Below are 104,948 nucleotides of genomic sequence, written 5' to 3'. Positions count from 1 at the left end.
TGGCGTCGTCTGCCGTACCCGGCTGACCTCCGCAGTCGATCACGCGTTCTCTTGTCCCAGCCGGGTCACTTGGCTGTGCTCTCGTTTCGAGAGCTTTCAAGATCAAAGAGTCGAATTCTCGCTCCCCGCAACCGGGCACGCCAAAATCGGCACCCTTTCTCGGGGCCAGGCCCGGATCCACAAGCCTTCCATACGGTTCACAACGGTTCTACGCCCTCTACGCCCTGTGAACCGTATGGAGACTCTGTGGGATGCACAGAGGGGGTGCGGATTTCGGGGTTTGGGCGGGCTGGCCATGTTCGCTGGTCTCAGCAGTACCCGCGATCCCGGTATGTGGGATCCAGGGGGTGGTTTCGTGCCGAGGGGGTAATGGTGCAGGTGGCTTCTCGGGCGATGCCTGCACCAGTACCTCGTGATCAACCGACCAACTCCAGAACCGGTGCAGATGCGCCGGACGGGGCGGGTTTGCGGCAGGGCCAGTGCCGGGTCCAGGCGGGTTGGTCGGAGTGGCTACGCGGGCGGCGGTGGGGTGCTGCCGAGAGGATGACTTCGCGGAATTGTGAGTCGCGGTTCAGCCCGCGCGCACTGCCGCGGCGGCCGCGTGGACCAGCTCCTCGGGCGGACGGGTCGCGTCGACCGTGGTTCCACGTTCGTCCTCGGACAGTGGTTCCAGCGCGGCCAGCTGCGAATCGAGCAGGCTTGCCGGCATGAAATGTCCTCGGCGATCGGCCAATCGGTGTGCCAACTCGGCGCGGGAGGCGGCCATGTGCACGAAGAACGCGGTGGGCGCGGCGGTCCGAAGCCGGTCACGGTAGGCGTGTTTGAGTGCCGAGCAAGTGACGACACCGCCGCGGTCGGCCCGGTCCCCCAACCAGGCCGCCACCGTGTCGAGCCACGGTGCCCGGTCGGCGTCGTCCAGCGGGATACCGGCCGCCATTTTCGCGACGTTCGCCGGCGGATGGAAGTCGTCACCCTCGGCGTATTCGACGCCGAGCGCCGCGGCGAGCAGCGTGCCGACCGTCGACTTGCCTGATCCAGACACCCCCATCACGACCACGAGCGGTGGGGCAGGCTGCGGCACGTCGGCACCTCTGTTCCAGATCTGGCCGACTGACGGCATTGGCAGGTCGAGTCGAGAGTAGCGCGGACAGCGGAGCGGCCCGCCGCCCGCCGGTCTACCCGCTCACTGATGGATCGCGGCGAGCAGCTCCGCGATCTCGCGGCGCATGGTTGCGCTCACCGGCTGCAGCGGCGGACGCGGGTCCCCCGCCTCGAAACCGCGACTACGCAGGCCCGCCTTGACGGTCCGGGGCAGACCGCCGCCGACCAACACGGTCAGCAACGGCTTGAGTCTTTCGAAAAGCGCTGTCGCCGCGGCCATTTCACCCGACTCCAGCAATCCCCACAGGCCGACGATCTGTGCAGGCACCAGACATGGTGCGGCCGTACACCATCCGACGGCGCCCGCCTCGAAAGCCAGCAGCGGGAGTTGGTTACTACCGTTGAAGCAGGCAACGCCCGCCCCGCCCAACGCCGAGATCCGGCGCAGCCGTGCGATATCGCCGCTGGACTCCTTGATCATCGTGATGTTGTCCACGTCGGCGGCGAGATCGACCAGGAATTCGGGAGTCATGTCTATCCCGGACTTTCCCGGGTTGTTGTAGGCCATGATCGGTATGCCGATCGACGCCGCGACCGTGGCGAAATGGGTACGCACTTCACGTTCGGTCAACCGCCAGTACGCGACCGGCAACAGCATGACCGCCGTGGCGCCGAGCCGTTCGGCGAACCGCGCCTTGGCGATCGCCGCCCCGGTGGTCAACGCGGAGATCCCGACCACCGTCGGCACCCTGCCATCGACCTGCTCGAGGCAGATCGACGCCACCGCCTCCCACTCTCGTTCCTCCAGATACGCACTCTCCCCGGCACTTCCGAGCGGCGCGAGCGCATCGACACCGGCATCGATCAGTCGATCCACCAGTGCACGCAGCACGTCGTCCGCGACCTTGCCTTCCGTATCCATGGGCGTCACCGGATACGCCACTATTCCGGAAATGGGTGTGCTCATCGACACTCTCCGTTCGTCGAGGCCGATCATCTCCCGCGCCCGCACCTCGCTCCCATAACCACTGCGCGGACAGTGGCCCTGTGCGGTATCCCTCACTCCAAGATCACGGGTCGCGGGCCCGCTCTCGGGCACGATGGTGATCATGGATTTGCGCATCTTCACCGAACCGCAGCAGGGTGCCAGCTACGACACGCTGTTGACCGTTGCCAAAGCCACCGAGGATCTCGGCTTCGACGCGTTCTTCCGGTCCGACCACTACTTGGCGATGGGCGATGGGGACGGTCTGCCTGGCCCCACCGATGCCTGGATCACCCTGGCCGGGCTGGCCAGGGAAACCAAGCGGATCCGGCTCGGCACGCTGGTGACCGCCGCGACCTTCCGGCTGCCTGGCCCGCTCGCCATCCAGGTCGCCCAGGTGGACCAGATGTCCGGCGGCCGTGTGGAACTCGGCCTCGGCAGTGGCTGGTTCGCCGAGGAGCACAGCGCGTACGGCATCCCGTTCCCCGCGGACAAGTTCGCGCGGTTCGAGGAGCAGCTCGCGATCATCACCGGACTGTGGTCGACGAAGCCGGGCGACACGTTCACCTTCGAGGGCACGCACTATCAGCTCACCGACTCCCCCGCGCTGCCCAAGCCGGTGCAGGATCCGGTGCCGGTGCTGATCGGCGGCACCGGCGCCACCAGGACGCCGCGCCTGGCCGCGCAGTACGCGACCGAGTTCAACATGCCGTTCTCCTCGATCGAGGACAGCGCCCGCCAATTCGACCGGGTGCGCGCGGCCGTCGAGGCACGCGGACGCCGCCAGGACGAGCTCGTCTACTCGAACGCCCTCATCGCCTGCGTCGGCGCGAACGACGCGGAGGTCGCGCGGCGGGCCGCCGCGATCGGCCGCGAGGTGGACGAGCTGAAGGTCAACGGCTTGGCCGGATCACCCGCCGAGGTGGTCGACAAGATCGGCCGCTACGCCGAGATCGGCGCACGGCGCATCTACTTACAGATCCTCGATCTCGCGGATCTGGATCATCTGGAGTTGATCGCCGGCCAAGTGCAGTCGAGGCTCTGACACGCGACGACCGAGCCGGGCTGCACCGGCCACCGGCCGCAGCTGACGGTTCACTCCAGCGGCCTGCTGGTCGGCAGGTTCACGAAGCTGGGTTCGGCCGGATCGAGCCGCAGGTATTGCGGTTTGAGCTCGGTGTTGTTCAGCAGCGGCCGGAAAGCCACTGCCTTGGGCGAGTTTCCGGCGAATACGTCGACGCGGAGCCGGTGGCCCGGCTGCAGCACAGCCTGCACCGGGATCACCGCGATGTCGAGCACGACGGGCTCGCCGGGCACCACCGGCCGCAGGCTGTCCAGCGTGATCGGGTTGTGCGGCGCGGTGTAGTCGCCGTTGGCCGAGCGGGTGCTCTTCGCCTCGTCGACGGCGCGCATCGACGCGGTGAGCTGGCCGGTGCTGAGCACGGTCGAAGTCCCGTCCGGCGCAACATCGTTGACCGTTGCCGCCCAGTATCCGTCCGTCGCGTCGTGAACGGCGTTGAGGTGCAGGTTCATCGGGCCGGAGATGATCGTCTGCGCGCCGACGGGTGCGCTGGTGAAGGTCAGCGCGTTGCGTTCGGCGATCCGAGAATCCTTGGCGCACATGTCGAGCACCGCGGTCATCCCGGCGGCGCCCTGCGCGGTGTCGCGGGAGCACACGGTGGTGAGTCCGGGTGTGACGGTCAGGGTGCGTTGCTCGTCGGGCTTCGTCGCCGACAGCGAACCGTCGTACCCGCTGTCCGCGGTGCCGCTGGGTGTCGCAGTGAGATAGACCCGGCGATGGGTGGTGTCGGGCTGCGGGAACTCGTCGAGGGTGACCCAGCCGCCGCCCTGCTCCCACACCGTCACCGGACCGAAGTCGCCGATGCCGTGATCGATGTTCTTGAGCCACTTGTCGAACCACACCCGCTGCAGCACCTCCAGCCGCGGCGGGCCGCCGGGCACGCCGGTCCCCGCACCGGGATTCGCGTGATAGGTGTCGCCGACCACGAGTCGTTTCTCGTTCGCGGCCAACGGAATCGCGTTGAACAGCGTGGTCGCGCTGTTGGCGAAGATGTCGTGCCAGCCGCCATAGACGAAGGTGGGCACGGTGATTCGGTCCGGATGCCCGAGAATGCCCTTGCGGAAATCGCTGTCGCGGTCGAGCGCGGCGGCCAGGGTCGGCGGGACGTCGGCGAGCGACGGCGTGATCAGCGCCTGGATCAGCAGGTCGTAGTTGGTGGACGGGTCGGCAACGCGGTCACGGAACCACCGCCAGTCGAAGGTGCCGTCGAGCATCGATCGCATGTCGGGGATCAGCTTCAGCTGGTTCACATTGCTCAACCACAGCGGCAGGAACGTGGCGCCGATGCCGCCGCCGGGAGCGACGACGTCGCGCATGAGATCGCTACCCGGCTCCACCGGGAAGATGGCTTTCAGTGCGGGCGGTGCGTTTTCGGCCGCTCGGAGCTGGTTGATGCCCGCGTAGGAGCCGCCGCTCATCCCGACCTTGCCGTTCGACCACGGTTGGGTCGCGGCCCAGTCGATCACCTCGCGGGTGTCCAGCTGCTCGCGGGCGCCGAGGGTGTCCCAGGTGCCCTGGGAGAAGCCGGTGCCGCGCACGTCGGCGACGACCAGCGTGTAGCCGCTGCGGATCAGGCTGCGGTCGATGCCGAGCATGGTCGGCACGGTGCCGCCGTCGAGCGCGTGTAGCAGATCCTCGAAGCCGCTGAACGGTGTCCCCGATAGGTTCACCCGGTTCAGCAGGTCGAGTGCGAGCGGCTGCAAGCCCGGCACGGCCATCGCCGAATCGACCAGGTTCGACAGCAATTTCGTGTACGGAGTGAGATTCACGATGGTCGGCAGCGGCCGCTCCGCCACCGTGCCTGCCGCATCCACCGGGCGGTAAACGTTCGCCTTGAGTACGACCCCGTCGCTCATCCGGATCGGGACATCCCAGTCGATGTGCACGTCGGCGTAATCCTGGGGGCCGTCGTGCAGTGCGGTCCATTGTTCGCGTTGAGTCTCGACGCGGGATTCGGCTGAGGCGGTATGTGTCGCAAATCCGCCGCCAACGACAACGATCGTCAGCGCGGTCGTCACTCGGGTCACACAGACAAGACGTTGTGCCACTTGATACCGCGAAAACATTCTTCTCCTCGACCGATGTGCCGCATGTTGATTGGGTTCCGCAGGATCGAGGTGACAACATAGCAATCCATTCGCTAATTACTGGGAGGTACGGCCCGGTCGGTTTTTCGTCGGTGCGGATCCTGTTGCGCTATATCGCATTTGCCCGAATTTCCGCCGATAGATACCACGCGGTTGGGTTTAAGAATTTCGGCCCGCACAATCCAGCGCTGTTCACTCGAGAGCCGCCATACCGTTGCCGAAATCGGCGCGAATCATGGCGCCGGGGCCTACGTTGGTCCCATGACGCCGCTGCAGCGCTACATCGCGGAAGAAATCGCAGCCGATCACGCCGACGGGCTGCTGAACCGGCGCGAAGCGCTACGCCGATTGGGCCTACTCGGGTTCGGTGTGCCCGCCGCCGTCGCGCTGCTCGCCGCCTGCGGCGGTGACGACACCGACCGGCCGGCCGCGACGCAAACCACCACCGCGCCAACGCCTTCCGCGCCACCGGGGTCGAGCACCGCCGTGCCGACCACCCCGATCACCTTCGCGGGCACCGACAATCGCGCTTTGCAAGGCGCGTGGGCCGCGGCGGAACAGCCACGTGGCGCCGTCCTCGTCGTCCACGAGAACAAGGGTCTCACCGACCACATCCGTTCGATCGCAGGACGATTCGCCGGGGCGGGATACTCAGCGCTCGCCATCGATCTGCTCTCGGAGAAGGGCGGCACCGCCGCCTTCACCGACCCGGCGGCCGCGACCGCCGAACTCAGCAACACCCCGCAGGACCAGCTCATCGCCGACCTGCGCGCCGGACTCGACGAGCTCGGCCGCCGGGTGCCTGGCAAGAAGATCGGCGCCACCGGATTCTGCTTCGGCGGCGGCCTGGTGTGGCTGCTGCTCGCCTCGGGTCCGTCCGCGCTCGCGGCCGCGACGCCCTTCTACGGTCCGTTCCCCGACGGCGGCGACCTGAGCCGCTCGAAGGCCGCCGTCCTCGGCGTGTACGCGGTCAAGGACGCGCGCGTCGACGCCTCCCGCCCGGCCGCCGAGGCGGCGCTCAACCGGACCGGCAATCCGCACGAGATCTGGGTGGCTCCGGACGCCGACCATGCCTTCTTCAACGACACCGGCCAGCGCTACGCACCGGTCGCCGCCACCGAGGCATGGACCAAGGTATTGGGTTGGTACGGCACGCATCTGGGCTGAACTCGGCGGCGCTTGGCCGATCCCCAAAACATGGCCGATCTCGAGGGCAAGGCCGATCTCTAAAGCATGGCCGATCTCGAGAGCGCGACGGATCAAGAAGCCTGGTCGCCGAGTGCGACGTCGCGGCAGGCTTCCAGCAGCGGATGCAGTCGTTCCATGGCGTTGCTGCGCACCGCGAGCACCGTGGGCAGCGCGAGCACGCCCGGCGTACACAACGGCAGGAACGCCACCCGGCTGCTGCGCAACAGTCTGGCGTGCGGCGCGTAGAGAACCGTCCACCCGACGGCCCCCGCGCCGAGCGCGGCCAGCGTGTCCTGGATCGAGATCTGTTCGGGCCCGAGAATCGGCTCGAATCCGGAGTTCTTGCACGCGGCGAGCACGAGATCGTCGAGCAGCGCGTTGTTCTGGCGGTTGGTCAGATAGAGCGGGAGCTCGGCGAGCTCGGCAAGATCGACGCAGCGCTCCGCGGCCGAGGGATGATCGGCGGGCAGTGCGACGACCAGTTCGTCGTGCCAGACCGGGATCTGGCGCACACCGTCGGGCGCCGCCACCTCGCCGCGCAGAAACGCCGCGTCCCATTCGTGTTCGGAAACCTTGCGCAGCCGCTGGCCGAGGGCGGCCGACGTCAACTCCACCCTGATCCCTGGCGCGCGCTGTTTCAGCGCGACGAGCAGCCGCTCCAATCGTTCGCCCATGCCTCGGCTGGTGCCGATCCGCAGCACTGTCGGACTCTCCGTCAGGAACTCGGTGACGCTGGCCCGCGCGCGTCGTTCCGCGGCAAGCACCTTCTTGGCCGCAGGCAGGAACGCCGCCCCGGCCTCGGTGAGGCGGACGTGCCGCGGTGAACGTTCGAGCAGCACCACGCCGAGCTCACGTTCGAGCCTGCCGAGCTGCTGACTCACTGACGACTGCACGATCATCAGTCGTTCCGCCGCCCTGCCGAAATGTAGTTCCTCGGCGACAGCGACGAAGTATCTCAGTTGACGAAGTTCCATGACCTCTCAACGGGGTTCGGTGAACAAGAATTGGGGGTCAGGCTACAGACCTTGCCACACAACCAAACCACATGGCTTCTTCCCCGCGCGTCGCGCGGAGATCTGACGGAGTTCTGCACGACAATGAACAACCCGCCGTCCACACTCGATATCGTCGGAGGCAACCATGCGTAATGCGATCGCCGCGGCGAAACGCGGTCGCGTGGTGCGCGTCTCGCTCACCGCGGTGCTGAGCATCGGCGTGCTCGCCGGCTGCGGCACCAGCGACGGCCCCGCGCTCACCGGTGCGCCGGGCCCCGCGCTCAGCACCGCACCGAGCCGACCCGCCGGTTCGCCCGACCTCGGGGCGGCCGAAGAGATCGCGCACGGGATCGATGTGCCGTGGGGGCTGGCCTTCCTGCCCGGCGGCGACGCGTTGATCGCGGAGCGCGATACCGGGCGGATTCTGCGGATTTCCGCTGGGCGCGCGCCGGAGCAGGTGTATCAGGTGCCCGGTGTCGTCGCGCGGGGCGAAGGCGGGCTGCTCGGCCTTGCGGTGTCGCCGCAGTACGCCGAGAACCAGTACGTCTACGCCTATTTCACGGCCGAGAACGACAATCGGATCATCCGGTTCCGGCCCGGCGGACCGCCGGAGCTCCTCTTCGACGGAATCGCCAAGGCAGGCAACCACAACGGCGGCCGGATCGCGTTCGGACCCGACGGCATGCTGTACGTCGGCACCGGCGATGCCGGGCAGACCGCGCGTTCGCAGGATCCGGCGAGCCCCAACGGGAAGATTCTGCGTCTGACGCCCGAAGGACAACCGGCGCAGGGCAATCCGAACCCCGGATCGCCGATGTACAGCCTCGGTCATCGCAACGTGCAGGGGCTCGCCTGGGACCGCGCTGGGCGGCTGTTCGCGGCGGAGTTCGGGCAGAACAGGTTCGACGAGGTCAACCTGATCGAGCCTGGCCGAAACTACGGCTGGCCGGCTGTCGAAGGCAACGGCGGCACCGACCGCGGCTATACCGAGCCGTTGGTGACATGGACGACCGCGGAGGCGTCGCCCTCGGGGATCGCGATCGCCGGGGACACCATGTATGTGGCCGCATTGCGTGGCCAACGGCTGTGGACCGTGCCCGTGCGCGACGGCACCGTCGGCACGCCACGAGATGTCCTGCAAGACAGCTACGGTCGGCTGCGCACGGTGGAGGTGGCGCCCGACGGTGCGCTCTGGGTCACCACCTCCAACACCGATGGCCGCGGCACGATTCGCCCCGGCGACGACCGCATCCTCCGCTTCCCCGCCCGGTGACGACGCGGCAATCACCGCGTGGCTCAGTCGAATACCGGCAGCCGCACCGGCCGACCGAGCCGCCAGACCGCGAAAGTCATTGGCACACCGGGCCGATAGGCCAGATGGGTGACCGACGGTGCGTCGAGCACCTGGAGATCCGCTCGCGCGCCGACGCCGACAACGCCGACATCGTCGCGCCGCAGTGCCCGCGCACCACCTGCGGTCGCGGCATAGACCGCCTCCGCCACCGAAAGTCCCATCTGCAGCACCGCGGTCGCGACACAGAACGCCATCGACGTGGTGTACGAACTGCCCGGGTTGGCGTTGGTGGCGAGCGCCACCGTTGCCCCGGCGTCCAACAGCGCGCGGGCAGGCGCCAGCCGCTGCCTGGTCGACAGATCACAGGCGGGCAGCACGGTGGCGACGGTGTCGGAGGACGCGAGGGCCTCGATGTCGGTGTCGCTGAGATACGTACAGTGATCAACGCTCGCCGCGCCGTGGCGCACCGCCAACTGCACTCCGGCGCCTGCACCGAGCTGATTGCCGTGCACCCGCAGCCCTAGCCCACGCGCCTGCGCCGCACGCAGCACCTTCTCCGACTGCGCCTCGTCGAAAGCGCCTGTCTCACAGAAGACATCGGCCCACCGCACGTGCGGCGCGACCGCGTCCAGCATCTCGCCGCACACCAGATCCACGTACGCGTCGGCGTCCATGCCCGCGGGCACCAGGTGCGCGCCGAGGAACGTCACCTCGTCGGCGACCGACGCCGCGAGCCGGGCCGAGCGGAGTTCGTCGGCGACGGTGAGCCCGTAGCCGGTCTTGGTTTCCACGCAGGTGGTGCCCTGGCGCTGCGCCTCGGTGAGGTGGCGGGCCAGGTTCGCGGCGAGCACCTCGTCCGAGGCCGCCCGCGTCGCGGCGACGGTCGTCGCGATGCCGCCCGCGCGGTACGGCCTGCCCGCCATCCTCGCCTCGAATTCGGCGGTGCGATCGCCGGCGAAGACGAGATGGGTGTGGCTGTCCACCCAGCCCGGCAGCGCAGCCCTGCCGCCGACATCGATCCGATCGTCGGCCGCAGGCGCCGCCGACGCGGGTCCGACCCAGGCGAAGCGCTCGCGTTCGAGCACGACCGCGGCGTCGCGCAGCGGGCCGTCCTCGGTGTTGGTGGTGAGTTCGCCGATACCGGTGATCAGGGTCGACACAGTGCCTCGATCTCCTCTCGCAACACGATTTCCGGATGTTCCACCCGAAGGTGGCGATGGTCGGAGACGACGGGACGGCCGGCGACCAGCACCGCGCGCACGTCGCTAGCGGTCGCGGCGAACAGCGCGGCGGCCGGCGCCGTGCCAGCGGTACGGATCGAATCCAGGTCGATGGTGACCAGGTCGGCCGCGGCGTCCTGCGCGATCCGGCCGACCTCGGGCCAGCCGATCGACGCGTGATCTGTTGCGGCGCGATACAACTCGGCCGGGGTGAACCGCCCGCGGGCCCGGCTGGCCAGCCGTTCGTCGAGTTCGAGGGCGCGCCATTCCTCGAAGGCGTCGATCACCGCGTGGCTGTCGGTGCCGAGGCACAGGCCGACCCCGGCATCCGCGAGCGCCCGCGCCGGGCCGATGCCGTCGCCGAGATCGCGTTCGGTGGTTGGGCAGAAACACGCACGGGTGCCGCTGTCGGCGAGCAACCCGATGTCGGCGCCGGTGAGGTGGGTGGCGTGCACGGCGACCGTCTGCGGGCCGAGCAGGCCTGCGTCCGACAGCAGCGCTGAAGGCGTACGGCCTTGTGCCGCCAGGCAATCGGCGTTCTCCGCTGGCTGCTCGGACAGGTGCACATGCACCGGCTTGCCGTCGGCCGCGGCCGCCACCACCGACAGCTCTTCGGCGGGCACCGCGCGCACGGAGTGTGCGGCGACGCCGGTCCGGACCAGGTCCGGCTTCGGCGTGAACGCGGCGGCGCGCTCGGCCCATTTCTCGGCGGTGCCGTCACTGAACCGGAGCTGGTGCTCCCCCAGCTCGACGCCGAATCCGCCTGCCAGATAACACGTATCGAGCAGCGTGAGCCGGATGCCCGCGTCGTCGGCGGCGGCAGCGAGCGCCGCGCTCATCGCGTTGGCGTCCGCATACGGCGTACCGCCTGGCGCGTGATGCAGGTAGTGGAACTCGCCGACGCTGGTGTACCCGGCCAACACCATCTCGGCGTACACCGCGCGGGCCAGCCGGTAGTACGAGTCCGGATTCAGCTGCGCGGCAACGGCATACATCCGCTCCCGCCACGTCCAGAAGGTGCCTTGATCGTGCTGGGTGCGGCCACGCAGCGCCCGATGGAACGCATGCGAATGCGCGTTGGCGAAGCCGGGGATCGTCAACCCGGGCAATACCGTGCCCGTGCGCTCCGTCCCGGCGCGCACCGACTGAATCGTGCCACCGCGCACCTCGATCGTCACCGCCGCAGCGAGACCGTCAGGCAGCCACGCATATTCGGCCCAGTAGACGGTCATCCCGACAACTCCGCCAGCACCCGCGCCAGACTCTGCGCGCCGCTCTCGACGTCGGCAGGCTCGGCGAATTCCTCCGGCGCGTGGCTGATCCCGGTGGGGTTGCGCACATACAGCATGCCGGAGGGCACATGCCCGGCGAGGATGCCCGCATCGTGCCCGGCGCCGGTGGGCAGCGCTGGCACACCTCCGAGCACGTCGTCCATGCGCTTGCGCAGGGTTTCGTCGAAAACGACGTCGTCCGAATAGGACTCCTCGGTGACGGTGAGCGTGCAGCCCTCCGCCGCGGCAGCCTCGTGCGCCGCGGCGGTGATGTCCTCGACCAGTGCCGCGGTGCGTCCGTCCCCGGCGACCCTGGCGTCGAGCCACAGATCCACCGTTGACGCGATGACGTTCGTGCCGCCCGGCGTCGGCACCAGCCTGCCGACCGTCGCCCGCGCATCCGTCATGGCGGCGGCGGCCCTGCGCGCGGCGGCCACCACCGTCGCGGCGGGCAGCATCGGATCGTGCCGGTCGGTGAGCCGGGTGGCGCCCGCGTGATTGCCCTGACCGGAGAACGAGAACCGGTACCGGCCGTGCGCGATGATGCTGCTTCCGGTCGCGATCGGGCTGTCCAGGTCGATCAGCCCGCGACCCTGCTCCACGTGCAGCTCCACGAAACAGCCGATCTGGGCCAAGGATTCGGGGTCGGCGCCGAAACGCTTCGGATCGTGCCCCGCCTTCACGGCCGCCTCAGCAAGGGTGATGCCCTCGGCATCGCGCAGCGCGCGGGCCCGGTCGGGATCGATGGCGCCGGTGAGCAGCCGGGAGCCGAGGCACGGCACGCCGAAGCGGCCGCCCTCCTCCTCCGCGAACACGAGCAGCGCGAGCGGCTTGGCCGGCGTGAAACCCTTGTCCCGCAGGATCTCCAGCGCCGCGAGCCCGCTGGCCACGCCGAGCGGCCCGTCGTAGGCGCCGCCGCCTGGCACCGAGTCGAGATGACTCCCGGTGACCACCGCGTCGGCGCCTGGACTTCCCCACCAAGCCCAGATATTGCCGTTGCGGTCGGTGTTCACGTCGAGCCCGCTGTGCAGTGCCTGGTCGATGAACCAGTCGCGCATCTCGAAATCGGCGTAGTCGTAGACGTGCCGCGAGTAGCCGCCGCGCCGGGAATCGCGCCCGACACCGGCGATTTCGTTCATCAGCTGATTCACGCCCACGGCGTCGTCACTCCCGTTCTGCCGTGTGCACGGCTGGTCACTGCGCCTCGTGCATGGGGATGCGGACGCCGCGCTCGGCGGCCACCTCGTTGGCGCGTTCGTAGCCGGCGTCCACATGCCGAATCACGCCGGTGCCAGGATCGTTGGTCAGCACCCGCTCGATCTTCTGCGCCGCCAGCGCGGTGCCGTCGGCCACGCACACCTGGCCTGCGTGGATCGAGCGGCCGATGCCGACGCCGCCGCCGTGGTGGATGGAGACCCACGTGGCGCCCGACGCGGTGTTGAGCATGGCGTTGATCAGCGGCCAGTCCGCGATCGCGTCGGAGCCGTCAGCCATCGACTCGGTCTCGCGGTACGGGGACGCGACGCTGCCGGAATCGAGGTGGTCGCGGCCGATCACGATCGGCGCGCTGAGCTCGCCGCTGGCGACCATCTCGTTGAAGCGCAGCCCGGCCAGGTGCCGTTCACCGTAGCCGAGCCAGCAGATGCGCGCCGGAAGCCCTTGGAAGGCAACGCGTTCGCTTGCCATCCTGAGCCAGCGGCGCAGCGACTCGTTCTCCGGGAACAGCTCGATCATGGCTTTGTCGGTGGCCGCGATGTCCTTCGGGTCACCCGACAGCGCCGCCCAGCGGAACGGTCCCTTGCCCTCGCAGAACAGCGGGCGGATGTAGGCGGGCACGAAGCCGGGGAAATCGAAGGCGCGCTCGCAGCCGCCGAGTTTGGCCTCGCCGCGCAGCGAGTTGCCGTAGTCGAAGACCTCGGCGCCGCGGTCGAGGAAGCCGAGCATGGCCCCGACGTGCTCGGCCATCGACTCGCGCGCCCGATCGGTGAACTCGTCCGGCTTCTTCGCGGCGTAGTCCGCCCAGTCCTCGACGGCGATGCCGCGCGGCAGATAGGCAAGCGGGTCGTGCGCGGAGGTCTGGTCGGTGACGATGTCGGGGTCGAGGCCGATCTCGAGCAGCTTGGGCAGCAGCTCGGCGGCGTTGCCGATCAGGCCGACGGACAACGCCTTTCGCTGCCTGCGCGCGTTGGAGACCCGAATCACCGCGTCGTCGAGGTCGTTGGCGATCTCATCGAGGTAGCGTTCCTGCACCCGCCGCTCGGCGCGGGCCGGATCGCACTCGATCACCAGCGCCACCCCGTCGTTCATGGTGACCGCGAGCGGCTGCGCGCCACCCATCCCGCCGAGGCCTGCGGTCAGCGTGAGCGTGCCTGCCAGCGAACCGCCGAAGCGCTTGTCCGCGATCGCCGCGAACGTCTCGTAGGTGCCCTGCAGGATGCCCTGGGTGCCGATGTAGATCCACGAGCCTGCGGTCATCTGGCCGTACATGGTGAGGCCGAGCGACTCGAGCCTGCGGAACTCCGGCCAATTCGCCCAGTCGCCAACGAGATTCGAGTTGGCGATGAGCACCCGCGGCGCCCACTCGTGCGTGCGGAACACCCCGACCGGCTTGCCCGACTGCACCAGCAGCGTCTCGTCGGACTCCAGCGTGGTGAGGCACCGGGAGATCGCGTCGAAGCTGGCCCAGTCCCTGGCCGCCTTCCCGGTACCGCCGTACACCACCAGATCCTGCGGCCGCTCAGCCACTTCCGGATCCAGATTGTTGTGCAGCATCCGCAGCGCGGCCTCGGTCTGCCAGTTCTTCGCCGTGAGCTGCGCTCCCCGCGCCGCCCGCACTACCCGACTCATACCAACCTCCAATAGATTCCGGCCGCGAGCAAGGCCTGGCCGCGGCAGCTTTCGTCGAACCCCGCCGTCATGACTCGTTCGACGAGCCGAGGTGGGGGTGCACTGCTCGAGTGAGGGCGCCGGAGCGGATCAGCGCCTCGGCGGCGGCGATCTCGGGCGCGAGGTGCCGGTCCGGGCCAGGGCCTTCGACGGTTTCGCGCAGCAGGGCGCGGGCCGCCTCGGTGGCCGGACCGGGGCGCAGCGGGGCACGGAAGTCCAATGCGCGTGCCGCGGTGAGGTATTCGACCGCGAGCACGGTGGTCAGTCCGTCGACCGCGGTGCGCAGCTTGCGCGCGGCCGACCAGCCCATCGAGACGTGGTCCTCCTGCATCGCGCTGCTCGGGATCGAGTCCACCGACGCGGGCACGGCGAGGCGCTTCAGCTCGCTCACCACGGCGGCCTGGGTGTACTGGGCGATCATGTGCCCGGAGTCGACGCCGGGATCGCCAGCCAGGAACGGCGGAAGTCCGTGCGAGCGTGCGACATCGAGCATCCGGTCGGTGCGCCGCTCGGCCATGCTCGCCACGTCGGCGACCGGGATGGCGAGGAAGTCGAGCACGTAGGCGACCGGAGCGCCGTGGAAATTGCCGTTCGACTCCAGCCTGCCGTCGCCGAGCACCACGGGATTGTCGATGGCGGAAGCCAATTCGCGCTCGGCGACCAGCTCGGCGTGCGTGACCGTGTCGCGGGCCGCGCCGTGCACCTGCGGTGCGCACCGCAGCGAGTACGCGTCCTGCACCCGATTGCAGTCCGGCCCACGGTGACTCGCCACGATCGCCGAGCCGGCGAGGGCGGCGCTGATCCGCGCGGCCGAGCGGGCCTGGCCGGGGTGCGGGCGCAGTGCCTGCAGGTCGGCGGCGAAGACCCGGTCGGTGCCGAGTAGCGCCTCGACGCTCATGGCCGCGGTGATGTCGGCGACGTCGAGCAGCATGCTCAGGTCGGCGAGCGCGAGCACCAGCATGCCGAGCATGCCGTCGGTGCCGTTGGTCAGTGCGAGCCCCTCCTTCTCGGCGAGCACGACCGGCTTGATGCCGTTGTCGCGCAACGCCGTTGCCGCGTCCAGCACAGTGCCGTCCGCGTCGGTGACCTCGCCCTCGCCCATCAGCGCGAGCGCCACCGCGGCCAGTGGCGCGAGGTCGCCGGAACACCCGAGCGAGCCGTACTCGTGCACGATCGGGGTGATGTCGGCGTTGATCAGCGCGGCCAGGGTGGCCGCGGTCTCCGGGCGGATGCCGGTGTGGCCGGTGGCCAGGGTGCGCAGCCGCAGCACCATCAGCGCGCGCACCACCTCGCGCTCGACCGGGCGGCCTGCGCCCGCCGCGTGCGAGCGGATCAGCGAGCGCTGCAGCGCGACCCGGCTCTCCGGCGGGATGTGCCGGGTCGCCAGCGCGCCGAAGCCGGTGGAGACGCCGTAGGTCGGCACGGTGGCCGCGGCCAGCTCCTCGACATGCTCCCGTGCCGCGGCCAGCCGCTCCTCCGTAGCCTTACTCAAATGGACCTTCGCGCCGAGGCGCGCGACGGCGACGACGCGCTCTCCCGTCAACGGTCCATCGAGTGCCACGGTCGGTAGCTGTGCAGTGTCCGGCATGGGGTCCATTCCACCGTCGCGGCGGGCAGTGGAGAATGAGGGCGAGGCCGATTCTGTCTGATATCCAAGACACGCCGAGGAGATGGCATGGGAACGAGCAGTGACGTCCCGGCGTTGCGCCGTGGTTTGGCGGTATTGCAACTACTCGCGGGACGGGCAGGGCCGATCTCCGCCTCGACCATCGCACGGGAACTCGACCTGCCCCGATCCACCACCTATCACCTGCTCGGCGAGCTGGAAGCGGCCCGCTTCGTGACCCGTCTGCCCAGCGAGCGCCGCTACGGCCTCGGCATCGCCGCGTTCGAACTCGGCTCCGCCTACCTGCGCCACGACCCGCTCGAGCGCCTGGCCGGGCCGCTGCTGCGGGAACTGGTCGAGGAGGTCGGGCACAACGCACACCTCGGCGTGCTGCACGGCAACGAGTTGCTGTACCTGATCAAGGAGCGGCCGGTGCGGCCGGAAACCCTGGTCACCGGCGTCGGCGTGCGGCTACCCGCACACCTCACCGCATGCGGTCGCGCGATCCTCGCCCATCTCCCCGCCGCGCAGATCCGTGCGCTGTTCCCGTCGGCGTCGTCGTTCGTCCGGCGCACCGAGCGCGGGCCGAATTCCCTTGCGGCACTGCGTTCTGTCCTGGCGACCGAGCTGCGGCGCGGCTGGGCTTGCGAGGACGGCCATGTCACTCCCGGCTATGCCTCGGTCGGGTACCCCGTCTTCGACCACAACCAGCGACCGATCGCGGCGATCAGCGTGACGCTGCGCCATCACTGCGAGACCATCCCGTGCCCTGCGGACTGGGCGCCGTTGGCCGTCCGGGTTCGGGCTACTGCGGACAGCCTCACACACCGCATCGGCGGCCGTACCGGGTAGGTCTTGCAGAGGCTAGAGCTTGCGGCCGACGCCGCCCCACGCGGCGGACTCGTCCTCGATCTCGGTGCCGTCGATATGCCACCGGTTGACCGGAACGACGCCGGGTTCGACGAGCTCGAGGTTCTTGAACACTTCGCGGATCTGGTCGACAGTGCGCACATAGTAAGGAACCGCGCCGGTTTTGGCGTAGTACTCCTGCAGCCGGACCAGTCGACTGTCCTCAGTGGTGCCCTCGTACATCGCGAAATAACTTCCGGACGGAATGGCATCTATCAACGTGCCGGTGATACGTAGAACGTCGTCCCACGTACGCGCATGTCCGAGAACTCCCATGAACAAGACGGCAACTGGTTTGTTGAAGTTGAGAATGTTGCGCGCTTCAATAATTATCTGATCCGGATCATGGAAGTCGGCCTCGATGAGCGCGGTGACACCTTCGTCCGTGGTATTGACCAACAATGCGCGTGCATGTGCAAGGACAAGCGGATCGTTGTCCACATAAACGATCTTGGATTCCGGCGCGACACCCTGCGCGACCTCGTGAGTGTTCTGCATCGTCGGCAATCCGGTGCCGATGTCGAGGAACTGCCGGATGCCGGCCTCCGCCGCGATATAGCGCACCACGCGGATCAAGAACCTTCGCGATTGTCGCGCCATAACACCGATATCGGGAAAAACCGACGTCCCTGACTCCCCAGCTATTCGGTCGACTTCATAAAAGTCCTGGCCGCCGAGCCAGTAGTTCCAGATTCGAGCGGAATGGGGCACATCGGTGCGGATCAAACGATCGGTTTCGCGGACCATGACGCGGCTCCTCGAGATGGGACGTGCGGCTGACTGTACAAGCGACCAGACTGCCGTGTCGGGCAATTCGGAGATAAACACCAAACAGTCACATCGGACACGAGCCTTCTGACCGGACGAGCGCACGGAAACTGTTGCTCCTCCAGCGTCGGCGGCCTGGACACTCTACATCCGCCGCCGCGAGCCGCCACCGGGGTGACTGACAACACCTCTAGATAAGTTGTGCACAACTTAATTGCGGACTAAGTTGTTGGTCATGACCGACCACCTCACCCTCGATGAGCAGATCTGCTTCCCGCTCTACGCGGCATCGCGGGCGATGACCGCGGTCTACCGGCCGAAACTGGAACGGCTGGGACTGACCTATCCGCAGTACCTGGTGATGCTGGCGCTGTGGGAACGCGACGGGCGTAGCGTCGGCGACGTGTGCCACGCGCTCGCGTTGGACTCCGGCACGCTGTCTCCACTGCTCAAGCGGCTGGAGGCGGCAGGCCTCGTGCGGCGCCAACGCTCGACGGCCGACGAACGTCGCGTCGACATCCAGCTCACCGACCGCGGGCGCGCACTGCGCGACGAAGCCCGCGACATTCCCGACGAAATGGCCGTGGCCTGCGGCCTTTCCATGGACGAATTCCTCGCGCTGCGCAGCACGTTGCGGCGCCTGACCGATTCGCTCACCGCTCAGCCGAACGAAGGAGAAGAGCCATGAAGATCCTGTACACCGCCGAGGCGCTGGCCACCGGCGACGGGCGCAACGGGCACGCACGCACCACCGACGGCAAGGTCGACGTCACCCTGGCCACCCCGAAGGAGATGGGCGGCAACGGCGAGGGCACCAACCCCGAGCAGCTGTTCGCGGCGGGCTACGCGGCCTGTTTCCACTCGGCGCTGCGGCTGGTCGGCAAGCAGGCCAAGGCCAACATCGACGACTCCGCCGTCGGGGCGCGCGTCGGCATCGGACCCAACGATGCGGGTGGGTTCGGTCTCGCGGTGACCCTCGAGGTGTCACTGCCCCACCTGTCCCGTGAGGACGCACAAGCCTTGGCCGACAAGGCACATCAGGTGTGCCCGTACTCCAACGCCACCCGCGGCAACATCGACGTCGACGTCGTCCTCGCCGAAGACTGAACGGAGAAGCCATCATGCGTGCGGTAGTCATCGAAAGTTTCGGCGAGCCCAAAGACGTGCTGACCACTGCGGATCAGCCGTTGCCCGAGCCCGCCGAAGGACAGGTGCGGATCGAGCTGATCCTCGCGCCGATCCACAACCACGACCTCGCCACGGTGCGTGGCGTCTATGGATACAAGCCGCCGCTGCCCGCGATCCCCGGCACGGAGGCCGTCGGGCGGATCGACGCGCTCGGACCCGGTGTCACCGGTCTGACTGTGGGCCAGCGCATTGCGGTATCCGGCGCCCAGCAGGTGTGGGCCGAGTACTTCGTCGCCAAGGCCGCGTCGGTCGTGCCGGTGCCGGACGCGGTCCCCGACGAGACCGCCGCCCAGCTGCTGGCCATGCCGCTCAGCGCGCTGATGCTGCTCGAGGATCTCGACGTGGCGCCCGGCGATTGGATTGCCATCAACGCGGCCAACGGCGCCGTCGGACGGCTCGTCAATGTGCTTGCGCGGCAACGGGATATCAACGTGTTGAACCTGGTGCGCGGACCGAAGTCGGTCGAGGCGTTGCGCGCGGCAGGCTTCGAGCCGGTCATCGACACCGAATCCGAAGGCTGGGTCGAGGCGGCCAAGGCCGCGACATCGGGGGCGCCGATCGTGCGCGTCGTCGATCAGGTGGCAGGTAAGGCGGGTAGCGCCGCGCTGGATTTGCTCGCCGCCAAGGGACAGTTCATCTCGTTCGGTGCGCTGTCGGGGCAGCCGTTGACGCTCAACCCTGGCACCCTCATCTTCAAAGAGGCAGTGGTCAAGGGTTTTTGGGGCTCTACCCGGGGCAAGGAGGCCACTCCCGATGAGCTCCGGCGGCTCATCGGCGAGCTGGTGACCGCGGCGGCCAAGGGTGTGCTTCGGCTCGATATCGAGGCCACCTATCCCCTGGAGCAGGCGGCCGACGCGGCCGTTGCCACCGAAACTCCCGGACGCAGTTCGAAGATCGCCTTGGCACCGAAGGTGTGACGCGAGCCTGAACTGACGCGAGCCTGAACTACGGGCGCAGTTCGAGAACGGCCATGGCGGCATTGTGACCTGGAATGCCGCTGACCCCGCCGCCTCGGACTGCGCCCGCGCCGCACAGCAGGACGTTTGGGTGGCTGGTCGACACACCCCACCGCGTGGCCGGGTCGGTGTCCGCGTCGTCGGCCTGGAACGGAAATGCCAAGTCGCGGTGGAAGATGTGACCGCCGGGCAGGCCGACCTCGCGCTCGAGATCGAGCGGAGTCTTCGCCTCGAGGCACGGCTCGCCGTGCGCATCCACCGCGAGGCAGTCGCTGATCGGCTCGGCGAGCACCGAATCCAGTTGCGCAAGAGTTGCTTTCACCAGCGCATCCTTGGCCGCGACCGGATCCTTGGCGAAAAGCTTTGCCGGTGTGTGCAACCCGAACAACGTCAGCGTGTGCGCTCCTTGCGCGGCCAACTCCGGCGACAGGATCGACGGATCGGTCAGCGTGTGGCAGTAGATCTCCGACGGCGGCGCGGAAGGTATCCGGCCGATCGCCGCCTCACCGTAGGCCCGATCCAGCTGGGCGTAGGACTCGCCGATGTGAAAGGTCCCCGCGAAGGCCTCCGCCGGGTCGACCTCGGTATCACGCAACCGCGGTAGGCGCCGCAGCAACATGTTGACCTTCAGTTGCGCCCCTTCGGGTTTCGGCGGTTCCGGCGCGCCGAGCAGGCCCGCCAGCTGGTGCGGCGCCGCGTTCACCAGAACGTAGCCCGCACCCACCGCTCCACCCGCATAGCGCACTTCGGCAGTGCCACCGTCGGTCTCGATCGCGGTCACCTCGCAGTCGGTCACGATCTCCGCACCGGCGGTGCGCGCGGCCCCCGCCAGCGCGTCGGTGAGCGCGCCCATGCCACCGACCGGAACATCCCAGTCGCCGGTCCCGCCGCCGATCACGTGGTAGAGGAAGCACCGGTTCTGCCGCAGCGTCGCATCATGTGCGTGGGTGAACGTGCCGATCAACGCATCGGTGAGCACCACCCCACGCACCGTGTCGTCGGCGAACTCCGACTCGATGGTCTCCCCGAGCGGTCGCTCGAACAGCGCCGTCCACGCCACCGGATCGTCGACGACCCGCTCCAACTCGGCCCTCGACGGCAACGGCCGCGTCAACGTGGGAAACACCCGCTCGGCCAACCGCCCGGTTATCCCGTAAAACCGTTGCCACGCAACAAAATCCCGATCCGACCCGGTCAGCTCGACAAAGCTGGCCCTGGTCCGCGCTTCGGACCCGGTATCGACGAGCAGCCCACCCGACCCCACCGGCGTATACGACGAAATCCGCCGCCGCCGCGTCGCGAACCGCAGCCCCAATTCCTCGACAATCTGGCGGGGCAACAAACTCACCAAATACGAATACCGCGACAACCGCGCATCCACCCCGTCGAATACCCGCGCCGACACCGCAGCGCCGCCGGTATGCCCCTGCCGCTCCATAACCAGCACCGACCGCCCGGCCCGCGCCAGGTACGCGGCGGCCACCAACCCATTGTGGCCACCCCCCACAATCACCACGTCATACGACGACCGCGTCGGCTCCATTCGTCCTCGATAGCACGAATCCCCACCACCCGACACAGATACCGCCGAGAACACGCCGACCAGGAGCAAATTCATCCGATGACGGGACGCGCTACCGTGGTGGGGAACTCGATCGAGATGCCCAGCGGCGCACTGCATTAGGAGGATCGCCGTGACCTTCGGCGCTGGCGGCGACGCGGCGGTCGCCACCGTCCCCACCAGTTCGGCAAGCCGGGCGGCGCTCTGGTCGGTCCGGTTGACGTTCTTTCTCACCGGTGCACTGTTCGCGACCTGGGCGGCCCGAATACCGACGCTGAAGGATGAGCTCGGCCTCGACGATGCGGGCCTGGCCGCGGCGTTCGCTGGGCTGAATATCGGAGCGGTACTCGGCCTGCAAGCGGGCAAGCTCGTCACGCTGCGATTCGGCAGCCGGACGACGTTGCAGGTCGCGATGCCGCTCTTCGCGGTGTCACTGTCGAGTCTGCTGCTCGCGCGAAGCCTGCTCGGCCTGATCGTTGCGGTCGGCGCCTTCGCGGTGCTCAACAGCGTCGTCGATATCGCGATGAACGCGCACGGGGTGGCGATCGAGCAGGTGACAGGACGGCCGCTGCTGTCCGGGATTCACGCCTGCCACAGCCTCGGGGTGATCGGCGGCTCACTGGTCGGCGCCGGCGCGGAATACGTCGGCGCTACGCTCGCAAGCCATTTCGTCGGTGTTTCCGTCCTGGTCGCGGCGGCGGGCACCATCGGTGCGCGTCGACTGCTGCCATCGTCGATCGACCGAAGGCCGACGATCGGCACGCAGAACGGTCGGCCGACGCACACCTGGCGTTGGCCAGCCAGGCTGATCGTGCTCGGCGCGCTCGCCTTCTGCGTGGCACTGGCCGAGGGCTCCGCCAACGATTGGGTCGCGGTGTATCTGCGAGACGAGACCGGTGCCGACACCACCGTCGCGGCACTGGGATTCGCCCTTTTCGCGGGCGCCATGTTTGTCGGCAGGCTCGCGGGCGATCGGCTCGTGACCCGGTTCGGCCCGGTCCTGCCGTTTGCCGCGGGCACCATGGCGGCCGGGCTCGGGCTCGGCGCCGCCCTGCTGATCGGGGAGACGATCCCGGCGCTGGTCGGCTTGGTGCTGTTCGGCGCGGGCATCTCGTTCACGCTGCCGCTCACGTTCGCGGCAAGTGGTGCGGTGCCGGGGATTTCGACGGCTCGGGCGATCGCCAACGTGTCCATCCTCGGCTACCTCGGGTTCTTCACCGGTCCAGTGCTGATCGGCCTCGTCGCGCACGCGCACGGGTTGACCGCCGGCCTCGCCGTTCCGGTGCTGATCGTGCTGTTGGCGGCGATGGGCGCCGGTGCGCTGCGCCCGCGGCGTTGACATGCGAAGACCCCGTCCGGCCGTCGGGACCGGACGGGGTCGGGTGTCCCCCAGCGAACGCTTGCTGGGATCCTCCCCACTACCTACTTGGCCGGAGGAATAGACGGCTGGTTGATAGTGGAGAAGTACTGGATGGCCGCACCGATCGCGACCGGAGCGGTCACCAGGATCTGGCCGGCGACGACGCCGAGGGCGCCGACGGAGGCGATGCCGAACAGGCAGCCGACGGCCGCGGCCGGGATGAACGCGCCGAACAGGCCGATGATGGTGGCCATGGCCGCGATGGGGGCCATGATGCCGCCGAGGACACAGCCGACGGCCGCGCCGCCGAGACCACCGACGAGGGTGCCGATGGTGGCGCCCATGCTGATGGTGCTGGTGAGCCTGCTCCAGGCGGCCTGCTCACGGTCGTAGTCGGTCTTCCACGGCGCCTTGTCCTCGAAGGGCAGGGCAACCGGCTTGTAGGTCGCCTTGCTCATGTCGAACTGCGGGGTGAGCGTTGCCGTGTGGTCGGCGATGTTCGCGGCGATCGGGAACTCGAACTCGTCGACCCGGAACTTCAGCTCGGTGCCAGCGAGCACCGTGCCATCCGTTGCCTTGATCTTGAAGACACCGTCCTCGACGTCCATGGAGCCGCCGACGGTCTTGATAATGGTCTGCGTGTCGGTCGCGTTGGCCGTGAACTCGACCGCTTCCGAACTGCCGGGCTGCGCGGCGACGGTGCCGGCAGCGATCCCGACCGCGGCGGTGAGCCCTGCGGCCACCGCAACGATTTTCCTCATCGAATACTTTCTCTCTTCTCGGTTTTTCTTCAGATCGGGTACGTCGAGCGCACCCCATGCCGGCCGCGAAACACGCACCGGCAAGTCAGAGATCGAGGACGAGCACATCCGATCCGGCGCGGGACACGCACAGCATCATGGTGTTGCCGCGCGCCCGCTCCGCCGCGGTGAGAATCGAATCGCGATGGTCGATGTCGCCCGCGAGCACGGCGGTTTCGCAACTGCCGCAGGTGCCTTCGCGACACGAGGTGATGATGCTGACGCTGGCACCCTCGAGCACGTCGGCGATCGTCTGTTTGGCCCCGATCCGGAAGGTTCTTCCGCTGCTTGCCAATCGGACCTCGAAGGGCGCGTCGACAGCCGCCGCCACCGGGCGCGGCACGAACCGCTCGACATGGACGGACAGGCCGCGCCGAGCGCCCTCGGCTTCGACGGCCGCAAGCAACGGTTCCGGCCCGCAGCAGTAGACCGCGGCATCGCCCTGCTCCGCCATGATCTCGGCGAGCGGCAGCAGGCCGTGCTGATCCTGGGGCAGCAGCACAACATTCGGGTGCCGCTGCGCCAGCTCGTCGGCGAATGCCATGTGCGCCTTGGTCCGCCCGCCGTAGTGCAGCGACCAGTGCGCACCCGACGCCTCGGCGGCGGCGAGCATCGGCAAGATCGGGGTGATCCCGATACCGCCGGCGACGAACACGTACCTGTCTCGCGCCACCAGCTCGAAGTTGTTGCGCGGCACCGACACCTGCAGCTGCGCACCCGGAATCGCGGTCCGCCGCAGATGATCCGAGCCGCCGCGGCCCGCAGGCTCGTGCAGCACCGCGACCCGCCACCGGTCCGGCTCCCCCGGATCGCCGCACAGCGAATACTGACGGACACCCGCCGCGCCCACCGCCACATCGATGTGCGCCCCCGGCGTCCAGCCAGGCAACTCGCCGCCATCGACGGCCATCAGTTCGAGCGCGAACACACCCTCGGCTACCTCGTGGCGAGCCGACACCAGTACTGGAAACTCGGTCATCTCGTCTCCTGTATCCCGCGGGACTTCCCGCACCCAGTCGACGTCGTCCGTTCTCGCACGCCGCCTCCTGCGCCTGCATTCGTCATCGCGATCACCGTCGCGGACAACCCCCACCGGCACCGCAGACGAACGCGCAGTCGATTCGCACAATCGACGTTGACTATCGCCCCGACTCAGACGGCCCATCGGACCCGAAACTTGCGCCATGACCACTGTGGGGCAATTGGTGGACAAGACCACCCAGTTCATTCGTGACCAGGTCGTTCCGGTGGAACGCGAGGTCGTCGTCGACGGTCGGGTGATGGACGACGCGCTGCGTCTCGACCTGCAGAAAAAGGCCAAGGAGGCGGGCGTGTTCGGCCCGCTGTCCGATCCGCGCTACGGCGGGCTCGGCCTGGACACCCGCGCTCAGGCTCAGGTGCTCGAGGCCGCGGGCGCCAGCCTGCTCGGCCCGATCGCCGTGAACGCGTGGGCACCGGACGACGGCAACATCCATCTGCTCGCCCATGTGGCCAATGCCGAGCAACAGGAACGCTATCTCGCGCCGCTCGCCGCGGGCGATGTGCGGTCGGCGATCGCCATGACCGAACCCGCGCCGGGCGCAGGCTCGGACCCCGGCATGCTGCAGACGGTGGCCGAGGAGACCGACGGCGGCTGGGTCATCAACGGCGCCAAGCACTTCACCACCGGCGCGCAGGGCGCCGCCTTCACCATCTGCGTGGCCCGCACCGGCGACGGACCGACCATGTTCCTGGTGGACCAGGACAACCCCGGCCTGCGGGTCGGCCGCCGGATGCCGACACTCGACCACACGAGCGCGCCGGGCGGGCACTGCGAGGTCACCTTCGTCGACTGCGTCGTCCCGGATTCCGCCGTGCTCGGCGAGGTGGGCCAAGGCCTGGCGCTCGCACAGGTACGACTCGCCCCGTCCCGGCTGGTCTTCTGCATGAACTGGCTCGGCCTCGCGGTGCGCGCGCACCACCTGGCGATCGAACACATCAGCACCCGAACCTCTTTCGGTGTCCCGATCGCCGATCACGGCCTGGCCCAGGGCATGGTCGCGGACAACGAGATCGACATCGCCGCCGCCCGCGGCGTCATCCGCACCGCGGCCGAGACCATCGACGCGCAGGGGCCGACCGCCTCGCAGGCGCGCCACGACGCCTCGATCGCGAAAACCTTTGTTTCCGAGGCGGTCTGGCGGGTGCTCGACCGGGCCGTCCAGCTGCACGGCGGCCTCGGCGTCTGCGAGGACTACCTCGTCGCTCGATTCCTGGTGGAGGCCAGAGCCTTCCGCATCTACGAGGGGCCCTCCGAGGTCCTGCGTTGGTCCATTGCCCGCCGCGCACTGCGCAATCGCTGAAGACACCGCTGAAGGGAGCATCGCATGACCACCCGAGAAATCGCCGGATTCGCCGCCGCCTATCCCGAACTCGACGGCGCCGCCGTCGATTACGAATACCTGCGGGCCGTGTCGCAGGACATGGTGCCGTTCGGCCGCCACGTCGGCACCCGCATCACCGAGATCAGCGCCGAGCGGGCCGTTGTCGAGATCCCCGCCGTCGACGAGGTCCGTAACCACATGGGCACCGTGCATGCGGGCGCGCTGTTCACCGCCGCCGATATCGGCGGCGCCGCGGCGTTCGTCGGTGCGGCCGCGCCGCGGCTGGCCACCGTCGAGCGACTGGTGCTGCGGGCGGGCACCGCGTCCTACCGCAAACCCGCCATCGGCCGCATCCGCGCGATCGCCACCGTGGATCGGCGCGAGCTCGACGAGGTGCTCGCCGCCACCGTCTCGAACCGTTTCGAGCTGTCCGGCAAGGCAATGCTGGTCGACGACGGCGACGTGGTCGTCGCCAAGTTCACCTTCGACTACGTCTGCGACGTCACCATCGCGGAGTCGGACCGGTGACGACGGCGGCCCCCAAGAAGGGCTCGGAGTTCACCGCGCTCGAGTCAACGTCGGTCGAGACCAGCGACGGCGTCACCTTCACTGTCCGCTTCCTGCCGGGCAAGAAGACCGACGCGCCGGTGGTGCTGATCCTGCCCGCCATGGCGATGAAGGCGAAGAACTATCTGCTGCTCGCGAAAGAGCTGAATGCCCAAGGGCTTTCGGTCGCCACCTGCGATCTGCGGGCGCACGGCGAAGCACAGCCCGAACTCGGGTTGGCTCGCAACTTCGGCTACCGGGAGATGCTCGAGATCGACATGCCCGCGATCGTCGACGCGGTACGGCAACGCTTCCCCGAGGCGCCACTGCACCTGTTCGGGCACAGCCTGGGTGGGCAGGTTGCGCTGTTATTCACCGCCGCCGAACCCGACAAGGTCGCCGGGGTCACGGTCATCGGCACCGGCACGGTCTTCTGGTGGGCGTTCGGCGCGAAGCGCTGGTGGGAGGCGCTGAGCCAGATCCAGTGGATCGGACTGGTGTCGCGCTGGAAGGGCCACTGGCCCGGCGGCGTGCTGATCCCGGCCCCGATGCCGGGCGGTGTCATGCGTGACTGGGCGATGCACTCGCTGACCAGCTACTACCGGCCGAAAGGCGCTGTGCGACAGTACAACACGCTGTTGCGCAGGATGACGGCCCCGGTCCTGGTGATCTCGCTGTCCGACGACGTGCTCGGCCCCAAATCCAACGTCGACTTCCTGGTCTCCCGGATGCCGAACGCGCGCGTCACCCAGTGGCACGTCGACGAGGATTCGCCGATCGAGCACCGCGACCACTTCACCTGGGTCAAGGATTCGCCCGCACTCGCGGCACGCATCGCGACCTGGATCGTCGCCGGCGAACTGCCCGGCGGAGGAAAGACAGATGGCACGACTGCGGATTGACAAGGTGTCGAAGCAATTCGGCGCGACCTACGCGGTGCGCGAGGTGAGCCTCGACATCGCCGACGGCGAATTTCTGGTGCTACTCGGGCCGAGCGGCTGCGGCAAGTCCACGCTGCTGCGGATGATCGCGGGCCTGGAGGATCCGACCGACGGCCTGATCCTGTTGGACGACAACGACATCACGCACCGGGCGCCGCAACAGCGAGACCTGGCGATGGTGTTCCAGAGCTACGCGCTCTACCCGCACCTGACCGTCGCCAAGAACATCGGCTTCCCGCTGCGCGCCAGGCACACGCCGCGGGCGCGGATCGCCGAGCGGGTGGCCGAGGTGGCAGGCGTGCTCGGTCTCGACGAGTTGTTGCGGCGCAAGCCCGCGGCGCTGTCGGGCGGCCAGCGGCAGCGAGTCGCGTTGGCGCGGGCCATGGTTCGCGATCCCGGCGCCTTCCTGATGGACGAGCCGCTGTCCAACCTGGACGCCAAGCTGCGCAGCGCGACCCGCGCCGAGCTCATCGACCTGCACCGCAGGCTGGGCGCGACGTTCCTGTACGTCACCCACGACCAGGTCGAGGCGATGACCATGGCCGACCGGATCGCGCTGCTCAACGAGGGCAGGGTGGAGCAGGTCGGCACGCCGACCGAGCTGTACGACCGGCCGAGGTCCACCTTCGTCGCCGGGTTCCTCGGCGCACCGCCGATGAACCTGTTCCCCGGCGTCGTCACCGAGCGGGCGGGCAGGCTGTTCCTGGTCGCCGACGGTATCGACGCCGAATTGGCCATCACGGCAACGGATTTCGGCGGCGACGTCGAGGTCACCGCGGGCATCCGGCCCGAGCGGCTTCGCTTGGACGCGACCGCCGACGCCCTCCGCGGCCGGGTGAGCATGGTGGAGAACCTCGGTAGCGAGGAGCTCGTCCACTTCAGCACCGGCACCACCACCCTGTGTGCCCGTGCACCACGCCCCGCCGGCGTGCACGTCGACGAAAACATCGGGCTGCGTGTCGATCCCGCCGATATCCACCTGTTCCATCCCACCTCAGGCCTGCGCATGACCTGGCAGGAACCCGAACAGGATGTCCACCGCGACAGCACCGCCGAAGTCGTTGCCGTCGCCTGACTCGTGACAACGCCGTCCGACCCATTGAACACATGAGGAGAACCAGACCGTGAAACGCACCGCGCCCTTCCTGGGCATGGTGTTCGCCACCACCCTCGCGCTCAGCGCTTGTGGCGGACTCGGGAGCACCACCACCGATTCGAACTCCAGCACCGCCCAGATCCCGGAATTGAAGCCGGATCAGCAGGTGTCCATCGTGTTCGAGTCCTACAACTACGGACTCGCCGGAGCGTGGACCGACACCTTCAACACGCTGATCGCCGACTTCCGCACGAAGTTCCCGAACATCACGGTCACCGCGCAGAAGCCGCAAGGCAACAGCCCGAACCCGGCCACCGACACCATCTCCAGCATCCAGAACCAGATGGTCGCAGGCACCCCGCCGGATGTGGCGCAGCTCGGCTTCAGCGACCTGGACTACACCGTGCACCAGCTCGGCGCCAAGCCGCTGGACACGCTGGTCTCCAAGCAGGAGGTGCAGCGCAATTTCGACGGCGCCAAGCACCCGTACGCGCCGACCGCGCGCACCCTCACCGACTGGGACGGCCACACCTACGGTGTCCCCTTCGTCTTCTCGACCCCGGTGCTGTACTACAACGCCTCGCTGTTCACCGCGGCCGGATTGGATCCGGCGAAGCCGCCTGCCACCTGGCAGCAGGTGTCGGAGGCGGCCGCCGCGATCACCAAGTCCGGTAAGGACGGCATCTACGTCGACTGCCTGACCAAGACCGCCAAGGACTGGTGCTTCCAGTCGCTGGTCCGGTCCAACGGCGGCCGCGTCATCTCCGCCGACCGCAAGTCGCTGACCTTCGCCGACGCGCCCGTCGTCGAGGTCGCTCGGATGAATCAGCAGTTGGTCGAGGCGGGCAGCATGCCGAAGCTCAACCAGAAGCAGGGCTACGAGGCGTTCGCCCGCGGCGATATCGGCATGATCCTGGAGACCAGCGCGATCCAGGGCACGTTCACCGCGGGCGCCAAGGACAAGTGGGACCTGCGCGCCGCACCGATGCCGAGCTTCGCGGGCAAGCCGACGATTCCGACGAATTCCGGTGCGTCGCTGCACATTCTGTCCAACGACCCGGCCAAGCAGCGCGCGTCGTGGGAGCTGATCAAGTTCCTCACCAGCGAGGCGGCCTACACCAAGATCTCGCAAGGCATCGGCTACCTGCCACTGCGCACCGGGTTGATGGACGACCCGAACGGGTTGAAGGACTGGTCGGCGAAGAACCCACTGCTGCAACCGAATGTCGCGCAACTGGCGAGCATGGAGCCGTGGGTTTCCATGCCGGGCAGCAACTATCTGCAGATCCGCGACGGCATGATGGACGCGGTCGAGGCAATCGTGTTCCAGGGCAAGGATCCGCAGTCCACCTTGACCGCCGCCCGTGACCAGGGCGCCAAACTCCTGCCGCAGCCATGAGTGAGCCGACGATGGAAACAGTCACGATCGTCCAGCTGACCGACACGCACATCCGGCCCGTCGGTGAGCGGGTGCACGGCATGATCGACACCTACGCGAATCTCACCCATGTGCTGCAACAGCTTCGGGCGTCCGGCCGGCGCATCGACGCGCTGGTGCTCTCCGGTGACCTGACCGACACCGGGTGCCCCGAGGCGTACCGGCGGCTGCGGGACGCCGTCGATCCGGTCGCCGCGGAGCTCGGCGCGCAGGCGATCTATGTGATGGGCAATCACGACGAGCGCACCGCGTTCGGCGCCGAGCTGCTCGGAATAGATTCCGCCACCGCGGATCCCGACGCCACCCACGATCACGTGTTCGAGGTTGCCGGGGTGCGGGTCATCGCATTGGACAGCACGACGCCGCGCCGCCACGACGGCAGGCTGGAGCCGCATCAGCTGGACTGGCTTGCCGATCAGCTGCGCGAACCCGCGCAGCACGGCACGCTGCTCGTGCTGCACCACCCGCCGATCCGCTCGCCCATCGCGGCCACCGAGTACCTCCGGCTCGAGCAGCCGGAACTGCTCGAAGAGGTGATCGCGGGATCCGATGTGCGGCTGATCATCTGCGGGCACAACCACCTGACCGGCGCCGCCGCGCTCGGCGGCGTCCCGGTCTGGATCGGACCCGCGCTGTCGTATCGGATCGATCCGATGGCACCGGTCGGTCGGCACCGCGGGTTGGTCGGGTTCGGCTACAGCCGGATCGACCTCTTCGGTTCGACCATGGTGGCCACCGCCATCGAGGCGACGCCCGCCGAAATGGTGTACGACAGAGCGGAACAGGACGTGCTCGAGCAGCTCGCCGCGTTGTCGGCGGAGACCAGGTAGGTCGATGTTCGTCATCGAAGCTCCGCGCGCTACCGAGGCAGCGGCCGAACCGGTCGCTGCCGCGGTGCCGCCCTCGCCCCGCCTCGCCCGGTTCCGCCGGGCGGGGCGGTTCGTGGTGCCGTACCTGTATCTGGCGCCCGCGTTGTTCCTGCTCGTCGTGTGGACCTATCGGCCGCTGGTGCAGGCGGTCGAATTGTCCACGTACTCATGGAATCTGCTGCCGACCTCGCCGATGAAATCGGTGGGCACCGGCAATTACGAGCGGCTGATGGAGCTGCCCGCCTTCTGGAATTCGATCGGGCGCACCGGCGCGCTCATCGCGGGCATGCTGCCGTTCACCGTGCTGCTTCCGCTGGTCATCGCCCTGGCGAGCAAGCGTGTGCACGGCAGGGCCAGAACGATCTACCAGGCCTTCATCTTCGTGCCGTTCCTCGTCGCGCCCGTCGCGGCGGCCGCGGTCTGGCGCTGGCTGCTGCATCCCGGCGGCGGGTTCGTCGGCGAGCTGCTCGGCTCCAAGCACAACTGGGTCTATGACGCGAGTACCGCGCACGCGGTGATCATCGGGATCACCGGGTGGCAGCTGCTCGGGTTCTCGGTGCTGGTGGTGTGGGCCGGATTGGCAGGCATCAGTGGCGATTACGACGAGGCCGCCCAGGTCGACGGCGCGAGCCCGGGACAGATCCGGCGCTGGATCACGCTGCCGCTGCTCTCGCCCACCGTGATGTTCCTCGTGCTCACCACTGTCTTGCTCAGTCCCATCCTGACCTTCCCGCTCATCGATTCGATGACGCAGGGCGGTCCGTCGCAGTCGACCACGAACATCTATTACCTGTTGTGGGACTACGCCTTCCACAGTTTCGACGCCGGGCTCAGCGCGGCCGCGGGCGTGCTGTTGTTCGCCGGATTCGGCGTGCTCGCCGGGGTGCTGGTGTGGATCTCGGAAAAGGTTGCCTTCCATGATGATTGACCGACTTCGGACCGCGGGCAGTCACGTGCTGCTCGCGGTCACCGCCGTGGTGTGTGTGTTTCCGATCTACTGGCTGTTCGCCACCTCGCTGCGGCGGCCGGAGGACGTCACCTCGCTGTCGCCGATCCCGTGGCCGATCTCGATCGCCAACTACACGGATGCGGCACAGAAGGTCGATGTCCTCGGATTGATCGGCAACACCTTCTTCATCGCCGCCCTGTCCGCCGTCGCCCAACTGCTCATCGCCTTGCTGGCGTCCTACGCGTTCGCGATGTACACGTTCCCGTTCCAAAAGGTCCTGTATCTGGCGTTTGTCGGGACCTGGCTGGTGCCGTTCCAGGTGACGATGCTGCCGAACTATGTGCTGCTCACCAAGCTCGGCCTGATCAACTCGCTGATCGGTGTCGTGCTGCCAACCCTGTGCTCGGCGCTTGCGGTGCTGATGTTGCGTCAGCACATGGCGAGCTTCCCCAAGGAGCTGGTCGCGGCCGCCAAGATCGACGGGCGCTCCTCGTGGTCGATCCTCTGGACCGTTGTCGTGCCCAACCTGCGGCCAGCCCTGGCCGCGCTCGGCATCCTGCTGTTCATCAACGCATGGAACGAATACTTCTGGCCCGCCGTCGTGCTGCGCCAATCGAACAGCGTGCTGCAACTCGGCCTGCGCAGTTTCATGGGCACCGAGGGTGACCAGTGGGGGCCGATGATGGCGCTGGCGAGCCTGGCGTGTCTGCCCGTGCTGGTGATGTATCTGTTGTTGCAGCGCCACATCGTCAACGCGTTCGTGCGGTCGGGGTTGAAGTAGGGTCCCGGTTACGAATCGGTTCACAATCTGAGATTCCAGTCACTCACCGGTGCACGACTGTCGTTCGCCCGACATTCTGATCTTGCCGAGCCATGGCCCCGAGCAGCATAAATGCGACCGACCGTCCGGTCGCCTACCGCCGGGGCCGTGGCGATGAGGGGTCGAAACCGGTGCGCAGCAGAGTCGAAGGAGCGAGTTGATCGTGCGACCGAAGAGGACACTGACCGGGATATCACTGGCGGCAGTGGCGACGCTGTTGCTCGCGGCGAGCTGCGGATCCGCCGAGGACACCGCGGGCACCGAACCGGTGCAGCGGCCTGGCACGCTCCTCATGCAGCGGCCGTTGACCAACGGCGGTCCGCTGATCTCCGCGGTCACCGGGTCGGCCACCTACATTCGCTACCTTTCCACCGCACCGGACACATCGACCATCGAGGTGTCCGGCGCGGTGTACCTGCCGAAAGGCACACCGCCGGAAGGCGGTTGGCCGCTGGTCGCGTACGGGCACGGCACCACCGGCGTCGCCGACGAGTGCGCGCCGACGAACTCGCCGGGGCTCTACGGCAACGACACCACCGTCTCGAAGTTGCTCGAGGATCACCGAGCGGTCGTGATGACCAACTATCAGGGCCTCGACGGCCCCGGCGGCGCGCCGTACCTCGATGCCGCGTCCTCCGGATACGACGTGCTCGACTCGGTCCGTGCCGCACAGGCACTCGACCTTCCGGTCACCAAGGACGTCGTTCTCGTCGGGCTCTCCCAGGGCGGTCGCGCCACCGAGTCCGCGGCCGAGACGGCCAAAACCTATGCGCCCGAACTGAAGATCCTCGGCAACGTGCTGCTCTCGCCTGCGCTGCGCAGCGAACTGGCGCAGGCCGCGCAGGCGCAGACCTTGACCGTCGGCCAGTACTTGCTGCTGCCCTACCTGGTGGCGGCCGTGCGCTACGGCGACCCGGACTACTCGTTCGACAAGGTGTTGCACGAGCCGCTGCTCTCGGCCGCACCGCGGCTGGAGGGCCTGTGCACCGGTCAATCGACGCTGCACGACTTCGCCGTCGGCCAGTCCGCGACACCGGCCGCCGCCCAGTTCGTCGACGACGCCGCACGCGCCGCGCTCGCGGACTACGAGTCCGGCGGAAACCTGCCCAAGATCGCGTCCGACATCCCGACTTTCATCTCCCGCGGCGACAAGGACGATCTCGTCAACACCGAGTGGGCCAACCAGGCCGTCGCCGAAATGTGCACTCTCGGCACGAATCTCGTGGACACCGTGCTGCCAGGCGGCCATGAAGCCTGGCGGGCGCGTGGCGACCTCGTAGCACATTGGATCACCGACCGTTTCGCGGGCAAGCCCGTCCCGGCCACCACCTGCCGCCGGTGATCGCCCGCCTGAAAACCGGTGCGGTCCTGCTGATCCTGACGGTTTCCTACTTCATCGTTCAGCTGATCGTCGCATCCCGCTGGCCGGAACCCAACGGCTACAGCTGGGCCGACAACATGATCAGCGACCTCGGTGTCCCCGAATGTCTCGGCGACATGCACCAATACGGTCTCCACCCGTCCCGGTACATCTGTTCCCCCTGGCACGCCACCATGTCCACCGAGTTCGTCTTGCTCGGCGTCCTGCTCGTCGCCGCCACCTTCCTCCTCACCCCGTTGCTCCCCAAATCCCCACTCGCCCGGGCGATCCCCTACCTCGCGCTCCTCAACTGCCTCGGCATCGTCCTGGTCGGCACCTTCCCAGGCAGCGCCGACGAATTCCCCGGCGACCACCAGCTCCGCATCATCCTCCACCCCACCGGCGCTTACCTCGAACTCCTCACCGGCCTAGCGATCATGATCATCGCCGCCCGCGTCTTCCCGGCCAACCGCCCCTACACCACAGTCACGATCGTCCTGATCATCCTCACCCTCATCGGCATGATCGCCAGCCTCGCCCCCAACCACCTCGGCCTCGGCGGCGGAACAGCCGAACGCCTAGCCCTCGACCCCTTCGTCTGGTGGCGAATCTTCACCGGCATCTACATCCTCGCCGCCCTACCCCGCCTCCACCGAACAGCCTCGTGACCAACGCTTTCCGCTAGCCCATCGGGGAGCAGGCCCGTCCCGCCGACGAACATTCGGGGCACCGTGCCCCCGGCTCAGCTCGCGGCGAGGACCGCAGCATCGACATACCGTGGATCGCGGGTGATCGCTGCGAACCTCGACCCGCCTTCGGCGCCAACCGTTTCCTCCACCTCGGCCAACCGGACCAGCAAATCGAAGTAGCTCGCCTCGGCCGTCCGCAACTCCGCGATCGTTGCGGTGAGATCGAGATCGGCGGCGAACCGCGCCCCGTCGACACCCACCGACAGCGTCGCCAGCCATCCGCCCGAATCGGCCGCGAACATCGACCCGCTGGTCTCGGCCCAGAACAACACCACGCTCGGCGCCACGTCGGAGCTCAACCGCCCTGCCGCGGCGAGCATCACCAGCGCGGTATAGACGTTCGACTCACAGAACCCGAAGTGCATCAAATACGCCTCGAGCGCCCCCTCCCGATACCTCAACACGTATGTCAGCCCACCGGTGTCCTCCCCGAAACAGTCGGCGAAATACCCCCGAGGCGTAATCCCCGCCTCCGCCTGCCCCCAATCCGGCGCCTTACCGTCCCAGAACCACCCGTCATACATCGCGCCGTGATTCTCGATAACCTCCGATCCCGACACAGGTGTCTCCAACCACTGCTCGAACCCCTCCCGCCCCATGGGAATTCGAGCAGCAACAACAAACGTGTCCGACACAACCGGCTCCTCATCGATCTCAACGGCGCGCCAACCATACCGGGCACAGGCGCCATCCTAAGATCTCACCGCCCCACCTTCACCGCGCGGCACACGACGTGTGCTTGGCCGGTATCGCCCGAAATACACTGCTGGACAGTTGATCACCGGGAACTGAGGCAACTGGCCTCTCGACCGATGCCGCCGTCAGTTCCCACTGAGCAGCCGACCAGGAGCGGTCGGTGTGCGGGGAGGGTAGATGGGGTCGGGGTGGTGGCCGAACAGGTAGGCGCGGAAGGCTCGCAGGTACTGGTCCTGCTGCTGTTGATCAAGGAAGGTGGTCGTCGTCGGGTCGAACCAATTGTCGGGCGCCGGGCGTCGTGCGATCACGTAGTCGAGGGCTTCGCGCACCATGTCGCCATAACTCGGCTCCTTGGTGATGGCGGCGCGCAGTTCGGGTGCGTACCGCCACATCTGGTCTCCCAGATGGGCGTAGGGCATGTTCCCGACCGGCCACAGCAGACTGTCGACATACGGAATCTCGTCCCACCACAGCGGCAGAGGGTCAGGCCGCATGCTCGCCCCCGGCTGTGTCGGTGAATCCGTGCGGGGTTTCGGGCCGAAGGCGGGTGCGGCGGGATTTCGGTCGACGCCGCGGGGGCGCCACGTGGGCCCGGTGCGGAGGTTGCTTGGCGGATACCAGACGCCTCGCCAGACGGGGACCCCGAGAGTGGGCGGGTTCACGGGGAGTTTCTCCGCGAGCGAGATATCGACCGTGATCCTGCGCACGGGGGGCAGTTCCGTGTCGTACGGGAGCAGATCCGCCACCATCGACAGGCAATCCCGCTCGTCGAATCCGGTCACACCAACGCCAGGGGGCAGCAGTGGCCAGGAGAATGATCCGTTCGCCAGATCGAATTCGATCCAGAACCGCCGGACCGTGGACATACGCGCCCTCCTCCCCGAGCCCCTTGCCGCCGAGCGCTTGTCACGCAGAATGCGTCGGCGCCGATGAAGGACGCCGACGCACTCGGTGCCGGCGAACTCAGACCAGGGTGGTGGTCAATGCCGAGGAGTCGCGGCGGCTGGCTTGCCTGGCGGCGATGCGGTCGCGGCGTTCCTCGAACTTGAGCATGTCGCGCTCGTATTTGGCCAGGAAGTCGGCGAGCTTCTCGCGGGTCTGTTCGCCCTCTGCGGTGAAGTCGGTGCGCTCGAAGATCTTCCAGATGCGCAGGACCGGCATCACCACGTCCTCGAGATGCTGGCGCATGTCGTAGATCCCGTGCTTGGCCATCAGCGCGCCGTACCTGCGGAAGTTCGGGTTCTCCGCGCCGGGCATCTGGAAGTTCATCAGAATGAGCGAGATCGCTTCCAGCGCCTGGTCCGGCGCCAGATCCAGCGCGGCGCCACACATGTTCCGGTAGAAGATCATGTGCAGGTTCTCGTCGGCCGCGATGCGCTGCAGCATCTTGTCGGCGATCGCGTCATTGCACACGCGGCCGGTGTTGCGGTGGCTGAGCCGGGTGGCCAGTTCCTGGAAGGTCACGTAGGCGACGCCGAGCATGAACCCGGCCTCGGGAATGCTGCTGGTGTCGACGACCGCATCCTGCGCCATGGACAGCGGGTCGAAACCGGTGGTCATCGCCGCCATCCTGGCGCGCTCCAGCTCCACCGGATCGACACCGCGGGTGACGACCAGATAGTCCCGCATGACGATCCCGTGCCGGTTCTCCTCGGCAGTCCAGCGCCCGACCCAGGTCCCCCACGCACCGTCTTGCGAGAAGTTCTCGGCGATCACCCGGTGGTAGGACGGCAGGTTGTCCTCGGTGAGCAGGTTGGTGATCATGGCCGCCTTGGCGACGTCGGACAGCTGCGACTGCTCCGGATCCCAGTCGACTCCGCCCATCGCGGCGAAGTTGCGGCCCTCGTCCCACGGCACGTAATCGTGCGGATGCCACTCCTTCGCCATCGACAGGTGCCGGTGCACATTGGCCTCGGCAACCGGCTCGAGCTCCCTCAGCAGCTCGAGCTGGGTGAGACGTCGCCCCATTTCCGTTACCCCTCAGTCTGTTTGGCTAACTTCAGCGCAGGACCGAGTGGGTCCGTCGGCGCGATAACCTCCGCGAGCCTACGGATCCGTAGGTGGCAAATCAACCAGCGACTGTTGCGCAGGATGCACCACTGTTCGCCGAGGTAGTGACCTTATCGATCGGCGAATGGTGCGCGTTACCGTTTCAGAGTCGCGGCATCGGTCGCGGGACGAATCGCATGCAGTCGGCGGGCAGTCGCACACCCGCGGTGCGGAGTTGGGCGACCCTGGTGAGATACGCTGCGCCGAGCATCATTTGGTCGGCGATATCGGCAACCTGCCGGTTACTGAGCGCAGCCAGATAGGTTCCGGCGACCCAGTTGTTGAACCCGCCCATGGCCGGACCGCACCACACCTGATAGTCGGTCACCCGATCTGCTTCGCCGCGAATGCTCCAGCCGGACGACAGCCCGAGATACCAGCGGAACACCAAGGCCATCTTGCGTTTCGGGTCCTCCGCGGCGCCGACCAGCTGGGCCGGGTCGCGCTCGGTGAAGTACGTGACGCAGTCCTGCCAGACGACCTCCAGCGGACGCCGGAACAGTGTTGCCTCGAGATCGGCGCGTAGATCCGCTGGGATGTCATCGATTCCGGCGTACGCCCGGTACGTGTCGTACAACCGCTGCGCGCGGGAGGCGAACATGGTGCCCCTGCGCAACACCTGCACCTGCACGCCGAGTTCGAACATGTCCGAGGACGGCGCCATCGTGCAGTCCGCGAAATCCGCCTTGGCCAGCAGCTGTTTGGTCGTCTCGCACTGGGCCGCCTCGCGGGTGGCCTGGTTGATCGAGCCGGTCACCACGTATGCGGCGCCGAGCGCGAACGCCGCGGCGGCCGCGGCGGGCGTGCCGATCCCGCCCGCGGCGCCGATCCGGACCGCCGCTGCCGCGGGCAACGTGCTTCGGTCGCGGGCCGCGATCAGCTCCGGCAACAGCACGAGCAGCGGTCTGCGGTCGGTGTGACCGCCCGAATCCGCCTCCGCGGTGATGTCATCGGCCATCGGCACCTGCTCGGCCAGCCGCGCCTGCGTCGCGGTCACCACACCGGCCGCGACCAGACTGCGCACCAGCGCCGCGGGCGGCGGACGCAGGAACGGCTCGGCGACCTCGACCCGAGACACCTTGGCGATCAACCGGTTCCGCACCTCGAGCTGACCGTGTCGATCCACCCCGAGCCCCGCCACCCGGTACCGGACGACCTCGGCGGTGAGACCCATGAACGCCGACGCCTCGACGCACCGCACCTCATGGCGCAGGCAGGAATCGACGATCGCCCGCTCCAGCGCCGGTTCGGTGGGACTGTGAATGAGGTTGCAGGCAAAGGGTTTTCCCACCAGTGTCTTGGCAAGTTCGCCGAGCGCCGCGTCCACCGCCGCAGGGGTGACGCCCGCAGCGCCGTAGGACGCGAGGTAACCGGCATTCGCCATCGCCACCACCATTGCCGGTGCGGCGATCCCATTGGCCATGGCGCCTGCCGCATACCCGGCCCGCACCCCGTGCGCCAGCTGGAACTGCCTGTCACCGAGCAACTCCGGCGGCAGCGGTGCGACCGCGGTCAGCACCTGCGCGCGTGCCGCGACCGCCGGGTCCGAGGTGGCGCCGATCCGGCCGTCGCTGCGCACGAACCAGCACGGCCGGCGCACGTCGAGCAGCAGGGCGGTGACGTCGTCGGCCGTGGCCGCGAGCACGCCGGTCCGAGCCGTGGTCATCAGCTGTCCTTCCGCTCGCCGAGTTCGACTGCGAGGTCGATGAGTTCGTAGATGCGCAGCCCCGGCTTCCACAGCGAGCCGTCCGCGATGACGGTGACGCCGCGCGGGCCGCGCCGGACTTCCTTGATGTGTGCCTCCAGCTCCACCGTGCCGTCGGTGGGCAGGAACTGGCCGCGGTAGCGCCAGCTGAAGGCGATATCGCCGGGGATCCGAAAGACCGGATCGTGGAGGGTGTCCGCGAATCCGGCATCGAGCAGCCACTCTTGGAGCGCATGGATGACCGACTCGACCCCCAGCGAACCGGGGATCACCGGATCGAGGTGGAAATGCCGGTCGAAATACCAATCCGAACCGTCGATCTCGCGCAGCGAATGCAGGTACCCCGCTTCGTATTTGCCGCCGCCGTCGACCACGTCGATCCCGTCGATCAGCGCCAGCGTGCGGCGGGCGCACAGCGGGGCACGCGGGTCCGCCCGGCGGGCGGCGACGTCGATGCGGCGGATCGGCGCGTCCGGATGCTCATCCAGCCAGGTCGGCGCCGCCCGCCCGGCGTCGAGGCCGGTCTGGTTCGCGAGCGCCTCGTCGCTGAAGTAGCCGAACATGGTCTCGCCTGCGTAGAACGGTTCGCCGTCCACGCTCAGCGTGTAGTCGAACGTCTGCAGTGACGAGCCGGGCAGGATCGTCGTCGACAGCAGCCGGGACGATTGTTCGATCGTCTTGCCCCGCAGGTCGATCTGCCGCAGCACCGTGGCCGTGCCGCCGAGGTTACGCAAGCTCAGCGTGACACCGGGTTGGGTGAGCGTCGGTCCCGCGTAGTAGCCCATGAGCAGCGCCGCCTGCAGCGAGGTCTCCATGTAGACGAAGTGCGGCATGGACTCGTTGGCGGTGTCGCCGTAGTACCAGGAGTCTGCGGGCGAGTCGTACTCGGTTCGGTAGGAGGCGGAGTCCAATTGACCACGTGTGCCGTCGAATTCGAGCACCCGGTCGACGAGCAGCAGACCGCCGGTCGGCAATCTGGTTGCACGGACCCCGGTGTACTCCGCGAATTCCGGGCCCATCGCAATGGATTGGTCGCCACGCGACAGGTGGGTCATGTGGAACTCGTTGAGCAGCAGACTCGGCACGGCTTGCCCCGGCCCGACGCCGGTGCCCGCAGGTTCTACGGCGGTCACGGTGACCTGCCACTCCCCCTGTGCCCCAGCCACTTTCGCCGTCGCGGTGACGTGCGGCCTCGGCACCAGGTCGATGGCGGTGACGACGAGCTCCACCGACGCACCGACCGGCGACGCCGTGGTCCCCGCACCGCCACTGTGCGACGCGACAAAGGTGCTCCCCGACAAGCACAGTGGGATTCCGGTGAACAGGGCGAACACCTCAGCCGCCTGGACAGCTGCCGCGCCAGGATCGCCGTCGAATCGCGCAACCACCCGGCCGCGACCCGTACCGCCGTACAACTCGATCGTCGTGACCTCGGTGAGCACCAAAGTCCCCGCCGTGGCCAACCGCGCTGCGGTGACGACACCCGGCCGGTAGTGCCCGGCACCGAAGACATCAACGACGTCGCCCTCGGTGAGGAGCCGCAGTGCCTCCGCGTCCAGACTGGTGCGTTGCGTGCGCGCCAGCGGCTTGAAGGCATGCTCCGCCGCGGCGACGTCAGTGCCGCGCGCGTACACACCACTCGCACCATTGCCGGACTCACCGGCCCTACGCCAGTCGGTCTGACTCTCGGTATGTCCGCCAGCCGGACCAGCAACCGCACCGACCGTCCCGGCGGAACCGGAGACGGTCGAACGCATCGCCCGCTCCCACACGGCACGCTGCAACGCGAGCTGCGCCGCCAATGCCGCACGGTGGGCTCCGACGACACCGGCGCGAACCTCGCTGAGCGGGCCCGCGATTCGGCCCACTGTGCCCGTGGTCCCCGCTGGGGCCGGGACCGACGCGCCTGCTTCGTCGCGATGCGAGACATCCACAGCGGCCGGGGCCCGCTCGCCCTGGTCGCCGTGCGCGTGGCCGCCCGGTACCTCTTGGCTCGGCTCTGCCGCTGGTTCGCTTTGCCGTGACGGTGCAGGGGTTTGCCCGCCACCATCCACCAACACAGCACCCTGCGCCGCGCCCGTCACCTGGACCGCTTCCGGTGCCGGCGCCCCTGTCGGGTCGAACGGAATTCCGTCGAACTCGAGAACTGTCATGCCATCCACCGCCTCACCGAGGTCTGAAACTTCGCTGTCAGATCCGGAGTCGTCACCACGGTGACGTCCGAGAAACGCTGCAGCACTGTGCCGTCCGCCGTCACAGCGGTGGCGTCGATGCGGGCATCGACGGTGCCTGCGCGCGGGTTGTCCACGACGAGCACGAACGGCTCGTCCGTGGGAAGCGGACGGTAGTAGTCGATCCGACCGACCCCGAGGGGAAGGCAAGCGGCGCCGAGGATTCGGTGACCGAGGACCGGTGGCCCCTGCAGGATCAGGTCGGCAAGGACCGGGTCGTGCATGCGGCCCGCGTAGGCACCGTGCGCCACCTGGCTTGCGGGAAGCACGCAGTCGAAGACGATGGCCTCGTCGGAGACCACGCGAACCTGCCGCAGGCCTTGGAGGGCGGGCGCGTGGAACTGGATGGCGTGCCGATAGATGTCGACGGCACTGTCCTGTCCCTTCGGCATCACCTTGGCAGGCGGCTCATCGGCGTCGGTGCCGAGCAGCAGCGTCGCCCGGAAGCGCAATGCGTTGTCGCAGCGGATGTTCGCCTCGACCGTGGCTCGGCCGTCGTCGGCGGCGCCGGGGAGCAGTTCGAGCTCGAGCTGGTCCACCGGATGGTCGAACACGACGCCCTTGAGCACCTGGAAGTTGTTTACCCCCAGCACAGTTCGACCGGGCAGCGTGCGCTCGGCAAGGTTGATCAGCGCGCCGATGCCGAACGTGGCGGGCAGCACGATGTGCTCGCCGATGCGGTGCGCCGCGATGACCGGCTCCTCGATGAGCCCGGTGATGCGCCGCTCCGCGCAGAGGGCGGCCGGCGCGACCGCACTGTCGCCCGACAGTCCGTTCGCCGGACCGATCAGCACCACGGTGTCCGCGCTCCGAGACGCCGTGAACTGTTCGGTGAACGCCGCCGCACCCACCTCGAGGTCGAGCAGCGTAATGTCCCGCGCCCGGAAGTGTTCCCGGAGTTCGGGAGTCACCATCCCGCCATCCCAGGCGCCCCAGTCGATCGCGGTGACATGGCAGTCGGGATGGTGCCGCCGCCAGCTCACCGCGAACCGCGACAGTGCCTCGTTCGCTGCCGCGTAGTCGGCCTGCCCGGCATTGCCGAACAATCCCGCGACCGAGGTGAACAGCACGAGGTGCCGCAGTGCACCGAGCGCGTCGAGCACCGTGGCCAGGCCGGTCAGCTTGGGATTCAGTACCCGCCCGATGGATTCGGCTGTCTTGTCGGTGATCATAGAGTCGGCGAGCACACCGGCCCCGTGCACGACACCGGTGATGCTGTCGCGCCACGGCGCGAGCGCGGCACGCACCGCCGCCGCATCGGTGGCATCAACGGCGAGATACTCTGCGCGCGATCCCAATTCGGCCAGCGTGGCACGAACTTCGCGGGCAGCACGCAAACCGGCAACCGCACGCTCGATATCGCGTGGCTTGGCGCCGATGGCGACCAGTGCCCGCACCGCTGCGGGCTTGAGTTCGGCATCCGCCACCCCTGCCGCCCAGTCGGGTTCTGGCGTCAACTCGGATCGTCCGAGGAGAACGAACCGCACTGAACTGCGCTGCGCCAACGCCAGCACACAGGTCGCGGTGACTCCCCGCGCGCCGCCGGTGACAAGCAGCACATCCTCTGCGGTCAGCAGACTCGTTTGCTGCTCGGCACCTGCCACCACTGGACTGATCGAGCGGGCAGGCGCGTAGGCGCTGGGGACTATCGTCCGCCGCTCCCCCGCCACGCTGATCCCGACTTCGAGAGTGTCGCGCGCCGCGTCGAACAGCTCGGCGGTGACCAGCTCGGCCAACCGATCCGAAGTGGCCGCCGGGTCGACGTCCAACGCCCGGCAGAACAGCGTTGACTGCTCGGCCGCAAGCGTTTTCACGACACCACCGACGCCGCCGAGCAGCGCCGAGACGGGGTCGGCGTCCCCGAGGAAGCCGAGTCCACCATCCAGCCTGCTGACCGTGACGAAGGCGGTTCGGCCCTCGACATGCTGCCACAGCGGCACCATCCGACCGGCAGCCAGGATGGTCTCGCTGAGCCGTTGCCGCGCCACCGTCCAGTCGGCGGACCCGCCGACCAGGACGAGACAGACATCAACAGCGTCCAGCTCGCCCAAGTCGGCTACCGCCGGGGAACCCGCAACGCCGACCCGCCGGACAGTCCAGCCGAGCTCGACAAGCGCAGATTCGATGGCAACACACTCTGATTCGCTGTCCCCGGTGAGATCGAGGAGTGCGACGCGGGCACCGTCCCGGTAGGGAGCGACGACCCGGTCCAGCGCAGGCAGGGTGATCAGTTCGACGACGTGCCGCGGCGTTTCGGCCGCGGCGTCAGCTTTTGGGTGGACATCACCGCCGATCGGCGCGGCGAGCTCGTCGACGATCTGATCCAGCGTACGGAGCGTGCCGAGTAGCTCAGGACCGAGGCTCGGTAGGTCCGGAAACCGTTCCTGTAGCGCCCCGATCACCTGGACCCGCTTGATGGAGTCGACGCCGAGGTCGGCTTCGAGATCCATCGTCGGATCGACCATCTCGACCGGGTAACCGGTCTTCTCCGCGACGACCTCCTGCAGAGCGCGGCGCAGGGTGTCGCCAGTGGGCGCACCGGCGTCGGCGGACTCGGTCGCAGTATCCGACCCGACAGCGTCGCCCGCCGGGACGGGAGTTCCGTTCGGGGTTGACTCCACCCCGTTCAGCGTTACATCAGCTCCGTTCGGCTCACCTTCGCCGAGCAGCTCCGCGATCTGATCGAGGGTGCGCAGCGTGCCGAGCTGTTCAGGACCGAGGTTGGGCAGGTGCGGGAACCGCTCCTGCAAAGCACCGATCACCTGGACTCGCTTGATGGAGTCCACACCGAGATCGGCTTCGAGATCCATTGTCGGATCGACCATCTCGACCGGATAGCCGGTCTTCTCGGCGACCACTTCCTGCAATGCCTGCCGCAGCGCGTCGGCGGACACCTGACCGTTGGATTCCGCTACCGGCGCGTGCGTGCCGTGCCCATTGGCCTGGCCGCTCGAAACAGCCGGGCTGGGCGAAACGACCGGTGCAGGCGAAACAACCTGAGTGGCAGGCATTTCCGCCACCGGAGCGGCAGTGGTGACGGCTGGCGCCACAGCTACCGGACGTGCGGCAACCACCGGCGCCGTCCTGATCGGCCGTCGCTCGGGCGCCGATTCCAGCGCGGGTTGCCGCTCGGATTCCACTCGCCGTGGCGCCGCCACCCGCGCCGTCGGCGCGAAACCGCTCTCCAGCTCGGCCAACTGCGCCAGCACCGCACTGGCCCGCGAATGACTTTCGCTGATCGCGACGCCGTGATCCTTCACGGCCTCGATCGCCCGCAGGGTCGCCTCGTCGAGGGCCCCGTTGCCGAGCACACCGGCCAGCCCGCGGGCCATGTCCAACTGTCCGTCGAGGAACTGGCGGTGCGTCTGCAGATGCTGCACGAGCGCACTGTCGAGTGCGTCCGCTCCTTGGTCGTAGGACTTCGGGGCTTCGTACACGGTTGTCTCCGTAGTTTCGGTGAAAGTCTGAGCCACAGCCGGTTTTTCGGGCTGGCGGTCGACCACGGTGTCGACCGGCACTGCCACGGGAACCTCGGCGGGAACAGCAGCCGCCGCCGCAGGCGACTCCGCTGCCGCCAGGCGCACCTGATACCCGTCGTCGAGCGCGGCCGCGTATGCCACGCGCCTGCTCTCCGGCACGTACTCGGGCGCCGAAATGGTCACGGTCATCGGCCGACTCGGCTGGTGCCGCACCGCCGTCGGCGCGGCATGTCGATTGATCTGCTGCAGACCGAATCCGAGCACGGCCAGCCGCACGGCCGCACGGACCAGCGACAGATCGCTGTTGCCGATCGGCCCCGAATCCGTCGGGATCGCGATCACGTCGTCGCCGAGGGTGCGCCGCACCAGCGAGGTCAGCACCTGCTTGGGCCCGAACTCCACGAACACCGTGCAGCCCGCCGCCCGCATCGCCGTCAGCGCCGCCGCGAATTCGACTGGCTTGCTGAGCTGTTCGGTGAGCAACGCCCGGTTGGCGACGGCATCGCTGCCGTACTGCACGTCAGGTGTGTTGGCGTACACGGGCGCATCGGGAACCCCGATGGTCACCGTCGCGGTGGCTTTCGCGAAGGCCTCGACGGCATGCGCGACATACGGTGTGTGGAACGCACCGGACACCGGCAGTGCCCGATTCGCCACACCGCGTTCCGCGCACCGCGCGACCACGGCGGCGACGCCGTCGGTCCCGCCGCCGATCACGACCTGATCAGGCGCGTTGTGGTTGCAGATCCACACATCGTCGATGCCGGCCAGCAGCTCGTCGGCGGTCTCCCGCGCCGCGTTCAGCGCCACCATCGTGCCCGCTTGGACGCCGTCCTCCGGCGTCATCGCCGCGCCGCGGGCGCGGGCCAGCCCGAAGTACTCCTCGGCGTCGAGCGCACCGGAGGCCCACAGAGCGGTCAGTTCGCCGAAGCTGTGGCCGAGGTAGCCATCGGCGCGGAACCCGTATTCGGTCAGCACCAGGAACTGCCCGGCCGACAGCGCACCGATCGCGGGCTGCGCGAATTCGGTGCGCCGCAACGCGGTTTCCTGCTCGTGCGCCGTCTCCTCGTCGAAGGCGGGCGGCGGGAACACCACCGAGGACAGCCGGACCGGCGCACCCGCGAACGCGCCGTTGGCCGCGTCGAATGCCGCGCCGACGGACGGATTGTTCAGCGCCGCATCCAATCCCATATCGACGTACTGGCTGCCCTGCCCGGCGAACAGCGCGCCGACCTTGCGCTCCGGCAGCGCCGCCGCCCGGAAGTACACGCCCTCAGGGTGATCCCACGCCGCAGCGTCCGGCCTGCGCATCAGCTCGTCCACCGCGAGCGTCCGCAGGTGTTCGGCGTTCTCGTCGTCTACCGACACGAAACCGATGCGCGCGTGGTCCTCCGGGATGTCTCCGCCGTCGATCGGGTCGACGTTGCACACCGCTTCGATCAGCGCGGCCGTGTCGGGCGCATGCCACAGGTGTGCCCGCGCGGTCCGATGCAGAACCGGGTCGGCCCGCCCCGCGTCGGCTTCTTCCAGCACGATATGAAAGTTGGTGCCGCCGAAGCCGAATGCCGACGCGGCGGCCCGGCGCACCGGACGCTGCGGATCGCGAATCCACGGCCGGGTCCTGGTATTCACGTAGTACGGCGCGTCGGCCGCGGCGATCTCGGCGTTGGGCGCCGCGACATTGATGGTGCCCGGCAACACCTTCTGGTGCAGCGCGAACGCCAGCTTCATCACGCTGGCGGTGCCCGCCGCACCCTTGGTGTGCCCGATCTGGGATTTCACGCTGCCGAGCGCCGCGAAGCGCGGCTCCGAAGTCGCCTCGGACAGCAGCGATTTCAACGCGGTCAGTTCGGTCTTGTCGCCGACGGGGGTGCCGGTGGCGTGCGCTTCGATCAGCGCGACATCGGCGGGTGAGCATTCCGCGTCGGCGTACGCCCGATCGAGCGCGACCCGCTGTCCGCCTGCCCGTGGCGCATAGATGCTCTTCGCCCGGCCGTCACTGGACGACCCGAGCCCGCGGATCACTGCATAGATCCGATTGCCATCGCGCCGAGCGTCTTCCAGCCTGCGCAGCGCAAGCATCGTGATGCCCTCGCCGAGCAGCGTGCCGTTGGCGTCGTCGGCGAACGGACTGATCTGCCCGCTGTCCGACAGCGCCCCGACCTTGCTGAAGCACATGTAGATGAAGATGGTGTTCTCGGTGTCGACACCGCCGGTGATCATCATGTCGGCCCTGCCGTCCTGCAGCTCCGCGATCGCGGTCCGCAGCGCGGCCAGCGACGCCGCACAGGCCGCGTCGACCGTGCAGTTGATCCCGCCGAGGCCGAGCCGGTTGGCCACCCGGCCCGCGGTGATGTTGGCGAGCAGGCCAGGGAACGAATTCGCCTCCCACGGCGCGAATGCCGCAACGAACTTGTCCGCCACGGCGTCGGCGTCCTGGTCGGACAGCCCGACCGAGCGCGCCGCCTCCTTCAGCACCGGCGTCGAGAGCCGCGCCGCCAGCGGATGCATCAGCGGCACCGGCCCGGTCGTGCCGAGCACCACACCGGTGCGGCCGGGGTCGTACCATGTCGAGTCCACTGCGCCCGCGTCGATGAGCAGGTCACGGGCCACCCCTAGGCTCAGCGTCTGCATGGTGCTCGTGACCTCGAGCTGATTGGGTGGCAGCCCGAATTCCAGTGGGTCGAACTCGATGTCGGGCAGGAACGCCCCGCGGCGCGAGTACGTCTTGTCCGGGGCATCCGGATCCGCGTCGAAGTAGTCGTCGAGGCTCCAGCGCGATGCGGGCACCTCGGTGGTGCAGTCGACTCCGTCGACGATGTTCTGCCAGTACTCTCGATGGTTGTGCGCGTTGGGCAGCAGCCCGGACATCCCGACGATGGCGATCGGGTTGCGCGCCAGGCGTCTGTCGTCTGTCACGAAAGTTCCTCTCGAACCGGATGGAAAGATTCAGGCGGCGACGGTTGTCGCGGTGCGCGACGCGATCAGGTCGGCAGCGCCCGCGGCGAACAGGTGATGGCCGAGCGAGCTCGGGTGCAGGCCGTCGGCGGTCCACACCTCGGCGCGCTCCCACTCCGGCTCGGCCGCGATATCCAGCAGCAGCGTGCCGGTGTCGGCGGTGACGGTGGCCAGCACCGCGTTGGCGAACGCGAAGCGTTCCCGCAGCAGCCCGCGGAACCCGTCCGGCACCGGAAGCCGGGCCGGGATATCCGGGTAGCTGGCGGTGAACACCGTTGCGCCACCGGCACGCAGGGCGTCGAACAGGGTGCCGAGGTTGCGCTCGAACCGGTCCGCGTCGAAATCGCTGACCAGATCGTTCACCCCGACCACGACTCCGTAGAGTCCGGACCGCGCCGAGACAGCTTGGCGCAGTTGCTGTTCGAGCACCACGCTGGTGGTGGCGCCGTGCACGCCGAGGTTGCGCACCGTCGCTGGCCGCAGACCGAGCTGCCCGCCGAGCCGAGGCACCCAGCCGCGGTAGCCGCCACCGGCCGCGGCGTCGCCGCGGCCTTCGACGAAGCTGTCACCCAGGGCGGTTAGGCCGGGGGTGCTCACGCGGTCACTCCGTCCTTGGTGACATGCCGTGCCGCCGCGGGGAAGTCGACCTTCTCGTACAGTGCGGCGAGCTCTTCCTCGCCGAAGTACTTGTCCGGCGGGTAGATCCCGGCGATCAGCCCGAAGAAGCCCTTGATGTAGTCGGCGTCGTAGCTGGTGGCGCGGAAGACCGAGTCGTAGTACGGCGTCAGCGACAGTTCCGAAATGCTCTGCGTCAGTTCATAGGTGCTGGCACTCTGCGCGTCACGCTCGCGCTCGTACTCGGCGAGCACGTCGTCCATCGGGCGGGCGCCGGACAGACCCTCGTCCACCAGGTCGGCAAGCAGCTGCGCGTACTTGAAGGCGTCGGTGATGCCCCAGCCGGTGAACGGGTCCTTGTGGTAGCCGGCGTCGCCGACGAGCGCCCAGCCGGGGCCGAAGGAGCGGCGGCGGTAGTTGTCCGGGTACAGCATCGGCCGGAACGGCTCCACGCGCTTGCCCGTATCACGCAGGCGCGCACCGAGTTCCGGGTCGATCTGGCTGACGATCTCCTGCACGCCCGCGTCGGGGTCGGTGCGGAAGTCGCGGAACCGGTCCCGCTTGCGCATGACCGCGACCAGCGACAGGTCGTCGTTGGTCGGCCAGGCCGCGAACTGCTGCTCGTTGAAGCCGGTGCGGTGGTGCATGCCCCAGTCGACGCCCTCGTAGTACGAGTAGTAGATGAAGCACGCTGCGGGGGACCCCTCGTAGACCTCCGCGCCGACCGCCTTGGCGACGACCGAGTTCGATCCGTCGGCGCCGATCACCAGCTTGGCGCGGAACTCCTGCTCGGCGCCCTCGCCGACCTGGCCGCGGATGCCGACCACCTGGTCGCCATCGAAGATCAGCTCATTGACGGTGAAACCGTTGATCACCTCGGCGCCGGCGTTGCCCGCCGCGTCGACCAGGATCTTGTCCAGCACGGTGCGGCGCGGGCAGTAGACGGCGTCGATGCCGTCGGCCGACACGTTGGCGAAACCGTTGATGACGATGTCGGTGTAGGAGAAGTTCAGGTGCCGGATCGCCGGGGTGCCTGCGGCGATCACCTGATCCAGCAGGCCCCACGACTTCAGGAAGCCGAGCCCGGCCTGGTGGATGTAGTGCGTCGATGGGGTGTCGCTCGGGAAGGTGGCGCGGTCCACGGCGAGGACGCGGTAGCCCTTCTCGGCGAGGAGCATGGCCAGCGGGGAACCCGCGACCCGAGTTCCGACAACGATGACGTCGTACATGTTTCGCATCACTTTCCGGTAGTCGAATTCCGATGTCGAGTCTGTGCGCGGCGCGCGGTGGGAACCACCGCGCGCAGCCGTAATTCATCGGGCGATCGACCCCGCCTATACAGCGGGTGTGCGGGCCCGATACAGGTGGTCGATGTCGGCGGCGTAGGCGTCGGCAATGGCGACGCGCCGCAGTTTTCGTGACGAGGTCAACAATCCGTCCTCGACCGTGAAATCACCGTCGACGATCCGGAACGCGCGAATCGACTCGGCGCGGGAGACAAGGGAATTCGCGTCGTCGACCGCCGCTTGGATGGCGTCGGCGAGTTCGCCGTCCGGCGTCGCGGCCTGCCAGCGTTCCACCTGAACCGGGTCCACTGTCACCAGAGCGGTGACGAAGTCGCGGCCATCGCCGATGACCATGCAGTTGCTCACCAGCGGGTGCAGCCGGACCCGGTCCTCCAGCGGCGCGGGCGCGACATTCTTGCCGCCGGAGGTCACCAGGATCTCCTTCTTCCGGCCGGTGATCCGGAGGTAGCCCTCGGCGTCGACTTCACCGAGATCGCCGGTGTGCAGCCAACCTTCGTCGTCCACAGTGGACTGGCTGGCGGCCGCGCCCCAGTAGCCGGGCGAGACGTGCGGACCGCCGACGAGCACCTCACCGTCGGACTCTGCGATGGCCACCGAGGTGCCGGGGATCGGCTTGCCGACCGTCCCGAGCCGGTTGGTCTCCGGCGCACTGACCGTGACCGCGGTCGCGGCCTCGGTGAGCCCGTAGCAGTTCAGCAGCACCACACCGAATCCCGCGTAGAAGCCGCTGGTCGAATCGTCCAGCGAGGCACCGCCGGAGATGACATAGCGCAACCGGCCACCGAGCGCGGCCGCCACCGCATGCTCGGACACCTCGGGCGTCGTCTGCGCGCGCAACAGCTCCAGGCCGCGGGCCACCGCATCCTGCTCCTCCGTGCCCGTCAGCATGGTGCGGCAGTACTTGCGAATCTTCTCCAGCCCGAACGGAATCAGCGCGAGGAAGGTCGGGCGCAGCGTCGGCAGCACCGGAACCAGGTCGGGAATGCCGGGCAGCAGATGCGTCCGGCTTCCACCGAACAGGCAGGCGAACAGGATGGTCTGACCGAACACATGCGACAGCGGCAGCGCGAGCACCGTTGTGCCGTCGAACATCTCGCCGGTCTGGCGCACCGTGTTCGCCGACGAGACGAACATATTCCGGTGAGTGATCAAGCAGCCCTTGGACACGCCGGTCGTGCCGCTGGTGTACACGATCATCGCCAGATCGTCGGCACGCACCGCCGCGATGCGCTCGGCCAGCGCGGGATCGACCGCGCCGCTTGCCCATTCGGCCAGCTGCGGGAAGGTCCACACCTCGCCCGCGCCCGCCGCGCGCAGGCGTTCGGCGTCCGTATCGTCCTCGGCCGCGAAAAACGCACTGCCGCTGTCGGTCAGGATGTGCTCGATCTGCACCGCCGAGGAGGTCGGGTACACCGGAACCACCACGGCGCCGAGCGCGAGCAACGCGCCGTCGAGCAAGGCCCACTCCAGGCTGGTGCGGCCGAGGATCGCCACGCGATCCCCGGCCACCACCCCGCGCGCGGCCAGGGCTGAGGCCAGCGCGCGGGCCTGCCGATCGACATCGGCACACGTGAGTTGCGTTCCGTCCGCACCGCACAGGGAAGGCCGTTGCGGGTGTTCGGCGGCCGCACCGGATATCACCGAGTACAAACTCGCGTCGTCCGGAAGATCGATACCATTCTCGGTGCTGGACACCGCGATGACAGACACTGTGTTCACAATGTCGAATTCTGGTCGCTGGTAACCAATTACCGTATCGGTGATATCGCGGTTCCTACCGCACGAATGTCATGGCCTATCGAACGGCTCAGGCAGACACCGCGCGGGCAATATCGATCCGGGCCGGTTCCGGCGAATCCACACAGTCCAGGAAAAGCGACACCGCCGGATTGCTCTCATCCGCACGCCACACCGCGTACAAATCGAGAGTCGGCACCGGATCGAAGAGTTTGACCGCCACCGAACTGCTTCCCGGCGCACCCATACCCATCGAAATCGCGCGCGGCAACGAGGCGAACCCGACCAGCGGGCGCACCGAAACCATGTGCGCGGTCGCGCCGGGATCGTCGGCGGTCTGCGCCACCGACAACGTGATCCTGGTGTCCGCGGCCGCGCGGAAGATCGAGTCGTACATCGCCGGACACTGTTCGCGGGCGAACAGCACGCACTCCTGCCCCTCCAACTCAGAGAACGGCACGCCGGGCCGGTCGGCCCACCTGTGTCGCCTGCCGACCACCGCAACCAGCGGAACCCGGTGCAGCAGCCGCCGATACCGGAAGTCCGTGGTACTCGGGTGCCCGTACACCAACGCCAGGTCGAGCGAGCCGTCGGACAGCGCGGCCAGCTGTGGCCCGGTGCGCTTCTCCCACAGCGACACCACGATGTCGGGGTGCTGCTCGGTCATCTTGACCAGCGCCTCAGGCAGCACATGCCTGCTCGCCGGTAGGTTGTAGCCGATGTTGAGCGTGCCTGCCCGTCCCTCCGCTGTCGCTTTCGCGACCTCTGCGGCCCGGTCCATCTGGGCGACGATGATCCGGGCTTGACTCTCGAATTCCCGACCCGCCGGGGTCAGTTTGACCTCGTGCGAGTTGCGTGCGACCAGTTGCACGCCTAACGACTTCTCCAGCTTCTGCAGCTGGGCACTCAGACTGGGCTGCGTGAGGTGCAAGCGCTGCGCTGCGCGGCCGAAATGCAGCTCTTCGGCAATTGTGATGAATGAAACCAGATGTCGGAACTCCATGCCGCCGGCTCCTTTTCCGCGTAACCGAAAGGTAAGCGCCGCCGGGTAACCCCGGATGAACCGCGATCGCACGGGCGTTGCCGGAAGAGTTGCGGGCGGGTGAACACGCCCTGGCCAGTGCGGCAGTTGTGCTACGTCGAATGCCGTGACCATCCAGGATCCCTGATCGAATCGCCAAGGGCAACCTCTCGAGTGTCCAAAAGTGTCGGAAACCCTTGCAGGCCAGGCACAATAGATATCGGACCGATGGCGCTCAGCTGTGCTTGCCGGTTACGCTCACAAGCGGCGTGTGGGTGTTGTCACGTCGTGAGGAGTGTGGCCATGACCGCGGTGCGCGCACAGTTCGGTGTCCTCGGCGCGGTCGAGCTGGCGATCGACGGTGTCGCGCAGGCCCTCGGCGGGCCCAAACAGCGAGCCGTGCTCGCCTATCTGGTGATCAACGCGAACCGGCCGGTGGCGATCGAGGCGCTGGCACAGGCGGTCTGGGAGGAAAGTCCGCCGCCGGATATCCGCGTCAGCCTGCACACCATCGTGTCCAATCTGCGGAAACCCCTGCGTGACAACGGGCTCGATGCTCGCGTGATGCTGGCTCAGGTCGGCGCAGGCTACCGGGTATCGGTCGCCGACGAGGCCAGCGACGTGCAGCGGTTCCGGGTGCGCAAGGAGGCCGGGCTGCGCGCGCTCACCGCGGGGCGGTTCCGCACGGCGAGCGAATTGCTGTCCAGCGCATTGGCTCAGTGGCGCGGTCCGGTGCTTGCCGACCTGCGTGGACTCGGTTTCGCCGACGCGTATGCCACGGTGCTCGACGACGACCGCCTTGCCGTTATCGAAGGCAGGGCCGAAGCCGATATCGCGGAGGGGCGGGCCGAGGCGGTGGTGTCCGAGCTCGCGCTGCTGGTCGGTGAATATCCACTGCGCGAACCACTGTGGGAACAGTTGATCACCGCGCTGTACGTGGACGGACGGCAATCCGACGCACTCGACGCCGCCAGGCGACTGCGCGCGACCCTGTCCGACGAGCTCGGCATCGACCCGAGCCCGCCCATCCGGGAGCTGGAGGCGCGCATCCTGCGGCAGGAACCGCTCGAACTCCGCGCCAAGGCCGCCATCTCGTCGTTTCGGGCGACGACCATCGTCGATCTGAACTCGGGCGGGCCGACCGCGCTGCTGCGAGAACGATCGGGCACCACCTACGCGATCACCGGAACCATCACCAGGATCGGACGGTTGCCGGACAACGACATCGTGCTCCAGCACGGCAAAGTCAGCAGGCATCACGCGGCCATCCTGCACAACGGAATCACCTATCTGATCAAGGATCTGCTGTCCTCGAACGGGGTGTTCGTCGAAGGGATGCGAATTGTCGACAGTGTCGCGCTCACCGACGGTGCGACGATTCGGATCGGCGAATACGAGTTGGTGTTCATGCTGGTGCCGCCGGAGGCCTAGTCAGCCGAAATACTTTCGGAACCAGGCGAGTAGGTCTGCTTCGGTCTTCGGCCCCGGGTCCGGGTCGTCGGCGCGCAACGTGCAGAAGTGTGCGGCGAGCAGGAATTCGTCGTGCACCGCCATCAGACAGGTCGCCGGGCCGGTGCTGTTGTCCAGGTGACAGAAGAAGCGGCCGACCGGGCCGGAGTCCTTGCGCCACACGTCATCAGGGGCCTGCGCACCGCCACAGGCGTGACCAGCGAACTGACCCAGGTTGGCTTGATAGAGGATCTTGGCCTGCTGGCGGTCCGGGATGCCGACGAACGAAGCCGACGGGAAACCAACGCGGGTGCCGCACCCGAGCAGTGCGTTCGCGGGCCCGACGGGCGGGTCGACGTGGCGGCAGTTGTTCGGGCCGAAGTCGCCTTGGAGGCGGTCGAGCACGGCGCGGTCGGCCGGAGTGAAGTGATCCGGGTCCTGGGCGGCGTCAACAGATTTGAACTGGAAGGCGTTGCGGAAGGCGATGTAGTCGCGCAGTCGCTGCTCGTCAGGGGTCGCCCACAGGAAGATGCCCACCGCCAGGGCGGATTCGTTGGTCAGGACGAGTCCCGGCTTGGGGACCGCGGGATCGTCCGCGCGGCTGGCGAAGCAAGCTTTCCGGCCCACCTCCTTGCCGTCGACGACAGAGGGGCCGTCCTGGCCCGGCGGATCGCCTGGGCAGTTGGTCGAACGGAAGACGTCGAAGAACAAGCCGCGGTAGTAGGCGCGGAGGTGGTCGAGGGTGCGGAAGCGCAGGAACCGCGCCGCCGGGTCGCTGGCGGCGGGATTCGGGTCGCAGAAGACGACGGCGACAGTGGTGGCGTCGGGGTCGCGGTGGGCGCAGTTGAAGCGCTTGTAGCCGGAGGCGCCGACGATGGAGAGGAGCTCGATGTCGGGGCCGCGCGGTGCGCTGGAGTTGGCGACGGCGGTGCCCGCGGTGGTGTCGGTCAGCGCCCAGGTGGTGAATGCGATGGTGGCGCACAGGATCACGATGGTCGTGAGCGCTACAAGCTGCAGTATGCGGCGATGGGTTCGCGACGGGGTTGGCACGCGAGCCGAGCCCGGATCGGCGGCCGGCGGCCGATCGGTGGCATCGACTGTTGGAGACTGCGAGTCCGTCGCGGGTTCGTCCGCCACCAGCCGTTGCGCCGCAGGCAACGACTGCGAGGTTTCGACGACCTCCCCTGCCGCTGCGGACTGCTGTGTTGACGCCGGAGGACCGGTTTCCGCGCGCCACTCCCCCTTCGCAAGTTCCCTTGTCTCCCCTGGCACGTCGCCTACTTCTGACTGCCCGGTCACCACAGGCCGCGAGGGCAAGGTCACCTGCGTCGGTGTCCACAGTTGCCCGGTGTCCGCTTGGGTAGGTATTTCGTTGTCCGGCAGCACTTCTCGCGGACCGCGCGCCGCCGGGTCGACGTCGCCGTCGGTCAGCGCGGACTCCGCTGCGGCAGCGAGCTCGCCCGCCGTGGGATACCGATCGTTCAGGTTCTTGGCCAGCCCGCGCGCGATCACCGCATCGAACGCCTGCGGCACCTCGTGGCGCGCCATGCTCGGCCGCGGCGGCGGTTCGACCAGGTGCGCGCGCATCACCTCGCCGTCGGTCGTCGCCGGATACGGCCTTGCCCCCGTGAGGCATTCGTACAACACACAGGCCAGCGCATAGACATCGGCAGCCGGGGTGACCAGCCGCGAGGTGAACCGCTCCGGCGCCATGTAGTGGAACGAGCCGACCGCAGACCCATCGGAAGTCAAGCTCTCGCTCGTACTCGACTGGGCGATACCGAAATCCACCAGATAGACGAAGCCGTCCGTCGTGAGCAAGATGTTGTCCGGCTTGATGTCTCGGTGCACGAGGTCGTCGGCGTGCGCGGCATCGAGCGCGGCGGCCACCTGCCGGATCACCGCGACCGCACGGTCCGGCGCAAGCGGCGCTTCGGCTTTCAGCACCGAACGCAGGTTCGCACCGTCGACCAACCGCATATCGATGTAGAGCCGACCCTCGATCTCCCCGTAGTCATGGATCGGGATGATGTGCGGCTCCTTGAGCCGGGCCGCGGCATGCGACTCGCGCCGGAACCGTTCCCGGAAAACCGGATCGTGATTGAGCTTCTCGGGCAGCACCTTGATCGCGACCGTCCGGTCCTTGACGGTGTCGTAGGCCTCGAACACCTCCCCCATGCCGCCCCGCCCGATCAACCGATCCAGCCGGTAGGGCCCGAACAGCGAGCCAGCCGTGAGCACCGGCCGTTGGGTCGTCATCTCGTGCCTCCGTGCGGCGGGCTGCCGCGTAGCGCGCCGGACCGGGCTTTGCCCAGGTCCAGGCTCCAGGTGCAGTCAACTGTAGAGCGCGAGGGTGCGTTACGCAGTCATACCGGCGACCTCCCCCGACCGACCGTTAGCGGTTCATAAGTGGTTCGTAAGTGCTCCCGCCCACACTGGCATCAGCCGAAACCGGTTGGTCATCACCTGCAAAGGCCTCCGGTCGTCACGATCAGCACCGCCGCACCTCGCCCCCAAGCGCTTTCTGCCCATCGCGCTCGGACTCCCGGCGGTGGCCGGTTTCGGCGTCTTCCTTCCGCGACAACACGTTCGCCACCGGAACTCGGGTCCTGACACCAGGCGCGCTCGCCTCTACTCTCAGCCGAACCTCGCCCTGAACCTGACCAGCGAAACCCGGTGCGCACGTGTCCGTCGAACAACCGAAGATCCGCGAATCCCGACAGCGTGCCGCCGCACGCCGCGCGCCCTGGATCGTCCTTGCCGTCGCAGCGTGCATCGCTCTGCTCGCGCCGCTGTCATTGACCTTCACCGACGCCTGCGACTACCTGGAGTGCCGAAAAGAAATGGCACCCATCGCGCTTGTCGTCAGCTACCTCGGTGCCATCTTCACACTCCTTGTGGCGTGGGTGATGATCGATCCCCGCGCCCCGCACGGTCGGCATCGGGTCATCGGAGCGCTGATCGCGCTGATCGGCGTCTTCGTCTCGTCCTGGATCGGTTGGCAGGTCGCTGATTTCGTGAGCTACGACGACCGGCCGCTGCTCCATCGAGAGTCGAGGGCCATCAAGACTGCGCTCGGCCGAATGCCAGGAGTCCGCGAGGTTTCCACCGCTGCCCCAAGCCAAGGCCCGTTCTCGGCCGTTGTCATGCTGACCGAGGAGGCAACCCTGGCGCAGGCCAAAGCCGTGATCGAGGCTTTCCGTGAACAGACAACAGCTGCACCGGACTTCCTGCCGTGGGAGTACGACATCAAAGTCCGGCAAGGCGTCGCCGAAAGCTCCTTCACAACAGGCAAATCAGGGCTCGACTCGGCCACAGACCGACTAGCGCTCTGGTTCGCTCTCCGCCAAGCTTTCCCCCAGGACGAGGTGAAATGGACGTACCACACATGGGACTACTACGAGTACAAAAGCAGCGACCAACGCAGGAGACCTGACACGGCCGTCGGCGGCATTTCACTGAAGCTGGTGAACGCGAACGACTTCGCCGCGGTAACCGAAAGTTACAGACGCCTGATGCGAGACTTCCCTCAATTCTCCGAGGCATTCTGGGAGGTCGGCCCCGCCGCCCACGGAAGCGGATCCCTCAGGGTGAACAACCGATATCCGACCGAACCCGAACTCGCCGACTGGAATCAACGGAACGAACTAAACCGGCCGTATCCCTACCACCTCTGCATTCCTTACCCTTACCCCCTGAACTGTGGACCGTACAGATAACATCGCCAGCCCGCCCATCCGTGCAATCATCCTGCCGCACCGTGCCTTTCATGCCGCAGATCTACACCGGCTTGACCTAAACCTAGCTTCAGGTACCAACATGGGGTCGCCCGAGGTACCCCAGCAGGAGGAAGCTCATGCCGAAGCTTGATCGCATTGTCGAGTCCGCCTTGTATGTCGACGACCTCGACCGTGCTCGAAACTTCTACCGCGATGTCATGCAACTCGAGCCGCTGATGGACACCGAGAGGTTGTGCGCATACGACGTCGGAGGCGACAACGTCCTCCTCCTCTTCCAGCGCGGCGCCTCACTGGAACCAACAGTGTTGGCAGGCCCCGACCTACCGAAAGGTGAGATCCCACCGCACGACGGCAGCGGGCCGCTGCATGTGTGCTTCGCCGTATCGGAGGACCAACTTGCCGAGTGGGAAACGCAACTCAACGCACACCACATACCGATCGAAGGACGAACCCAGTGGGTACGCGGCGGGCAGAGCATCTACTTCCGGGATCCGGACAACCACCTGCTCGAGCTCATGACTCCAGGTAACTGGCCGATCTACTGACCACCAGTAGCCCCTGATCAGCCGACCAATTCGATTGCCCCAGAGCGTGTCTCGTCAGTAGGTGACGAAGATCTTGCGGGCGATGCCGTCTATGCGGATTCGGCCGCCATAGGGCATGACCAATTGGGGGTCGGTGTGGCCGAAGTCGAGGTTGAAGACGGCGGTGGCTTCGGGGGCGTATTCGGCGAGGGCCTTCAGTATCGCGGTGCGTTGATTCTCGCGGTAGGCGGACTGTTCGAGCGAGGTGGTCGGGCGGTCGAGGGACCAGGTCTTGGGTTTGGCGACAAGGACGGCGGCGAATTGGGACAGTAGGCCGCGCTCGCCCATGTTGCGCAGGATGCGGTAGACCTCAGTGTGCGAGGGCAACTCTTCAGACGTTTCCAGCATCAACACACCCCCGGCATAGGCGGCGACGGGCTGGATCGCGCGGTCGGCCATGAGTAACCAGGACAGGATCTCCAGGTTGCCGCCCCAACTCGGGCCGGTGATGACGCGTCCCGCGTTGTGCCAGATCCACGGACCGCAGGGCTGCATGACGGGTGTGCTGGTGAAGGTGGCCGGGTCGGCCCAGTCTCGGTCGACGTCGCTGGAGGAGTCGGCGGCGCGCAGCTCGTACTCGCCGGAGGTGAAGAGGGCGGCGCGCAACGAGTCCACGGTCAGCGGGTGCATCGCGCCAGGTCTACCGAATTGCACCATGACGGTGCCGCCGTGATAGCCGACGATGCCCAGCCCTGCGAGATAGGCAAGCAGGTTGGTGTTGTCGCTGTAGCCGAAAAACGGTTTCGGGTTGGCGGACAACAACTCTGGATCCAAATGCGGCAGCACGGTGAGCTGATCGTCCCCGCCGATGCTTGCGATCACTGCGGCGATCGAGGGGTCGACGAAGGCCGCATGGAGATCGGCAGCGCGCTCGGCCGGAGTACTCCCCATCCGACGAGTGGTCGGATACTCCACCGGCTCTAGACCGAAGTCCTCGCGCAGTCTGCGCACACCGAGCTCATAAGGCAGCGGGAAAATCTGCGGCAGCCCACTGGAGGGCGATACGACCGCGACGCGATCCCCAGGCTTCAGCTTCGGCGGATAGAGAGACGCTCGCATGCCAGCAAACCCTACGACCCAGGCCGGGAAACTCCCGCACCCGACCACGACGACCGCTGGTCACCGTGCGCCGCTCCGGACGGATGGTGTAGACAGTACGGGTCGGATGCATGCACGCATGCGCACATCATACCTAGTTGCGACGGCGTAGATGATCCGGCGTCACGAGGGCGGTCGCGCGCACCGAGGACTTCGGGCATCAGGGTCCGGTCGACAACCCTCGAATGGCATGTGCAGCGCGGACTCCCCGGGTAGCGGTTCCGACCAACCGGGTTGCCCACGCCCGCAACGGTTTTCAGTGCTCGAAAAGTGGAGGTCTGGATGGTACGGCGCGGTCTGATCGACTTGCCGGAGGCACCACCGTCGTTCGGTGCGATGCTGTCGTGGCAGCCGCAACCGTTCCCGCTGCTCCCGGCGATCGCCATCGCCGCCGCGGCGCTGTACGTGCTCGGCGTCGTACTGCTGCGGCGACGCAACCGGACGTGGCCGTGGTGGCGGACGGCATGCTTTCTCAGCGGCTGTCTGCTGCTGGCGACGGTGACCGGGCTTGCCATCGAAGGCTACGGCTACAAACTGTTCAGTGCCTGGATGTTTCAGCATCTGACCCTATCGATGGCGATCCCGCCATTGCTGGTGCTCGGATCGCCGGGCGTGCTGCTGCTGCGAGCGACACCACACCATGGGCTCGGCAGACTCCTGCTCATCACGGCACTCGCCGGGTTACGCAGCCGCACAACACGGTTGCTCCTGCATCCCGGATTCACCATCCCGCTGTTCCTGTTCAGCTACTACGGCGTCTACCTCACCTCCATCCTCGACGTCGTCGGTTCGTCGGTCGCCGGGCATCTGTCGCTGGAGGTCTTCTTCCTGGCGAGCGGAATCCTCTTTGTCGTGCCGGTGCTCTCGATCGGGCCGCTGCCGATCCGCCAAACCAACCTCGGCCGGTTCTTCGACCTGTTCGTGGAGATGCCGCTGCACGTGTTCATCGGCGTCATCCTGATGATGGCGACCGAGCCGGTGGTGCGCATGTTCGAGAACCCGCCGGCCGGGTGGGGCGTCGACGTCCTCGCCGACCAGAAGTCGGCAGGCGGGCTCGCGTGGGCGTACGGCGAACCCGTCGCGTTCATCGTCGTCGTGGTTTTCGCGATCCGATGGCGGCGCGACGAAGTACGCGAGAGCGCGATCAGCGAAAAGTACCGCGACCGGCTCGGCGATGAAGACCTGCTCGCCTACAACGCCTATCTCACCGACCTGAACAAAGCAGCCAGCGCAACGATGCGCACGACCGAGGTCAGGAATGGGCAGCTACGGTGAGCGGTGCACGGTCCTCAGTTGATCGACCATAGTGGTCAGGTAGTCACGGAGACTGGGATACGTCCTGGTTTCGCGGCCAAAGGTCCACACCGGCGCGCTGGCGCACGCACCGTTTCCTTCGCATCCAACGGTCAGCACGAACCGGCTTTGGTCGTTGTTGGCGCCGATCAGAATGAGGTCATCGAACGAGCGCACCCCGAACTCGTCTGCAGACACCTCGGATTCATCGAGCAGGTCCAGAAAGATCTCGCGTTCCGGCGACTCCCTGGTCAACTGTTCGGTCGAGAAAAAGGCGGTCGATCCGAAGACGAATCGCCAACCATTCGCGTGTCCGAGCCACTCCCGCAGCTGACGATCGAATCGCTTCCCGAGACGCTGCTCAGCGGCATCGATCTGCTCGGTGGTCGCAGGCGGGTTCGGCGGAGTGAGGAACTGAGTGAGATCCTCGTTCTCCCCGCCGTGGGTTTTGTCGTAGTCGTACCAGCGTTTCTGCTCGCTGGTCAAAGCTGCGATCGTGTCGGTACACCAGTCGCCGGAATCGTCACTGGCTGGCCGCGAGCATGCTGCGGTCGCGGCCAGCGCCGCCATCAGCATCACCGTGGTGCGGAAGAACCTCACGCTCTGCTCCTTTCGCATGCAGGGCTCGTTGACATCTTCTAGTAGGGAGCGATCGTGGGTGGTACTGCTCGGAGAACTCGCGGATCGACCTGCGGCACACACCCCACGCCGGCAATCCACTCACCTGGCACGAACGCCCGCGCCTTGTAGTTCTCCGGATATTTCTCGGCCTGACTGCCGATGGAACTGTTCAAGCTCCCATCCATCGGCAGCCAAAATTTCGGCAGCGGGTCCGGATTTCCGCTCCACGTGGTGTCAGGCAGATGGCCCGCATGGATCGTTCCCGAGGGGTACACGTCGGTGTCGACCTTAGGTGGGTAGTAGGTGGCCCTGTCGCTGTTTCGTTTCCGTTCTCGTGCCCGGTCGACCAGGATCTCGTCTGCCTCGGTGAGCTTCTTCCTCGTCAACGGGCTCCCCGGGTTCGCATAGGTCAGGTCGTTCGCAGCGTCGATGTACTTGTCGCGCTGCTCCTTCAGGTTCCTCAGCTGGACCGGGCTCAAGGTGGCAGGGAGACGCTTGCTGCGCGGGCTCGGCAAGCACACCGCGACCAGTCCTTCACAGTCCTTGCTGGTGTCGGTCACGCTGCACCACTTCTTCTTGCGGTCGCGTTTCATGTTGCGGTCGCGATACTTCTTGTACCAGTCGTTCCGAACCTCTTCCCAGACCTTCTCTTTGATCTGGTTCTTGTTGCCGAGGCACTCCTTGTTGTGGAAGTTGGCACGTTCGGTGACCCTGGCCACCAACGGATCCTCTGATCCGAGTTCAGCTTCGAGCGGGCCGACGATCTCGGTGACGATCTCGTGCACGACGTCGGAGCCCAAGGGTGCCAACCCGCAAGCAGGCCGGATGTAGGGCTCGAGGAGCTCCCGTGGACTGGGTACCCGTCGCGGCTCCTCCCCCGACGAACAGGGCGCATTCGCAGGCTGGCCGGGCAGCGCCGGTGGCCGGTACCCGGGAACGGCGATGATCGCCGTGCACGGATCCGGCGCCGGACGCGCCGACGGCGGCGTGAGTGCCCCAGCCGGTGGTTGCGCCGGTGGCGCGGACGGAGGCGCGCTGGGCAGCGAAGGTTGCAGCGGTGTCGGCGCGGTCGGTTCTTCGATCTCCGGGAAGTTGCCCCAGCACGGCCAGCCGGGATGCATTTCCTGCCATTGTGGGCACGGCACATACGGATTGATCGGCTTCGCGTCCGCATCGGGTGTTCCGTTGGCGGTGACCAGCAGGCCGATACCGGCGGCCAGCGCGGCAACCATGACGACGATGCCGAAGTGACGCCGAACCGAAGCGAGCCATCCGATTGTCTTGTTCGGTGACATCGCTTGTCTCACAAGTAGATCGGGTCGCCGTAGACGGCTAGTGAATTGTCCGCGGTTGGCGTGGAGATGTTCACCTGCGCGTAGGAGCGCAGGCTCACCGGGCCCATGCAGCCGTCGATTTTGATGTGGACCTGGTCCGACGTGATCGAACCATGGCGTCCAGCCAAGGGCTTGGTGCCGAATGGAATTGTGGTGATCGTGCCCGGCTTGAGCGTCACTGTCGGCGCAATGCTCGCACTACCACCGACTCCCAGCGTGGTGATGCCGATGGAGATGTTCGGGCCGATCGCCAATCCTATTGTCACACCACTGGTTACGTCGACCTGGCAACCGATCTGATAGCCGAGCGTGATCGTTCCGGCGTTCACCGGCGCGCTGCCCATGCCGTCGATGTCGGTGACCGCTTTGAGGCTGACAAACCCTTCCCGAGTGAACGGTGTGGCGGCGAGATTCGGATATCTGTCGAGGTTTTCGTCGGTCTTGGTGATCCGCACCTGCCACCCGTCGTCGGTGGTGACCTCCCGCGACTTATCCGCTAACGGTTCGGCAGCGGCGGAGCCCGCTGCGACGACGCCGACCATAACGCAGGTCAGCAATCCGAAAAATCCCGCATGTTTGCTTCGAATACGCATGAACACCCCCGTGTGCAGACACTGTTCAGCAATCAAATGAGAACGAATCGGCCTGTGCCACAGGCGAATCCCCCCAGATGACACCCCTTCGCGGGCCACGCTAGCACACGAGCCACGGAAACCGAAACAACTCTCCGCGATTGGCACACGAGGATCCGTCGCCGCCGAAACATTCCGAAATAACAACTGCAGATCCCCGGTCGAATGGACGAGCCGGGTACGGGCAGGTAGCGTCACCGCAACTTTGATGAGGAGTTGCGGATGAAAAGCATTGCCTTACTGGCAATTGGGGCTGCCTTGTTGCTGTCCGGATGTGGTTCGGGCAGCGACGACTCGAAGCCGGCCACTGCGGCGACGAACGCGCAGGTGCGCGCGAAGACGTGCCAGGACTATCTACCGGTGTTGAGCAAGTTGAAGGCGGTCAGCGAGGAGTCCGCGAAGAAGACCGCCGAGGATTCGATCGCGTTGCTTCCGCAGTCCGCGCAATGGCCGAGCCTCAACGAGACAGACCGCCAGTCGATGATCGCCGGGATTCACGACGCCGCCGCCGGAAAGTGTCGGTGACACAAGGCTAGCCAGGCCTGAGATCCGCACCCCGCTCCGTGGATCCGCACCCGTTCCGGGTGCCCGGAGTGGGTGCGGATCAACAGAGACGGTGCGGATTCCAAGAACGAGTGCGAACGCAGGTCAACCCGCAGCGGGTCCCCCATCACGACCGTGCTCACGCCGGTGCAACGCCAACTGGATTTCGAGCAACAACCGATCGGCGGGATCGGTGAGGTCGACGCGGAGAATCTCCTCGACGCGACGAATGCGGTAGCGCAACGTATTCGGGTGCACCTGCAGCGCCGCCGCGGCGGCCCGCACATCACCGTGCTCGCGCAGATAGATGTCGACGCTCTCCCGCAGACTCGCCGAGTGCTTGAGGTCGTACTCCGACAACGCACGCAACCGCGGATCATGCAGTTCGGACCGCGTTCCGACCAGATCGAGGATCTCACCGAGCAGCACCGCGGTCCGCGACTCCGCCAGCGTCGTCACCCGGCCACGCGGATACGACGCGACGGTGCTGTCGAGCACCCGATCGACCTCACGCCGAGCCCCGGCCACCCCGCTCAAATCACCCACCGGACAGGCAATCGCCGCCCGCAACGCCAGTGAGCGTTTGGTGTCGAGCTGCTCGACCAACTGCCGCGTCCACGCCGTCACCGCGTGCGCGGCTTTGTAGCTCGGCAACAGCACATACACCCGATCACCGAGCGTCGCGGTCACCGAGTCGCTGCGAAACGAGCTGGCGCGCAACCGAAGCATGTTCCCCAACGCCGAAGGCTCAATGGCAGCAGCGGTTTCGGTCGCGGTCAACGCGAACCCGACCACCGCGGCAGGCCCGGTCATCGGCAGGTTCAACGTGCTCGCCACGGACGCGATATCGGCGGGACTTCCCTCCCCGAACAACCGCTGCACCAGCAACGCCTCGGTGGACGGCGCATCGAGACTGCGCGAGATCAACCGAGCCGCAATGGCCGAGGCCCCGCGCAGAATTTCCGCCGCGTCCGGCTTGAACGGCCGATCTCCTTGCTGCAACCAGATCGACCCGAGCACCCGAGGCGCCCGCGCCGCCCCGTCGGCTGGATGGCGAATGCTGACCACCATCCTGCGTTTGATGTTCAACTCGTCGTGCTCGGGCACATCGATGACCTCATCGGTGCTCCGCAGCCGATCGAACACCCCCCACTTTCGCAACACCGTCAAATACTCGCGCGGCCCTTCCCGCCCGAGAATCGACATCACCCGCAACTGGTCGGCCGACTCATCGGAGGCCGAGTACGCCAGCACATGGGATTGCGGGTCTTCGATCGACACCATCCCGCCGGCGTTCTGCGCAACGATCTGCGCGAGACCGAACAGGTCGATGTCCGCGGCAACCAGCCCACTATCAACAGCCACGACTACGCCTTTCGGCCAACTCGACAACACACTCATCCCATCTTTGTCCTTTTAGCCCATTTCCCGCGTACTTTTCCGGTGTTGACTTCGGCTGACCGCAGTATTGCCACATCCAGCAGGAGGAATCATGGATGCCATCGTGTCCACACCGCGGCCGGTCAACGAGCCGGTAGGCACGTTCGCGCCCGGTAGTGCGGAACGTACACGGTTGCAGGCGAAGCTGGCAGAGCTCGGCTCGACTCCGACCGAGGTGCATCACGTGATCGGCGGGACGCACCGGCGCAGTTCGGGCAAGACGATAGACGTCGTGCAGCCGCACCGCCACGCCGCCGTGCTCGGCACGCTGACCCCGGCGCGCCCGCGCGACGTCGAGGACGCGATGGACGCGGCCACCGCCGCGGCGCCTGCCTGGCGTGCGATGTCGTTCGAGGATCGGGCCGCGGTGTTCCTGCGTGCCGCGGACCTGCTGGCCGGGCCGTGGCGCGAAACCATCGCCGCCGCAACGATGCTCGGTCAGTCGAAGACGGCCTACCAGGCCGAGATCGACAGCCCGTGCGAGCTCGTCGACTTCTGGCGCTTCAACGTGCATTTCGCCCGCCAGATCCTGGCCGACCAGCCCATTTCCTCGCCCGGCGTGTGGAACAAGGTCGAGTACCGCCCGCTGGACGGGTTCGTGTACGCGATCACCCCGTTCAACTTCTCCGCGATCGCGGGCAACCTGCCGACCGCGCCCGCGCTGATGGGCAACACCGTGGTCTGGAAGCCGGCGATGACCCAGTCGGTCGCGGCGTACTGGACGATGAAGCTGCTCGAGGCGGCCGGCCTGCCTCCCGGCGTCATCAACATGGTGCACGGCGCAGGCCCGAAGGTCTCGGATGTGGCGCTGCCCGATCCGCGCCTGGCCGGCATCCACTTCACCGGCTCCACCGCGACGTTCCAGCACCTGTGGCGCGCGGTCGCCGCGAACATCAGCGAGTACAACTCCTACCCGCGCCTGGTCGGCGAGACCGGCGGCAAGGACTTCGTGCTCGCGCACAGCTCGGCCGATCCCGAGGTGCTGACCACCGCGCTGATCCGCGGCGCGTTCGACTACCAGGGCCAGAAGTGCTCGGCCGCGTCGCGCGCGTTCGTCCCGAAGTCGGTGTGGGCCAAGATGGGCAGCGACTTCATCGACAAGGTCGCCACGCTGAAGTACGGCGATGTCACCGACTTCAGCAACTTCGGTGGCGCGCTGATCGATCGGCGTGCCTTCGACAAGAACGCCGAGGCGATCGCCCGTGCGAAGGCCACCCCTGGTCTGTCGATCGCGGCGGGCGGCCACGCCGATGATTCGGTCGGCTACTTCGTCGACCCGACCGTGCTGCTCGGCGAGGACCCGACCGACGAGGCGTTCTCCACCGAGTACTTCGGCCCGATCCTGTCCGTGCACGTCTACGACGACTCGGTGAAGGGCGCGTTCGAGCAGACCCTGGAGCTGGTCGACAAGGGTTCGCCGTACGCGCTGACCGGCGCGATCATCGCCGACGACCGCACCGCGATCGCGGCGGCGACCGAGGGACTCCGCTTCGCCGCAGGCAACTTCTACATCAACGACAAGCCCACCGGCGCGGTGGTCGGGCAGCAGCCGTTCGGCGGGTCGCGTGCCTCGGGCACCAACGACAAGGCAGGCTCGCCGCAGAACCTGCTGCGCTGGACCTCGGCGCGCACCATCAAGGAAACGTTCGTCCCGGCGACCGATCACCGCTACCCGCATCAGGAGGCGTGATGGCATTCTCGACCCTGCTGCGGCCCGCCATGCTGGCCGCGTCGCGCTCTCCCCGCATGGAGCGCGCTATCACCAAGATGTCGATGACCAAGAAACTGGTCGATCGTTTCGTCGCAGGCAGCACCGCGGATCAGGCGGTCGCCGCCGTCGAATCCCTGCTCGCCTCCGGCCGCTACGTCACCATCGACTACCTCGGTGAGGACACCACCGACATCGAGCAGGCCCGCACCACGGTCACGCACTATCTGCACATGCTGTCCGCGATGGCCGAGCTCGACGTCAAGACCGACTCGGAATCGGTTCGGCCGCTAGAGGTTTCGCTCAAGCTGTCGGCACTCGGCCAGTCCCTGGCCCGGGATGGCGACGCGATCGCGCTCGATCATGCGCGGCAGATCTGCACGGCCGCGGAAGCCGCAGGCGTCTGGGTGAATGTCGACGCCGAGGATCACACCACCACCGACTCCACCCTGCTGATCGTGAAGGCGCTGCGCCGCGACTTCCCGAGCCTCGGCACGGTCCTGCAGGCCTACCTGCACCGCACCGAGGGCGACTGCCGGGAGCTGTCGGGCCCCGGCTCGCGGATCCGGCTGTGCAAGGGCGCCTACAAGGAGCCCGCGTCGGTCGCGTTCCAGGGCAGGGCCGCCGTCGACGAGTCCTATCTGCGCTGCCTTCAGGTGCTGATGCAGGGCGAGGGCTACCCGATGGTCGCCACGCACGACCCGGCGCTGATCACCGCCGCGCAGCAGTACGTCGAGTCGACGCAGCGCAAGGCCGACGAGTTCGAGTTCCAGATGCTGTACGGCATCCGCGACGAGGAACAGAGCAGGCTGGTCCAGGAGGACAACCACCTGCGGGTCTACGTGCCCTACGGCGACGAGTGGTACGGCTATTTCATGCGCAGGCTGGCCGAACGTCCGGCCAATGTCGCGTTCTTCCTCCGCTCACTGAAACCGGGCAGCGCACGCTGAATCCGGTAGTCACCGCCACGGGTCCGCCCCGGCCGCAGGAATCGGCCGGGGCGGGCGCGTTCCCGGGGTCGGTCAGGACAGGCGAGCCCGAGCCGCGCCCGTCCGGTTGGCCAACCAGGGTGAACATTATTTGGCCAACTCACCGATCACAGCGGGGCTGTGGTCGTATTTAGTAACCACAGCTCGAAGTGTGACCCGCATTACGCACCGTTGCGTGGCGCGGAGGAGAAAGGAAACACATGTCCATCGCGGATTTGCGTGGCCAAATGCTGCGCCGCAAACCCCTGGGACAGGTCGAAGACGAGGCCGCCCCCGCCGACGAACAGCTGTCCAAGTCGCTCGGCCTGTGGCAGCTGACCGCCATCGGCGTCGGCGGCATCATCGGTGCGGGCATCTTCACGCTCGCAGGCGCGGTCGCGAACAAGACCACCGGTCCCGCGGTGCTCATTTCGTTCCTGATTGCCGGTGTCGCCAGCGCGGCCGCGGCGCTCTGCTACGCGGAGTTCGCGGGCATGGTGCCGAAGGCGGGCTCCGCATACACCTACGGGTACGTCTCACTCGGTGAGCTCGCAGGGTGGTTCATCGGCTGGGACCTGCTGCTGGAGTACATCGCGGTGGCTGCGGTGGTCGCCATCGGCGTGTCCGGCTACTTCCGCTTCCTGCTCGGGCAGGTGGACATCGACTTGCCGAACGCGATATTGGGTGCGCACACCGAGGCCGGTGACGGCAAGGTGATCGACCTCTTCGCGGTGTTGTTCTGTCTCGGCACCGCATGGCTGCTCTCACGCGGTATCCGCAGCGTCGGCCGGTTCGAGACCGTCGCGGTCGGCATCAAGGTCGCGCTCGTCGTGTTGATCATCGTGCTCGGTGTCTTCCACATCGACAGCTCGAACTACACCCCGTACTTCCCGTTCGGCACCGGCGCCGTGTGGACCGGTGCGGCCACCGTGTTCTTCGCGGTGTTCGGCTATGACGCGATGAGCACCGCCGCCGAGGAGTCGACCGACGGCAAGAAGCACCTGCCGAAGGCCATCCTCTACTCGCTCGCCATCGCGATGGTGCTGTACGTGCTGGCCACGCTGGTGCTGACCGGCATGCAGAAGTACACCGAGATCAGCCCGACCAGCGGCTTCTCCACCGCCTTCGAATCCGTTGGCATGCCGGGCATTGCGAACATCATCGCGATCGGCGCGATCGTCGGCATCGTCACCGTGGTGCTCACCTTCATGCTCGGCGTGACCCGTGTCTGGTACGCGATGAGCCGGGACGGGCTGCTGCCCGAGTGGTTCGCCAAGACGCACCCGGTGCGCAAGGTGCCGACCCGGGTGACCTGGATCGTCGGCGTCGGCGCCGCGATCATGGCCGGTCTGCTCGATATCACCGTGGTCGCCGAGCTCACCAATATCGGCATCCTGATGGCGTTCATCGTGGTCTCGGTCGCGGTGATCGTGCTGCGGCGCACCCGCCCCGAGGAGCCGCGCCAGTTCAAGCTGCCGTTCATGCCGGTCGTCCCGCTGATCGGTATCGGCTTCTCGCTCTACCTCATCTGGTCGCTGCCGTACGCGACCTGGTACCGGTTCGCGATCTGGCTGGTCGTCGGTCTCATCGTGTACGTCCTCTACTCCCGGAAGCACTCCAAGCTGGAGCGCACCGGACTGTCCGACGCGAAGACGCTCGCGTAGCAGAACTCCGCGGGGCAATGACGCCAGCTCCGCGGACCGATTGGGTGGGTGTGCCTTCGGGCCCACCCACCCAGTCTTATTTCCGGGCACGTCGGCGCGCCAGCAGCGACTCTCCGACGACCAGCACACCGAGGACGAGCACGATCGCCCCCATCACACGGAAGCCGAGATCGGCGGCCGAGACGAAGGCTGCGACAACGTCATTGGCGCGGTCGGCGGTGGTTGCGGCGAGCGCCTGAGCCACCGTGTGCGGATCGTGGCCTGCGCGGATGTCCGACGGCATGGCGTCGACGAATCGTGCGGTGAGCACGGTGCCGATGACGGCGACGCCGAGGGCGCTGCCGAATTCCCGCGTGGTGGCTTGTAATCCGGCGCCGACACCGGCTTGGGCGTGCGGCAGCGAGCCCGCGATGGCGGCGGACAGCGTCGGAAGTGCCAGCGTCACACCGATTCCGGTGACCACGAGCCACGCGGCGTAGGCGAGGTAGGGCGACTGCGCGGTGCTGGTGGACAGGCCGAGCAGTCCGCCACCGACGCAGGCGAAGGCGAGCGCGACGGTGGCGTCGAGGCCGATGCGGTGCGCCAGGCGTCCGACGTGTCGGGTGCCGAGGATGATCGGAACGGTCAACGGGATGACGCCGAGTCCGGTCTGCAAAACGCTGAATCCCTTGACGTACTGCAGGTATGACGCGTTGACGTAGAACAGCGCGAACATGCCGAAGAAGATGGCGGTCATGCCGAGGCAGGCGCTGCGCAGTCCGGGCAGGCGGAACAGTCGTGGATCGAGCAACGGATGTTCGACCTTCAGTTCGACAATCGTCCACCCGACGAACAGCACAGCCGCGCAAACGAACCCACCGATCACCAGCGCGCTCCCCCAGCCCGCTTCCGGCCCTTGCACGATGCCGAGCAGCAACGCGACCGAGGCGCCGACCAGCAACACCGTGCCTGGCAGATCGATGCGACGATCATGGCGCGCCGACACCGGCGCGACCATGCCGACGACAGCAGCGAGCACCAGCGAAATCGGCACGGCGGCAACGAACAACCAACGCCACGAACCGCCTGACAGCACCGCGCCGCCGCCGACATTGCCGAGGATGCCGCCGATACCCGACATCGACGCCCAGACCGCGATCGTCGGCGCCTTGCGTGCCGCGGGGACTGCGTGCATCAGGATGGCCAGGGTGTTGGGCAGCACGGCAGCCGCGCCGACACCGGTGACCGCCCGGCCGATCAGCAGGACCGCCACATTCGGAGCCACCGCCGAAATCAGCGCGCCCACCGCGAACAACAGCAGGCCGGTGAGCAGAACTCCCTTGCGCCCGAAGCGATCTCCGGCGGCGCCGCCGGGAATCACCAAGCAGGCGAAGAAGATAACGTAGGTGTCGACGATCCAGATCAGTGCCGACGCGGACGGATGCAGTGCGCTGGCCGCGAGCATCGGGACGGCCAGGTTGATCGCGGCGACCATGCCGACGACCAGGACGACGCAGGCGCACATGACCGCGAGCAGGCCGCGCCGCGCGACCGGCCGAGGTGGCAGATCGTTGGCCCGCGATGCCGGGTCGAGCATGTTGAGTGACATGCCGAGAACGGTATGAACTCGGTGGATTCCGTGCCACGCAACATTGACAACCTATATTTGCTTAGGATGCAACTATGCCCGAGCACCTGGACCTGAACCTGCTGCGAGTGTTCGACGCACTACTGCAGGAGCGCAGTGTCACCGGAGCATCGGAGCAGCTGCACCTGTCCATCCCGGCAACCAGCCGGGCGCTCGGCAGGCTGCGGCGGGCGATGAGCGACCCGATCCTGGTGCGCGCCGGTCGCGGGATGGCGCCGACACCGTTCGCGCTGCGCACCGCACCACGGGTGCGTTCGCTGCTCGACGAGGCGTCCGCCCTGATCACCGCCGACCGCGCGATCTCGATCGCGGAACTGCAGCGCACCTTCACCATTCGCATCAATGACGGCGTCGCGGCAACCCTGGCGACGACCGCGGTCGAAGCCACCGCCGCGGCGGCCCCCGGCGTGACCCTGCGCTTCGTCACCGAGGGCACCGAAAGCACCGAGGCGCTGCGCGACGGTTCGGTCGACCTCGACATCGGCGTAGGCGACGTCGCGACGCCCGACCTCCGCACTGCCCCGCTGTATCGCGAGCGCATGGTCGGCATCGTCCGCGCCGACAGCCCACTCGGCAGGCGCCGCCGCCCGACGCTGCGGCAACTCTGCCAACATCCCCATGTTTCGGCCTCGCGCCGAGGCCGCGACCGCGGTCCGCTCGACGAGGCGCTGGCGGCGGCGGGGCTGGAGCGCCGCGTCGCCGCCGTCGTGCCCACCCTCGCCGTCGCCATGTTCCTGGTCTCCACGAGCCACTATGTCGGGCTGGCGCCGCAGCGCCTTGCCGAGCAGTACGGTCAAGCGCTCGGGCTTCGCTGGTTCCCGATCCCCGCGGAGCTCCCCGACCTCGACGTGCGGTTGTGCTGGCACGCACGGCTCGACGCGGACCCGGCACAGCTCTGGCTACGCGACACCGTGCGCGCCGCCCTGGACTGATACCCGGACAGCATCAGTCGATATCGAAAGAGTGTTGGACAGGCATCAGTCCTGCCGCCTAACCTTCTGACACGTCGCGCGATGAGTGACCCACCCCACACTCGCCGCAGGGCACAGGAGGACACATGATGAGTGGAAGATCCCGGTCACCAGGCTGTTTCGGTTGCTCGCGGAACGGAGTTGATGCCGCATGAGCTATCACCGAATTCTGATCACGGGTGCGGGCGGCGGCATCGGCACCCTGATGCGGCCACGACTACGCCGCCCCGATCGCGTACTGCGCTTGCTCGACCTGACCGAACTCCCCGCCGCCGCACCGGATGAGCGGGTGGAGATCGTGCACGGCTCCCTCACCGACCCCGACACCATGGCGGCCGCGTGCCGGGACGTGGACGCGCTGATCCACCTCGGCGGCATCAGTCGCGAGGACAGCTGGGAGCGGATGCTCGCGGTGAATATCGACGGCACCAAGACGGTGCTCGACGCCGCGCGCGAGGCGGGCATCTCCCGCGTCGTGCTTGCGTCGAGCAACCATGCCGTCGGCTATCGGGTCGTCGGCGAGGCGGCGCCGAATCTCATTGCCGCAGAAGCGCCCCCGCGACCGGACACCTACTACGGCGTCAGCAAAGCGGCCATCGAAGCGCTCGGCAGCCTCTATCACTCACGGTTCGGCATGGACGTGATCTGCATCCGGATCGGCTCATGTTTCGAACGCCCACACGACGAGCGCGGATTGTCGACGTGGCTGTCCCCTGACGACGGCGCACGATTGTTCGAGGCGTGCCTTGCCGCGGAAAGCCCTGGGTTCCAAGTGATCTGGGGCGTCTCGAAGAACACCAGGGCCATCGTTTCGCTCCAGGAAGCCGAAGCACTCGGCTACCGCAGTGCGGACGACGCCGAGCAGTTCGCGGCCGATGTTCCGACCGGCCTTGCCGTCGAGCCGACCTATGTCGGCGGCCCCTTCCTCGAAACCCCACTCGGCAAACCGAATCCGCTCTGACTCCAGCGAAACTCGCCCCTCCTCGGCACGCATCGAGTGAGGGCACTTGCTCGACCGCGAAAGAAGCGCAGCACAATGTCATTCAAATCCACGGTTCAGGCCAGGAAATCCGCCATCGGCACCAATGTTCATTTCCTCTATTTCTTCGGCGCGCTCGGCGGCATCCTCTTCGGCTACGACCTCGGTGTCATTTCCGGAGTGTTGTTGTTCCTCAAGGATTCCTGGGAGCTGACCTCGGTGACGAAGGGTGTCATCGGCGGCTGTCTGGCGGCCGGGGCGATCATCGGCGCGGCGATCGCCGGGCGGATCACCGACCGGCTCGGCAGGCGGCGCACGATCATGATCGCCGCCGCGGTCTTCGGCGTCGGCGCACTCGGCTGCGCGGTGGCCCCCAACGTGCCGGTGCTGGTGCTCGCGCGCTTCGTCACCGGCATCGCGGTCGGGTGCTCCTCCGCGACGGTCCCCACCTACCTGTCCGAGCTGGCGCCGACCAGGGCCCGCGGCGCGTTGTCGACGCTGAACCAGCTGATGATCGTCTCCGGCATCCTGCTCGCCTACATCGTGGACTGGGCGCTGTCCGGATCCGGCAACTGGCGGTTGATGTTCGGTGTCGCCGTGATCCCTGCGGTCGTCTTGTTCGTCGGCATGACCGTGCTGCCCGAGACCCCGCGCTGGCTGGTGAAGGCAGGCCGGGAAGAGGAGGCACGCGCGGTGCTCGCAGGCACGCATCGCTCCACCGAGATCGATGAGGAGCTCAACAACATCCGCACCGTCAACCAGCTCGACGCACAGCAGCGAGGCAGGCTGCGTGACCTGCTCGCGCCGTGGGCGCGGCCCGCGCTCGTCGTCGCGCTCATTCTCGCTGTCGGCCAACAGTTCTCGGGTGTCAACGCGGTGAACCTGTACGCGCCGACCATGTTCACCGATCTCGGCTTCGGCAACTCGACCTCGCTGCTGGCAGCCATCGTGCTCGGCGTCGTCAAGGTGGCGTTCACCGCCTGGGTGATCTTCGTGGTCGACCGCTGGGGTCGTAAACCGTTGCTGCTGCTCGGCAACGTGTGCATGGCGGTGTCGCTGTTCCTGCTGGGCGTCGTCGTGTTGACCGTCGACAACAACACGGTCACCGGCCTGACCACGCTGATCCTGCTCAACGTCTACCTGGCCGGTTACGAGCTGGGCTGGGGCGCGGTGGTCTGGGTGATGATGGCCGAGGTGTTCCCGCTGCGGGTGCGCGGCGTCGGCATGGGTGTCGGCAGCGTGGTGCTGTGGAGCTCGACATTCACCATCACCTTCCTGTTCCCGGTGATGAACGACCATCTCGGCCTTGCCCGTTCGGCCTGGGTCTTCGCGGGGGTCAGCGTGGTGCTGTTCCTGCTCGTGCAGCGGTTCGTGCCGGAAACCAACGGGCGCAGCCTGGAGCAGATCGAACTCGACCTGCGGGCCAGGGTCGGCGGGGCAGCCACGGAACGGGCGTGACCGGCGTGGACCAGACCCTCGTCTACGTGTCGAACGCCGACAGTCACGAGATCTCGGTGCTGCTGCTCGACGCCACCGGCGTGCTGACGCCGGTGGGGTCGGCGCAGGTCGACGGCACGGTGATGCCGTTGGCCGTGCATCCGGAGCACCGCTTTCTCTACGCAGGGATCCGTTCGGAACCGTTCGCGGTCAAGACCTTTGCCATCCACCCGACCGGGCGGCTGCGACACCTCTCGACCACGCCGCTGCCGGACAACATGGCCTATCTCAGCACCGACCGGACGGGGCGGTTTCTGCTCAGCGCCTCCTACACCGGCGACAAGATCGCGATCAATCCGATCGCGGCGGACGGCACGGTCGATGCGTCGCCGCTGGAGGTGATCGCGACTGCGCCACACGCACATTCGATCGTCGTCGACCCGACGAACCGGCACGTGTTCGCGGCGGTGCTCGGCGGAGATCACCTGCTGCAGTACCGCTTCGACGAGGTCTCCGGCAGCCTGACCCCGCATCACCCCGCGGCGGTCGAGACCGAACTCGGCGCTGGCCCACGGCATCTCGTCTTCCACCCGAGCGGCCGCGTCGTCTTCGTAGCGAACGAGCTCGACGGCACGGTGAACAGCTACCTGCTCGACCCGACCGGCACGCTGACCCGCCTGTCGGCGATATCCGCACTGCCCGAGGGCTTTTCCGGCAGCCCGTGGACCTCGGACGTGCACGTCACGCCGGACGGCCGCTTCCTCTATGTGTCCGAACGGACCTCGGACACCATCGCAGCCTTCCGCGTCGGCGGCACACCGGGCGCGCTCGACCCGCTCGGGCACACCGCCACCGAAGCCCAACCACGCGGCTTCGCCATCGACCCGCGCGGCCGTTTCCTGGTGGCGGCGGGCCAGAAGTCCAATGCCATCACCACCTACGCCATCGACCCGCGCACCGGCGCACTCACCGCCCGCGACCGCTGCGCGGTCGGCCGCAACCCCACCTGGGTCGAGATCATCGACCTGGCCGCCGCATGACCGACTCAGGGCCCGGAGGAGGCAGCTTGCGTAACCACGGAGGGCCCCTCGGGCACGCGATGAAGGGCACTGCATGACCGGCAAGGACGACGCAGGCTCGGTGTCGTGGCTACGGGATCGCCCGCAGCGGCGCGCCGATGCGGGCAGGCTGGATCCCATGGTGTCTCTCGAACAGGTCCGCGGGTTCGTCACGGTCGCTGAGGAGGGCAGCTTTCGCCGCGCCGCGGACCGGCTCCGGATGACCCAACCGCCGCTGAGCAGGCAGATCCAGAAGCTCGAGCGCGACATCGGCGTCGAACTCTTCGACAGGGGCCAGCGTCAGGTGCAGCTGACGCCGGCGGGTGAGGTGTTCCTGATCGAGGCACGCAGGCTGCTCGCCCTCGCCGAAGGTGCGCCTGACACCGCGCGGCTCGTCGCGGCAGGCGGCGCGGGCAAGGTGCGGATCGGTTTCACCGCCGCGTCCGGGTTCGGCTTCCTCGGCAGATTCCTCAACCATGTGGAACAGGGGCTGCCCGGGGTCGAGGTGGTGTTGCGCGAGATGGTGAGCTCGGCCCAGTTCGAGAACCTGCGCAGCGGAACGCTGGACCTGGCATTGGCCAGGCCGCCGTTCGATCGCACCGAATTCGACTGCGAGCTGGTGCATTCCGAACATCTCATGCTCGCGGTGCCCGAGGCACACCGGCTGGCCGCCGAGGGCCCGATCGCGGTCGAGGAGCTCGGTGGCGAGACGCTGCTGGTGTACGCGCCGGGCCCGGCCCGGTATTTCGCCGATCTGGTCGCCGGAATCCTTGCCGCCGTGCCCTATACGTCGACCCATGAACTGACCCAGGTGCACACCATGCTCGCCTTGGTCGCCGCAGGCCGTGGCCTGGCACTGGTGCCGGAGACCGCAGGCCATCTCCACCCCGACGGCGTGCGGTTCCGGCCGCTGGACGCCGTCGACGATCCCGTTGTCCTGTACGCGGTGTGGCGCCGCGACTGCGCGAACCCGGCCCTGCACCGGGTCGTGCGGTTGCTCGGCTCGCTACCACCCGCTCAGTGAAAGGAGCACCATGTCACATTTATCCGCAGCGGAACTAGGTCCCGCGCTCGGACAAGGGCTGTTGTCATTCCCGGTCACGCATTTCGACGCGGACCTCACGTTCGACGAGGCCGCCTACCGCAAACACATTGCCTGGCTTGCCCAATACGACGTCGCCGGGCTGTTCGCGGCAGGTGGCACCGGAGAGGGCTTCTCGCTGACCCCCACCGAGATCGATCAGGTGGTCCGCGCGGCGGTCGGCGAAACCGGCGGCCGGATCCCCGTCATCGCACCGGCCACCGCGGGCACCGCCGCCGCCGTGGAACAGGCGAAGGCGGCGGAAGTCGCTGGCGCCGAAGGTATTCTGCTGCTGCCGCCCTACCTCACCGAGTCGAGTCCCGACGGCTTGGTCGAGCATGTCGCCACCGTGTGCGCGGCCACCTCGCTCGGCGTCATCTTCTACAGCCGCGCCAACGCCACCTGCAACGACGTCACCCTGGCGCGGATGGCCGAACGCTGCCCGAACCTGATCGGGTTCAAGGACGGCGTCGGCAATATCGAAACGATGACCAGGATCTACGCCAGGCTCGGCGACCGCCTCACCTACATCGGCGGCCTGCCGACGGCGGAGACCTTCGCGCTGCCGTACGCCGAAATGGGCGTCACCACCTACTCTTCCGCGATCTTCAACTTCCTGCCCGAATTCGCGCTCGACTTCTATCGCGCCGTGCGCGCCCGCGACCGGGACACCGTCTACCGGCAGCTGCGCGACTTCGTCATCCCCTATCTCGACATCCGCGATCGGCAACCCGGCTACGCGGTATCCATCGTCAAGGCCGGGCTCGCCGCCATCGGCCGCCCCGCGGGCCCGGTGCGGCCGCCGCTCACCAATCTCACCGAGGGGGAACTCAGCGAGCTCACCACGCTGGTGCGGACGATCACCGCGGCGGCGGCCGGGTGAACGCCGCGTCGACCATGGACCGCATCACCGAGGTCACGATCTCCTCGGTCACGCTGCCCCTGCCGACCGGCATCAGCGACGCCAAGGTGCTGACCGGCAGGCAGCGGCCGATGACCGAGGTGGCCGTGCTGTTCGCGGAGATCAGCACCGAGGCCGGGTTGACCGGCCTCGGCCTCAGCTACGCGAAACGCGCAGGCGGCCCAGCACAATTCGCGCATGCGCAGGAGCTGGCCCCGGTGCTGCTCGGCGCGGATCCCAGCGATATCGCCAAGATCTGGGACAGGTTGCTGTGGGCGGCGGCGTCCGTCGGCCGCAGCGGGCTTTCGGTCCAGGCGATCGCCGCGTTCGATATCGCGCTCTGGGATCTGAAGGCCAAGCGCGCCGGCCTGCCGTTGGCCAAACTCCTCGGCGCGCATCGGGATTCGGTGCGCTGCTACAACACCTCCGGCGGCTTCCTGCACGCACCGATCGAGGAGGTGCTCGAGCGCGCGGAAGCATCGCTGGCACACGGCATCGGCGGCATCAAACTCAAGGTCGGCCACCCCGACAGCGCGGTCGACCTGGCCAGGGTCACGGCGGTGCGGGAGAAATTCGGCGACCGAGTGCCGCTGATGGTCGATGCCAATCAGCAATGGGACCGTGCCACCGCGCGCCGCATGTGCCGGGCATTCGAGCCGTTCGGACTGACCTGGATCGAAGAACCCTTGGACGCCTACGATTTCGACGGCCACGCCCGCTTGGTGTCGACCTTCGACACCCCGATTGCCACCGGCGAGATGCTGACCAGCGCCGCCCAGCACGCCCAGCTGATGCGCGCGGGCGGCGCCGACATCGTGCAGCCCGACGCGCCACGGATCGGCGGCATCAGCCCGTTCCTGCGGGTGATGGCGCTCGCCGATCAGGAAAACCTGCAACTGGCACCGCATTTCGTCATGGAGGTGCATCTCCACCTGGCCGCAGCCTATGCCCGTGAGCCGTGGGTCGAGCATTTCGAATGGTTCGACCCGCTGTTCAACGAACGCCTCGACATCGCCGACGGGCGGATGCACTTCTCGGCGCGCCCCGGCCTCGGCATCACCCGCAGCGACCAGTCCCGCGCCTGGACCGTCGCCGAACACTCCGTCCGCGCCTGATCTTTCGGAGGAATCATGGAGACCGACCCGACCGACCTGTCCCGCATCATCGAGGCGGCAGCGGCGGCCGCCGTCCCGCTGGCCGATACCACACCCGCCGAACGCGCCCGCTGGCTCAGCCATGTCGCGGCCGCGCTGGACGCCGCGGCAGACGAGCTGGTGCCCCTCGCCGCGGCGGAGACGCACCTGCCCGAAACGCCGCGTCTGCGCGGCGAATTGGCGCGCACCACCTTTCAACTGTCCCTGTTCGCCGAGGTGCTGACCGACGGCGAGTTCCTGCGTGCCACCGTCGATCACGCCGACCCGCAGTGGCCGATGGGCCCGCGACCGGACATCCGGCGCAGCGTGCTGCCGATCGGTCCGGCCCTGGTGTTCGCCGCGAGCAACTTCCCGTTCGCGTTCAGCGTCGCGGGCGGCGACACGGCCGCCGCGCTGGCCGCAGGCTGTCCGGTGGTGCTCAAAGCCCATCCCGGGCATCCGCGGTTGTCCGTGCGCACCGGACAACTCGTGCGTGCCGCCTTGCGCGAAGCCGGTGCGCCCGCAGGCATTTTCGACGTCATCCACGGCGTGGACGCGGGCACCACCGCCCTGCGGCATCCCGCCATCGCCGCGGCGGCCTTCACCGGGTCGGTGCCCGGCGGTCGCGCGCTGTTCGACATCGCGAACGCCAGACCACGGCCCATTCCGTTCTACGGCGAATTGGGCAGCGTCAACCCGGTCATCGTGCTGCCGAACGCGATCCGCGCCCGTGGTCAGCAGATCGTCGACGGCTTCGTCGGTTCGTTCACCCTCGGCGCCGGACAGTTCTGCACCAAACCCGGCCTGCTCCTGCTGCCTACCGAGCACGGGCTGACCGAGGCACTGCGCACCGCCGTCGGCGCGGTGCCCGCCCGACCGTTGCTCAACGACCGGATCGCGCACGGCTTCCGCACCGGAGTCGCGCAGCTGCGCGAACATCCTTCCGTCACGGTGCTTTCCGCCACGGACGACCCGCTCACGCCGACGCTGCTGCGCGTCACCGCGGCCGACTTCCGCGACGGCGGCGAACTGCTGCGCACCGAATGCTTCGGTCCCGCCGCACTTGTCGTCGAATACGCGAACTCCACTGAGCTGCAAGCACTTCTCGAGACCTTGGAGCCTGGTCTGACCGCAACGGTGTTCGCCGAAGACAGCGAAATCGAGGATGTCCGCCCGCTGCTGCCGACACTCACGGCGTTGGCCGGACGGCTGATCTGGAACGACTGGCCGACCGGGGTCACCGTCACCTGGGCCCAGCAGCACGGCGGCCCCTACCCCGCCACCACGGCGCCGACCACCACCTCGGTCGGCACCGCCGCGATCGATCGGTTCCTGCGCCCCGTCGCCTGGCAGGGCTTCCCCGACCGACTCCTCCCGCCCGCGTTGCGCGAGCACAACCCATGGCGGCTGCCACGCCGCGTCGACGGAAAGCGAGACTGATCATGCCGCCGGTCATCACCGACGTCCACCTGACCCCGATCCTCATCGCCGACGCCCCGCTGCTCAATGTCGGTGGCGTGCACCAGCCCTACACCCCGCGACTGATCGTTGAGATCGAGACCGACAGCGGCGCAACCGGTCTCGGCGAGACCTACGGCGACCACCACTACCTCGCCACGGCCACCGAACTCGCACCGAACCTCATCGGCATGCCGGTCACCGCGTGCCACGCGATCCGGCGGCTCGGCGGCAGCGACACCAGGATGCTCGCGGACAACCCGATCGCGGGCGGCCTGCGCGGCACCTTGACGACGGACAAGGTTCGGCTCAGCGTGATCTCGGCGTTCGAGATCGCGGCTCTCGACGCCGCAGGCCGCGCCATCGGCCTGCCCGTGCATGCGCTACTCGGCGGCAAGGTGCGCGACCGTGTCGACTATTCGGGCTACCTCTTCTACAAGTGGGCCCAACACCCGGTGTCCGACGCGCCGACCGATGAGTGGGGCGAGGTGCTCGACCCGGATGGCGTCGTCCGCTTGGCCGAAAGCTTCAGCGCCCACGGCGGATTCCGTTCCTTCAAGCTCAAGGGCGGGGTGTTTCCGCCCGAGGAGGAGGTCGCAGCGATCACCGCACTGGCGAAGGCCTTCCCCGACTATCCGCTGCGCCTCGATCCCAACGGCGGCTGGTCGCTGGCCACCGCGACCGCGGTCGCCGAAAGCCTCACCGGCGTCGTCGAATACCTGGAGGACCCCACCGCCGACGTCGCTGGCATGGCCGAGCTGCACCGCCGCACCGGAATGCCCTTGGCCACCAACATGATCGTCACCGCCGTCGACGAGATCCGCCCTGCCTTCGACGCCGACGCCGTTCAGGTCGTGCTGTCCGATCATCATTTCTGGGGCGGGCTGCACGCCACCCGAGAGCTGGCCGCCGTCTGCCACGCCTACGGCAAGGGCGTCTCGATGCACTCCAACACCCACCTCGGCATCAGCCTGGCCGCCATGACCCACGTCGCCGCCACCGTGGCCGACCTCGACTACGCCTGCGACACCCACTATCCGTGGCAGGCCGAGGACGTCATCACCGAGCGGTTCGCCTTCACCGAAGGGTCGATCGCGGTCGGCGATGCGCCAGGCCTCGGCATCGAACTGGACAGGGACGCGCTGGACCGGCTGCACAACCGCTGGCTGGCCATGCCTGCGCTGCGCGATCGAGACGATGTCGCCGCCATGCGGGCCGCCGAATCCGGATATCTGCCGCATATTTCCCCGAAGTACTGAACTCGGCGTGATCTGCGTCCGTATCGATTGCGGAATGGTCATACGGCTATCTACTGTCGTGTCTTCGGCGCGACAGTTTTCGTGCTGGGTCACACCGCTCGGGTAGTGATCGAGAGGAGCTAGAGCAAGATGGATCTCCAGGATGTCGTTTCCGCAGGCGTGGTCGAGCAGCGGGAGCTGTTGAACCAGGGGGTCCTCACGGCACAGGAGCTCATCGCCGCCACACTCGACGGCATCGACCAGGCCACCGATCTCGGTGCGTTCATCACGGTGCTGCACGAACAGGCGCTAGCCGAAGCGAAAGAACGAGATCGAGAACGCGCCGAGGGCCCGGTCGGTCCACTGCACGGCATTCCGATCGCGATCAAGGACGAGGTCGACGTCGCCGGTGTCGTCACCACCTTCGGCACCAGCGCCAACTCCACCCCAGCCGCCGCCGACGCCGAAGTGGTGCGCAGGCTCCGGGACGCGGGCGCGATCATCATCGGCAAGACCGCGATGCCGGAATTCGGCCAGTGGCCGTTCACCGAGTCGAGCACCTACGGCCTCACCCGCAATCCGTGGGATCGGAGCCGCTCGACCGGTGGCTCCAGCGGCGGTTCCGCCGCGGCGGTCGCGGCGGGTCTGGTCCCGGTCGCGATGGGCGGCGACGGCGGCGGCTCGATTCGCATCCCGTCGGCCTGCTGCGGGCTGTTCGGCCTCAAGCCGCAGCGCGGACGGGTGCCGGTGGCACCGCACGAACACCTCTGGTGGGCGCTCGGCGTGATCGGACCGTTGACCCGCACCGTGCTCGACTCCGCGATCGTCTATGACGTGATCCGCGGCAATTCCCCCTCCGACCGGTTCACCGCACCGGATCCGGCGCTGTCGTTCGAACAGGCCGTCCGGCAGCCTGTCGCCCCACTGCGCATCGGCTACAGCACGAAATCGCCGACGCCGCTGGCGAAGCCGGATCCCGAGCACATGCGTGCGGTGCACGACACCGCGAAACTCCTTGCCGAGCTCGGCCATACGGTCTTCGAGGTGGAACCGACCTACCCCGAATCCACGCATGCCTTCTTCCCCCAGTTCTTCGGCGGAGTACGCGCCGAGGCCGCCGAGGTCGAGCATCCTGAACTGCTCGAACGCCGCACCAAGCAGACCGTCGCACTGGGCGCCTGGGCCCGTCGCCCGGCGGTGGAGTGGGCGATCAAGCGGGGAGAAGTCTTGACACGCAAGGTCGATCGCGTCTTCGCCGACTGCGATCTGCTGCTCACCCCGACCCTCGCAGGCCGGCCACCCGAGGTCGGCATCCTCGACGGCGCGAGCACCATCGCCGCCCAGTTGAGGTCCATCCCGATGATCGCCTACACGGAGCTCTGGAACGTGACCGGGCATCCGGCCGCGGCACTGCCCGCCGGCGTCGCCGAGGACGGCTTGCCGCTGTCGGTGCAGCTGATCGGGCCGAGTAACGGTGAGACGGCGATCCTTTCGGTCGCCGCACAACTCGAGCAGGCCCGCCCGCACCCGCGGCCCGCGCGCTGAGCGCGAGGCGCTAGGGTGACGAATGTGACCGAATTGGGCGATATCGCACCGGCATTCGTAGCGATGGCGCACGACATCGTGTGGTGCACCGTCTCCACCACCGACACCGCCGGACGTGCGCGCAGCCGGATCCTGCATCCGATCTGGGAGTGGGACGGCCAGGAGCTGACCGGGTGGATCATCACCAGCAAGACGCCCGCCAAGCGTGCCCACCTCGAACACAGTCCCTACGCGGCATGCAACTACTGGGCGCCGTCCCATGACACCTGTCTTGCGGACTGCGCGGCCGACTGGGTCGAGGACATCGAGACGAAGAAGAGGGTGTGGGAGCTGTTCCGGACCACGCCCGAGCCGCTCGGCTACGATCCAGCAGGCATCGGTGTACCGGGTTGGACCGGACCGGAGGCGCCGACGGTCAGCGTGTTGCGACTACGTCCGTGGCGGCTGCGCGTGCTGGTCGGCAAGGATATGCTGCGCGGATTGCCTGCCACGAGCTGGCGCACCTAGACACGATTGTTACCTTCTGACGTCGAATATCATTCAAACAATCGACAGGGTCAGCAAACAACATTCGGTACGGTCGACGTATGCGCAAGAATGATTCACCTGTCGGCATCACCTCGACAGTAACCCCGCTACATCCCCCGGCCGGTGTACCCATTGATGATACCGACCGAATCCTGTTGGACCAGCTCGCTCGCGACGGACGCATGACGAACAACGCGCTCGCCGCGGCGGCGGGCATCGCACCGTCCACCTGCCTCGGGCGGGTGCGCGCACTGGTGGAGCGCGGCGTCATTCGCGGATTTCACGCCGACATCGATCCGGCCGCGCTCGGCCGCAGCCTGCAGGCCATGATCGCGGTGCGGCTGCGTGCAAGCGCGCGCCAGCAGCTCGCCGAGTTCGGCGAGGAGATGTCGGACTTCGAGGAGGTGCTCAACGTGTACTTCATCGCGGGCGCCGACGACTACCTGATCCACGTCGCCACCTCACACACCGACGAGTTGCGCCGGTTCGTGTTGAACAACCTGAGCGAGCACCCCGCGGTCGCCTCGACCGAGACGATCCTCATCTTCGAGCACATGCGGCCGCGCACCACACAGCCCGCATAAAAGGGCGGCCGACCAACGGCCGACCGCCCTTTCGGCATGCGTCAGGCTGCGAGGCTCTCCGCCACATAGCCGTGCGCCGCCGCGACGGACGCCGAAAGCAGCACACCACCGTGCGTGCTCAGTCCGGCGGCCAGGCCCTGATCCAGCGCCACCGCGTCGCGCCAGCCGTGCTCGGCCAGCGAAACCACGTACGGCAGTGTCGCATTGGTGAGCGCGACGGTCGAGGTGTACGGCACCGCGCCGGGCATGTTGGCGACGCAGTAGAACACCGACTCGTGCACCCGGTAGGTCGGCTCGGCGTGCGTGGTCGGCCGCGAATCCGCGAAGCAGCCACCCTGGTCGATCGCGATGTCGACCAGCACCGAGCCCGGCTTCATCTGCGCGACAAGGTCGTTGGAGACCAGCGTCGGCGCCTTCGCGCCCGGCACCAGCACCGCGCCGATGACCAGGTCGGCCTCGCGGACGGCCTTCTCGATTTCGAGCCGGTTGGACATGATGGTGCGCACCTGGCCCTTGTACTGGGCATCGATCTCGCGCAGGCGCGCGATGTTCAGGTCGAGCACGGTCACCTCGGCACGCATGCCGTGCGCGATGGCGATGGCGTTGCCGCCCGAGACGCCAGCGCCGATGACGACAACGTTCGCGGGCGGGGTGCCCGGCACGCCGCCCATCAGCACGCCGCGGCCGCCGCCGTTGCGCATCAGGTGGTAGGCGCCTGCCTGCGGGGCCAACCGACCGGCGACCTCGCTCATCGGAGCCAGCAGCGGCAGGGATCCGTCACGGCCGGTGACGGTTTCGTACGCGATGGAGGTGATGCCGGAGGCGAGCAGGGCGTCGGTGCACTCCTTGGAGGCGGCGAGGTGCAGGTAGGTGAACAGCACCTGGCCATCGCGCATGCGCGAGTATTCCTCGGCGACCGGCTCTTTCACCTTCAGCACGAGATCCGCTGTGCCCCAGACCTCGTCGGCGGTGTTCAGCACCCTGGCGCCCGCGACGGTGTACGCCTCGTCCTCGAACGCCGAGCCGCGACCGGCACCGGTCTCGATGTAGACCTCGTGGCCGCGCGAGACGAGCTCGTGGACACCGGCCGGAGTGATCGCCACCCGATACTCGTGGTTCTTGACCTCGCGGGGGATCCCGATCTTCACCTGCGCTCCTGAATGTCGATGGATGGGTCGATAGTCGATCCGCATGATGTGGACCTTTCTAGGTGAAATGATGAAGATCATGCAAGATCATGTCTAGATCTTTGAAGATAATTCTCAATATTGATTGCGAACCAGTCGAATCATCAGATCGAGACAACCTGCGGTACCCCCATCCGCAAGATGTTCGACAGAACACACCCCCACCGCGCCTGCGGCGTGACGAGAGTTACAGACCCACGAGTCGGTTATTCGGGCGACCAGCCCTAAGATACAACTTGTGTCTAAGACGTATTCATCCGCTGAGCAGGCCTATCGCGAGGTGAAGGAGCGCATCCTCACCGGCACCCTCGCCGGCGGCGAGCTCATCAGCGAGGGCGAGATCGCCGGCGAACTCGGCACCTCACGCACGCCCGTACGCGAGGCATTCCTGCGTCTGGAGACCGAAGGGTGGATGAAGCTCTACCCGAAGCGCGGCGCCCTGGTGGTGCCGATCCCGCCCGACGAGGCCGAGCACGTCGCCTACGCCCGCTACGTCGTCGAGGCGGCGGCGGTGCGCGCGCTCGCCTCGACCGACCGCACCGCGCTCACCGCATCGTTCCGTGCCTCGCTCGACCGGCAGCGCGCGCTCGCCGCCGCCGGAGACCTCGACCAATTCACCCTGGTGGACACCGACTTTCACCGCTCGTACGTGATCGCGGCAGGCAACCCACTGCTCGCGGGCTTCTACGACTCGCTGCGCGAACGGCAGCGGCGGATGAACAGCGTCGCGCTGCGCCGCGGACCGATCGACATCGACCGGATCATCGAGCAGCACGCCCACCTCGCCGGGCTCATCGAAGCCGGTGACGTCGACCGGTTCGCCCCCGCGCTCGCCGAGCACCTTGCCGGCGTGCACCAACTGGAACTACGGGGGCTGTGATGACGACACAGACGCCGATCCGGCAGTCCCCCACCGATATCGCCGCGAAGCAGTGGTGGGGCGTGGCCGCCGCCATGTTCGCGATCGCCTGGGGCGGTAATGAATTCACGCCGTTGCTGGTGATGTACAAGAACCACGGGTTGCCCGTCACCACGGTGGACCTGCTGCTGTTCTACTACGTTCTCGGCATCGTGCCCGCGCTGCTGATCGGCGGGCCGCTCTCGGACCGGTACGGCCGACGCGTGGTGCTGCGGCCTGCGCCGTTCGTGAGCGCGGCCGGTTCGCTGCTGCTCGCCTTCGGCGCCACCTCGGTGCCGATGATGTCGGCGGGTCGCGTCCTGTGCGGTGTCGCACTGGGATTGGCGATGGCGGTCGGCAGCAGCTGGCTCAAGGAACTCTCGCAACCGCCGTTCGGCGCCGCCGCGCCAGGCGGTACCGGGGCACGGCGTTCGGCGATGAGCCTGACAGGTGGCTTCGCCGTCGGCGCGGGATCGGCTGGGCTGCTTGCCCAGTGGGCGCCTTGGCCGAACACCCTCGCCTATCTGATCACGTGACGCTGTGCCTGTGCGCCGCCCTCTGGGTAGCTCGGGCACCCGAAACAGTGGTCCCCCAGGCGAATCCGGGTCGGTTGCTCGATGATCTGAAGATCCCCGCAGCCAGCCACCGCAGGTTCCGGCGCGTGCCACTGCCGGTCGCGCTGTGGCTGTTCACCTCTGCCGGAACGGCTTACGCGATCATGCCGACGCTGATGGCGCCGCACATTCACGGCGCGCCGATCGCGTTCTCCGCGTTCGTCGGCGTGCTCACGCTGAGTTGCGGCTTCGCCATCCAGTCCGTCGCGCGCCGGATCGACAAGCCGGGCACCGCCCGCGCGGCCGTCGTCTCGCTGGTCCTCGGCACGGTCGGCATGGCGATGGCGGCCTGGGCGTCCGGCGCGCTGACCCTCGTCGCGACGCTGGCGACCGCCGTCGTCCTCGGCTGCGGCTACGGCATCGGCCTGGTGGCCGGGCTCCAGGAGATCGAGCGGATCGCCCGCCCCGACGACCTGGCCGGGCTGACGGCGGTGTTCTATTCGGTCAGCTACCTCGGCTTCGGCGTTCCGGCGCTGCTGTCGTTCCTGAACCAGCGCTTCGACGTCGACTACCCGTCGATGTTCGCGTGCTGCGCGCTCGCCGCCGCCGCGTGCCTGGCGCTGGTGGCCGGCAACTACCGCAGCAAAATCAGTGGCGAGTGAGACCGCGGCGTTGCTACGGTTGCCGCCGCGCGGAGAGCGCGCCCGAGAAATCGGACTGCCGGGCTGACGGCCCCTGAAACGAAGGATGCCTATGACCCGGAATGCGCCGAGCGCGCCTCCCCACGTGACGTCGAGCCGCCAAGGTCTCGCCGCCGCCTCACGCCGCTAACCTCTTCGAGGCGCGCTCGGCCTGCTCCTGCTGTTCTGCATTCAGACCAAGCACAAGGAGTATCCGGGTGTCAGACAACACCTCTACCACGCACGGGCCAAGCGCATCGCTGCGTACCGACACCTTCACCTGCGTCCGCTGCGGCCTCGTCGTCGCGACGCTCGCACCGGACAACAGCTGGCGCAATCACTGCCCGAGCTGTTTGCATTCCCGGCACACCCACGACCACGTCGAGGGCGGCCCCTCGGAATGCCGGGCCAGGATGGCGCCGCTGTCCATCGCGGTGCTGCGCACCGGCGAATGGGCCGTGGTGCACCGCTGCACCCGCTGTCAGGAGCTGGCGCTGCACCCCGTGTGCGGCGACGACAACCAGCTCATTCTGATGCGCATGGCGGTCCGGCCACTGGCCGAGCCACCGTTCCCGCTCGAAGTCTTCGGCGATCTGTAGGGGGTGCGCCGATGCCACGAAGGAAACCAGTGCCGCGCCGTCCGCAACGCGCCAAGGACGTATTGCACGGGCGCGCAGGCGAATCCGGTGACGCGTTCCGGTGCGTCGGGTGCCGGATGGACGTGCCGGTCGACGCGCCGGGCACCGCGCATCGCAACCACTGCCCGCATTGCCTGGCCAGCCGCCACGTCGACCGGCGGGTCCCCGGCGATCGGGCCGAGACGTGCCGCGGGCGGATGACCGCGGTGAGCATGTCGGCGCGCGAGGACGGCGAGTGGTTGCTCGTCCATCAATGCGTCGCGTGCGGCGCGTTGAAGGCGAATCGCATTGCGGGCGACGACAATGCGCTCGCCTTGATGCGGATCGCGTTGCGCCCGTTGGCCGATCCACGCATCGGCCGACGCGCGCTGCTGTCGCTGTGACACTGCCCGGTGTCTACCTCGGCGCGAGGTAGACACCGGTGCAACTGCCGCGAACCTCCTATCGATCCGGCGACGCGTCATCGTTTGCCAGGATCCTCAGGTTCATTGATGATCGCCTCTGCCGCTTCGATGAGCTTGCCGGGGTTTCCGATCATCAGGCGCGTAGCGGCGTAGGCCGTCGGGTTGAGGCTGAAGTACCGGCTGGGGCGGTCCAGGATCTTTACGCCATTACCGACGAGCACAACAACCCGGTCGACGTAGCCGGCTTGGGGCCAAGCCCAGAACCTGGCATCCACCAACTCGACCAGATTGACCGTCGACTTCGCGTCGGCAGTGACGACCAGAGTCGAGGCCTGTTTTCCTTTCCCCGCAATATATTTGAGCGCCGCCTCGACGTTGCTGGTCTCCACTTTGTAGAGTTCGCAGAATTCGTTGCCCCAGAGAAAGTCCGGGTACTTCACGCCCTGGACCTGCGGCATTTTCGCCTTCGGTTCGCTGGCGAGTTTGGCGACGAGCGGCTCGTAGTCATGCGGCAAGACTTCCGGGAGCGCAACCACTCGCTTTCCGGTCGCCTTCGACAGCGCCTCCATCATCTCGGGCTCATAGTCTTTCAACTTCACCTGCTTGGGCCGAGGTAGTTCGTGCACGCCCTTGAAACCGGGCCCGAGCCGTTTCTCCACGATCCGCAGCCATTGGGCCAGTCGTGCTCCGTAATCGATCCGCGCGAGGAAGAAGTTGATGTCGGAGGTCTGCGTCGAGGTGAGCTTGCCGGCAAGCTTCAACAGCTTGAGGAACTTCACGAACGCCTCCGGCGGAAGCACCCGAAGACCGATCGCCATGCCGAGCGAGAACCGCGTTATCTGAGCGGCGCCGACCGTCGGAAGCAGCCGCGCCAGCACGACGGCGATTGCGCGCCGGGTGGTGACGACTGCGCGGACCCCGACGTTCACCAACGGGTTCAGCACCCTCGGGAGGATGAGACCGAAAGCAGCCCATGCCTGTTCGGTCGCGCTGAGCTGACGGAAGCCGACGACCTGATAGCCGGAGACGGCCTCGAACGCCAAGACGACCTCGCCGATGCCCGGGATGACGGTCAAGACGAAATCATGGACCTCGTTGGTGAACTCAGCGGCTTTGGCCAGCTCGGAGCCGGCCAACGGCCGCTCTCCCGCGGTAATCTGCAGGATCTCGAACGCGACGTTGAGCTGCTGGACCCAGATCGGCGGCCAGCCGCCCGCGATCGACCTGACCTGGGCGGCATCCGGAGGGGACCCGCCGAGGATCTCGCGGATCGTCGCATCCAGGTGGCCCGTCGCCGCGGCAGCGGCGTCCAACACACTAGTGACGTTGAACGCCATGACACCTGGCCACCGCATCAGTTCGGCTCGACTGCGCCAGCCTCTGATCAGCGTCCTGACCTCCTTGGCGATCTCACCTGCCGCCGCCATATCCGCCCGCGGCACCGTGCGGGACTCCGGACCCCGCAGGTTGTCGGTACCGCGGGCGAGCGCCACCGCGTGTTCGAAGTAGACCAAGGTGTCGGCAACCAGACCCCACTGGATGTCTTCCACCGCAACTCAGACCGTGCTGCCGAGGTTGGACCCGATCTCGATGTCGGTTCCCGAGGACGGGGTGTATTCGCCCCACTCCGCGATCAACGCACCCTTGGTGCCCGGTTGGAGTACCGCGAACGGGGTCACCGTTCCGTCGTGGGCTCTGTCGAGCTTGGCGACCACGATGTGTGTCTCATCGGGGATCGCGGTGATGGTTTGTGTCTCCTGGATGGGTCGTTTGTCGGCGGGATCGATCGTGTCCACCGAGTCGATGACCACTTGAGCGCCCACCAGGAATCCGACAGACGAGTCGACCTTGATGTTCTTCGGCCCCGAACTCTTCGCGACGGCGACGGACGAGGTCGTCGCGACCGCCTCTTCGAGCCGAACCGCGTTGCGGGCGGGGTTGGCCGGCGGGATGCCGGGATAGTTGCGAGCGTCGTACGCCGCGATCTCCTTGGCGATCGACAGATACTCCGCGTACTTCGGGTTCGGCGGCAGCGGAGAACCGTTGAGACCGCCCTCGACGAAGTTGATCCAATCCTGTTCCCAGCCCTTGCGGACCGTGAGGACGACCCTCGCGCTGCCGGACCGCAGGAAAGCCTGGCGGGTCGAATCACGATGGCGGAGTCGACGAATGAAGTTCCAGCTGGTCGGCACGTCCCAGAAGTAGGAGTACAGGAACGTGACCACGTTCTCCCACTCGATGGCCTGGTTGATGAAGCGGATGAGGCCCTCGTGTTCGGACACCGCGGCCCAACTCGCGGCGTCCAAGCCCAACACGTTCTCATCGAATCCGATCCCGTGCTCGATGTCGACACCGGCCTGCTGGAACGCCTTGATGACCGACTCCGGCATGAACGCGAAAGCAGGTCCGAGCAGGAAGCGGAGTACACCCTTCATGATCTCGTCGCTCTCTTCGCGGCGCAGCGTCAGCGTGTCCACCCCCTCGATCTGTTCCTGCAGCGCAGACGCTTTGGTGGCGATATCTTGCTGCCGCTCGTAATGCTGCCCCTGCGCCGCGTCGCGCAGAATGTTCCACACCGTGGCCTGCCACTTCTCTCGAACCAGGGTGCTCGCCGGTGGCCGTCCCGGCTCCGGCTCACCGCGTGTCGGTATCTCCTCCAGTTCGGCGACGACCTTGATCGAGGTTTGCCGATTGTTCTGCAACCGGAACGAGATCGGCACCCGACCGGTCGCATGGAGCATGAACCTGCCCCATTCGTCCGAGGTCAGTTCGATGGGTCCGAGCGCGCCCTGATCCATCTCCCACACGTAGTTCGATCCGAGCACCTCGAGCTTGACCTTGTAGCTGCCGGTACGGCTCGCTGAGTTCCACCACAGGATCAGCTTCTTGATCCGATAGCCCTCGGGAATCTCCAACGGATCCGGGGTGAAGATCCGGGCATCGTCGAAGTTGGGGGTGTCAGCGATGTTGAGTTGCGGGCTCGCCGGCGGTCGCGGCGGGTCGGGCACCACTGCCCCGTACCGCTCGGCCAGCACCAGGTGGTGCGGCTGCGTCTCGCCCTTCTCCGTCAGGATCCTGTCGGTGATTTCCGAGTGCGGGATGTCGAAGTGAAACGGCCCGAGCTGTTTACGGTAATCGGCGAGTTCCTTGTGCATCTTGCGGAGCCCGGCGCCCGGCTCCGGGATCACCAGGTCGTAGGTCAGCCGGAGACCGTACCGGTACAGCCGCACCCGCCACTTACGCATGAGACTGAAGTAGTCGACCCGCATGGCCTCGGAATCGCTCGGGTTCTTCAGCGTCCTGGTCGAGACCTCCTCCGTGCCGGTGACGGTGGTGGTGGAGATGGTGATCTTGTGTTCCTGCTTGGCCCGCGACGACGCCTTCTTGGTCAGTGCCGTGGCATGTTTGGTGCTGTCGGTGGCCGATTGCGAGGTGGAATCCTGCGCGGTGAATCCCGAGGACGCGGAACCGTTGATCACCGGGATACCACCGGAAACCGTTCCGGTGATGTTGAACTGGTTGGAGTGCTGCGCCTGCGAACTCGTGGACTGAGCGAGCTCGGTGTTGTCGGTGACCCCCGTCTCGCTGGTGTTCTCCAGCGAGTCGGTCACGATCGAGGTGAATTCCTTACTGCGCACCGACCACTCTTTGTGGCTGACCGCGGTCACCTCCAGCGGGGCCAGCGGAATGGTGGCGATGAGCTCGCCGCGTTCGAGCCCTGCCGGTGCCATCTCCAGCCGTTCGAGATTCAACATGCCCAGTGGCGTCGCTTGTGCGTTGACAGCCAGTGCCTTGACCGCGACCACGGCATTACGCAACGCCTGCTGGGCCGAGCCGATGCTGCCGTCCGCCAGGGCAGCGGCCGCCGAATCGGCGACGAGTCCCTCGATGCTCTTCCGTCGCAAGCTGATCACAGCGTCCCCGAAAGCCTGCAGCGCCGCCACGGGAACATCGACGAACTCTGCGGGCGACGGCAGCACGACGGGCAGCTCTGACCGTTCGAACGCTCCGAGCAGGTCGAGCAACGAGTCCGCGATCCCTGCCTGCTGCGTGACATCTGCGGACAGGAACCGAGCGCGAACCGTGTCCACCTCACCCGACTGCAGGTCGAGCTGGCGGACGAAGGCGGACTTGATCAGTGCCTGGCCACCCGTCGGCTGCGGCAATTTCAGCTGAACCAAGGTCGCCTTGGTCATCTCCCGCGCGGAGCTGGTCAATACGCGCGGCGCGGGCGGCTCCGGCGGCCGAGTACCCGACACCGCCACCTCACCGTCGTGCTGAGCCAGGGTCAGATCAGTGTTCGCCATGGCAGGTTCCTCGGTTTGTTGCGCTGGACTGGACATAGGCCGAGCATTGCCGAGCCGACAACAAGCCGTCCATCTGCCAGTCCGCTGAACGAACTCGCGAACATCCATCACGATTGCGCGCGAGAACCTTCGACTGTTTCGACAGCACGTCGGCAACCGCAAGGCCTGGTTGCGAGGTCCGCAAGACGGCCGAATACGTTTGTCGGCAACGCTGTTCGATGCACCCGAGCTAGTCGCGGACGGCCTGCACCTCGGCCTGTACCTCGGCTTGCAGCACCCGGCGCAACCGCGCCGCCTCGGCGTCGAGCGCCGCCGCCTGCAGATAGGCGGCGGTCGTCTCGGCGAGCAGATTGGTCCATCGGGCGACGCGTTCGGCGCGGCGGGTGATCTCCTCGGCCGCGGTGCCGTCCCCGTTCGCGGCGGCGGCGCGCGCCTCGTGCAACTTCTGCTCGGCCCTGAATTGTCTTGCGCGACAATGCTCCGGATCGAACACCTCGTCGCGGACGTCGGCGGCTTCGTCCTCCAGCTCGATGATCCGCGCCAGCCGCGGGTCCGCCCGATCGATGACATCCTCGGGCGCCCACTCCACCTCGGTGGTCTCCCACGGTAGGTCGAGGGCTTCGTCGTTCAACGCCTTGCGCTCGAGGTAGCGCCGGTGATCCTCCTCGGCCCACTCGAGGTACTCGCGGTATTCGCGCATGTCCTTCTCGGTGATCGGCCGATGCCGTGGGTTGGCGGTCATCGACACCGCGACGGCGTTGTCGGGATAGCGGAGCACCACGGTGACCACGGAGACGGCGCGCGGTTCCGGCTCGCCTTCCACCCGCGCCATCATCACCTCGTAGCGATGCTCGTCCACCACCCGCTCGCACGCCTGCTCGAAGAGCCCGCAGGCGATCTCGTAGTGATGCCCGGCCGTGCTCCCGGTGAGGGGATGCGGCTCGCCCAGTTGCGCCGCACCCGACTCGACGATGGCGCCGTCGTGGGCGATCTCCCACGTGTAGAGCTCGGTGACCGCGTCGGCGGACGAGCATGGCAGCGCGTCGGTGGTTTCGGTGGCGTCGTGCACGGTCCGCTCCCCTGTTGTGGCGAAGGCTGGCGGACATCGGAGCGCCGTTCCCGCCGCCGTTTGCACGACCATGCTTCCCCTTCCTGGCGCTGCTCGCCACCATCAATGTTGGGACCGGCTAGGAACCGGCAGAAACCAGGCAGTCCAGCAGGGCATCGATCGACCCGCCATGTGCCCGAATTTCGGCGCGCACTGCCTGCTCGGCGGCGGTGGATGGACCGGAGAGCAGCGCGTCGAGCATGCCCGCGTTGATGACCTCGCCCGGCGGGACGAGCAGGCCTGTCATCGCGAAATAGCTCAGGAAGGTCGGATCGAAGTCCGCTCCGCGGTGCGCGAACTGCTGCGTCATCCGCTCCAATGCGAGGTCGAAGTATTTGTGCAGCAGCGCAACGCCCTCGAATGCCGTGCCACCGCTGTGTTCGACGCCGGGCCACCGGAGATCTTCGAGCGAGCTGAGCCACCAGGCCGGGTAGGAGGCGCGCTGGATCCGTTGCAGGACGGCCTGTTCGAAGCCGGGCCCGTCGTGGTCGCGGAGCGTGGCGGCGATGGTCTCGGCCTGGATCGCGGCGACCGTCATACCCTGGCCGTAGATCGGATCCACGGTGGACAGTGCATCACCGAGCACGAGCAGCCCTGCGGGCCAGCGCTCCATCTGCTCGTAGTGGTGCCGCACGCACACCGGAATACGGAAACCTCGTGGCGCAGTCAGTGGTTCGGCGTCGCGCAATGCCTCTGCCAAGGCGGGGCTGATCAGCTTTGTCAGACCATGGTCGAACCCTTCGGCATCGGTCGGCGGATACTGACCGCCGATGCCGGACAAGCAGGCGCTCCACACGTCGCCCTCGATGCGCTTGAGCACGCCGCCCGCCGGATTGGCTGCGGTGTAGTCGTTCTCGACGACGATCAGCGGAACGGCGTCGTCCTGCCCTGGCGGAACCCGGTAGTAGCGGGTCGTGTATCCGATGCCGGAAGTGACGAGCTCGTCCGGCGGTGCCGCGTACCCGAGCACGGAAAGCCATTGCGGCAGTTTCGACGACCGCCCGCTCGCGTCGACGACTAGGTCCGCCGTCATGGTCGTCGACTCGGCGGCGCCGCTGTGCCGAACGCGGACGCCGGTGATCCGGGTCAGGTCCGCTGTGGCGCACAGCTCGACGACCTGTTGGTCGTAGCCGAAGTGGACCGTCGGAATCGCCTGCACGCGTTCGCGAATCGCCTGTTCGACCAGTCCCCTGCTGTAGAAGGCGGCCTTGCCCGGTGGATGCATCGCCATCGTCCCGAACCGGTTGGTCCAGTTCAACGCGGCACCGTTCAGCGGAAAAGCGCCGAGCCGCAACACGTCATCGAGAAAATCCGGGAAAAGCTGCTCCAGGATCTGCTCGCCGCGCGGCAGCATCTGGTGCAAGTGGAAACTCTGCGGCACACCACGGCGCCGCACCCCCGGGCCAGGCGTGCTGTCGCGGTCGAGCACTACGACGTCGGCATAGTGCTCGGAAAGCACCCGCGCCGAGAGCAATCCGGCGATCCCGCCGCCGATGACGAGTGCGCTGCCGGTCTTGCCCGCGAGGTTCATGCCTTCCACGGTAGGCATTCCCCGCGGCGCTCACCTCATACCGAAGCGTGAACCGGTTGTCATTCGGTGGTACTAGAGCGGGGATTGTCCTGCGGGAAGTCGAGTCGGAAGACGGCTCCCCCGCCGTCGGCGGAGGCCGCGGTTGCCGTGGCGCCGTGCAGTTCCGCGACCTGTTCGACGATGGCCAAGCCGAGACCGTGACCGGGTTTCGCACGGGCGGTGGCGGATCGGTAGAAGCGGTCGAAGACGTGCGGGAGATCGTCGGCGGGGATGCCGGGGCCGTGGTCACGCACGGTCAGCACGTTGTCGTACAGCTCGACGCGGACGACGCCGTGCGGTGGGCTGAATTTGGCCGCGTTGTCGAGGAGGTTCGTCACGGCGCGGGCCAGCCGGACCGGCACGCCGGTGATCGTCGTCGGCGTCAGCTCGGCATCGAATGTCACAGCGGGCCAGTGACGTTCCGCGGCGCGGAGACGGTCGGCGATGAGCAGGTCGAGGCGGAGGTCTTCGAAGACCTCCGGCGCGGCAGCAGGGTCGTCGGCGCGGGCGAGATCGATGAGGTCGGTGACGAGGCCGGACAGTTCCTCGGACTGGGTGCGCAAACCCGCTGCCGTGTCGTCGAGTTGGTCCGGAGTGAGGCGGGATGCGCGACGAAGGAGATCAATGTTGGTGCGCAGGGCGGTGAGTGGGGTGCGGAGTTCGTGGGAGGCGTCGGCGATCAGACGGTGCTGGGCTGCTCGGGAATTCCGTTCCGCGGTCAGCGCCTGGTCGAGTTCGTCGAGCATGATGTTGAAACTGGTTGCCAGGCTGCGGAGTTCGTCGGGGCCGGTCACGCTGATGTGCTGTCGCGGATCACGCGTGCCCGCGACGCGTTCGGCAGCGGCGGTCAAAGTCGTGACCGGGGCAACGACACGGCGCGCGACGGCGACGCCGACAGCGATGGCGAGCGCTGTGCCGATCGCCGCGGCGGCGAGCAGCGCGTACGCCACCCGGCGCAGGCTGGTGTCGACCGGATCGGCGCGCTGCGCAATCTGTACCGCGGTGCCCGAACGCAGTGGAGCGGTGTACATCCGGAGCGGATAGCCGTCGAGCGTGACGTCACTGAAGTACGCGGGCCGCGCCCCCGCGGCGACCGCTCGCGTTCCGGCGTCGACCGGCAACTGCTGCTCGTCCTGCGCGGATTCGATCTGCCCGTCGCTGGCCACCACCTGAACACAACTCGGCGCGGTCAGGTACCGGCACGACCCGGATGCCGTGGCGACATCGGCGTCGGTGCTGATCGTGCGGCTGATGCGCGTTGCCTCCCTGCGCAATCCGAGGTCGAGCGAGTCGTTCAGTTCATGGGCGACAACGGCATACGCGGCAACGGCCATCCCGGCCAGTGCGAGGGCGATGGCGGCGACGCAGAAAACGGTGACGCGGGCGCGCAACGAGCCGGGCAGCCTCACGCCGGCGCCAGCCGGTATCCGATGCCGCGCAAGGTGTGGATCAGCCGAGGCTCGTCGTCGGCTTCGAGCTTGCGGCGCAGGTAGCGGATATAGACCTCGAGCGAATTCGAGGTCGGGCCGAGCTCGCTGCCCCACACGCGTTCGATGAGCGTCTCACGCGGCAACGCCTGGCCTTCGTTGCGCAGCAGCACCTCGAGCAGCGCGAACTCGGTGCGGCTCAGCTCGACGCCGCGAGCACCGCGACGCACCGTGTGCGCGGTGGTGTCCATCACCAGATCCGCACAGGACAGCACGGCACCGTCCTCGGGATACGTGCGCCGCACCAGCGCACGCACCCGGGCGAGCAGCTCGTCCAGATCGAACGGTTTGACCAGATAGTCGTCGGCCCCCGCATCGAGCCCGTCGACCCGATCGGCGACCGCGTCCCGCGCCGTGAGCATCAAGATCGGTGTGCGGTCCCCGCGCGCCCGCAGCTGCCTGCACGCCGTCAGCCCGTCCATGAACGGCATCAGCACGTCGAGCAGCACCACCTCCGGCGGCCACCGCTGCATCTCGGCCAACGCGGCCGCTCCGTCACTCGCGGCCCTGGTCTCATACCCTTCGCTGGCCATCGCGCGCACGAGGGCATCCCGGACCGCGTCCTCGTCGTCCACCACCAGTACGCGCATCACCCGGATGATACGGATGCCATCAGCGCAGGCAGGGAGCCCGCCACTGTCGTGCCTGGACAAATCGGCACGCGATGAACCCAGTTGCGGCGCGCTATGGACTCAGTTGCGGCACACGGCGGTGGAAGTCGCTGTGCTGTTGGATGTCGATCGCGATCTGGAGCAGTTTGGCGTCGGTGTAAGGGGCGCCGAGCAGCTGAACCCCGACCGGAAGACCGGTCGTCGAGCTCGGCGCGGTCGGGATGGCCACGGCGGGCAGGCCGCAGTAGTTCGCGTCGTTGGTTTGCGGGGCCATCGCCATGCCCTCTTCGGGGCCGTAGTCGCCGTAGGGTGGCCGGTCGACGATTTCGGTGCCGAGTACCGGCAGCAGGATGGCGTCGAGCTCGTGTTCCTTGAATTTCGCGAGCCAGGTCTCGAGTCGCTGCGTGCGTTTGCGCTGGATATGCAGGAAGTCGACCGCCGACAACCCCAGCTTCTCGAAACCCTCCATGGCTTCGCGCAGATACCGGGTATAGCGCGACTTGTCCTTCGACCACCATTGCCGCTGGTATTCGGCGATCTCCACACCCTGCGCGACAAGCATGTCCAGGTAGGTCATGGCGGCGGGCGCCTCGAATTCGACGATGGTCGCGCCGGACGCTCGCAAGGTCTCCCGCATCGCGGCGGAGGCAGTGGCGATCCCCGACTCCAGCGGCGCGGGATACGGCGTCGGGACACCGATCCGGAACTGGCTCAACCCTTTTGCGCTCGGTGCGGTAGGGAAGCCCGGCTGTCCCCACCCGACGATGGCCGCGGTACGCGGATCCATCGGGTCGACGCCGGCGATCACCTCGAGCAGCGGCCCGAGATCGGCGGCACTGCGGGCCATCGGGCCCACGTTGTCGAAGGTCCATGCGACCGGAATGGTGCCGTAGACGGACGCGATGCCGCTGGTCGGCTTGATCGCGCAGACATTGCAGCACGACGCCGGAATACGAAGGCTGCCAGCGGTATCCGTCCCGTATGCGGCGGCGGTGAACCGAGCGGCCAACGCGGCGGCGGAGCCACCGGACGAGCCGCCGGGCACCTTGCGCGGATCCCACGGGTTCGCGGTCTGCTCGGTCAGCGAGCCGATCGCCATCTGGTGCGTGTGCACGTGGCCGAGCAGCGGCATCCCGGCCGCCTTCATGCGCCGCCATGCCGTCGAATCACCCTTCGCGACATTGCCGTCGAGCACCGGAACGCTCGCGGTCAACGGAAGGCCTTGCACCGCATAGACATCCTTGAGCGCGACCGGCACACCGCACAGCGGCGGTGCGTCGCGGGCCGCAAGCCGCCGGTCCGCATCACGCGCCTGTTCGCGCGCCTGATCGGCGTACTTCCGCACGAACGAGTTGATCGCCGCATCATGGCGATCGATCCGATTGAGCAGCGCATTGGTGAGGTCGGAACTCGTCACCGCTTTAGCCCGCAGCAGTGCGATGGATTCGAGCACGCCGAGCGCGGTGAGATTCGTGCGGTCGATGTCGTCGGGATTCGGTAGCCGCAGCTCGAAGCTCGGTGCCGCCGAGCTCGGCCGGACCAGCAATGGCGCAGGGAACGGCGGAACGGTATCGGTGCCGGTGGGGTCGACATCCGGAAGCACGGTGATCTCCGCGTCGAGCGAGGGCGGCGGACCGACGTCGGTCGAATCGTCCCGCGAACAGGCCGACAGTGTCGTCGCGGCCGTGCCGACCGCCACCATTCCGAACAACGAGCGTCGATCCATTGCAGGCCTCCTTGCGAGCCGCGTAGGTCCTTCCCTCCGTGCCGGTGATCAATGCCAAACGTACCGGAGGGTCTGCTCCGCGCGTCTCATCGAACTCGCATCCGGTGTCGGTCACCCTGCACCCGGGGCGAACCGGGTGCAGGGCGCGTCGACTACGCGGGGGTGAACCGGGTCGGCAGCGCCTCCAGCCCGCGAATCACCACGTTCGGCTTGTACGGCGGCGTGTCCGTCAGCAGCTCGATGTCGCGGACCTTGCGCAGCAGCACCTCGAGCAGGATCTCCATCTCCAGCAGCGCCAGCGGCGCACCGAGGCAGTAGTGGATGCCGAGGCTGAACCCGAGGTGCTTCTTCGCCGGGTTCTTCGGATCGGAGTACCGCGCGACGTCGATCCGGTCCGAATCGGGGAACGCGGCATCGTCGCGGTTGGCCGAATTGATCAGCACCACAACGCCTTCGCCCTGCTCGAAGTCGTGGCCTGCCACGGTGATCGGCCGGGTGGCCGCCCTGGTGGTGATCTGCACGGACGGCTCGAGGCGAAGCAGCTCGTCGGGCGTGGCGGGAATCAACTCGGGACGCGCACGCAGCGCGGCGATCTGATCGGGATTGCGCATCAGCTGCAGCATGCCGGTGCCGATCAGGTTGGCGGTGGTCTCGTGCCCGGCCACGAAGGTGGTGATGCAGGTGGCCAGCAGCTCCTGCTCGGTGAGCACGTCGCCGCGATCCTCCACCTGGGAGAGCACGCTCAGCAAGTCGTCCTTGGGGTCCTTGCGCCGCTCGTTGAGCAGCTCACGGAAGTAGCCCATGAACCCGCGCGATCCGGCGCTGCGCGCCTTCAACGCCTCCTCGGGCAGCGTGTAGTCGTGGTCGAACCCGCGCGCCAGGTCCTGCGACCACTGATGCACCTGCTGGTAGGCCTCCTTGGGCACGCCGATCAACTCACACGCGATGATCAGCGGCAGCGGATAGGCGATCAGCTCGACGAGGTCGAACTCGCCCGATTCCAGGGCCGTGTCCACGAGCTGCTCGGTGAGCTCTTCGATGCGCGGACGCAGCCTGGTCACCATGCGCGGGGTGAAGCCCTTGGTCACCAGGTTGCGCAGCCGGGTGTGGTCCGGCGGCTCCATCCAGAGGAACGAGGTCGGCAGTTCCTCCGGCGCGTCCTCCGGCTTCACCGTCGGGTGCATCATCCCGGCCTCCTCCGCGTGGCTCCACGCGGTGGTCGACAGCACGGCGACACAGTCGTCGTAGCGGGTGAGCAGATGGTGGCCGAGCGGGGTCTGATGCACCGGTCCTGCCTCGCGCAGCACGCGCGCCGGGGCATACGGGTCGGCTCGGCCGTCGGGGCCGAACAGTTGGGCGATGGCGGTCTGTACGGCGGAATCCTGTTCCGCGACAGCCGTGCTCGCGTGCGACGAGTCCATGTCGAGTGTGTCCCTCCTGTGCGGTACACCGACGGGCTGTGCCGGTGTAGCCGGTCCTTCGGAATGCGTCAGCGTTCGGAATACGTAGGGAGGTGCCGGTCCGCGCCGCTGCGGATCATCACCTCGTCGGCTCGATGGGGAGAGGAGTGCGGTCGGCGGATGGTTGGGCGCCGACACTGGTGGCCGGTTGCCCACCGACGTCGGCAGCTGGTTGCCCGCCGACATCGGTGGTCGCTTGCCCTATCTCGGTGGCCGGTTGCCCGCCGACACCGGTGGTCGCGGCGGCACTGCCGCTATCGAAACCGCCGCTATCGAAACCGCCGGCACCCATGCCGCGCAGCAGGATTCGACGGGCGAGCCGTGGCCGCAGCAAAGCGGCGGGCGGTTCGACGAGATTCGCCACACGTAGAAAGGTTCTGGCGACCACGGGATCGACGTGGGCGGCGCGGTGGACGCGGGCCACGTAGGCGTTGGTCACCCTGGTACGGGCGGTGCGTGGACCGACGACACCCGCGTGGCTGAGGTCGGCCCCTGCCGCCAGCTGCCAGGCGACGTCGACGACTTTGCCTACGGCACTGTAGAACCGGCCAGACAGGTCGGCGGTGTCGCCCGCCACCAGGCAGTCGTGCAAGGCGAGCGCCTGCTGCGCAGCCACCGCCATACCCTGTGCATACAGCGGGTTGAAGCTGCACAGCGCGTCGCCGAGCACCAGAAACCCTTGCGGCACTTCGTCGAGCCGCTCGAAGCGGCGGCGCACCGGAGAACGGAACCGGTGCGGCACCACCTCACCGAGCGGCTCCGACGTCGTCACGATCTCGTGAATGTCCAGTGCCGAGATCGTCGCCGCGAACGCCTCGAAGCCGACGGAATCGACGGGCGGATGATCGCCGAGCATCCCGGCGAGGGTGACGTGCCAGCGGTCGCCCTCGACCCGAATCGCTCCGCCGCCACGGCCGTTCGGGCCGGTCGAGATGATCACCGAGGACTGATCGCCCAGTTGCCCCGGCGTGCGGCGGAAGAACCGCGACGCATACCCGAGGTCGACCTCGAGCCGGTCCTCGGCGGGCGCCTGCGCGCCGATCGCCGTGAGCCACGCCGGTGCCCGCGAGCCACGCCCGGTCGCATCGACCACGAGGTCGGTGGCTTGCGTATAGGCACCGTGTGCACCGGAGACCGACACCGCACGCACCCGCTGCGCGTCACCGATCAGGCCTTGTGCGGCGCCCTCGCACAGCTGCACCCCTGGCGCGGCCAGCGTGCGTTGCCGCAGCACGGATTCCAGCAACGGCCTGGTGGCGATCACCGAGGTGAGACCCGTCGAGGTCGGCGCGACCCGCAATCCCCCGACATACCAACGGGTTCCGACCAATGCCTCCGCAGTGGTCGCGCCGCGTTCTGCCATCTCGGAGGTGAACCCCGGGTACAGCTGTTCGATGATCGTGCGGCCTCGGTCGAGCAAGCCGTGCAGGTGCCGCGCCTGCGGCACGCCGCGCCGCACCTCCTCGGACTCGACGCTGTCCCGCTCGAAGATCGTGACCCGGGCGTAGTGCTCGGAAAGCACACGGGCGGCGAGCAATCCGGCGATGCCTGCCCCGAGGACGACCGCGTGCCCTTCGGTCACAGCGTCACCGGCAGGGACAAGATGCCCCGATGGATCAGGCTCGGCTGGTAGCCGACGGTGTCGGTGACCAGCGCCAATTTCGGTGCGCTCGCGAGCAATTGGCCGACCGCTGCTTCGGCTTCGATCCGCGCCAGCGGCGCTCCGACGCAGTAGTGGATGCCGAGGCTGAACCCGAGATGCTTCCGGGCTGGCCGGTTTCCGGCATACCGGGTGACGTCGAAGACGTCGGCATCGGGATAGACCCGGTCATCCCTGCTTGCCGACGCGGTCAGCACCACCACGCCGTCGCCACGCTGGAACCGGTACTCGCCCACCGCCGTATCGGCGAGCGCCACCCGGATGGTGAACTGAGTGGGAGCGTCGTAGCGCATCATCTCGTCCAGCGCAGGCCCGATCAGCTCCGGGTTGTCCCGCAGCAGCGCAAGCTGTTCCGGGTTGCGCAGCAGCGCAAGCATGCCGTTGCCGATCAGGTTGATCGAGGTCTCCATGCCTGCGACCAAGGTGAGCAGCGAAATACCGATCACCTCGGGTTCGGTCAGCTGCCCGTCCTGGCTCGCCGCGACCAACGTGCTCAACAGATCCGATGCCGGGTTGTCCTTCTTCTGCTGGATCAGCCGCCCGAAGTACCCCATGCACTCCATCGCCGCCGCACCACGCGCGGTCACATCCGCCTCACCGAGCAGCGAATCGGGGTCACTGCCGCGGGCAATGGCCAACTGCCACTGCCGGAACAGCGCCGCGTCGGCCGGGTCGGCGCCGAGCAGCCGCACCGGGACCATCGCCACCGCCAACGGCACCGCCAGGCCGTTCAGCACATCCAGCTCGCCGCGGCGCAGCGCCGCCTCGACCAGGTCCTGCACGACCTGTCCGGCCAGCGGCACCATGTCGGCCATCATTCGCGGCGTGAACGCCTTGGCCACCAGCTTCCGGTAGCGGCTGTGCTCCGGCGGGTCCATCCGCACGAACGAGCCGGGAATCGCGGCGGTGGTGTCCCGGAACGGGCTGATGCCCGCGGCATAGCCGTGGCCCCAGTCGGTGCCGGTGAGGATCGCGGCGCACTCTTCGTACCGGGTGATCAAAGTGACCGGCACATCGCCGAATTCGTAGGGGAACAGCGGTGCGGCGTCGCGCACCCGGCGATAGGCCGGATACGGGTCGGCCCGCTCGCTCGGATCGAATGCGTCGAAGGTGACATCGGCGGGGACGGCGGTACTCATCGTGGCTCCTGTGGTTGTGCGCGATCGAGGCTCATCGGCCGTCCAGCCGCACGCGTAGCTGGGACATGCCGCGCACGACCACATTCGGCCGGTAGGGCGGCTCCTCGAGCAGGGACATGGACCCGACCCGCGCGGCGAGCGCCCGCAGCACCACCGACATCTCCAGCCGCGCCAGCGGCGCGCCGAGGCAGTAATGCAGGCCGAGCCCGAAGGACAAGTGCCGCTCCGCCTTTCGACCGCGGGCATATCGGGAGATATCGAAGCGGTCGGCGTCGGGGAACGCGAGCGGATCGCGGTTGGCCGAGGCGAGCAGCACGATCACCGCATCGCCCGGCACGAAAGTGTGGCCCGCGATGGTCATTTCGGCGTGCGCGGTCCTGGTGGTCAGATGCACCGGTGCGTCATAGCGCAGCACCTCGTCCACGGCAGGCTCACACAACTCGGGAAAGCTGCGCAGCCGTTCGAACTCCTCCGGGTTGCGGATGAGCGCGAGCACGCCGTTGCCGATGAGGTTCACCGTGGTCTCGTGGCCTGCCACCACGAGAATCAGCAGGGTGCCGAGCAATTCGTTCGAGGTGAGCTTGGCGCCTGCGTCGTCGGCCTGCACCAGCGCCGTGATCAGGTCGGCGCGTGGGTCGGCGCGGCGCTGCTCGACCAGCTCGCCGAAGAAGTCGAGGAACGCGTACACGGCGGCGGTGCGCGCAGCCAGCTCGTCCGGCGACAGCAGCACATCGGGGTCGAGGCCGCGGGCGATGCTGGTGGAGATCTCGCGCACGTGCTCGTGCTCCTCGGCGGGCACACCGAGCAGCTCACACACCATGGTCAGCGGCAGCGGGTAGGCCAACGCGTCGAGCAGATCGACCTCGCGCTCGGCGAGCATCGTGTCGAGCAGCTCGTCGACCAGCTGCTCGGCCCGCTCGCGCATGCCGCTGATGGTGCGCGCGGTGAACGCCTTGCTCACCAGGCCGCGCAGTCGGGTGTGGTCCGGCGGCTCCATCCACAGGAACGACCCGGGGAGCTCGACATCGCTGTCGCCGTGCAGCAGTTGCGGTTCCTCCGCGTGGCTCCAGCGCGCATCCTGCATGATCGTCTGCGCCTCCTGGTGCCTGGTCACCAGGTGCATGTCGTGCGGGCCTGGCACGAACGGGCCTGCGCCGCGCAACACCTCGTAGCTGCGGTACGGGTTGTGCCGCAGGTGCGGAGCAACGCTTTCGATGACCGCCAGCTGGACCGGGGTCAATTCCTCTACCACCGGATGGTCGGAACTCACCGGCAACTCCTCCGATAGCGGGTTTTCCTGAAAGGATGTGCGCCACCGCTGAAATGGCGGTCCACAATGTCGGTACTGCATAAGCAATTCCGCGGTCCATCGTCGGCCGCACCGACATCCCTGCGCACCGGCGATCACCCGTTCCTATCGCGCCATAGTCGAAATCCTTTATTGTGCACAACGATTGGTTGATCGCCCTTCTTTATCGCACACGGCAATTCACAATCAGTTCAAGGCACCGTCACAATTCGCTGTTGTCGTGGCAGTCATGAATTCCGCGGAAACGGTGGCAACCCTGCACGGCCGCATGGCCGAGATCTCGGCCGCGCATCCCACGGTGGCCGCCACGTTCTGGTCGGTCTCGGAGACCGTTGACTACGCCGAACTCAACCGGCGTTCGCTGGCGGCGGCCGCCGCGCTGGTCCGGCGCGGTGTGCGCAGGGGCGAGCC

The 104,948-nt window shown here is 67.5% G+C and carries 83 protein-coding genes and 2 pseudogenes; 43 read left to right on the top strand and 42 right to left on the bottom strand.

Features of this window, described 5'->3' with window-relative positions; all coding sequences use genetic code 11:
• Positions 1-571 precede the first annotated feature (571 nt).
• Positions 572-1,048 carry a gluconokinase gene (locus NA11_RS23460; RefSeq protein WP_439957090.1) on the bottom strand — a complete coding sequence of 159 codons (477 nt, stop codon included), beginning with the start codon at positions 1,046-1,048 and terminating at the stop codon, positions 572-574.
• A 135-nt stretch (positions 1,049-1,183) separates the two neighbouring features.
• Positions 1,184-2,068: a dihydrodipicolinate synthase family protein gene (locus NA11_RS23455; RefSeq protein WP_069164133.1), complete on the bottom strand. Its 885-nt coding sequence runs from the start codon at positions 2,066-2,068 to the stop codon at positions 1,184-1,186.
• 142 nt (positions 2,069-2,210) lie between these two features.
• On the opposite strand from NA11_RS23455, the gene NA11_RS23450 reads away from it, so the two are divergent.
• Positions 2,211-3,131, top strand: a complete 921-nt coding sequence (locus tag NA11_RS23450) for an LLM class F420-dependent oxidoreductase (protein ID WP_069164132.1) — start codon at positions 2,211-2,213, stop codon at positions 3,129-3,131.
• A gap of 50 nt (positions 3,132-3,181) precedes the next feature.
• On the opposite strand, the gene NA11_RS23445 is transcribed toward NA11_RS23450, so the two are convergent.
• Entirely contained in the window at positions 3,182-5,233 is a 2,052-nt protein-coding gene (locus NA11_RS23445; protein ID WP_084654991.1) for a CocE/NonD family hydrolase, read from the bottom strand.
• Positions 5,234-5,515: 282 nt separating this feature from the next.
• Here NA11_RS23445 and NA11_RS23440 point away from each other — a divergent pair, with 282 nt between their 5' ends.
• Positions 5,516-6,421, top strand: coding sequence for a dienelactone hydrolase family protein (locus NA11_RS23440; protein ID WP_069164113.1), 906 nt, complete (start codon positions 5,516-5,518; stop codon positions 6,419-6,421).
• Positions 6,422-6,513: 92 nt separating this feature from the next.
• Here the strand turns inward: NA11_RS23440 and NA11_RS23435 are convergent, their stop codons facing one another.
• Positions 6,514-7,416 carry a LysR family transcriptional regulator gene (locus NA11_RS23435; protein WP_069164112.1) on the bottom strand — a complete coding sequence of 301 codons (903 nt, stop codon included), beginning with the start codon at positions 7,414-7,416 and terminating at the stop codon, positions 6,514-6,516.
• A gap of 166 nt (positions 7,417-7,582) precedes the next feature.
• On the opposite strand from NA11_RS23435, the gene NA11_RS23430 reads away from it, so the two are divergent.
• The gene (locus NA11_RS23430) at positions 7,583-8,710 is read left to right on the top strand and encodes a PQQ-dependent sugar dehydrogenase (RefSeq protein WP_069164111.1); all 1,128 of its coding nucleotides are present in this window, start codon (positions 7,583-7,585) and stop codon (positions 8,708-8,710) included.
• 23 nt (positions 8,711-8,733) lie between these two features.
• Here NA11_RS23430 and hutI read toward each other — a convergent pair whose 3' ends face one another.
• The 5 genes from hutI to hutH all read right to left on the bottom strand — a co-directional run bounded on the left by hutI (position 8,734) and on the right by hutH (position 15,696).
• On the bottom strand, positions 8,734-9,891 hold the full coding sequence (gene hutI / locus NA11_RS23425) for an imidazolonepropionase (protein WP_069164110.1): 1,158 nt from the start codon (positions 9,889-9,891) through the stop codon (positions 8,734-8,736).
• Positions 9,879-11,183, bottom strand: coding sequence for a formimidoylglutamate deiminase (locus tag NA11_RS23420; protein WP_069164109.1), 1,305 nt, complete (start codon positions 11,181-11,183; stop codon positions 9,879-9,881). Before NA11_RS23420 ends, hutI begins: the two co-directional genes overlap by 13 nt.
• Positions 11,180-12,361 (bottom strand): allantoate amidohydrolase, encoded by a 1,182-nt coding sequence (locus NA11_RS23415; RefSeq protein ID WP_069164130.1) that lies wholly within the window; start codon positions 12,359-12,361, stop codon positions 11,180-11,182. Before NA11_RS23415 ends, NA11_RS23420 begins: the two co-directional genes overlap by 4 nt.
• A gap of 55 nt (positions 12,362-12,416) precedes the next feature.
• On the bottom strand, positions 12,417-14,069 hold the full coding sequence (gene hutU / locus NA11_RS23410) for a urocanate hydratase (protein ID WP_069164108.1): 1,653 nt from the start codon (positions 14,067-14,069) through the stop codon (positions 12,417-12,419).
• A gap of 67 nt (positions 14,070-14,136) precedes the next feature.
• Positions 14,137-15,696, bottom strand: coding sequence for a histidine ammonia-lyase (gene hutH / locus NA11_RS23405; RefSeq protein WP_069164129.1), 1,560 nt, complete (start codon positions 15,694-15,696; stop codon positions 14,137-14,139).
• Between the two features lie 87 nt (positions 15,697-15,783).
• Here hutH and NA11_RS23400 point away from each other — a divergent pair, with 87 nt between their 5' ends.
• On the top strand, positions 15,784-16,566 hold the full coding sequence (locus NA11_RS23400) for an IclR family transcriptional regulator (protein WP_069164107.1): 783 nt from the start codon (positions 15,784-15,786) through the stop codon (positions 16,564-16,566).
• 12 nt (positions 16,567-16,578) lie between these two features.
• Here the strand turns inward: NA11_RS23400 and NA11_RS23395 are convergent, their stop codons facing one another.
• On the bottom strand, positions 16,579-17,370 hold the full coding sequence (locus tag NA11_RS23395; protein ID WP_069164106.1) for an SAM-dependent methyltransferase: 792 nt from the start codon (positions 17,368-17,370) through the stop codon (positions 16,579-16,581).
• A gap of 256 nt (positions 17,371-17,626) precedes the next feature.
• On the opposite strand from NA11_RS23395, the gene NA11_RS23390 reads away from it, so the two are divergent.
• From NA11_RS23390 to NA11_RS23380, 3 genes are read left to right on the top strand one after another with little or no spacing between them, the layout of a single operon-like run.
• Positions 17,627-18,079 (top strand): MarR family winged helix-turn-helix transcriptional regulator, encoded by a 453-nt coding sequence (locus NA11_RS23390; RefSeq protein ID WP_069164105.1) that lies wholly within the window; start codon positions 17,627-17,629, stop codon positions 18,077-18,079.
• Positions 18,076-18,498 carry an organic hydroperoxide resistance protein gene (locus tag NA11_RS23385; protein WP_069164104.1) on the top strand — a complete coding sequence of 141 codons (423 nt, stop codon included), beginning with the start codon at positions 18,076-18,078 and terminating at the stop codon, positions 18,496-18,498. The genes NA11_RS23390 and NA11_RS23385 overlap by 4 nt, the downstream gene beginning before the upstream one ends.
• Before the next feature lie 14 nt (positions 18,499-18,512).
• On the top strand, positions 18,513-19,496 hold the full coding sequence (locus tag NA11_RS23380) for a zinc-binding dehydrogenase (protein WP_069164103.1): 984 nt from the start codon (positions 18,513-18,515) through the stop codon (positions 19,494-19,496).
• Between the two features lie 28 nt (positions 19,497-19,524).
• On the opposite strand, the gene NA11_RS23375 is transcribed toward NA11_RS23380, so the two are convergent.
• Positions 19,525-21,078: a phytoene desaturase family protein gene (locus NA11_RS23375; RefSeq protein WP_069164102.1), complete on the bottom strand. Its 1,554-nt coding sequence runs from the start codon at positions 21,076-21,078 to the stop codon at positions 19,525-19,527.
• 151 nt (positions 21,079-21,229) lie between these two features.
• Between NA11_RS23375 and NA11_RS23370 the strand changes: the two genes are divergently transcribed.
• On the top strand, positions 21,230-22,435 hold the full coding sequence (locus NA11_RS23370; protein WP_069164101.1) for an MFS transporter: 1,206 nt from the start codon (positions 21,230-21,232) through the stop codon (positions 22,433-22,435).
• Positions 22,436-22,518: 83 nt separating this feature from the next.
• On the opposite strand, the gene NA11_RS23365 is transcribed toward NA11_RS23370, so the two are convergent.
• Positions 22,519-23,217, bottom strand: a complete 699-nt coding sequence (locus NA11_RS23365; RefSeq protein ID WP_069164128.1) for a DUF8020 domain-containing protein — start codon at positions 23,215-23,217, stop codon at positions 22,519-22,521.
• Between the two features lie 85 nt (positions 23,218-23,302).
• Positions 23,303-24,235: a PDR/VanB family oxidoreductase gene (locus tag NA11_RS23360; protein ID WP_069164127.1), complete on the bottom strand. Its 933-nt coding sequence runs from the start codon at positions 24,233-24,235 to the stop codon at positions 23,303-23,305.
• A gap of 205 nt (positions 24,236-24,440) precedes the next feature.
• On the opposite strand from NA11_RS23360, the gene NA11_RS23355 reads away from it, so the two are divergent.
• The 10 genes from NA11_RS23355 to NA11_RS23310 all read left to right on the top strand — a co-directional run bounded on the left by NA11_RS23355 (position 24,441) and on the right by NA11_RS23310 (position 34,306).
• Positions 24,441-25,598, top strand: a complete 1,158-nt coding sequence (locus NA11_RS23355) for an acyl-CoA dehydrogenase family protein (RefSeq protein WP_069164100.1) — start codon at positions 24,441-24,443, stop codon at positions 25,596-25,598.
• A gap of 24 nt (positions 25,599-25,622) precedes the next feature.
• A complete protein-coding gene (locus NA11_RS23350) occupies positions 25,623-26,147 on the top strand; it encodes a YiiD C-terminal domain-containing protein (protein WP_069164099.1) in 525 nt (174 codons plus the stop codon).
• Positions 26,144-27,067 (top strand): alpha/beta hydrolase family protein, encoded by a 924-nt coding sequence (locus NA11_RS23345; protein WP_069164098.1) that lies wholly within the window; start codon positions 26,144-26,146, stop codon positions 27,065-27,067. Before NA11_RS23350 ends, NA11_RS23345 begins: the two co-directional genes overlap by 4 nt.
• On the top strand, positions 27,048-28,181 hold the full coding sequence (locus NA11_RS23340) for an ABC transporter ATP-binding protein (RefSeq protein ID WP_069164097.1): 1,134 nt from the start codon (positions 27,048-27,050) through the stop codon (positions 28,179-28,181). Before NA11_RS23345 ends, NA11_RS23340 begins: the two co-directional genes overlap by 20 nt.
• A gap of 49 nt (positions 28,182-28,230) precedes the next feature.
• Positions 28,231-29,601, top strand: coding sequence for an ABC transporter substrate-binding protein (locus tag NA11_RS23335; protein WP_084654990.1), 1,371 nt, complete (start codon positions 28,231-28,233; stop codon positions 29,599-29,601).
• 11 nt (positions 29,602-29,612) lie between these two features.
• On the top strand, positions 29,613-30,470 hold the full coding sequence (locus tag NA11_RS23330) for a metallophosphoesterase family protein (RefSeq protein WP_069164096.1): 858 nt from the start codon (positions 29,613-29,615) through the stop codon (positions 30,468-30,470).
• Positions 30,471-30,474: 4 nt separating this feature from the next.
• The gene (locus tag NA11_RS23325) at positions 30,475-31,437 is read left to right on the top strand and encodes a carbohydrate ABC transporter permease (protein ID WP_141717783.1); all 963 of its coding nucleotides are present in this window, start codon (positions 30,475-30,477) and stop codon (positions 31,435-31,437) included.
• Positions 31,427-32,239 carry a carbohydrate ABC transporter permease gene (locus tag NA11_RS23320; RefSeq protein ID WP_069164095.1) on the top strand — a complete coding sequence of 271 codons (813 nt, stop codon included), beginning with the start codon at positions 31,427-31,429 and terminating at the stop codon, positions 32,237-32,239. The genes NA11_RS23325 and NA11_RS23320 overlap by 11 nt, the downstream gene beginning before the upstream one ends.
• Before the next feature lie 202 nt (positions 32,240-32,441).
• The gene (locus NA11_RS23315; protein WP_245746102.1) at positions 32,442-33,620 is read left to right on the top strand and encodes a lipase family protein; all 1,179 of its coding nucleotides are present in this window, start codon (positions 32,442-32,444) and stop codon (positions 33,618-33,620) included.
• The gene (locus NA11_RS23310; protein WP_069164093.1) at positions 33,617-34,306 is read left to right on the top strand and encodes a DUF998 domain-containing protein; all 690 of its coding nucleotides are present in this window, start codon (positions 33,617-33,619) and stop codon (positions 34,304-34,306) included. The genes NA11_RS23315 and NA11_RS23310 overlap by 4 nt, the downstream gene beginning before the upstream one ends.
• Before the next feature lie 74 nt (positions 34,307-34,380).
• Here the strand turns inward: NA11_RS23310 and NA11_RS23305 are convergent, their stop codons facing one another.
• From NA11_RS23305 to NA11_RS23260, 10 genes are all read right to left on the bottom strand, one after another.
• A complete protein-coding gene (locus NA11_RS23305; RefSeq protein ID WP_141717782.1) occupies positions 34,381-34,947 on the bottom strand; it encodes a hypothetical protein in 567 nt (188 codons plus the stop codon).
• Positions 34,948-35,208: 261 nt separating this feature from the next.
• Positions 35,209-35,949, bottom strand: a complete 741-nt coding sequence (locus tag NA11_RS23300) for a hypothetical protein (RefSeq protein ID WP_069164091.1) — start codon at positions 35,947-35,949, stop codon at positions 35,209-35,211.
• Positions 35,950-36,046: 97 nt separating this feature from the next.
• Positions 36,047-37,051 carry an acyl-ACP desaturase gene (locus NA11_RS23295; RefSeq protein WP_069164090.1) on the bottom strand — a complete coding sequence of 335 codons (1,005 nt, stop codon included), beginning with the start codon at positions 37,049-37,051 and terminating at the stop codon, positions 36,047-36,049.
• A gap of 184 nt (positions 37,052-37,235) precedes the next feature.
• Positions 37,236-38,798: a PfaD family polyunsaturated fatty acid/polyketide biosynthesis protein gene (locus NA11_RS23290; protein ID WP_069164089.1), complete on the bottom strand. Its 1,563-nt coding sequence runs from the start codon at positions 38,796-38,798 to the stop codon at positions 37,236-37,238.
• Positions 38,798-40,990, bottom strand: a complete 2,193-nt coding sequence (locus tag NA11_RS23285) for a hotdog family protein (RefSeq protein ID WP_084654988.1) — start codon at positions 40,988-40,990, stop codon at positions 38,798-38,800. The genes NA11_RS23290 and NA11_RS23285 overlap by 1 nt, the downstream gene beginning before the upstream one ends.
• Positions 40,987-47,466 carry a type I polyketide synthase gene (locus NA11_RS23280; RefSeq protein ID WP_069164088.1) on the bottom strand — a complete coding sequence of 2,160 codons (6,480 nt, stop codon included), beginning with the start codon at positions 47,464-47,466 and terminating at the stop codon, positions 40,987-40,989. Before NA11_RS23280 ends, NA11_RS23285 begins: the two co-directional genes overlap by 4 nt.
• A gap of 30 nt (positions 47,467-47,496) precedes the next feature.
• Complete coding sequence (locus NA11_RS23275) at positions 47,497-48,102, bottom strand: SGNH/GDSL hydrolase family protein (protein WP_069164087.1); 606 nt, start codon at positions 48,100-48,102, stop codon at positions 47,497-47,499.
• Positions 48,099-49,358 carry an NAD(P)/FAD-dependent oxidoreductase gene (locus NA11_RS23270; protein WP_245746100.1) on the bottom strand — a complete coding sequence of 420 codons (1,260 nt, stop codon included), beginning with the start codon at positions 49,356-49,358 and terminating at the stop codon, positions 48,099-48,101. Before NA11_RS23270 ends, NA11_RS23275 begins: the two co-directional genes overlap by 4 nt.
• Positions 49,359-49,454: 96 nt before the next feature.
• Positions 49,455-51,146 (bottom strand): AMP-dependent synthetase/ligase, encoded by a 1,692-nt coding sequence (locus NA11_RS23265; protein WP_245746098.1) that lies wholly within the window; start codon positions 51,144-51,146, stop codon positions 49,455-49,457.
• A gap of 88 nt (positions 51,147-51,234) precedes the next feature.
• The gene (locus NA11_RS23260) at positions 51,235-52,167 is read right to left on the bottom strand and encodes a LysR family transcriptional regulator (RefSeq protein WP_069164086.1); all 933 of its coding nucleotides are present in this window, start codon (positions 52,165-52,167) and stop codon (positions 51,235-51,237) included.
• 321 nt (positions 52,168-52,488) lie between these two features.
• On the opposite strand from NA11_RS23260, the gene NA11_RS23255 reads away from it, so the two are divergent.
• On the top strand, positions 52,489-53,616 hold the full coding sequence (locus NA11_RS23255; protein ID WP_069164085.1) for a BTAD domain-containing putative transcriptional regulator: 1,128 nt from the start codon (positions 52,489-52,491) through the stop codon (positions 53,614-53,616).
• On the opposite strand, the gene NA11_RS47220 is transcribed toward NA11_RS23255, so the two are convergent.
• A complete protein-coding gene (locus tag NA11_RS47220) occupies positions 53,617-55,893 on the bottom strand; it encodes a serine/threonine-protein kinase (protein ID WP_069164084.1) in 2,277 nt (758 codons plus the stop codon).
• A 425-nt stretch (positions 55,894-56,318) separates the two neighbouring features.
• Here NA11_RS47220 and NA11_RS23245 point away from each other — a divergent pair, with 425 nt between their 5' ends.
• Both NA11_RS23245 and NA11_RS23240 read left to right on the top strand, forming a co-directional pair.
• Complete coding sequence (locus tag NA11_RS23245; protein ID WP_069164083.1) at positions 56,319-57,353, top strand: hypothetical protein; 1,035 nt, start codon at positions 56,319-56,321, stop codon at positions 57,351-57,353.
• A 137-nt stretch (positions 57,354-57,490) separates the two neighbouring features.
• Positions 57,491-57,919 carry a VOC family protein gene (locus tag NA11_RS23240; protein ID WP_069164082.1) on the top strand — a complete coding sequence of 143 codons (429 nt, stop codon included), beginning with the start codon at positions 57,491-57,493 and terminating at the stop codon, positions 57,917-57,919.
• 54 nt (positions 57,920-57,973) lie between these two features.
• Here NA11_RS23240 and NA11_RS23235 read toward each other — a convergent pair whose 3' ends face one another.
• Positions 57,974-59,017: a S66 family peptidase gene (locus NA11_RS23235; protein WP_069164081.1), complete on the bottom strand. Its 1,044-nt coding sequence runs from the start codon at positions 59,015-59,017 to the stop codon at positions 57,974-57,976.
• 321 nt (positions 59,018-59,338) lie between these two features.
• On the opposite strand from NA11_RS23235, the gene NA11_RS23230 reads away from it, so the two are divergent.
• Entirely contained in the window at positions 59,339-60,331 is a 993-nt protein-coding gene (locus tag NA11_RS23230; RefSeq protein ID WP_069164122.1) for a cytochrome c oxidase assembly protein, read from the top strand.
• Here the strand turns inward: NA11_RS23230 and NA11_RS23225 are convergent.
• The 3 genes from NA11_RS23225 to NA11_RS23215 are packed head-to-tail and all read right to left on the bottom strand — an operon-like array spanning position 60,323 to position 62,996.
• Positions 60,323-60,949: an SMI1/KNR4 family protein gene (locus NA11_RS23225; protein WP_174567716.1), complete on the bottom strand. Its 627-nt coding sequence runs from the start codon at positions 60,947-60,949 to the stop codon at positions 60,323-60,325. The two genes, NA11_RS23230 and NA11_RS23225, sit on opposite strands and share 9 nt — an antisense overlap.
• Positions 60,950-60,987: 38 nt before the next feature.
• Entirely contained in the window at positions 60,988-62,265 is a 1,278-nt protein-coding gene (locus NA11_RS23220) for a hypothetical protein (RefSeq protein WP_069164079.1), read from the bottom strand.
• 8 nt (positions 62,266-62,273) lie between these two features.
• Positions 62,274-62,996: an MspA family porin gene (locus NA11_RS23215; RefSeq protein WP_245746097.1), complete on the bottom strand. Its 723-nt coding sequence runs from the start codon at positions 62,994-62,996 to the stop codon at positions 62,274-62,276.
• A gap of 162 nt (positions 62,997-63,158) precedes the next feature.
• Between NA11_RS23215 and NA11_RS23210 the strand changes: the two genes are divergently transcribed.
• Positions 63,159-63,461, top strand: a complete 303-nt coding sequence (locus NA11_RS23210; RefSeq protein ID WP_069164077.1) for a hypothetical protein — start codon at positions 63,159-63,161, stop codon at positions 63,459-63,461.
• A 123-nt stretch (positions 63,462-63,584) separates the two neighbouring features.
• Here the strand turns inward: NA11_RS23210 and NA11_RS23205 are convergent, their stop codons facing one another.
• Complete coding sequence (locus tag NA11_RS23205) at positions 63,585-64,844, bottom strand: PucR family transcriptional regulator (RefSeq protein WP_069164076.1); 1,260 nt, start codon at positions 64,842-64,844, stop codon at positions 63,585-63,587.
• A 127-nt stretch (positions 64,845-64,971) separates the two neighbouring features.
• Between NA11_RS23205 and pruA the strand changes: the two genes are divergently transcribed.
• The 3 genes from pruA (at position 64,972) to NA11_RS23190 (ending at position 69,259) form a co-directional block, all read left to right on the top strand.
• Positions 64,972-66,609, top strand: a complete 1,638-nt coding sequence (gene pruA, locus NA11_RS23200) for an L-glutamate gamma-semialdehyde dehydrogenase (protein ID WP_069164075.1) — start codon at positions 64,972-64,974, stop codon at positions 66,607-66,609.
• Positions 66,609-67,577 carry a proline dehydrogenase family protein gene (locus NA11_RS23195; RefSeq protein WP_069164074.1) on the top strand — a complete coding sequence of 323 codons (969 nt, stop codon included), beginning with the start codon at positions 66,609-66,611 and terminating at the stop codon, positions 67,575-67,577. The genes pruA and NA11_RS23195 overlap by 1 nt, the downstream gene beginning before the upstream one ends.
• 239 nt (positions 67,578-67,816) lie before the next feature.
• Positions 67,817-69,259: an amino acid permease gene (locus NA11_RS23190; protein ID WP_069164073.1), complete on the top strand. Its 1,443-nt coding sequence runs from the start codon at positions 67,817-67,819 to the stop codon at positions 69,257-69,259.
• Between the two features lie 76 nt (positions 69,260-69,335).
• Here NA11_RS23190 and NA11_RS23185 read toward each other — a convergent pair whose 3' ends face one another.
• Positions 69,336-70,847 carry an MFS transporter gene (locus NA11_RS23185; RefSeq protein WP_069164072.1) on the bottom strand — a complete coding sequence of 504 codons (1,512 nt, stop codon included), beginning with the start codon at positions 70,845-70,847 and terminating at the stop codon, positions 69,336-69,338.
• Between the two features lie 74 nt (positions 70,848-70,921).
• Here NA11_RS23185 and NA11_RS23180 point away from each other — a divergent pair, with 74 nt between their 5' ends.
• The 12 genes from NA11_RS23180 (at position 70,922) to NA11_RS23125 (ending at position 83,799) form a co-directional block, all read left to right on the top strand.
• On the top strand, positions 70,922-71,818 hold the full coding sequence (locus tag NA11_RS23180) for a LysR family transcriptional regulator (protein WP_069164071.1): 897 nt from the start codon (positions 70,922-70,924) through the stop codon (positions 71,816-71,818).
• A 190-nt stretch (positions 71,819-72,008) separates the two neighbouring features.
• Positions 72,009-72,818: an NAD-dependent epimerase/dehydratase family protein gene (locus NA11_RS23175; protein ID WP_069164070.1), complete on the top strand. Its 810-nt coding sequence runs from the start codon at positions 72,009-72,011 to the stop codon at positions 72,816-72,818.
• 75 nt (positions 72,819-72,893) lie between these two features.
• On the top strand, positions 72,894-74,294 hold the full coding sequence (locus NA11_RS23170; protein ID WP_069164069.1) for a sugar porter family MFS transporter: 1,401 nt from the start codon (positions 72,894-72,896) through the stop codon (positions 74,292-74,294).
• A complete protein-coding gene (locus NA11_RS23165; protein ID WP_245746095.1) occupies positions 74,291-75,313 on the top strand; it encodes a lactonase family protein in 1,023 nt (340 codons plus the stop codon). Before NA11_RS23170 ends, NA11_RS23165 begins: the two co-directional genes overlap by 4 nt.
• A 73-nt stretch (positions 75,314-75,386) precedes the next feature.
• On the top strand, positions 75,387-76,355 hold the full coding sequence (locus NA11_RS23160) for a LysR substrate-binding domain-containing protein (protein ID WP_245746094.1): 969 nt from the start codon (positions 75,387-75,389) through the stop codon (positions 76,353-76,355).
• A gap of 10 nt (positions 76,356-76,365) precedes the next feature.
• A complete protein-coding gene (gene kdgD, locus NA11_RS23155; RefSeq protein ID WP_069164068.1) occupies positions 76,366-77,295 on the top strand; it encodes a 5-dehydro-4-deoxyglucarate dehydratase in 930 nt (309 codons plus the stop codon).
• On the top strand, positions 77,292-78,428 hold the full coding sequence (locus tag NA11_RS23150; protein WP_281197057.1) for an L-talarate/galactarate dehydratase: 1,137 nt from the start codon (positions 77,292-77,294) through the stop codon (positions 78,426-78,428). Before kdgD ends, NA11_RS23150 begins: the two co-directional genes overlap by 4 nt.
• Positions 78,429-78,443: 15 nt before the next feature.
• Entirely contained in the window at positions 78,444-79,886 is a 1,443-nt protein-coding gene (locus NA11_RS23145; RefSeq protein ID WP_069164067.1) for an aldehyde dehydrogenase (NADP(+)), read from the top strand.
• Between the two features lie 2 nt (positions 79,887-79,888).
• Complete coding sequence (locus NA11_RS23140; protein WP_069164066.1) at positions 79,889-81,163, top strand: glucarate dehydratase family protein; 1,275 nt, start codon at positions 79,889-79,891, stop codon at positions 81,161-81,163.
• Between the two features lie 129 nt (positions 81,164-81,292).
• Complete coding sequence (locus NA11_RS23135) at positions 81,293-82,687, top strand: amidase (RefSeq protein WP_069164065.1); 1,395 nt, start codon at positions 81,293-81,295, stop codon at positions 82,685-82,687.
• 15 nt (positions 82,688-82,702) lie between these two features.
• On the top strand, positions 82,703-83,194 hold the full coding sequence (locus NA11_RS23130; RefSeq protein ID WP_369691151.1) for a pyridoxamine 5'-phosphate oxidase family protein: 492 nt from the start codon (positions 82,703-82,705) through the stop codon (positions 83,192-83,194).
• A gap of 80 nt (positions 83,195-83,274) precedes the next feature.
• Positions 83,275-83,799 (top strand): Lrp/AsnC family transcriptional regulator, encoded by a 525-nt coding sequence (locus NA11_RS23125; RefSeq protein WP_069164064.1) that lies wholly within the window; start codon positions 83,275-83,277, stop codon positions 83,797-83,799.
• 41 nt (positions 83,800-83,840) lie between these two features.
• On the opposite strand, the gene ald is transcribed toward NA11_RS23125, so the two are convergent.
• The gene (ald, locus tag NA11_RS23120) at positions 83,841-84,947 is read right to left on the bottom strand and encodes an alanine dehydrogenase (RefSeq protein ID WP_069164063.1); all 1,107 of its coding nucleotides are present in this window, start codon (positions 84,945-84,947) and stop codon (positions 83,841-83,843) included.
• Between the two features lie 277 nt (positions 84,948-85,224).
• On the opposite strand from ald, the gene NA11_RS23115 reads away from it, so the two are divergent.
• The 4 genes and pseudogenes from NA11_RS23115 to NA11_RS23100 all read left to right on the top strand — a co-directional run bounded on the left by NA11_RS23115 (position 85,225) and on the right by NA11_RS23100 (position 88,139).
• Positions 85,225-85,866, top strand: a complete 642-nt coding sequence (locus tag NA11_RS23115; protein ID WP_069164062.1) for a GntR family transcriptional regulator — start codon at positions 85,225-85,227, stop codon at positions 85,864-85,866.
• Positions 85,866-87,100: pseudogene (locus NA11_RS23110) on the top strand (MFS transporter). The gene NA11_RS23115 and the pseudogene NA11_RS23110 overlap by 1 nt, the downstream one beginning before the upstream one ends.
• A gap of 236 nt (positions 87,101-87,336) precedes the next feature.
• On the top strand, positions 87,337-87,717 hold the full coding sequence (locus NA11_RS23105; RefSeq protein ID WP_069164061.1) for an RNHCP domain-containing protein: 381 nt from the start codon (positions 87,337-87,339) through the stop codon (positions 87,715-87,717).
• 11 nt (positions 87,718-87,728) lie between these two features.
• Positions 87,729-88,139, top strand: a complete 411-nt coding sequence (locus NA11_RS23100; RefSeq protein ID WP_069164060.1) for an RNHCP domain-containing protein — start codon at positions 87,729-87,731, stop codon at positions 88,137-88,139.
• A gap of 77 nt (positions 88,140-88,216) precedes the next feature.
• On the opposite strand, the gene NA11_RS23095 is transcribed toward NA11_RS23100, so the two are convergent.
• The 11 genes from NA11_RS23095 to NA11_RS23045 all read right to left on the bottom strand — a co-directional run bounded on the left by NA11_RS23095 (position 88,217) and on the right by NA11_RS23045 (position 104,498).
• Positions 88,217-89,653: a hypothetical protein gene (locus NA11_RS23095; RefSeq protein WP_141717781.1), complete on the bottom strand. Its 1,437-nt coding sequence runs from the start codon at positions 89,651-89,653 to the stop codon at positions 88,217-88,219.
• Positions 89,654-89,716: 63 nt separating this feature from the next.
• A complete protein-coding gene (locus NA11_RS23090) occupies positions 89,717-92,467 on the bottom strand; it encodes a hypothetical protein (protein WP_245746093.1) in 2,751 nt (916 codons plus the stop codon).
• Between the two features lie 229 nt (positions 92,468-92,696).
• Positions 92,697-93,608 (bottom strand): hypothetical protein, encoded by a 912-nt coding sequence (locus NA11_RS23085; protein WP_069164058.1) that lies wholly within the window; start codon positions 93,606-93,608, stop codon positions 92,697-92,699.
• A gap of 46 nt (positions 93,609-93,654) precedes the next feature.
• Positions 93,655-95,124 carry an FAD-dependent oxidoreductase gene (locus NA11_RS23080; protein ID WP_084654986.1) on the bottom strand — a complete coding sequence of 490 codons (1,470 nt, stop codon included), beginning with the start codon at positions 95,122-95,124 and terminating at the stop codon, positions 93,655-93,657.
• A 41-nt stretch (positions 95,125-95,165) separates the two neighbouring features.
• Entirely contained in the window at positions 95,166-96,554 is a 1,389-nt protein-coding gene (locus NA11_RS23075; protein ID WP_218023369.1) for a HAMP domain-containing sensor histidine kinase, read from the bottom strand.
• The gene (locus tag NA11_RS23070; RefSeq protein ID WP_069164057.1) at positions 96,551-97,222 is read right to left on the bottom strand and encodes a response regulator transcription factor; all 672 of its coding nucleotides are present in this window, start codon (positions 97,220-97,222) and stop codon (positions 96,551-96,553) included. The genes NA11_RS23075 and NA11_RS23070 overlap by 4 nt, the downstream gene beginning before the upstream one ends.
• A 94-nt stretch (positions 97,223-97,316) precedes the next feature.
• Positions 97,317-98,969: an amidase gene (locus NA11_RS23065; RefSeq protein WP_084654984.1), complete on the bottom strand. Its 1,653-nt coding sequence runs from the start codon at positions 98,967-98,969 to the stop codon at positions 97,317-97,319.
• 152 nt (positions 98,970-99,121) lie between these two features.
• Positions 99,122-100,390: a cytochrome P450 gene (locus tag NA11_RS23060; protein WP_069164055.1), complete on the bottom strand. Its 1,269-nt coding sequence runs from the start codon at positions 100,388-100,390 to the stop codon at positions 99,122-99,124.
• 118 nt (positions 100,391-100,508) lie between these two features.
• Positions 100,509-102,011 (bottom strand): FAD-dependent oxidoreductase, encoded by a 1,503-nt coding sequence (locus NA11_RS23055; RefSeq protein ID WP_245746088.1) that lies wholly within the window; start codon positions 102,009-102,011, stop codon positions 100,509-100,511.
• Positions 102,008-103,228, bottom strand: a complete 1,221-nt coding sequence (locus NA11_RS23050) for a cytochrome P450 (RefSeq protein WP_069164054.1) — start codon at positions 103,226-103,228, stop codon at positions 102,008-102,010. The genes NA11_RS23055 and NA11_RS23050 overlap by 4 nt, the downstream gene beginning before the upstream one ends.
• 31 nt (positions 103,229-103,259) lie before the next feature.
• Positions 103,260-104,498, bottom strand: a complete 1,239-nt coding sequence (locus NA11_RS23045) for a cytochrome P450 (RefSeq protein ID WP_069164053.1) — start codon at positions 104,496-104,498, stop codon at positions 103,260-103,262.
• 268 nt (positions 104,499-104,766) lie between these two features.
• On the opposite strand from NA11_RS23045, the pseudogene NA11_RS23040 reads away from it, so the two are divergent.
• Positions 104,767-104,948 (top strand): annotated as a pseudogene (locus NA11_RS23040) (AMP-dependent synthetase); the annotation flags it as partial.

The organism is Nocardia altamirensis NBRC 108246, from assembly GCF_001612685.1.
Taxonomy (GTDB): domain Bacteria; phylum Actinomycetota; class Actinomycetes; order Mycobacteriales; family Mycobacteriaceae; genus Nocardia; species Nocardia altamirensis.
This window is presented reverse-complemented; position numbering and strand designations above follow the sequence as displayed.

What these genes read in the sequence shown, in the direction of transcription:
- NA11_RS23460 (WP_439957090.1), bottom strand. Translation starts at nt 1,048, where the DNA reads ATGGGGGTGTCTGGATCAGGCAAGTCGACGGTCGGCACGCTGCTCGCC.
- NA11_RS23395 (WP_069164106.1), bottom strand. Translation starts at nt 17,370, where the DNA reads ATGGTCCGCGAAACCGATCGTTTGATCCGCACCGATGTGCCCCATTCC.
- NA11_RS23145 (WP_069164067.1), top strand. Translation starts at nt 78,444, where the DNA reads ATGGAGACCGACCCGACCGACCTGTCCCGCATCATCGAGGCGGCAGCG.
- NA11_RS23190 (WP_069164073.1), top strand. Translation starts at nt 67,817, where the DNA reads ATGTCCATCGCGGATTTGCGTGGCCAAATGCTGCGCCGCAAACCCCTG.
- kdgD (WP_069164068.1), top strand. Translation starts at nt 76,366, where the DNA reads ATGTCACATTTATCCGCAGCGGAACTAGGTCCCGCGCTCGGACAAGGG.
- NA11_RS23295 (WP_069164090.1), bottom strand. Translation starts at nt 37,051, where the DNA reads ATGGGGCGACGTCTCACCCAGCTCGAGCTGCTGAGGGAGCTCGAGCCG.
- NA11_RS23285 (WP_084654988.1), bottom strand. Translation starts at nt 40,990, where the DNA reads ATGACAGTTCTCGAGTTCGACGGAATTCCGTTCGACCCGACAGGGGCG.
- NA11_RS23445 (WP_084654991.1), bottom strand. Translation starts at nt 5,233, where the DNA reads ATGTTTTCGCGGTATCAAGTGGCACAACGTCTTGTCTGTGTGACCCGA.
- NA11_RS23170 (WP_069164069.1), top strand. Translation starts at nt 72,894, where the DNA reads ATGTCATTCAAATCCACGGTTCAGGCCAGGAAATCCGCCATCGGCACC.
- NA11_RS23255 (WP_069164085.1), top strand. Translation starts at nt 52,489, where the DNA reads ATGACCGCGGTGCGCGCACAGTTCGGTGTCCTCGGCGCGGTCGAGCTG.
- NA11_RS23365 (WP_069164128.1), bottom strand. Translation starts at nt 23,217, where the DNA reads ATGAGGAAAATCGTTGCGGTGGCCGCAGGGCTCACCGCCGCGGTCGGG.
- NA11_RS23390 (WP_069164105.1), top strand. Translation starts at nt 17,627, where the DNA reads ATGACCGACCACCTCACCCTCGATGAGCAGATCTGCTTCCCGCTCTAC.
- NA11_RS23320 (WP_069164095.1), top strand. Translation starts at nt 31,427, where the DNA reads ATGATGATTGACCGACTTCGGACCGCGGGCAGTCACGTGCTGCTCGCG.
- NA11_RS23235 (WP_069164081.1), bottom strand. Translation starts at nt 59,017, where the DNA reads ATGCGAGCGTCTCTCTATCCGCCGAAGCTGAAGCCTGGGGATCGCGTC.
- NA11_RS23355 (WP_069164100.1), top strand. Translation starts at nt 24,441, where the DNA reads ATGACCACTGTGGGGCAATTGGTGGACAAGACCACCCAGTTCATTCGT.
- NA11_RS23415 (WP_069164130.1), bottom strand. Translation starts at nt 12,361, where the DNA reads ATGAACGAAATCGCCGGTGTCGGGCGCGATTCCCGGCGCGGCGGCTAC.
- NA11_RS23065 (WP_084654984.1), bottom strand. Translation starts at nt 98,969, where the DNA reads ATGGATCGACGCTCGTTGTTCGGAATGGTGGCGGTCGGCACGGCCGCG.
- NA11_RS23070 (WP_069164057.1), bottom strand. Translation starts at nt 97,222, where the DNA reads ATGCGCGTACTGGTGGTGGACGACGAGGACGCGGTCCGGGATGCCCTC.
- NA11_RS23240 (WP_069164082.1), top strand. Translation starts at nt 57,491, where the DNA reads ATGCCGAAGCTTGATCGCATTGTCGAGTCCGCCTTGTATGTCGACGAC.
- NA11_RS23290 (WP_069164089.1), bottom strand. Translation starts at nt 38,798, where the DNA reads ATGACCACGGCTCGGACCGGCGTGCTCGCGGCCACGGCCGACGACGTC.
- NA11_RS23360 (WP_069164127.1), bottom strand. Translation starts at nt 24,235, where the DNA reads ATGACCGAGTTTCCAGTACTGGTGTCGGCTCGCCACGAGGTAGCCGAG.
- NA11_RS23380 (WP_069164103.1), top strand. Translation starts at nt 18,513, where the DNA reads ATGCGTGCGGTAGTCATCGAAAGTTTCGGCGAGCCCAAAGACGTGCTG.
- NA11_RS23210 (WP_069164077.1), top strand. Translation starts at nt 63,159, where the DNA reads ATGAAAAGCATTGCCTTACTGGCAATTGGGGCTGCCTTGTTGCTGTCC.
- NA11_RS23050 (WP_069164054.1), bottom strand. Translation starts at nt 103,228, where the DNA reads ATGAGTACCGCCGTCCCCGCCGATGTCACCTTCGACGCATTCGATCCG.
- hutU (WP_069164108.1), bottom strand. Translation starts at nt 14,069, where the DNA reads ATGAGTCGGGTAGTGCGGGCGGCGCGGGGAGCGCAGCTCACGGCGAAG.
- NA11_RS23085 (WP_069164058.1), bottom strand. Translation starts at nt 93,608, where the DNA reads ATGGTCGTGCAAACGGCGGCGGGAACGGCGCTCCGATGTCCGCCAGCC.
- NA11_RS23100 (WP_069164060.1), top strand. Translation starts at nt 87,729, where the DNA reads ATGCCACGAAGGAAACCAGTGCCGCGCCGTCCGCAACGCGCCAAGGAC.
- NA11_RS23135 (WP_069164065.1), top strand. Translation starts at nt 81,293, where the DNA reads ATGGATCTCCAGGATGTCGTTTCCGCAGGCGTGGTCGAGCAGCGGGAG.
- NA11_RS23230 (WP_069164122.1), top strand. Translation starts at nt 59,339, where the DNA reads ATGGTACGGCGCGGTCTGATCGACTTGCCGGAGGCACCACCGTCGTTC.
- NA11_RS23140 (WP_069164066.1), top strand. Translation starts at nt 79,889, where the DNA reads ATGCCGCCGGTCATCACCGACGTCCACCTGACCCCGATCCTCATCGCC.
- NA11_RS23180 (WP_069164071.1), top strand. Translation starts at nt 70,922, where the DNA reads ATGCCCGAGCACCTGGACCTGAACCTGCTGCGAGTGTTCGACGCACTA.
- NA11_RS23125 (WP_069164064.1), top strand. Translation starts at nt 83,275, where the DNA reads ATGCGCAAGAATGATTCACCTGTCGGCATCACCTCGACAGTAACCCCG.
- NA11_RS47220 (WP_069164084.1), bottom strand. Translation starts at nt 55,893, where the DNA reads ATGACGACCCAACGGCCGGTGCTCACGGCTGGCTCGCTGTTCGGGCCC.
- NA11_RS23160 (WP_245746094.1), top strand. Translation starts at nt 75,387, where the DNA reads ATGACCGGCAAGGACGACGCAGGCTCGGTGTCGTGGCTACGGGATCGC.
- NA11_RS23270 (WP_245746100.1), bottom strand. Translation starts at nt 49,358, where the DNA reads ATGCGAAACATGTACGACGTCATCGTTGTCGGAACTCGGGTCGCGGGT.
- pruA (WP_069164075.1), top strand. Translation starts at nt 64,972, where the DNA reads ATGGATGCCATCGTGTCCACACCGCGGCCGGTCAACGAGCCGGTAGGC.
- NA11_RS23430 (WP_069164111.1), top strand. Translation starts at nt 7,583, where the DNA reads ATGCGTAATGCGATCGCCGCGGCGAAACGCGGTCGCGTGGTGCGCGTC.
- NA11_RS23375 (WP_069164102.1), bottom strand. Translation starts at nt 21,078, where the DNA reads ATGGAGCCGACGCGGTCGTCGTATGACGTGGTGATTGTGGGGGGTGGC.
- NA11_RS23175 (WP_069164070.1), top strand. Translation starts at nt 72,009, where the DNA reads ATGAGCTATCACCGAATTCTGATCACGGGTGCGGGCGGCGGCATCGGC.
- NA11_RS23440 (WP_069164113.1), top strand. Translation starts at nt 5,516, where the DNA reads ATGACGCCGCTGCAGCGCTACATCGCGGAAGAAATCGCAGCCGATCAC.
- NA11_RS23455 (WP_069164133.1), bottom strand. Translation starts at nt 2,068, where the DNA reads ATGAGCACACCCATTTCCGGAATAGTGGCGTATCCGGTGACGCCCATG.
- NA11_RS23260 (WP_069164086.1), bottom strand. Translation starts at nt 52,167, where the DNA reads ATGGAGTTCCGACATCTGGTTTCATTCATCACAATTGCCGAAGAGCTG.
- NA11_RS23060 (WP_069164055.1), bottom strand. Translation starts at nt 100,390, where the DNA reads ATGGACTCGTCGCACGCGAGCACGGCTGTCGCGGAACAGGATTCCGCC.
- NA11_RS23185 (WP_069164072.1), bottom strand. Translation starts at nt 70,847, where the DNA reads ATGTCACTCAACATGCTCGACCCGGCATCGCGGGCCAACGATCTGCCA.
- NA11_RS23385 (WP_069164104.1), top strand. Translation starts at nt 18,076, where the DNA reads ATGAAGATCCTGTACACCGCCGAGGCGCTGGCCACCGGCGACGGGCGC.
- NA11_RS23300 (WP_069164091.1), bottom strand. Translation starts at nt 35,949, where the DNA reads ATGTCCACGGTCCGGCGGTTCTGGATCGAATTCGATCTGGCGAACGGA.
- NA11_RS23195 (WP_069164074.1), top strand. Translation starts at nt 66,609, where the DNA reads ATGGCATTCTCGACCCTGCTGCGGCCCGCCATGCTGGCCGCGTCGCGC.
- NA11_RS23325 (WP_141717783.1), top strand. Translation starts at nt 30,475, where the DNA reads ATGTTCGTCATCGAAGCTCCGCGCGCTACCGAGGCAGCGGCCGAACCG.
- NA11_RS23330 (WP_069164096.1), top strand. Translation starts at nt 29,613, where the DNA reads ATGGAAACAGTCACGATCGTCCAGCTGACCGACACGCACATCCGGCCC.
- hutH (WP_069164129.1), bottom strand. Translation starts at nt 15,696, where the DNA reads ATGCCGGACACTGCACAGCTACCGACCGTGGCACTCGATGGACCGTTG.
- NA11_RS23220 (WP_069164079.1), bottom strand. Translation starts at nt 62,265, where the DNA reads ATGTCACCGAACAAGACAATCGGATGGCTCGCTTCGGTTCGGCGTCAC.
- NA11_RS23090 (WP_245746093.1), bottom strand. Translation starts at nt 92,467, where the DNA reads ATGGCGAACACTGATCTGACCCTGGCTCAGCACGACGGTGAGGTGGCG.
- NA11_RS23420 (WP_069164109.1), bottom strand. Translation starts at nt 11,183, where the DNA reads ATGACCGTCTACTGGGCCGAATATGCGTGGCTGCCTGACGGTCTCGCT.
- NA11_RS23080 (WP_084654986.1), bottom strand. Translation starts at nt 95,124, where the DNA reads ATGCCTACCGTGGAAGGCATGAACCTCGCGGGCAAGACCGGCAGCGCA.
- NA11_RS23435 (WP_069164112.1), bottom strand. Translation starts at nt 7,416, where the DNA reads ATGGAACTTCGTCAACTGAGATACTTCGTCGCTGTCGCCGAGGAACTA.
- NA11_RS23350 (WP_069164099.1), top strand. Translation starts at nt 25,623, where the DNA reads ATGACCACCCGAGAAATCGCCGGATTCGCCGCCGCCTATCCCGAACTC.
- NA11_RS23340 (WP_069164097.1), top strand. Translation starts at nt 27,048, where the DNA reads ATGGCACGACTGCGGATTGACAAGGTGTCGAAGCAATTCGGCGCGACC.
- NA11_RS23400 (WP_069164107.1), top strand. Translation starts at nt 15,784, where the DNA reads ATGGGAACGAGCAGTGACGTCCCGGCGTTGCGCCGTGGTTTGGCGGTA.
- NA11_RS23450 (WP_069164132.1), top strand. Translation starts at nt 2,211, where the DNA reads ATGGATTTGCGCATCTTCACCGAACCGCAGCAGGGTGCCAGCTACGAC.